This is a genomic window from Maribellus sp. CM-23 (assembly GCF_021354595.1).
Taxonomy (GTDB): Bacteria; Bacteroidota; Bacteroidia; order Bacteroidales; family Prolixibacteraceae; genus Draconibacterium.
The window spans coordinates 865,069-980,411 of the sequence record NZ_JADWYJ010000001.1 but is presented as its reverse complement, the minus strand read 5'-3'; the positions used below and the strand labels follow the sequence as shown (position 1 = coordinate 980,411).

At 44.5% G+C, this 115,343-nt stretch carries 90 protein-coding genes (2 of these 90 only partly in view); 32 read left to right on the top strand and 58 right to left on the bottom strand.

Translation table 11 applies throughout. The annotated features are described in order from the left end of the window. From INQ51_RS03845 to INQ51_RS03830, 4 genes are all read left to right on the top strand, one after another. Positions 1 to 741: the 3' portion of a TonB-dependent receptor gene (locus INQ51_RS03845; RefSeq protein WP_233376567.1), read on the top strand. Its footprint begins 2,712 nt before the window's first position; the window shows 741 of its 3,453 coding nt (coding positions 2,713-3,453); the start codon falls outside the window, past its left edge; its stop codon occupies positions 739 to 741. Between the two features lie 5 nt (positions 742 to 746). Next, complete coding sequence (locus tag INQ51_RS03840; RefSeq protein WP_233376566.1) at positions 747 to 2,663, top strand: RagB/SusD family nutrient uptake outer membrane protein; 1,917 nt, start codon at positions 747 to 749, stop codon at positions 2,661 to 2,663. Positions 2,664 to 2,905: 242 nt separating this feature from the next. Beyond that, positions 2,906 to 5,212, top strand: a complete 2,307-nt coding sequence (locus INQ51_RS03835) for a glycoside hydrolase family 95 protein (protein WP_233376565.1) — start codon at positions 2,906 to 2,908, stop codon at positions 5,210 to 5,212. 85 nt (positions 5,213 to 5,297) lie between these two features. After that, entirely contained in the window at positions 5,298 to 6,881 is a 1,584-nt protein-coding gene (locus tag INQ51_RS03830; protein WP_233376564.1) for an arylsulfatase, read from the top strand. Between the two features lie 187 nt (positions 6,882 to 7,068). Here INQ51_RS03830 and INQ51_RS03825 read toward each other — a convergent pair whose 3' ends face one another. The 7 genes from INQ51_RS03825 to INQ51_RS03795 form a co-directional block, all read right to left on the bottom strand. Then, complete coding sequence (locus INQ51_RS03825) at positions 7,069 to 8,952, bottom strand: RagB/SusD family nutrient uptake outer membrane protein (protein ID WP_233376563.1); 1,884 nt, start codon at positions 8,950 to 8,952, stop codon at positions 7,069 to 7,071. A gap of 25 nt (positions 8,953 to 8,977) precedes the next feature. Further along, positions 8,978 to 12,106 (bottom strand): SusC/RagA family TonB-linked outer membrane protein, encoded by a 3,129-nt coding sequence (locus INQ51_RS03820; RefSeq protein WP_233376562.1) that lies wholly within the window; start codon positions 12,104 to 12,106, stop codon positions 8,978 to 8,980. 464 nt (positions 12,107 to 12,570) lie between these two features. Beyond that, positions 12,571 to 13,500 carry a ThuA domain-containing protein gene (locus tag INQ51_RS03815; RefSeq protein ID WP_233376561.1) on the bottom strand — a complete coding sequence of 310 codons (930 nt, stop codon included), beginning with the start codon at positions 13,498 to 13,500 and terminating at the stop codon, positions 12,571 to 12,573. A gap of 104 nt (positions 13,501 to 13,604) precedes the next feature. Continuing rightward, complete coding sequence (locus INQ51_RS03810) at positions 13,605 to 14,981, bottom strand: Gfo/Idh/MocA family protein (RefSeq protein ID WP_233376560.1); 1,377 nt, start codon at positions 14,979 to 14,981, stop codon at positions 13,605 to 13,607. Positions 14,982 to 15,102: 121 nt separating this feature from the next. Next, entirely contained in the window at positions 15,103 to 16,005 is a 903-nt protein-coding gene (locus INQ51_RS03805) for a PmoA family protein (protein ID WP_233376559.1), read from the bottom strand. Between the two features lie 34 nt (positions 16,006 to 16,039). Then, positions 16,040 to 17,296, bottom strand: coding sequence for a PmoA family protein (locus INQ51_RS03800; RefSeq protein ID WP_233376558.1), 1,257 nt, complete (start codon positions 17,294 to 17,296; stop codon positions 16,040 to 16,042). Between the two features lie 11 nt (positions 17,297 to 17,307). Then, positions 17,308 to 18,369 (bottom strand): uroporphyrinogen decarboxylase family protein, encoded by a 1,062-nt coding sequence (locus tag INQ51_RS03795; RefSeq protein ID WP_233376557.1) that lies wholly within the window; start codon positions 18,367 to 18,369, stop codon positions 17,308 to 17,310. Between the two features lie 158 nt (positions 18,370 to 18,527). On the opposite strand from INQ51_RS03795, the gene INQ51_RS03790 reads away from it, so the two are divergent. Next, positions 18,528 to 19,433, top strand: a complete 906-nt coding sequence (locus tag INQ51_RS03790; protein WP_233376556.1) for an AraC family transcriptional regulator — start codon at positions 18,528 to 18,530, stop codon at positions 19,431 to 19,433. A gap of 158 nt (positions 19,434 to 19,591) precedes the next feature. Continuing rightward, the gene (locus tag INQ51_RS03785) at positions 19,592 to 23,359 is read left to right on the top strand and encodes a glycoside hydrolase family 2 TIM barrel-domain containing protein (RefSeq protein ID WP_233376555.1); all 3,768 of its coding nucleotides are present in this window, start codon (positions 19,592 to 19,594) and stop codon (positions 23,357 to 23,359) included. Here INQ51_RS03785 and INQ51_RS03780 read toward each other — a convergent pair. The 4 genes from INQ51_RS03780 to queG all read right to left on the bottom strand — a co-directional run bounded on the left by INQ51_RS03780 (position 23,356) and on the right by queG (position 26,848). Further along, positions 23,356 to 23,763, bottom strand: coding sequence for a hypothetical protein (locus INQ51_RS03780; RefSeq protein WP_233376554.1), 408 nt, complete (start codon positions 23,761 to 23,763; stop codon positions 23,356 to 23,358). The genes INQ51_RS03785 and INQ51_RS03780 overlap by 4 nt on opposite strands. 187 nt (positions 23,764 to 23,950) lie before the next feature. Next, on the bottom strand, positions 23,951 to 25,402 hold the full coding sequence (locus tag INQ51_RS03775) for a sulfatase (RefSeq protein ID WP_233376553.1): 1,452 nt from the start codon (positions 25,400 to 25,402) through the stop codon (positions 23,951 to 23,953). Between the two features lie 50 nt (positions 25,403 to 25,452). Beyond that, the gene (locus INQ51_RS03770) at positions 25,453 to 25,923 is read right to left on the bottom strand and encodes a YdeI/OmpD-associated family protein (protein WP_233376552.1); all 471 of its coding nucleotides are present in this window, start codon (positions 25,921 to 25,923) and stop codon (positions 25,453 to 25,455) included. Next, positions 25,916 to 26,848 (bottom strand): tRNA epoxyqueuosine(34) reductase QueG, encoded by a 933-nt coding sequence (gene queG, locus INQ51_RS03765; protein WP_233376551.1) that lies wholly within the window; start codon positions 26,846 to 26,848, stop codon positions 25,916 to 25,918. Before queG ends, INQ51_RS03770 begins: the two co-directional genes overlap by 8 nt. An 87-nt stretch (positions 26,849 to 26,935) precedes the next feature. Between queG and INQ51_RS03760 the strand changes: the two genes are divergently transcribed. Together INQ51_RS03760 and INQ51_RS03755 are read left to right on the top strand one after the other, a co-directional pair. Further along, positions 26,936 to 27,532, top strand: a complete 597-nt coding sequence (locus tag INQ51_RS03760) for a transposase (protein ID WP_233376550.1) — start codon at positions 26,936 to 26,938, stop codon at positions 27,530 to 27,532. 66 nt (positions 27,533 to 27,598) lie between these two features. Further along, positions 27,599 to 28,525, top strand: coding sequence for a hypothetical protein (locus tag INQ51_RS03755; RefSeq protein ID WP_233376549.1), 927 nt, complete (start codon positions 27,599 to 27,601; stop codon positions 28,523 to 28,525). Between the two features lie 8 nt (positions 28,526 to 28,533). On the opposite strand, the gene INQ51_RS03750 is transcribed toward INQ51_RS03755, so the two are convergent. Both INQ51_RS03750 and INQ51_RS03745 read right to left on the bottom strand, forming a co-directional pair. Next, positions 28,534 to 28,971: a GNAT family N-acetyltransferase gene (locus INQ51_RS03750; protein WP_233376548.1), complete on the bottom strand. Its 438-nt coding sequence runs from the start codon at positions 28,969 to 28,971 to the stop codon at positions 28,534 to 28,536. Next, positions 28,972 to 29,775, bottom strand: coding sequence for a helix-turn-helix domain-containing protein (locus INQ51_RS03745; RefSeq protein ID WP_233376547.1), 804 nt, complete (start codon positions 29,773 to 29,775; stop codon positions 28,972 to 28,974). 243 nt (positions 29,776 to 30,018) lie between these two features. Between INQ51_RS03745 and INQ51_RS03740 the strand changes: the two genes are divergently transcribed. Both INQ51_RS03740 and INQ51_RS03735 read left to right on the top strand, forming a co-directional pair. Beyond that, positions 30,019 to 31,308: a putative DNA modification/repair radical SAM protein gene (locus INQ51_RS03740; protein WP_233376546.1), complete on the top strand. Its 1,290-nt coding sequence runs from the start codon at positions 30,019 to 30,021 to the stop codon at positions 31,306 to 31,308. 74 nt (positions 31,309 to 31,382) lie between these two features. Beyond that, the gene (locus INQ51_RS03735; RefSeq protein ID WP_233376545.1) at positions 31,383 to 32,156 is read left to right on the top strand and encodes a TIGR03915 family putative DNA repair protein; all 774 of its coding nucleotides are present in this window, start codon (positions 31,383 to 31,385) and stop codon (positions 32,154 to 32,156) included. A gap of 32 nt (positions 32,157 to 32,188) precedes the next feature. Here INQ51_RS03735 and INQ51_RS03730 read toward each other — a convergent pair whose 3' ends face one another. The 15 genes from INQ51_RS03730 to INQ51_RS03665 all read right to left on the bottom strand — a co-directional run bounded on the left by INQ51_RS03730 (position 32,189) and on the right by INQ51_RS03665 (position 46,589). Then, a complete protein-coding gene (locus INQ51_RS03730; protein WP_233376544.1) occupies positions 32,189 to 32,905 on the bottom strand; it encodes a hypothetical protein in 717 nt (238 codons plus the stop codon). A gap of 8 nt (positions 32,906 to 32,913) precedes the next feature. Beyond that, positions 32,914 to 33,378, bottom strand: coding sequence for a hypothetical protein (locus INQ51_RS03725; RefSeq protein WP_233376543.1), 465 nt, complete (start codon positions 33,376 to 33,378; stop codon positions 32,914 to 32,916). 62 nt (positions 33,379 to 33,440) lie between these two features. Further along, the gene (locus INQ51_RS03720; RefSeq protein ID WP_233376542.1) at positions 33,441 to 33,935 is read right to left on the bottom strand and encodes an outer membrane beta-barrel protein; all 495 of its coding nucleotides are present in this window, start codon (positions 33,933 to 33,935) and stop codon (positions 33,441 to 33,443) included. A gap of 40 nt (positions 33,936 to 33,975) precedes the next feature. Beyond that, positions 33,976 to 34,746 (bottom strand): TIGR00266 family protein, encoded by a 771-nt coding sequence (locus tag INQ51_RS03715; RefSeq protein WP_233376541.1) that lies wholly within the window; start codon positions 34,744 to 34,746, stop codon positions 33,976 to 33,978. A 121-nt stretch (positions 34,747 to 34,867) separates the two neighbouring features. Then, positions 34,868 to 35,368 (bottom strand): DUF3592 domain-containing protein, encoded by a 501-nt coding sequence (locus tag INQ51_RS03710; RefSeq protein ID WP_233376540.1) that lies wholly within the window; start codon positions 35,366 to 35,368, stop codon positions 34,868 to 34,870. A 9-nt stretch (positions 35,369 to 35,377) separates the two neighbouring features. Further along, positions 35,378 to 35,725 (bottom strand): DUF805 domain-containing protein, encoded by a 348-nt coding sequence (locus INQ51_RS03705; RefSeq protein ID WP_233376539.1) that lies wholly within the window; start codon positions 35,723 to 35,725, stop codon positions 35,378 to 35,380. Between the two features lie 48 nt (positions 35,726 to 35,773). Further along, a complete protein-coding gene (locus INQ51_RS03700; protein ID WP_233376538.1) occupies positions 35,774 to 37,051 on the bottom strand; it encodes an OmpA family protein in 1,278 nt (425 codons plus the stop codon). A 44-nt stretch (positions 37,052 to 37,095) separates the two neighbouring features. Further along, positions 37,096 to 37,464, bottom strand: a complete 369-nt coding sequence (locus INQ51_RS22705) for a LytR/AlgR family response regulator transcription factor (protein ID WP_410796094.1) — start codon at positions 37,462 to 37,464, stop codon at positions 37,096 to 37,098. 109 nt (positions 37,465 to 37,573) lie between these two features. After that, complete coding sequence (locus INQ51_RS03695) at positions 37,574 to 38,323, bottom strand: LytR/AlgR family response regulator transcription factor (protein ID WP_233376537.1); 750 nt, start codon at positions 38,321 to 38,323, stop codon at positions 37,574 to 37,576. Continuing rightward, entirely contained in the window at positions 38,320 to 40,239 is a 1,920-nt protein-coding gene (locus INQ51_RS03690) for a tetratricopeptide repeat protein (RefSeq protein ID WP_233376536.1), read from the bottom strand. Before INQ51_RS03690 ends, INQ51_RS03695 begins: the two co-directional genes overlap by 4 nt. A 61-nt stretch (positions 40,240 to 40,300) precedes the next feature. After that, a complete protein-coding gene (locus INQ51_RS03685) occupies positions 40,301 to 40,777 on the bottom strand; it encodes a hypothetical protein (RefSeq protein ID WP_233376535.1) in 477 nt (158 codons plus the stop codon). Between the two features lie 195 nt (positions 40,778 to 40,972). Further along, entirely contained in the window at positions 40,973 to 42,178 is a 1,206-nt protein-coding gene (locus INQ51_RS03680) for a uracil-xanthine permease family protein (protein ID WP_233376534.1), read from the bottom strand. A 73-nt stretch (positions 42,179 to 42,251) separates the two neighbouring features. Then, positions 42,252 to 43,046 (bottom strand): DUF1080 domain-containing protein, encoded by a 795-nt coding sequence (locus INQ51_RS03675; protein WP_233376533.1) that lies wholly within the window; start codon positions 43,044 to 43,046, stop codon positions 42,252 to 42,254. Positions 43,047 to 43,133: 87 nt separating this feature from the next. Continuing rightward, the gene (locus INQ51_RS03670) at positions 43,134 to 43,388 is read right to left on the bottom strand and encodes a DNA-binding protein (protein WP_119437058.1); all 255 of its coding nucleotides are present in this window, start codon (positions 43,386 to 43,388) and stop codon (positions 43,134 to 43,136) included. A gap of 261 nt (positions 43,389 to 43,649) precedes the next feature. Then, positions 43,650 to 46,589: a glycoside hydrolase family 3 N-terminal domain-containing protein gene (locus INQ51_RS03665; protein WP_233376532.1), complete on the bottom strand. Its 2,940-nt coding sequence runs from the start codon at positions 46,587 to 46,589 to the stop codon at positions 43,650 to 43,652. A 160-nt stretch (positions 46,590 to 46,749) separates the two neighbouring features. On the opposite strand from INQ51_RS03665, the gene INQ51_RS03660 reads away from it, so the two are divergent. From INQ51_RS03660 to INQ51_RS03650, 3 genes are all read left to right on the top strand, one after another. Beyond that, positions 46,750 to 47,919, top strand: a complete 1,170-nt coding sequence (locus INQ51_RS03660; protein WP_233376531.1) for an exo-beta-N-acetylmuramidase NamZ domain-containing protein — start codon at positions 46,750 to 46,752, stop codon at positions 47,917 to 47,919. A 203-nt stretch (positions 47,920 to 48,122) separates the two neighbouring features. After that, positions 48,123 to 49,577, top strand: a complete 1,455-nt coding sequence (locus tag INQ51_RS03655; RefSeq protein ID WP_233376530.1) for a hypothetical protein — start codon at positions 48,123 to 48,125, stop codon at positions 49,575 to 49,577. Next, complete coding sequence (locus INQ51_RS03650; RefSeq protein WP_317207953.1) at positions 49,522 to 50,586, top strand: endonuclease; 1,065 nt, start codon at positions 49,522 to 49,524, stop codon at positions 50,584 to 50,586. The genes INQ51_RS03655 and INQ51_RS03650 overlap by 56 nt, the downstream gene beginning before the upstream one ends. On the opposite strand, the gene INQ51_RS03645 is transcribed toward INQ51_RS03650, so the two are convergent. Further along, positions 50,583 to 51,989: a CCA tRNA nucleotidyltransferase gene (locus INQ51_RS03645; protein ID WP_233376528.1), complete on the bottom strand. Its 1,407-nt coding sequence runs from the start codon at positions 51,987 to 51,989 to the stop codon at positions 50,583 to 50,585. The two genes, INQ51_RS03650 and INQ51_RS03645, sit on opposite strands and share 4 nt — an antisense overlap. A 261-nt stretch (positions 51,990 to 52,250) precedes the next feature. Here INQ51_RS03645 and trxA point away from each other — a divergent pair, with 261 nt between their 5' ends. After that, on the top strand, positions 52,251 to 52,622 hold the full coding sequence (trxA, locus tag INQ51_RS03640) for a thioredoxin (RefSeq protein WP_119437052.1): 372 nt from the start codon (positions 52,251 to 52,253) through the stop codon (positions 52,620 to 52,622). Here the strand turns inward: trxA and INQ51_RS03635 are convergent. Then, on the bottom strand, positions 52,615 to 53,913 hold the full coding sequence (locus INQ51_RS03635) for a UDP-N-acetylmuramoyl-tripeptide--D-alanyl-D-alanine ligase (protein ID WP_233376527.1): 1,299 nt from the start codon (positions 53,911 to 53,913) through the stop codon (positions 52,615 to 52,617). The genes trxA and INQ51_RS03635 overlap by 8 nt on opposite strands. Positions 53,914 to 53,995: 82 nt before the next feature. After that, positions 53,996 to 55,441 carry an SUMF1/EgtB/PvdO family nonheme iron enzyme gene (locus INQ51_RS03630; RefSeq protein ID WP_233376526.1) on the bottom strand — a complete coding sequence of 482 codons (1,446 nt, stop codon included), beginning with the start codon at positions 55,439 to 55,441 and terminating at the stop codon, positions 53,996 to 53,998. 218 nt (positions 55,442 to 55,659) lie between these two features. On the opposite strand from INQ51_RS03630, the gene porU reads away from it, so the two are divergent. The 5 genes from porU (at position 55,660) to INQ51_RS03605 (ending at position 61,854) form a co-directional block, all read left to right on the top strand. Continuing rightward, positions 55,660 to 59,397: a type IX secretion system sortase PorU gene (gene porU, locus INQ51_RS03625; protein ID WP_233376525.1), complete on the top strand. Its 3,738-nt coding sequence runs from the start codon at positions 55,660 to 55,662 to the stop codon at positions 59,395 to 59,397. A 108-nt stretch (positions 59,398 to 59,505) separates the two neighbouring features. Next, the gene (gene porV / locus INQ51_RS03620) at positions 59,506 to 60,681 is read left to right on the top strand and encodes a type IX secretion system outer membrane channel protein PorV (RefSeq protein ID WP_119437049.1); all 1,176 of its coding nucleotides are present in this window, start codon (positions 59,506 to 59,508) and stop codon (positions 60,679 to 60,681) included. Continuing rightward, positions 60,681 to 61,160, top strand: coding sequence for a 2-C-methyl-D-erythritol 2,4-cyclodiphosphate synthase (gene ispF / locus INQ51_RS03615; protein WP_233376524.1), 480 nt, complete (start codon positions 60,681 to 60,683; stop codon positions 61,158 to 61,160). Before porV ends, ispF begins: the two co-directional genes overlap by 1 nt. After that, a complete protein-coding gene (locus INQ51_RS03610) occupies positions 61,157 to 61,522 on the top strand; it encodes a CoA-binding protein (protein WP_233376523.1) in 366 nt (121 codons plus the stop codon). Before ispF ends, INQ51_RS03610 begins: the two co-directional genes overlap by 4 nt. Before the next feature lie 2 nt (positions 61,523 to 61,524). Then, the gene (locus tag INQ51_RS03605; protein ID WP_233376522.1) at positions 61,525 to 61,854 is read left to right on the top strand and encodes a thioredoxin family protein; all 330 of its coding nucleotides are present in this window, start codon (positions 61,525 to 61,527) and stop codon (positions 61,852 to 61,854) included. A 17-nt stretch (positions 61,855 to 61,871) separates the two neighbouring features. On the opposite strand, the gene INQ51_RS03600 is transcribed toward INQ51_RS03605, so the two are convergent. The 10 genes from INQ51_RS03600 to INQ51_RS03555 form a co-directional block, all read right to left on the bottom strand. Then, on the bottom strand, positions 61,872 to 62,975 hold the full coding sequence (locus INQ51_RS03600; protein ID WP_233376521.1) for a serine hydrolase domain-containing protein: 1,104 nt from the start codon (positions 62,973 to 62,975) through the stop codon (positions 61,872 to 61,874). A 116-nt stretch (positions 62,976 to 63,091) separates the two neighbouring features. After that, complete coding sequence (locus tag INQ51_RS03595) at positions 63,092 to 63,580, bottom strand: leucine-rich repeat domain-containing protein (protein WP_233376520.1); 489 nt, start codon at positions 63,578 to 63,580, stop codon at positions 63,092 to 63,094. A 51-nt stretch (positions 63,581 to 63,631) separates the two neighbouring features. Further along, positions 63,632 to 64,165: a DUF4269 domain-containing protein gene (locus INQ51_RS03590; RefSeq protein ID WP_233376519.1), complete on the bottom strand. Its 534-nt coding sequence runs from the start codon at positions 64,163 to 64,165 to the stop codon at positions 63,632 to 63,634. Between the two features lie 13 nt (positions 64,166 to 64,178). Next, positions 64,179 to 64,517 carry a BPTI/Kunitz-type proteinase inhibitor domain-containing protein gene (locus tag INQ51_RS03585; RefSeq protein WP_233376518.1) on the bottom strand — a complete coding sequence of 113 codons (339 nt, stop codon included), beginning with the start codon at positions 64,515 to 64,517 and terminating at the stop codon, positions 64,179 to 64,181. Between the two features lie 10 nt (positions 64,518 to 64,527). After that, positions 64,528 to 65,253 (bottom strand): NAD(P)-dependent oxidoreductase, encoded by a 726-nt coding sequence (locus INQ51_RS03580; RefSeq protein ID WP_233376517.1) that lies wholly within the window; start codon positions 65,251 to 65,253, stop codon positions 64,528 to 64,530. Positions 65,254 to 65,308: 55 nt separating this feature from the next. After that, positions 65,309 to 65,854 carry a hypothetical protein gene (locus INQ51_RS03575; protein WP_233376516.1) on the bottom strand — a complete coding sequence of 182 codons (546 nt, stop codon included), beginning with the start codon at positions 65,852 to 65,854 and terminating at the stop codon, positions 65,309 to 65,311. A 435-nt stretch (positions 65,855 to 66,289) separates the two neighbouring features. Continuing rightward, positions 66,290 to 67,105, bottom strand: a complete 816-nt coding sequence (locus tag INQ51_RS03570; RefSeq protein WP_233376515.1) for a DUF3667 domain-containing protein — start codon at positions 67,103 to 67,105, stop codon at positions 66,290 to 66,292. A gap of 177 nt (positions 67,106 to 67,282) precedes the next feature. Continuing rightward, positions 67,283 to 68,374 (bottom strand): hybrid sensor histidine kinase/response regulator, encoded by a 1,092-nt coding sequence (locus tag INQ51_RS03565; RefSeq protein ID WP_233376514.1) that lies wholly within the window; start codon positions 68,372 to 68,374, stop codon positions 67,283 to 67,285. Further along, entirely contained in the window at positions 68,371 to 68,811 is a 441-nt protein-coding gene (locus INQ51_RS03560) for a bacteriohemerythrin (RefSeq protein ID WP_233376513.1), read from the bottom strand. Before INQ51_RS03560 ends, INQ51_RS03565 begins: the two co-directional genes overlap by 4 nt. 278 nt (positions 68,812 to 69,089) lie before the next feature. Continuing rightward, positions 69,090 to 71,090: a urocanate hydratase gene (locus INQ51_RS03555; protein ID WP_233376512.1), complete on the bottom strand. Its 2,001-nt coding sequence runs from the start codon at positions 71,088 to 71,090 to the stop codon at positions 69,090 to 69,092. A 125-nt stretch (positions 71,091 to 71,215) separates the two neighbouring features. Between INQ51_RS03555 and INQ51_RS03550 the strand changes: the two genes are divergently transcribed. The 3 genes from INQ51_RS03550 (at position 71,216) to INQ51_RS03540 (ending at position 73,242) form a co-directional block, all read left to right on the top strand. Further along, complete coding sequence (locus INQ51_RS03550) at positions 71,216 to 71,794, top strand: LemA family protein (protein WP_119437420.1); 579 nt, start codon at positions 71,216 to 71,218, stop codon at positions 71,792 to 71,794. A 117-nt stretch (positions 71,795 to 71,911) separates the two neighbouring features. Beyond that, positions 71,912 to 72,376: a TPM domain-containing protein gene (locus tag INQ51_RS03545; protein ID WP_233376511.1), complete on the top strand. Its 465-nt coding sequence runs from the start codon at positions 71,912 to 71,914 to the stop codon at positions 72,374 to 72,376. 80 nt (positions 72,377 to 72,456) lie between these two features. Further along, positions 72,457 to 73,242: a TPM domain-containing protein gene (locus tag INQ51_RS03540; protein WP_233376510.1), complete on the top strand. Its 786-nt coding sequence runs from the start codon at positions 72,457 to 72,459 to the stop codon at positions 73,240 to 73,242. 318 nt (positions 73,243 to 73,560) lie between these two features. On the opposite strand, the gene INQ51_RS03535 is transcribed toward INQ51_RS03540, so the two are convergent. The 5 genes from INQ51_RS03535 to INQ51_RS03515 form a co-directional block, all read right to left on the bottom strand. Continuing rightward, positions 73,561 to 74,127 (bottom strand): GNAT family N-acetyltransferase, encoded by a 567-nt coding sequence (locus INQ51_RS03535; RefSeq protein WP_233376509.1) that lies wholly within the window; start codon positions 74,125 to 74,127, stop codon positions 73,561 to 73,563. A 135-nt stretch (positions 74,128 to 74,262) separates the two neighbouring features. Beyond that, positions 74,263 to 75,039 carry a zinc ribbon domain-containing protein gene (locus INQ51_RS03530; protein WP_233376508.1) on the bottom strand — a complete coding sequence of 259 codons (777 nt, stop codon included), beginning with the start codon at positions 75,037 to 75,039 and terminating at the stop codon, positions 74,263 to 74,265. Between the two features lie 125 nt (positions 75,040 to 75,164). After that, the gene (locus tag INQ51_RS03525; RefSeq protein ID WP_233376507.1) at positions 75,165 to 76,262 is read right to left on the bottom strand and encodes a Nif3-like dinuclear metal center hexameric protein; all 1,098 of its coding nucleotides are present in this window, start codon (positions 76,260 to 76,262) and stop codon (positions 75,165 to 75,167) included. Continuing rightward, positions 76,249 to 76,602, bottom strand: a complete 354-nt coding sequence (locus INQ51_RS03520) for a MerR family transcriptional regulator (RefSeq protein WP_233376506.1) — start codon at positions 76,600 to 76,602, stop codon at positions 76,249 to 76,251. Before INQ51_RS03520 ends, INQ51_RS03525 begins: the two co-directional genes overlap by 14 nt. 141 nt (positions 76,603 to 76,743) lie before the next feature. Then, positions 76,744 to 77,724 carry a M23 family metallopeptidase gene (locus tag INQ51_RS03515; RefSeq protein ID WP_233376505.1) on the bottom strand — a complete coding sequence of 327 codons (981 nt, stop codon included), beginning with the start codon at positions 77,722 to 77,724 and terminating at the stop codon, positions 76,744 to 76,746. A 178-nt stretch (positions 77,725 to 77,902) separates the two neighbouring features. Here INQ51_RS03515 and alaS point away from each other — a divergent pair, with 178 nt between their 5' ends. Next, complete coding sequence (gene alaS, locus INQ51_RS03510; protein WP_233376504.1) at positions 77,903 to 80,524, top strand: alanine--tRNA ligase; 2,622 nt, start codon at positions 77,903 to 77,905, stop codon at positions 80,522 to 80,524. Between the two features lie 61 nt (positions 80,525 to 80,585). Here alaS and INQ51_RS03505 read toward each other — a convergent pair whose 3' ends face one another. Then, positions 80,586 to 81,347, bottom strand: a complete 762-nt coding sequence (locus tag INQ51_RS03505; protein ID WP_233376503.1) for a hypothetical protein — start codon at positions 81,345 to 81,347, stop codon at positions 80,586 to 80,588. 442 nt (positions 81,348 to 81,789) lie between these two features. Between INQ51_RS03505 and ccsA the strand changes: the two genes are divergently transcribed. Then, positions 81,790 to 84,849 carry a cytochrome c biogenesis protein CcsA gene (gene ccsA, locus INQ51_RS03500; RefSeq protein WP_233376502.1) on the top strand — a complete coding sequence of 1,020 codons (3,060 nt, stop codon included), beginning with the start codon at positions 81,790 to 81,792 and terminating at the stop codon, positions 84,847 to 84,849. 271 nt (positions 84,850 to 85,120) lie between these two features. Further along, entirely contained in the window at positions 85,121 to 86,902 is a 1,782-nt protein-coding gene (locus INQ51_RS03495) for an AMP-dependent synthetase/ligase (RefSeq protein ID WP_233376501.1), read from the top strand. A 112-nt stretch (positions 86,903 to 87,014) separates the two neighbouring features. Here INQ51_RS03495 and INQ51_RS03490 read toward each other — a convergent pair whose 3' ends face one another. Beyond that, a complete protein-coding gene (locus tag INQ51_RS03490) occupies positions 87,015 to 87,455 on the bottom strand; it encodes a hypothetical protein (RefSeq protein WP_233376500.1) in 441 nt (146 codons plus the stop codon). 282 nt (positions 87,456 to 87,737) lie between these two features. Between INQ51_RS03490 and INQ51_RS03485 the strand changes: the two genes are divergently transcribed. Next, a complete protein-coding gene (locus INQ51_RS03485; RefSeq protein WP_233376499.1) occupies positions 87,738 to 88,739 on the top strand; it encodes a nucleoside hydrolase in 1,002 nt (333 codons plus the stop codon). Positions 88,740 to 88,750: 11 nt separating this feature from the next. Further along, positions 88,751 to 89,491: a hypothetical protein gene (locus tag INQ51_RS03480; RefSeq protein WP_233376498.1), complete on the top strand. Its 741-nt coding sequence runs from the start codon at positions 88,751 to 88,753 to the stop codon at positions 89,489 to 89,491. An 849-nt stretch (positions 89,492 to 90,340) separates the two neighbouring features. On the opposite strand, the gene INQ51_RS03475 is transcribed toward INQ51_RS03480, so the two are convergent. Together INQ51_RS03475 and INQ51_RS03470 are read right to left on the bottom strand one after the other, a co-directional pair. Continuing rightward, on the bottom strand, positions 90,341 to 91,687 hold the full coding sequence (locus INQ51_RS03475) for a GntP family permease (RefSeq protein ID WP_233376497.1): 1,347 nt from the start codon (positions 91,685 to 91,687) through the stop codon (positions 90,341 to 90,343). A gap of 11 nt (positions 91,688 to 91,698) precedes the next feature. Further along, entirely contained in the window at positions 91,699 to 92,550 is an 852-nt protein-coding gene (locus INQ51_RS03470; protein WP_233376496.1) for a Nif3-like dinuclear metal center hexameric protein, read from the bottom strand. 305 nt (positions 92,551 to 92,855) lie between these two features. Here INQ51_RS03470 and INQ51_RS03465 point away from each other — a divergent pair, with 305 nt between their 5' ends. From INQ51_RS03465 to INQ51_RS03455, 3 genes are all read left to right on the top strand, one after another. Continuing rightward, positions 92,856 to 95,030 (top strand): ATP-binding protein, encoded by a 2,175-nt coding sequence (locus INQ51_RS03465; RefSeq protein ID WP_233376495.1) that lies wholly within the window; start codon positions 92,856 to 92,858, stop codon positions 95,028 to 95,030. A 296-nt stretch (positions 95,031 to 95,326) separates the two neighbouring features. Beyond that, positions 95,327 to 96,499: an alpha/beta hydrolase gene (locus INQ51_RS03460; RefSeq protein WP_233376494.1), complete on the top strand. Its 1,173-nt coding sequence runs from the start codon at positions 95,327 to 95,329 to the stop codon at positions 96,497 to 96,499. A gap of 284 nt (positions 96,500 to 96,783) precedes the next feature. Further along, positions 96,784 to 97,785, top strand: coding sequence for a Gfo/Idh/MocA family protein (locus INQ51_RS03455; RefSeq protein ID WP_233376493.1), 1,002 nt, complete (start codon positions 96,784 to 96,786; stop codon positions 97,783 to 97,785). Positions 97,786 to 97,862: 77 nt separating this feature from the next. On the opposite strand, the gene INQ51_RS03450 is transcribed toward INQ51_RS03455, so the two are convergent. From INQ51_RS03450 to INQ51_RS03430, 5 genes are all read right to left on the bottom strand, one after another. Further along, entirely contained in the window at positions 97,863 to 99,449 is a 1,587-nt protein-coding gene (locus INQ51_RS03450; RefSeq protein WP_233376492.1) for a beta-N-acetylhexosaminidase, read from the bottom strand. A gap of 277 nt (positions 99,450 to 99,726) precedes the next feature. After that, entirely contained in the window at positions 99,727 to 101,973 is a 2,247-nt protein-coding gene (locus tag INQ51_RS03445; protein WP_233376491.1) for an alpha-L-fucosidase, read from the bottom strand. Positions 101,974 to 101,984: 11 nt separating this feature from the next. Continuing rightward, complete coding sequence (locus tag INQ51_RS03440) at positions 101,985 to 103,529, bottom strand: beta-N-acetylhexosaminidase (protein WP_233376490.1); 1,545 nt, start codon at positions 103,527 to 103,529, stop codon at positions 101,985 to 101,987. A 247-nt stretch (positions 103,530 to 103,776) separates the two neighbouring features. After that, on the bottom strand, positions 103,777 to 106,164 hold the full coding sequence (locus INQ51_RS03435) for an alpha-L-fucosidase (RefSeq protein WP_233376489.1): 2,388 nt from the start codon (positions 106,162 to 106,164) through the stop codon (positions 103,777 to 103,779). A 1-nt stretch (position 106,165) separates the two neighbouring features. Beyond that, positions 106,166 to 107,563 (bottom strand): hypothetical protein, encoded by a 1,398-nt coding sequence (locus tag INQ51_RS03430; RefSeq protein WP_233376488.1) that lies wholly within the window; start codon positions 107,561 to 107,563, stop codon positions 106,166 to 106,168. A gap of 326 nt (positions 107,564 to 107,889) precedes the next feature. On the opposite strand from INQ51_RS03430, the gene INQ51_RS03425 reads away from it, so the two are divergent. Beyond that, on the top strand, positions 107,890 to 109,230 hold the full coding sequence (locus tag INQ51_RS03425; protein ID WP_233376487.1) for a Gfo/Idh/MocA family protein: 1,341 nt from the start codon (positions 107,890 to 107,892) through the stop codon (positions 109,228 to 109,230). Between the two features lie 23 nt (positions 109,231 to 109,253). Further along, the gene (locus INQ51_RS03420) at positions 109,254 to 109,955 is read left to right on the top strand and encodes a DUF1080 domain-containing protein (RefSeq protein WP_233376486.1); all 702 of its coding nucleotides are present in this window, start codon (positions 109,254 to 109,256) and stop codon (positions 109,953 to 109,955) included. A gap of 117 nt (positions 109,956 to 110,072) precedes the next feature. On the opposite strand, the gene INQ51_RS03415 is transcribed toward INQ51_RS03420, so the two are convergent. The 3 genes from INQ51_RS03415 to INQ51_RS03405 all read right to left on the bottom strand — a co-directional run. Next, positions 110,073 to 112,556 (bottom strand): alkaline phosphatase D family protein, encoded by a 2,484-nt coding sequence (locus INQ51_RS03415; protein ID WP_233376485.1) that lies wholly within the window; start codon positions 112,554 to 112,556, stop codon positions 110,073 to 110,075. 124 nt (positions 112,557 to 112,680) lie between these two features. After that, positions 112,681 to 113,853, bottom strand: a complete 1,173-nt coding sequence (locus INQ51_RS03410) for a glycoside hydrolase family 27 protein (protein ID WP_233376484.1) — start codon at positions 113,851 to 113,853, stop codon at positions 112,681 to 112,683. A gap of 97 nt (positions 113,854 to 113,950) precedes the next feature. Continuing rightward, positions 113,951 to 115,343 carry the 3' portion of a RagB/SusD family nutrient uptake outer membrane protein gene (locus tag INQ51_RS03405; protein ID WP_233376483.1) on the bottom strand. The gene runs 260 nt beyond the window's last position, so 1,393 of the gene's 1,653 nt are visible here — the last part of the coding sequence; the start codon falls outside the window, past its right edge; its stop codon occupies positions 113,951 to 113,953.

Sequence of the window (115,343 nt, the reverse complement as noted above, 5' to 3'; positions counted from 1 at the left end):
CTTTCGGCCCCTTATTATATAGGCCAGGAGATTGGCGAAATCTGGGGGTATGTTGCCGATGGTTTCTATACCGAAAGTGATTTTGACGAAACCGGTGCCTTACGCAGCGATGTGGTGAGCATTAAAGGTGTAACCTCTCATGTGGGAGACATCAAGTATAAAAACCTGATGGATAACGAAACCAGCGTCAACATTATCGATCAGGGCGATAATACTGTTAGTGACCCGGGCGACCGCACCATAATCGGAAACAGCCGCCCGCGATTCCAATACGGCTTCAACGGAAATGCCGAATGGAATGGCTTAGGACTTTCGTTTATACTTCAGGGTGTTGGGAAACGCGACGCGTGGATCGGAGGTAATATCAAGTTCCCCATGTCCGATCAATATGGAACTGTTTATAAAGACCAGGTGGGAAAAATCTGGACTCCGGAGAATAGCACCAATGCTTTCTATGGCCGGATTTATGAAAACGCCGGTAGTTCGCAGGGCGCCAACCAGAGAGTATCTGATAAATTCTTGAGTAACGCGGCTTACCTGCGGGTGAAGAACATTACGCTTAGCTATAATTTGCCTGCAAGCATTTTGCAACGGATACATCTGAAAAATGTAAAAGTCTTCTTTAGCGGAGAAAATCTGTTCACTTTTGATCATCTGCCTTCGGGTATTGATCCCGAAAACCTCGGATGGACTTATCCGCATTACAGAACACTCTCATTTGGGATAAACTTAAACTTATAACAGCTATGAAATTCACAAAATATATACTCTACATACTGATAGCGACCCTATTAAGTTGTAATAATGATTTTTTGGAGTATGCTCCCAAAACCTCGCTTACCGAGAAAACGGCCTTTGTTACCTACGATAATTTTAAAACCTACTCATGGGGATTGTATAATATCTTCTCTGATCCGTTAATGAGACAGTACATTGGCACAGGGGCTCAGGTTTACACGCACGCTTTGGGCGATGTGTATGCCAACTATTTATACAGCAGTAGCGGTACAAATGTGCAAAACAACAACTGGCAATGGAACAACATTAGTTCTACCACCAATACCGACGACTCCTGGGATTTCAGTTATATCCGGAAAGTAAATATTATGCTTCGTAATATTGAAAATTCGGAAATGACCGATAAGGAAAAGGCGCACTGGCGGTCGGTGGGTTTGTTCTTCCGCTCGTATCGCTATTACGATTTACTGGCCCGTTACGGCGATGTACCATGGCTGGAAGACGTTGTTGAAGACGATGACCTGGAGGTTCTGTACGGAGAAAGAACTCCGCGTGAAACGGTGGCTGAAAACATCTTGCGGGATCTTAAGTATGCCGAAGAAAATATCAATATAAATGGTGAAGGAGCAAATACCAATACCATTAACCGGGATTGTGTAAGGGCAGTTATGTCACGGTTTTGCCTGTTCGAGGGCACGTGGCGGAAGTATCATTCCCTGTCTGACGCTGCGACTTTTCTGAACGAGTGCGAAAGGGTTTCAAAACTTCTTTTGGAAACGTATCCCACTATTGCAACAAATTTTGTTGATCTCTGGACCTCTGATGATTTGGCAAATGTACCCGGTATTATTCTTTATAAACAGCTGGAGCCTGATTTGGAAATGTCGACACTACCTCGCATGGAAAGAGGTGGTTCTCACAAAATTGGACTGCATGCGCGTACTGTTGGCCGCTACTTGTGTCAGGACGGAAAGCCGATTGCTACCAGTCCGCTTTATGAAGGTGCCGGTCCGGCCGCGTCGGTTAACGACGAGTTCAAAAACAGGGATCACAGGCTCTACTGGCGTTGTGTTCCGCCTTACAAAACCAACAAAGGGAATGGTGTAGCAGTGACGGACGCCAATAGAGATTCGTGGTGGACCGAAGGAATGGACCCTAAAGACCGGTACTATATCGATTACATGAACAGCATCAACGATGCCAACCACCAGTTTCCGTTACACACCTGGCAGCCGCAGTTCCTGTCGAGAGTGCCGATGATCCAAACTTCACCCTACTCATGGGGGCCAATGCGAAATTATGGTGGTTACTATCTCTACATGTACTTTAATACCTACAACGAGGCTGCGATTCAGGCCGGAGGAAGGTTTGCCGTAACCGATTGTCCTGTCTTTCATATAGAAGAAATTATGCTGAATTATGCCGAGGTAGAATTTGAATTGGGGAAATTTGACCAAAACGTGGCCGACTTAACCATCAACAGACTACGTGCACGGGCCAATGTGGCGGCAATGACGGTATCCGATATTTCGGAGTCGTTTGATCCCGACCGAGATGCAACAGTAGATCCCGTGGTCTGGGAAATTCGCAGGGAGCGTATGGTTGAATTATTGGGTGAAGGATTCGGTTTTTATGATATCAGGAGATGGAACCGTGCTGATTATTTTATGAATCAAAGGCCTCTTGGAGTGCGGGTTGCTGCTGATGAAAAGAGTCAATACTTTGGCGGAGCTTCCAGATTTATTACCGCCGGTGATGTCAACCCCGATGCTTCTGTTACCGCCGATGACATTGACAGGGTTGTTTGCGTTGATGATTTTGTAAAACAGGGAAAAGGATGGAAAAACCATTACTATCTTAATCCGATACCAAAAACTCAGTTGATACTGAACGACAAACTGGTTCAGAATCCTGACTGGGAGTAGGCGTATTTTCTAAGGAATAAAAGGAATTGACAAAAATAAAGGGGAGGTTGATACTTCCCCTTTTAACTAGTTGAAAATCCATACTGAAAAATGTATCACCGCCGGAATAAGTTTTATAGAGTGAATTTGCTTTTCGAATAAGAGGTGAGCATTTGTTATTTTCGTATAATACTCTTTACCGCCGGATGTTTATCGCGGTGTAGTATCTTTCAGAATAGAAGACAAAAATGAATACGATAGAAATGAGAAAAACTAAACTTTGTATAGTTCTGACCCTCTTTTTCGTGCTGTTCTTACACGCGCAACAGGGAAGATCGGAAACAGAAAATGGACCTTATGATCTGACTTTTAAACAAATGCCAACCACCTGGGACGAAGGCATTCCGCTCGGAAACGGTATGATCGGTGAATTGGTCTGGCAAAAAGACGGCAAGCTCCGCTTTTCTCTCGATCGTGCCGATTTGTGGGATTTGCGGCCGATGGAAAACTTAAGCAAGCCCGAGTTTAGTTTTAAGTGGGTACAACAACAGGTAGAAGATAATAATTACAAGGCGGTACAGCAGATGTTTGATGTGCCTTACGACCGGGCTCCGGCTCCTTCGAAGATTCCGGGAGCAGCCCTCGAATTCGATCCGGTTGCTTTGGGCGAACTTCAGGAAATTACACTTTCCTTACAGAGTGCGATTTGCAATGCGACCTGGAAAAACGGGGCGAAATTGGAAAGCTTTGTACATGCTACTCAGCCGGTAGGTTGGTTTAGGTTCACAAATGTTCCCGCTTCTTTTAGTCCTGAGCTTGTTGTGCCTCCCTACAGGAAAGACAGTACTGCCGGTGCCGACAGTCCTGTAACCGGGCAGGATTTGCAGCGGTTGGGCTACGAACAAGGCAAAGTAAGCAAAGAAGAAAACCGTATTGTTTACCGCCAGAAAGGGTGGGGCGGTTTTGAGTACGAAGTTGCTGTGGCCTGGAAACAATCTGGCAAAACAGTGACCGGAGTATGGTCAGTTAGTTCTACATTTTCAGAAGAAAAAGACGGCAAAAAAGCCAGCGGATTGGTGAGTGAGTGCATAAAGTATGAAACTTTTGATAAGGCATTCAAGGTGCATTCCGATTGGTGGAGAACATTCCACAGTAAATCATCTATTAGTATTCCCGACCCGGTTTTGGAGAAACAATGGTATCTCGAACAATACAAATTTGGTTCGGTAGCCCGTGCCGATGTACCACCCATCTCGCTGCAGGCGGTTTGGACAGCCGACAACGGCAAACTACCTCCGTGGAAAGGCGATTTTCACCACGACCTTAATACGCAATTAAGCTATTGGCCGGCGTATTCGGCTAACCACCTCGACCTGGAGGAAGGTTTCCTCAATTGGCTTTGGGACAATCGCGAAACATTCAAGAAATACACCCGCGATTACTTTGGAACAGACGGAATGAACGTTCCTGGAGTAACCACTTTGACCGGTGAACCAATGGGGGGCTGGATTCAATATTCGCTGGGGCCAACGGTGGGCTGTTGGTTGGGGCAACATTTTTACCTGCACTGGAAATATTCAGGCGATGAGCAGTTTCTGCGCGAAAAAGCTTATCCCTGGATTAAGGATGCAGCCGTTTATCTCGAACAGCTCTCGGTGAAAAATGCTGCAGGGAAAAGGCAACTACCACTGAGTTCCAGTCCTGAAATGTTTGATAACTCGATAAAAGCCTGGTTTAAACAAACCAGTAACTTTGATCTGGCACTTGTTCGGTGGACGTTTGAAAAAGCTTCGGAATTAGCCGGGCTGCTAAATTTGAATGAGGAGGCTGCTAAATGGAAAGCCATTCTTGCCGAGTGGCCGGATTTTGCTCTTGACGACTCTGGTGCCCTCGAAATTGCCCCGGGAGTGGCATACACGAATTCGCACCGTCATTTTTCGCATCTTGTTGGCTGGCATCCTCTCGGAGTCATCGACTGGTCGAATGGCGGGAAAGAACAGGAGATAATCAGAAAAACATTGAAAACACTGGAAAATGGCAGTCCCGACTATTGGGTTGGCTATTCGTACAGCTGGCTGGGAAATCTTTATGCGAGAGCTTTCATGGGTGACGAAGCGGCCCGAACGCTGCGGATTTTTGCCGAACATTTTTGTTTGCCAAACAGTTTTCATGCCAATGGCGACCAAACAAAGCAGGGATTTTCGAAATTTACATACCGCCCATTTACCCTGGAAGGAAACTTTGCTTTTGCCGCAGGTATTCAGGAAATGCTGCTACAGAGCCACACCGGGATAATCGTTCTGTTTCCCGCTATTCCTAATGATTGGCAGAATGCCTCGTTCAACACACTAAGAGCCCAGGGTGGTTTTCTGGTAACAGCTCAGAAAGCAAACGGCAAAATAGCCAAAGTGAGTATTGCTTCTGAAAAAGGAGGAGTTTGCAAAATAAGCAATCCTTTTCCGGGGAAGACATGCCGCGTAAAATACAGTTGGAAAGAAAGTGGTAGTTTAACCGGAGATACCTTGTCAATAGAAGTTCCTGCCGGGGAAACGATTGAATTGATGGAGTAACAACAGGAACTAAGATTCCCACTCCCGAAGATTGGCTGTGTAAGCCAGAGTAACTTTAGAAAATGATTAATTAAAAGAAAATCCGATGTTAAAAAAAATAGTTCTGTTCTCAGCTGTTATCGCGTTGTTTCATTTTGGAAATAGCGCAAAGGCCGGTGAACGGAAGCAAAAGCCCAACGTAATTTTTATCTATGCCGACGATCTGGGGCGTGGTATGTTATCGTTCGAGGGGCAGGAAATAGTAAAGACACCCAATATTGATAAGCTGGCAGACCGGGGACTGCGTTTTAACCAGGTTCGCGGCTGCATGTTTTGTGCTCCTGCACGTGCCAGTTTGCTAACCGGTTACCACGATTGCCGCACCGACAAATGGAAAATAACCAGTGGCGGAGCTTATAAAAAAGTCTTTGCGGGTAAGGTTACTGCCGACGAAGTTTCGCAGGCATTGGATAAACAGGTGGGGCGTTCAGGCGATTCTATTGTTACCATGGCCGAAGTGTTTAAAAAGGCAGGCTATGTTACCGGGCAGGTAGGGAAACTGGAGTGGGGCTTTTCGGTTTCTTTTGAGGAAATGAAACGTCATGGCTGGGATTATTATTACGGCTATCTCGACCATGTGATGGCGCACGGTTTTTACCCGGCTTATATGTTCGAAAACGGCAAAAAAGTGGATGTTCCCGGAAATACCCGGGAGGACTGTGGAAAAACCATCGAACGGGAAACACCGGAGGCTTTTAAAGAGCGGTGGAACATGGAAGGACGTGCGGTGTATTCGCAGAACTTGTTTCTGGATAAAATACTTGGCTTTATCCGGGAAAACAAAGACCACCCTTTCTTTTTGTATCACCCCACCCAATTGCCTCATGGCCCGGTAGCTGTACCTGCGGTTCATCCCGATTTCGTAAACGATGACCGCCTGACGCAGATTGAAAAAGAATACGCATCGATGGTAAAAATGCTGGATGAGCATGTGGGGGTGATTGTACAGGAGCTGAAAAAGCTAAAGCTCGATAAAAACACCATCATTGTTTTTAGCTCGGATAACGGCCACGAAATTTATTATGCCCAGGAGGGCCGAATTCTGAAACCGGTGCGCAACATGGAAACGGGCGAGCGTTTCGACAATATCACCACAAAATTTTATTCCGAAATCGGAGGCGATGTATTTAACGGAAACGATGGAATGGCCGGTCTGAAATACGATAACTGGGAAGGCGGGCTTCGCGTGCCGCTGATTATTAAGTGGCCCGGAGTAACACCCAAAGGCAAAGCGGTGAATAACCTGGTGGCCAATTACGACCTGTTGCCCACTTTTGCCGATTTACTGGGTGTTGAGTTGCACGAACAAAAAGACGGCATTTCGCTTTTGCCCGTATTAACCGGGAAAGGTGCGGAAACAGAACACAATTACACCGTGAATGCTTCGATGTATGGTGGCACAATTGTAACTAAAGAGGGGTGGAAGCTGCGGCATTACTACCCAAAAGATATCTTCCAATTGTATTACCTGCCCGACGACTATAAAGAAGAAAACGACCTGGCTGCAAAATACCCCGATAAAGTAGACGAGCTAAAGCAACTCCTGTTAAAAGAGTGCAACGGCGATTTAAGCCGTGGCTACTTTACCTATCAAAAATTTGTGCTTCCGATGGTTCAAATGGAGCCTTGATATCTCATAAAGTGGGTTAGCCAGCGGAAGTAAAGAATTGTGTGTTGTTTCATTTTGGTGCTTTGTTCGAAGTGCCATTCATAAGTTGATTTGTTTACCATTTTCCGGAGCTAATTTGATATTGCAAAAGAGGCCATTGGGGTTAGTTCCAATGGCCTCTTGGCGTTTATTTTAATTTTTTATTCGCTTAGAGATCATCTTCTGGGCTTATAACATCAAGTGTAGGGACATTATTTTCATACCCATCGTATCCGTAATTCTGATTTATTTGTCCTTGAGTATTGGAACTTATTGCAGCCTGTGGAACTGGCCATAAAACGTGATATGGACTCATTGTGTATTCCTGACCATTATTTGCTCTTACCCCTTTGTTATAGAAATCAGTGTATTCCATGACCCTGTCGTAATAGAAATTGTTTTCACCAAAATCTTGTATTGAGTAAGTTTTTCCCCGGTAAGCTTTGCCTTCTTGTGCAAATAAGAAGGCGATACGGTTGAGCTCTGTTTTTCTTGGTTCCTCCCAAAAGAGCTCTCTCGCACGTTCATCAAGTATCGTTCCGATATCAAAAGTTGAAGCATCAGTATAAGGAGCAGCTCCGGCCCTGGTACGTACTTCATTTACATCTGCCATCGCGTTGGGGATATCTCCCTTCCACCAGTATGCTTCTGCTCTTAGTAAATAGGTTTCAGCGAGGCGGAAAACATACCAGTCATAAGAACCTCCCTGGGGTTGAGTTCTGCGTGGATCAGGGTTGTATATTTTATAATGTGGCCATCCAAACCAGTTTCGGATGGTATCAGTGGTTGCTACCTGCCCATTCTCTCTGTATAATTCAAGCGGTTTTCCATAGTACTCCGATTTGCCTTTAAGATTCGGATGATTATAAACCAGGTCTTCCATATCCATCCAGTTTCCTTTCTTATGCCGAAGGTCATTGGGATCATCCCAAATCTTTTTTGTATGGTACGAAGTTCCACGGGCCCGGCCAATACCCCTGCCAAATGTTTCTACAAGTCTTATCTCCCGGTTAGCCAGATCGGAGGTTCCGGGAGCAAACCCGTCTGGGGTATAAAGCATATTTGAGTTGGAGACCCCCCAAAATGGCACAGCCTGTCTCATAACTTGCAGGTCCAGTCGTGAGTCAACAAAGTCTTCTTTAGAAAGTACCATAAATAAAACTTCCTTGTTAGCTCCAAGCGCTTTATTCTGCCACCAATGCAAACGAGCAATAACATCATCACGAATAATACCTTGTGATGTGAGGAAGTCGCCATCTTCTTTTGGAACTTGGCCAAATGGATCCCGCATTAAACTATAAGTACCTCCGTTAATGACTGCTGTGGCAGATGCAATGGCCTTGTCAAAGTCGCCCAATGCTAAATTTATTTTAGTCAGCAAATGTCCGGCAGCTCCTTTGGTAACTCGTCCACGGTCAACATTGTCCGAACAATGTTGTGCAGCAAACTCCATGTCTTTCTGTATTTTCCTGAGAATAACTTCTCGTTTGGTGGAGTAGAAATCAAGCTTCGGTTCTTTTATTTCGCGTCCGATGAAAGGAATGTCTCCAAATTGCTGAGTGAGTCGATAATAACGATATGCTCTGTGGAAATAAGCAGATCCGAGCACGGCATTTCGCTCTGCCTCATCTTTATAGGTTGCATCATCGATACGTTCAATGACTACGTTGGCATATTTGATTCCTTTAAAACCTTCGTACCAAAACCATCCAATTCTATTGTAATTAGTATTATTTAATTGTGAGGTAGGAGTGATCTGAATGTTCATATTCTGAGCAGGACCTGGTTTGTCAGTTGTTCCCTCAACACAAACTTCCGAGAAAAGTAGCTCAGTAATGATAGGCGATCCATCACCATACCATTCGTAACGCATGTTGCGTTCGCAAGCAGTTAGTGCAGCGTACATCCCTTTTGCGTCAATAAGTGCATTTTCCGGTGCAAAGAATGAGAGCGGTTTTGGTTCCAACCATTCGTCACTACATCCCGTTGTCCATAAAATCATAGGAATAAAAAGCAACAGGAACATTCTTGATTTATATTTTATTATTTTCATAATGTTCTTCATTTATACGATTTACTTACAGCGTTAAATTAACTCCAAGAGTGAAATATCGTGGATTTGGACCACTGTTTTCCGGATCCCAGAACTCCCATTTTGGGGCCCACCAACCAACATTACGTATTGTTGCAAATATTTTTAGATTGCTTATTTGCGCTCTGTCCAGCAACGAGTTCGGAACGTTGTACGATAAGGAAATATTATCAAGGCGAATAAACGAACGATCTCTCCAAACATCGAAAACAGCTCCACCTTCAGCAGAATAAATGCGGGCATAGTCGTTGTGTGGTGTTTCCGGTGTCCAGAAAGGTATTTTATAAGAATTCACCCTTTCCGGAAAGCTATCACGGTTTTTGGCTGAGTTCATTTTACCTTTGTGCCCCCAGTAGGAATAAAGCATAAAAGAAAGATCGAAATTTTTATAAAAATTAAATTCGTGTCTCATATTCCAACGAAAACGTGGAGTCTGATAACCCAAATATTGATTGTCCAGATCATTGATTTTATCGTCTTCATTCACATCCTCTAATTTGAAATCGCCTGGGAATTGTCCATATTTTTTAGCCTCTTCTTCTTCGCCAACCTGCCATACTCCCAGGATCTTTGGCTGCCAGATAACATCAATTGGCTTGCCAATAAACCAGTTGTTTGTATAGTCATCTCCTTCTTTCTGCCCAATTACATTACCATCCTTATCTAAAACATCGACCATGTCTCCATAGAGATGGACAACCTCATTTCGGTTAAGTGCAAAGTTTGCATTGATATTCCACTGGAAATTTTCTCGTTTTATAACACGTGAGTTTACCACGAATTCAATACCGTAGTTTTTAACTTCGCCTAAGTTCGATGCTACTGAGTTAAATCCCAGTATGTCAGGTAGCTTTCGGTCAACTAGTACATCTTTTGTTCGGGCAGTATAGTAGTCTATCGAGCCATCGAACAAACCATCCAAAATTGAATAATCAAGTCCAAAATTCAGGGATTGGGTTTGCTCCCATTTTAAATCCGAATTCGCCATCCGGTTTACGTATAGCTGGGTTCCTTCATATATGGTCCCTGACAGGGTTTGATAAGGATATTTACCAGTGGTCATGTCAGACAGACCTTCGTAGCGACCAATTGCGCGGTTGCCGTTTGAACCCCACGAAACGCGTAATTTACCATATGATAAAATATTGTTTTGGGCAAAAGGTTCATCCGTAAAAACCCATCCTAAGGCAGTCGAGGGGAAATATCCGTAGGGATTATTTTCTCCAAAGGCAGAATAACCGTCCCGTCTCATCGTTAAGGTGAGCATGTAACGGTTTTTTAGGGAGTAGAATATTCTTCCCATTAATGCATTGGCTGTTTCATACTCATCGTTGCTTGTTATTTGGAACGTTGAACCAGTTCCGGCCTGCATTCGGTGAAAACTTAACGCATCCGTTGGTTCGAATCCCTGTGCTGACATATAATTTTCCCAACTTTGGTATTTTTCAGCATTGACAAGAAGGGTAACATCAAAAGTATGAATGTCCTTAAATGTTTGGTTCCATTTAATTAAATTGTCAAGCTGCCAGCTATAGGATTTCTGTTGCAAGCGTTTTGACTGTCCGCCAAAAAGTACCCATTCTTCGTGTGCGGTCGATTGGTGGTTCATAAATTCATACCACTGATATCTTGGCGAGAAGTTTAACTGGTATGAAATATTGAAGGGTAATTTTATGTTTGTATACAACGTTGTATTTAATGTATTATAAAACCTTCTTCGTTCCTGAAATGTCATATCATATAAAGGGTGTTTGGCTCCACGACCAAGGTCGTCGACAGGACTGATTCTCCATGTTTGCCCGTCATCATTATAGATGGAACCCCAAGGCGAGTTATTTATAATCTTGCCCCAATCTGCCTGTATTGTAGGGTCAGGATTGTCAGGCCGGTTTCTTTTGCTTTCATCTCTGTCCGAAAATTGAGTATTAATTCCAACCGACAGCCAGTCGGTCACTTTTGCATCAAGGTTTATTCTAGCTCTGATAGTAGAAAAAGCATCACCCACAACTATTCCTTCGTTGTTATTATAGCCTAGAGACATATAATAAGTTACTCTGTCGCTTTTTCCTGATAGAGAAATGTTATAATCCTGACGAAGGCCATTCTGAAAAACCATGTCAGTCCAATCAACCGATTTGCCTTCTTTGTAGTTTGCAATTTCAATCGGTAGAAGTCCTATTCTGGCCAGCCAGATATCGGTTACATCACCCGAACTTCCATTCAGCCACATTTCCTGGGTTACACCATCAGGCAAGTTATTAGGGTTTTCAAAGATGTATAGTTTCGAATTTGTATCCTCGTTGTAATAGTTCAGCGATTGCATTACTTTTGTTCTCCACGAAAGGAAATCATAAGGGCTGTAAACGTCCTGCATGGTTGCCATTGTGGCTAACCCAACACTCGAATTAATATTGATAACGGGTTTCCCCAATGTTCCTTTCTTGGTTGTTACCAGGATAACCCCATTGGCCGATCGAGCTCCGTAAACTGCGGCAGATGACGCGTCTTTTAAAACATCGATGGACTCAATATCGTTAGGATTGATATCTTCCAGCCCTCCCTGGTAGATTACCCCGTCCAATACAACTAATGGGTTGGAAGATGCTTTTAGGGTATTGTCTCCCCTGATTTCAAGACTTCCACCACCTTTGGCATCCGTAGAGAAGCCTACCTGAAGTCCCACAATATTACCTCTCAACATATCTTGTAAGGCCTGTGGTTTTTCATTTTCAACCTGAGTTGATTTTATTGATGACACAGAACCTGTGAGGTCGCTTTTTTTCATGGTTCCATAACCAATAGCAACCACTTCTTCCAAGCCAATTACATCCGAAACCAGTGTGACCTTGATATTGGTCTGATTTCCTGTTTGTATTTCCTGCGTTTTCATTCCGATAAATGAAAACACCAGGACACTGTTCTCTTGTGGAACTTCCAGACTGTAAGTTCCGTCAATTCCGGTAACGGTCCCATTTGTAGTTCCTTTTACAATTACTGTTACACCTGGTAGTGGGATCCCATCTTCGCCGGTCACTATTCCTGTAACCGTTTTTTGTGCCATTGCGCTACTTATAGTCGCAGCCAGCACAATAAAAATCAACAAAATCTTTTGCATAAGCTCAAGTTTTAGGTTATGTTATTGATTAATTTAGTGTCAGGACGTAATAATCAGGGGATTATCTATGTATTAAGAAAATGTCAATACATTCTTTTTCAGAACATAATTTTGGTAGGAAAAATGAAAACTTCATAGTTTTGAATAGTTTAGTTAAAGTCGTTTTGATTAAGCTATTTGCTAAGAGAAATGTTGCCGCATTTCTCTTTTCTATTTTATTCTCTCATCATTTTAATGTTAGGTCCTTTTCAAAGTTAAGACAGCATTTCTTTTTCTGCCTGTATTCTATTTGCAATATTTGATACTATTTTTGCAAGTATTGATGTTTTTGAACATCGTTTAATGATTCCTAAAAACCATCAGTGGTGAAATAGAAAGTAAATCTATTTCGCCACTGACTACATTTTTAAACTTTCGTTTATTTCCCGGCATTGAATGCTGCTACCGGATTGTGGGATAGTAAGTTAATTTTTCTTTAGCGCTGAATTTAGCGGCGAATCATCGCATTTAAAATCGCCAATGGCATATTGAGCGCCGTCTAAATAGAATTTTAGCAAACGGGCGTCTTCAAAGCTTTGGGCATTGTGCGATGGCGAAACATAAAATACCCGTCCTTTGCCGTGTTTCTTTATCCACGACACATAGCGGATATTATCGTCGATGGGCTTTGTTTTACCTGTAAGTTTATCGGTGTCCATTTGCAGCAATGGTCTGAAATTCTTTTTCTCATAAGCTTTGTTGAACAGGTAAGGTTCGTCAACATGCGTGAACGCTTGTCCGTTAAAGGCCTTTGTCAAAGGATGGCTAGGCTCTGCCAGTTCAAGGGTAACAGACTGCTGCCGGGGATGGTAGTCAAAGCTTCCTCCCACCATCTCGCTAAATGGCATTGAGTTGTTTTGCATGACAATCGCACCGTGAACGACCATTAGTCCGCCACCTTTTTCCACGTAGCTTATCAGGTTGGCTTCCAGTTCGGCAGCTTTCTTTTTTACCTGTTCTTCATCCATGCTGGTATCTTCTTCCAGGGCGTCCATAATCAGGTCACGACGCGGGCCTTTTGAGCAGGTGCTATTTAGAACAACCATGTCGTAATTCTTCAGGTTGCTTGCTTCAAAGCAAAATACATCTTTTGTTATCCGGGTTTCATAGGCTCCGGTTTTTTGCCCCAGCATTTTAATAACCTGGCTGGTATGAGGAATTACCCAGTGGTTAAATCCGGTAAAGCGATCAAAAATCAAAACTTTTCTGGTTTTTGCCGGCTGAACCTCGGCTTTTGCAGGGGCAAGTTTTTCTATTTTTTGTAACCACTCCGGAGTAAAATCAAAGGCTTCCTCCTGAGCACTGGCAGTCATCATGGCTGCCACAAGAAATAATAATAGTATGGCTTTTCGCATTTGTGTATTTATTAAAACCAAACACTGATAATACTGATTTTTGTCGTATTTACTGATCTTCCGTGCAAATATCTTTAATTCGTATCATCAGTGTTCAATTCATATTAGCGTTTAATATAATCAGTTCCGTATGGGTAACGTTGCGGGCGGCTCAGCATGGAGTTGGCCAGGTCGTTGTTTTTGAAACGTTCTGTAGCTGGGTCCCACTCCAGTACTCCCGGAATTTGCATGGCAATATCGCTTATTAAACAAACGGAACATGCACGGTGTCCGGTTTCCGCAGTACATATAGGCTGTTTGCGTGTTTTTATCGCATTTAACCAGTCGCCATGTTGTTCTTCACTCACATACAACTTAATCTCGTTGTCGCCGATTTTTTCTTCCAGAATTTTCGGATCACTGGCATTCAGTGCTTTCGAACTTTTTTCTTTCGAAACAGGATCGCTGGCCGAAGCGGTGTAACTGCCGCGCGATACAAAGATCCATCCGTTCTCTCCAATGTATTGAATGCCATTGGTATATCCGCCGCTGGTATAAACTGTAATGCCATTCGCGTACTCATGTTTTACCATAAAATCGCCGTGTACATTCCAGTCGCCCGATTTGGGGAATTCAGCAACCGCTTCAATCGAGATTGGTCCGGTATGTTCGGTGTCCATTCCCCATGCAGCGCTGTCGTAATGATGTTGTCCCCAGCCGGTGATCATTCCTGCACCGTAATTTCTGTGGCGTAACCAACCCGGACGGCTGTAATCGTGTTGCGGGTGTACCAGCTTTTCTTTGTACTCTACTTCGGGTGTTGAGCCCAGCCACATATCAAAATTCAGGTTGGAAGGAATTGGACCGGCTTCAAAAACAGGACCGCCGGGATCGCCGGGAAGGCCAATTTTTACCGTATGTATTTTACCGATTCTTCCGTTGCGAACCAATTCGGCAGCAATGCGGAACTGCGGCATGGAGCGTTGTTGTGTTCCCATTTGCAGGATAACACCGGTGCGGTTTACAATGTCGCTAAGCAGTCGTCCTTCTTCAACAGTAAGCGAAGTTGGCTTTTGCAGGTAAATATCTTTTCCGGCCAAAGCTGCTTCAACTGCCGGTTGTGTATGCCAGTGGTCGGGTGTGCTGATAACCACTGCATCAATGTTAGGGTCTAAAAGCAGTTCGCGGTAATCGCCGTACATTTTTACACCAACGGCATTGTTGCTGCCCGATTGTTTATTGTAGTAATCTTCGATACGTTTTTTCGAATCTCCCATACGTTTGCTGTCCACATCACAAACAGCCACAAAACGCGCCTGGTCGTATTTCAATGTTTCAGCGGTATCGTGGTCGCGCGCAATCCGGCCACATCCGATCTGGGCCACATGGATTTTATTACTGGGTGCGCTGGCACCAAAAACGGAAGAGGGCACGATGGTGGGAATTACCAGAGCTCCGGCAGTTGTAGCTGCGGCGTTTTTCAGGAATATTCTTCTTCTCATCTGTTATAAATTTTGGTTTGACTTTTCCTTTTAAACTTTTAATTCACGATAGCTTTAGTTAGCGGCAAGAGGAATGAATGCTTTATTCTTCGATGCTCAAATTTATCATTGTCTCTACTCACTATTCTTTGCTGTATTTTTCAAATTCTTCGGCAATTCCGGCTTCCTTTTCATCGCCACTGTGTACGATTACCCGGTAACGAAGTTTGATCTGATCGCCTTTTTTCAATTCTGTTGTTTGATCGTTTTCGGGCCAGTACATGGGTGTTGGAGAGAAAAAACCATAGTCTCGGGTAAACCAGGGCGACGGATACCAATCGTTCGACGGGTGTTGCAAAATGGCCATTCCTTCGCGTTTTCCCATTCTTTCGCCGTTGCAGTCCATCCAGGCCGAACGTTTCCCAAATGTCCCGTTGTCGCCTTTTTCGCCCGAATCGCCTTCGGCATTTACCATCTTTCCCCCGCCAGTAACAGCCAGGTCGGGATCCATTCTTCCGCTAAAAAACGAATGATTGGTTTTTTGAATGGTAACATCCATCAACATTTCCATGCTTACTTCAAAGTCGAGGAAAAATTTGTCGGGTGATGGCTGGCTTACGGAAATTCTCCTTCTATCGATAATAGGGGCATCGGCACCGGGGCGCCGCCAGATACATTCGTTTTCAACCACGGCTTTTTCTCCACCCGATTGAACAATGTCGGCACGCAGCGAAATTATTTGACCGCGTTCCAGTCCTTCCTGCCAGTAATTGCCGCCGTTCACACGGTCGCAGCCAAAAAACAGGGAGCTGTGGTGCGGGTAATTGGCGTTTCGCATAGAAGTAACACTGGCGTTTGATGGCCCGTTTACCGGGAAAAAGAACGGATATTTCTCGTATTCCGAAAGAATGTAGTTGGTGAAAAGATTTCCGTTGACTCTGAATTCAATTTTATCGCCAACCTTTTCGGCGGTAATTTTCTGTTGTGCCTTTGCGCTGCCAATCGCAAAGCAAAATGCCAGTATCAAAATTAATTTTGCGTTCATTCGTTTCATTTCTTTGTTTCTTTTTTTGACAACTTCAGTTCACAGTCGCTTTACTCATTTCGATGGTGGGGTTACCGGCAAAACTATTCCAGAACTTTTCTGCGGTTTCCACATCCATTTTTCCGTCAAATACAATCATACGGTATTTAAGCGTATAGTCTTGTTTGGAGTCCAGTTTCCAGTCGTTGTGGCGAATGGGCACAAATTCGAAATACATGTCACCCCGTCCACCGTTGGCATCGAGCGGCCATACGCGCATGGGTTCAGGGTGCATGCGGTTCGAAGGATGGCTCAGAAAAAGAATCCCTGAACGGCCTTCTTCAGTGTCCGATTCTCCTTCAACCATGCACCAGCGGGCGTTTGATCCATCTGCGTCCAGTCTTGTTTTTCCTTCTGAAGTAAGTACCGTGCAATTGTCTTTGTTCCATTTTTCAGTGGCTCTCCAGCCTATTCCTCCGCCATAACGGTAGGCATCGAGCATAATTCCATTTTCTAAAGGGCTGTTCAGACTGGTGGTATAATCGATCATCCAGATATCGTCGCCGGTATTCCATGCCCGCACATCCAGAATTTCGTTCATGGCCACCTCGTCTTCACCTGCAGTGCCAAAATCGATGTGTTGTTGCAATGCTTTAAACCCGCTAAAAACTTCTCCTTCAGCTTCCGACAGAAAACCGGCAAACTTCACGGTTCCCTGGCCTTTTAGCAGGTTCCAGAAATCCACTTCGCGTCCGTCGATGTGAGTTTTGGTCCAGGGCCCCCAAATACCGTAGTGATGGTAATGGTCGGGTGCCTGAATGCGGGTCAGTTCCTGGCCTTCGGGCGACCACAAAGGATGAATATATCCTGATCGTTTAAAGAGCGGGCTGGCTTCTTTGGGCGGAAGGGTAACAGCATACCTGTATTTAAGAATGGGTTTGTCGTTCATTGTCAGCCTTAAATCCTCGTCGTCTTTTGCAACGATTACTTTTTCTGACGCTTTTATCTCCTGTTCTTCCCGTTTGAGAATAAACTCGCGTGTTGTGCCTTTTTTTAGTTCCCCCTTTACCAGGAACCATAAACGGGCCGAATGTGCGCTTTCAATCTGAGACGGGATAGCGATTTCACCTTGCCTGTTTTTCTCGTACAAAACAAGCTTGCCTTGATCGGTATTGTAGTTTATTCCGTCCAACGAAACAGATACCGGAGCATCCATCCGGTCTTCTTCTGATAGCACTTTAAATCTGGCCAGTTCCTGTGCCCGTAAAGACTGTGTAAAAAGAACGATCGTAATGATTAGTATGGTTTTCATAGTGGTTCAGATTATTGATTTTTCTTCGATAGCATCTGTGGTACAAACTTGTCGATTGTTTCCTTAAAGGCACGAATGTTTTCAGTCGTTACGTCCTGTGGCATTCCACCACCACACGACCAGATCACTCTTTGAGCGTCGCCAAAATCTTCCACCATTTTCCTTGTTTCCGTTCTTACCTGCTCCGGTGTTCCGGCAGCCAGTACATCGCGTGGTGGCAGGTTTCCGATCAGTGTTACTTCGGGGCCGGCCAGCTCGCGAATTTCGTTCATGCTGTGCTCGAAGCTAAAGTTATAAAAATTAACCCCCATTTCGCGTAAAAAAGGAGTAGACACCAGACCCTGCGCATCGTTGTGGAAGAAATTGATCTCGGAATCAAATGCCTGGTAAATTCTTTTGATATAGGGAATCGCAAATGTTTTGCACTCTTCTTCTCCTATAAAACCAACAATATCGTCGAGCAGCAAAATTCCTTCAATGGAGGGGAACATTTCTTTTTGGTACTGAACCCAGTCGATGGTAAAACGTGTGATGGTTTCCAGCAGCTTGTGGCTGTTTTCCGGATCCATCATAAAAGCCATCATTAGCTCGGTGGTACCCATAAGAAAAGAGGCAATGTTCAGCGGGCCACGCGCAATAGCAAATTTTATTTCGTGCCCCATGTGCCGGATGGGAGTGTGGTAGTTTAACAAGCGCTGGATAACAAACGGTAGCAATCCGTCCGTTTTGGGATGGGGAACTTTAAGCTTTGCTGCCTGCGATATGTCGCTTAGCACCCGGTTGGCATGGGGCAGGCTGTATGCATTCCACACTGTTTTGGCTCCAAAAGCAGAAGGCTCGGTACACATTCCAAACTCCGACCAGAAACCGGGAAGAAAGAGGATGTCGGGAAATGTTTCGATCGCCTTTTTATTGGTGTCAAACCAGGTTTGTTCCGAAGAATAATACTGCAAGGTAGATACTCCTGCCCAGCCGGGTAGCCACGGACTGTCAATAATAAATCCGGTCACAGGTTTTTGCGGCGTTTCACCTCGTACTATTTGGGTAAGAAGCTGCCATTGTTCGTTCGTCATTATTATTGCTTTAGTTACCTCACAAATTTAAATCGGATTAAAAGAATCTGACAGTATAAACTTTGCGAGGCTTTGTACTTTTTTGACATTTTCTTATTTTGGTAGACGAAATACCGAAGGGTTACGAAATGAATGTACCCGGATAAAACTTTGTAGTTATGAAGATAATGCACGAACAGGTTGATTTGCCCGGAAGATCGAAAATACGAATAAAACTGCAGGAGAAGCCTCACTTTACTTATCCCTGGCATTTTCATTCGGCTTACGAGTTGTTGTATGTTTTGGATGGCAGTGGAACCAGTTTCGTTGCCGATCATATCGAAGAGTTTCAGTCGGACGACCTGGTTTTGCTAGGGACCAATCTGCCTCATTTCTGGAAAAGCGACGAATCGTATTACGATCCTGACAATCAAAAGAAGATCACGTACGTGGTTATCCAGTTCTCCAACGATTTTTTTAAGGAAGCGATTTCTGAATATCCCGAGTTTTTCAGGATAAAAGAATTATTGGAACGTTCGGGAAGAGGAGTGCGGTTTTCGAAGGGTTTTGCAGAGAAAGCCCGGCGAAAAATCTTTAAGGTGGTTAAGTCCAGTGGATTCGAGAGAATGCTGCGTGCCTTGGAATTACTAAATTATCTGGCAAAAACAGAAGAGTACAAGTTACTGGCCGGCGAACTTTACCGGGTCGAGAACCACGATTTTACGAGCGACAGGCTGGCCAAAGTAATGAATTACTTAAACAGCAATTACCTGGATAAAATTGAATTGGGAAAGGTGGCGGCGGTGGCCAATTTAAACCCTTCTGCATTTTGTCGTTTTTTTAAGGAGAAATCGGGGAAATCGCTGGTGGAATTTATTAACGACATGCGTATTAACTATGCCTGCATGTTAATGATTGAAGGAAAAATGACAGTAACGCAGGTTTGCTACGAAAGCGGGTTCAACAACCAGTCGAATTTTAACCGGATTTTTAAAAAGTATACAGGATTTACACCTACCTTGTACTCTCAAAAGTTTCATAAAAACAGTGACTTAAAGCCCAAGGAAGAGGTGCCGGAAGCATAGACGACAGTCGGCTTTCCGGTCAGAACGCTAATAAATTTTGGGCTTGAAATGAAAAGTTGGGTTGTTGTTCCGAATTGAATAAAAGGATTTTAAAACGCTGATGAAAGAAGTGCTAAATTTATCAGATGCTCACTATAACAGTTAAACCAGCCAATCGAATGAATCGTATTGCATTGCTTTTACTCATACTTGTGCCTGCCGGATTGTTGGCGCAGCAAGTGGAATTTTTGCCTGACGACTGGCAGAATCCCGCTGTATTTGAAAAGGGACAAAATCTTCCGCATGCTTTTCATATTCCTTACAGTTCGCGCGAACGGGCCATTCAGGATTTACCCCGAAAATGTGAGAATTATCAACTGCTCAACGGAACGTGGAAATTTCTTTGGGTGGAAACGCCTGATCAGGTACCGGCAGATTTTTGGGAGCCCGATTTCGAGGTTAACGGGTGGAACGAGATTACGGTTCCGTCGAATTGGCAAATGGAAGGGGTCGGGCATCCGAAATTTCGAAATGTTGCTTTGTCTTTTGAAAGCGACCCTCCGAAAATCCCGGAATATTACAATCCGGTAAGTTGCTACAAGCGAAAGTTTGAGTTACCCGAAAGCTGGAGGGAGAAGGAAGTGATGCTTCGTTTTGAAGGCGTGAAATCGGCTTCCTATGTTTGGGTGAACGGAGAAAAGGTGGGCTATAATCAGGGCGGTTTTGAGCCGGCCGAATACAACATTACCCGGTTTTTGAAGAAGGGGGAGAATGATCTTTCGGTGGAAGTGCTTCGTTTTAGCGATGGTTCTTACCTCGAAAACCAGGATATGTGGCGCTTGTCGGGAATTTTCCGGGATGTGAAATTGTATGCACAGCCAAAGACCTACATTCACGATTATTACATTACCACCGATCTTGATGAAGAATACAAAGATGCTACTTTGAAAGTGGAAGTTGATCTGACAAACAAACTGCCGGAAAAAAGAGAAGTGTGCTTGGAAATGAATGTGTTGGACGATGAAGGAAGATCGATTCTTGCGGAAGGCATTCAAAAAACAACACTGGCAGTTGATTCTGCTTCCACAAAAAAAGTAATGCTCTCAACCTTGGTGGTCGATCCGCCCAAGTGGTCGGCTGAGTTTCCCCATCTTTTTCAGTTACTCGTTATTCTGAAAGACAAAGACGGAAATACCTTGGAAGCGCTTTCGCAAAAAATCGGTTTTCGCGAAGTAGAATACAAGGATCACATTTTGACGGTTAACGGGGCTCCTGTAAAACTGAACGGTGTGAACAGCCACATGCACGATCCAAAATACGGGCAGGCCGTTCCGCTGGAAACATTGAGAGCTGACCTGATTTTAATGAAGCAGCACAACATCAATAGTGTGCGAACCTGCCATTATCCGCCAACCCCGGAATACCTTGCGATGGCCGACGAACTGGGAATGTACATTTTTGATGAAGTGGGCGACGAGGCGCACAACAATATTCATTTGTCTGAAAATCCGGCATGGACCGAAATGTACCGCGACCGTTCGCGCAAGCTGGTGTACCGCGACCGCAATCATCCGTCGGTGATTGTCTGGAGTGCCGGAAATGAGTCGGGTAAAGGAGAAAACATTCATGAAGTGATTAAAACGGGCAAAGCGATCGATCCGAGCCGGCCGGCGTGGATGTACGGCGGAAATTGGTTTTACATTCCTTTTGAGGACATTGTCGGGCCGCGTTACTGGAGCCCCATCGATTATAAAAACCTGGCGGAAGGGAAAGTACTACCCGAGAATGATCAGCGGGCTTCGTTTATGGATGAATACCTGGCAGCCACTGGGAATGGTTTGGGCGGTATGGATGAATACTGGGAATACATCTGGAAATATCCACGACTGATAGGCGGTGCCATTTGGGACTGGATCAGCCCGGGAATTGAAACACCGCGCCGGATTCTGAGCGATCTTTCAGATGCTAAAAATGACGGGCAAATTATGGGGCGGCCTGTGTTTGCCGAGGGGAAAAATGGCTGGGGACTCGAATTCTCGGGGCACGACGACTGGGTGGAGTTTTACCGCGATCCAAGCCTCAATATCACCGGAAACCAACTTTCCATTTCTTTTTGGGTGAAACCTTTCGAAATACCACAGCCCAATACGTTTATTGCAAAAGGCGAGCATGGATACGGAATCAGAATGGAAGATCCGCGAACGCTGGAGTTTTACCTGCAAAGTGGCAAACGAGTTTCTGCTAAAGCAAAAGTGAACAGTGATTTTTACGGAAACTGGCACCACATTGCGGGTATTTACGACGGACGGAGCCTGCAACTCTATATTGATAAAAAACAGGTGACATCCAGTTCCTTTAGCGGAAATATAAGTTCAACCCCTTTCCCGCTTTGTATTGGCCGTGAAGCCGAAACGCAGGATCAGGGCGAATATTCAGGACGTCTTTCAAAAATGGTGATCGACGATGTAAAAATATTTCCGCAGGCTGTCCGGGTTGGAAATATTGAGCAACAAACCGATGGCGCTGTGTTGCATCTCGATTTCGAAAAGGACACCACGGCGGGTTGGTTTTATGCCGTTGGTTTGGGAGGCAGAACCTATGGAATTGTTTGGCCCGACCGGACTCCGCAGCCCGAGATCAATCAGATAAAAAAAGCGGGTCAACCGGTGAAGATTGAAGCTGTTGATATTGAGACCGGAAGAATTCAGGTGATCAACCGTCATCAGTTTAAGAACCTGAAAGATCTGGAAGGCAGATGGGAACTAAGAGTGGATGGAAAACCTTCACAACGCGGAATTTTTGAATGTGAAGCTGCTCCCGGAGATACCGCTGAAGTTACGATTGATTATCGTCGTCCACGCATTGATTCGCGTGAAGAGTGCTTGATGCTTGTTTCGTTTGTGTTGAAGGAAGATCAAAGCTGGGCTACGAAAGGGCACGAAATCGGCTGGGAGCAATTCAAGGTGCCGACCGATTTGTTTTTTGTGGAAGTAAAACCCAACGATCGGAAAGTTTCCTTTTCAGAGGATAAAGACAAGGTTGTGATTTCGGGAACTGATTTCAGTTATGTGATAAATAAAAGCACCGCAGAACTTTCTTCACTGCAATTTAAGGGAACGGAATACCTTGAAGGCGGGCCGGTGTTTAATGTTTGGCGAGCGCCCACTGCCAACGATATGGATCCGTGGGGAAGTTACATGTTTAGCAGCGATAACCGCACGCCGGGTTATGGAAGGAGCATTGACAACCAATTGCGGACACTGGGCATGCGCGATCTGGTGACGCAGGTGGATGAAGTGAAAGTGATTCAGTTGAATGAGAAGGAAGTAAAGGTGAAACTGAAGGTGTTTTCGAACTCTTCGCTTCCGGCCAATCGCCGATTAAACCGGGGTGGCTTTTTCTCTGCTTTTGAACGAAACGAAACCTGGACTTTCTCTGCCAGCGGGAAAATTGATCTGGATCAGGAAATCATTCCGCACGGGCCAATGCCGGATATACTGCCCAAAATCGGTTTGCAATTCGAACTACCAAAAGCATTTAGTACGGTTGAATATTATGGCCGCGGGCCTTTTGAGAATTACCCCGACCGCAAAACCGGGGCAAAGGTGAGCTGGTATCATTCTACTGCTGATTCGATGTACGTGCCTTATATTATTCCGCAGGAATACGGCAACCGAAGCGATGTTCGCTGGCTAAAAGTAGAAAACGCGGACGGTAAAGGTTTGCTGATCAAAGGCGGTGATTGGCTAAATTTCAGCCTGCACAAGTACTCCACCGATAACCTTTCGCGGGCCATGTACACTTATCAATTGAAAGAGACGCCCAATACTATTCTGAATGTGGATTTTGAAGTGTCAGGTGTGGGCGGAACAGCCATTCGTCAATTGCAAAAGTACCGGCTGATGCCGGGCGTCCGGAATTACAAGCTTTCGATCACTCCGTTTTAGCGATGCTTTTTCTTCGCAAAAAGGGGCTTTTTTATTTTGACTTTTATAAGCCGGGTTATACCTTTCTTTCGGTATCTCTTTGGAATATCTTCGTTTTTAAATGCCTGGACACTTTTAATCCATTGAGGATCGATGTTGTCAAGTTTTACCTTCTTTTTACCATTTACGAGGATCAAGGTGTCGTCGGTTAGGAAATTAACTGGCGTGTCATTAATTCGAATGACTTTTCGGGATTTGTTTTTCCCGATTGTTGCATTCATTTTAACCGAGGCGTCTTTCGAATCCAGTGTTCGCATCTCCGTTTTTGACGGTGGCTTGTCTGTCTTTTGAGCGCTGGCAGTCAGCACCGAACCGGAAAAGACCAATGTCAGAATAAGGAAGCAAATTGTCTTTGAGGTGGGCATGGTGAACTTTTTTGTTGTTGAATTTCAGTGTTTTATAATTGGCGAAATGTTGTATAAATTATTCTGTTAGTGATTGATGTAGATTGAAAATAGATTGATATCGGATTGAGCCAATTTCATCATGATTTAGGCCTGGAACGAGCTGATGTTATTCTGTCTCCCAATGCACCAAAAAATAGATCCGCACTTAAGATTTTCCGATTTCGCGTGTACCGCTTCCTTTTTCCAGGCCAACGTTCAGGTCTCCCAATTCGGCACGGGCAGCTTCAACAATTTCCATCAATTCGGCCACTTTTTCGGGGTGCGATTCAATTACATTGTACTGTTCCCCGGGGTCGCGCATCATGTTGTAAAGCTCGGGTTGTTCCACCGTCATTTTTATACGTGCTCCACTGTGCCCGTCTTGTCCGGGTGTGGTATGGTACGATCGCCAGGTGTGTGGCAAAACCAGCTTCCAGTTGCCTTTTCGTACGGCATTCAGGTTGTTGGTATCGTAGTAAAAAAGGATGGTTTCGCGCGGTTCGGCTTCTGTATTCCCTTTCCATAGCTCAACAACGCTGGTTCCGTCAATTTTTTGTTCAGGTAAACCGGCGCCGGCAATTTCTGCAAAACTGGGAAGAAGGTCAATGGCACAGGTGAGTTTGTTGCAAATGGTTCCTGCCGGTGTTTTTCCGGGCCACTTGATAATAAAGGGAACACGTTGCCCGCCTTCCCAGCTGGTGGTTTTGCCTTCGCGCAAACCGCCTGCCGATCCGGCATGATTTCCGTAGTTCAGCCACGGGCCATTGTCGGCGGTAAAAATGAAAACCGTATTATCGTCAATTCCGTTGTTCTGCAGCGCTTTTTCTATTTCGCCCACACTCCAGTCAATTTCCATCATTACATCGCCGTATTTGCCCTGCTCACTTTTTCCTCTGAATTTCTCGGAAACACCTAGCGGAACGTGTCCCATTGAGTGCGGGAGGTACAGGAAAAACGGTTCGTCGGCGTGGCGGTTGATAAAATCCACTGCTTTTTCAGTATAAAGTGTAGTCAGTTTGTCCTGATCCTGAAGGCTTGTTATCCGCTCGCTGACTTCGTTGCCTGTTATAACAGGAAGTTCGGGGAATGTTCTTTTGCGGTGACCTTCGGGCAGCGGATTGCCAAGGCCATCCAATGGCCACATATCGTTCGAGTAAGGAAGACCTACAAATTCATCAAAACCATGTTGCAGGGGAAGAAATTTGGGAAGGTCGCCAAGGTGCCACTTGCCAAAAATGCCGGTTGCATATCCTTTGGTTTTTAGCAGTTCGGCTATCGTTGTTTCGTCAGGATTAATGCCAATTTCGCTGTTGGGGCGCAATGCTCCCGAAAAACCGATCCGGTTGGGGTAACAGCCGGTTAGTATGCCGGCACGCGAGGCGCTGCATACCGGTTGGGCGGCGTAAAAATTGGTAAAACGCATACCGCCGGCAGCCATTTTATCCAGATTAGGCGTTGTATAACCCGTGGCGCCATAACATCCCACATCACCGTATCCCATGTCGTCGATAAATACCACCACGAAATTGGGCAATTTTTTATTCTCTTTTTTTGAAGATTGGATTGAACAAGCTGTAAAAAGGAGGGACAAAAGGGCAATCAGACTGATGATTTTCATATGGATCGGATTTAGTTGATAAGCGAAAGTAGTGAATTATTCAATGAAAATTAAAGCTTGCCGGCATAATGCTGGTGAAGAAATTCAAAAAAGCGGTTGATGCGTTCCACTTTCGTGTCTTCGTTTTTGGTGTCTTCTATGTGGGCTATCCAGAATTTTTTAGCCGAAATTGTTAGCTTTTCGAAGTAGCTGGCCATTTGCGGATCGTTATCGAGCAACCACTGCAAATACTCCGGTACGGCAACTGTACGCGGTTTTGTGTTTTGTTCCAGTTCAATGTGAACCGTATCTCCCTCCTGTTTACTGATTACGTCGCGGATGTCTTTTTTGAAATGAAGCCAATGTCCGTTTTTTCCATTGGGAAGCAGGTTCATCTCATAGGTTTTACCTTCTACGGTAACCTTGCTCCATATGTGTTTGCTGGTGCCGAATTCCTGGCGGCTGTCAAAAGGGAATTCGGCATAAACGCCGTTCATCGGGCCTTTTATCAGGATGGCTTTGTAGCTGAACTTTTTAGGCATTTCCAAGGAATTTCAGGTTGCGTTTCAGTCCGTTAAAACCGGCTCTTTTTACTGCGGAGTTCTTAAACAATTCATTGAAAAGCGGTCGCTCCATATTTGCCCAATCTTCTTTATTTAGCTGAAGTAATTTGGGATGAGGAGCAAAAGAAGCCTCGTTGTGTGGTTCCGATTTCAGGTTCCAGGGACAAACATCCTGGCAAATGTCGCAGCCAAAAACACGGTTGTCAAATTGGCCTTTCAGCGATTCGTCCAGTTCGCCTTTTACTTCAATGGTTTGGTACGAAATGCAACGGCGGGCATCCACCACCCGGTTGGCTACAATAGCTTTGGTGGGGCAGGCGTCAACACATTTGGTGCAACGTCCGCAATGGTCGCTTACCGGTTTGGGGTTGTCGTACGGAAGTTCAATATCCACGATCAGTTCCCCGATAAAAAAGAAGCTTCCGTGATGCACCGAAATCAGGTTGCTGTTTTTGCCGATCCAACCCAAGCCGGCTTTCCGGGCCCAGGCGCGTTCCAACACCGGCGCCGAATCCACAAAAGGACGACCTGTACAGGAAGTAATTTCAGTATGAATGAATTCCAATAGCTGACGAAGTTTGTCTTTCAGCACAAAATGATAGTCGGTACCGTACGCATATTTCGAAAGTACCGGAGCTTCCTTATCGGCTTGTGTTTCTTCGGGAAAGTAATTCTGGAGGACAACGATGATGCTTTTGGCGTTCTCTACCAAGAGTTTCGGATTGAGCCGCTTCTCCGTATTTCGCGCCATGTATCCCATCTCTCCGTGCATTTGGTTGGAAAGCCAGGATTCAAAGTGTGTCTTTTCTTCCGCGAGAAAAGAGGCCGGAACAATGGCGCAATCAGAAAGTCCGAGCGATTTTGCTTTTTCTTTTATTAAATCAGATATTTGTGTGGATTTCATCGTTCTCTATCCCTAAGGGTTACGAAGTTCCCTTAGGGGTTTAAAGTATATGTTTTCGTTGCCCAAATCTAAACTACTTTTTCTATAATGTCAACAACTCGTACACCATTTGAATCAGAATGCTTTTATCATGTGTACAACCATGCCCGGGGAAGAGATAATTTATTTTCTACAGACTGGGACTACAAAACTTTTTTGGAACTTGTGCGAAAGTTTATTACTCCGGTAGCGACAATTTATGCCTACTGCTTAATGCCCAATCATTTTCATTTTTTAGTAAGAAACAGAGAGATTCAGATCCCATCTGATTTTAAGCATAAAGATGAGAACAGCTATTTTTCGCACCAATGGGGAAGCGTTCAGAATACTTTTTCTAAAAAGAAAAATTACAGAAGTGGAAAAAGAGGAGGACTTTTTTGTCAGTCCATTAACAGAGCGTTGATTGACTCGGAGCAATACCTGCAAATGTGTATGGTATATATTCACAACAATCCGGTGAAACACGGTTTCTCAAGTTCTCCAGGAGAATGGAAATATTCTTCCTACAAAGCAATAATCTCACTTGAGAAAACAGATATAGCACGAGAAAGTGTTTTAAGGTGGTTTGAATCGAAACAAAATTTTAAAGCTTATCATGAATCTAATGCAGATGAGCTATTTGCTGAGAAATATAAACTTCGTTAATTTGTTCTGTCAAATAATCAAAACCCTAAGGGAACTTTGTAACCCTTAGGGTGATAAATTAGTTTTATGCGCGTTGCTGTTGTTGACTTGGGAACCAATACCTGCAATTTACTTGTGGCGGAGATCCGGAAGGGGAGTTTCAGGATTTTGCACCAAAGCAAACAACTGGTTAAACTGGGCGACGATAAAATTAGCGACAATGAAATCAGTCCGGCAGCAACGGAGAGAACGATTGACTCGTTTCGGAAACACAAGACGATTATACAGGAACTGGGAGGCGTTGATTACGTTTATGCGATCGCTACGTCGGCTGTGCGCACTGCCGCCAACAAAGCTGAATTTTTGGAGGAGCTGGGAGAGGAGAGTGGCTGGCTGGTGAAAATTGTTAGCGGGAAAAAAGAGGCGGAGTTGATTTTTAAGGGCGTTTTGCTGGCTTTTGAAAACCTTGACAATCCGTCGGTGATTCTGGACATAGGTGGAGGAAGCAACGAACTTATTCTGGCGCTCGATACCGATATTATCTGGAAAGAAAGCCAGCCAACCGGAATGGCACGGATCATCAACCGTTTCGATCTTTCCGACCCGATACAGGAGCAGGAAATCAAATTGCTTCAGGAGTATTTTGCAGCGCAGCATGTGCTGGCGATTCAAAATTGTTGCGAGCATTCTGTAAAAATGCTGGTAGGTTGCTCGGGGGCTTTTGATACAGTGGTTGATATGATTGACGAGGTAGCCCCGGGAAGCAAACAACGTATAAAACAGGAAATAACGCTGGAGGATTTTTACGCTGTCTATCACCAACTGATTGCTTCAACCCGTGCCGAACGCCTGCAATTAAAAGGAATGGATTATGTGCGGGTAGACCTGATCGTTCCGGCTGTGATCCTGATCGAAACCCTTGTTCGTGAAATCGGCATTCAGGAAATTGTCCAAACCGATTTTGCCCTGCGCGAAGGTGTGGTGTTTGAGTTGATGGAGAAAAACCACAATTAATAAAACTCTCAATCTATTGCTTTCTCCATATAGAGTATACCATTTTCAATTTTTCTTTCAAGCCATCCGTTCTTAAGGTAGAATGAATAGGCCCGAAGATTTTTATCTGGGTCGGTAATTAGCCATAATCTTTTATGACCTTCAGAAATTAGCCAGTTTTCAGCGATATTTAAAAGCTGTGATCCTATTTTTTTATTGATGTATTGTGGCAAAACTGCTAAAAGCCAAATTTCTCCGCTCGATTTGTCAGCAATTATAAAGCCGACTTCCATATTATTTGTTTCGCATAACCAGCCTTTACATGTGGTTAGCAGTTTATTTCTCACTGATTCATGGGAAATACCATGTTGTACTAATTCTTCATAGGTGAATTTGTTTTCATCGGTAGCCAAACGAATGCTGAAAATGGCAGATATGTCGATTAAGCCTATCTCGCGAAATTTCATCTAATTCTTCAGTTTTGAAGCCAGTTTACGGATGTCGTTTTGCATTTGTTCTATCTGTTTCATCGTTTTATGCAAGTCTGGCTCCGGTTCCGGAATCTCTGTATTGAGGTAGCAAACGAACTTCCATATTTCTTTTACTTCGGTTACCGGTAATTCGTACGGTTCAAATTGCGTATTCAGCGAAATCATTTCGAATGATCTTTTTTCGGTAATCTCATTTTCAACCATTTTAAAAACAATTCCTTCGTCGCGGGTAACAACAATACAGGCTTGTCCCGATCGAACATCCATAAAATCCTGGACAAATTCACCAATCACTACCGATCCGCTGGGAATGGGCAACATGGAATCGCCGGTAATGGTAAACGCCCGGTACTTTTTCTCTTTCGACAAAAACGGCAGCTGAAAAACAGGCAGTTTTCCAATGTATTCAGGGTCGGCAAAACTGGTTACATAACCGGCCTGTGCCTTTTCGTTTACAAACTCGATGTTGTCGTTGTTCGACGAATCAACTGTGGTGGCGATGACGCGGAGGTTGGTGCCGCGGATAAATACATCAAACCCATTTTGAAGATCGGTGAACTGCAATTCTGAAAGCCGGTTCAGATCAATGTTGATCAGTGTGTCGATGGCAATGCCATAGTATTTCGAAAAAGCCTGTAGCTGCGGAACCGTTGGCTGGCTGATGGAATTCTCAAGTGCATTAATGGTGGTGCGTTTTAAATTAAGCGCTAAAGCCACATCATTTTGCGTGCGATTTTTCCGGTTTCGTAAAAGCTTGATATTGTTGCTGAAGTGGTTCATCCGACAAATTTTTTTCTTCAAAAGTAAAAAATATTCTTGTGGATATAAAGTAAATGATTAATTTATTATCGCCTCATTTGATAATAATATTATCAGAGCTATGAAAACAATTTCCATTATTTCCAGTGGGGTTAAACCCGATAATTAGGTTCCAAATCCCCGGTGTTGACCGGGGATTTTTGCCTTTAGTTAATGGAGTTTGGGCACCTGCGATTTGTGTATTATGATTTAAAGGAAGAAACAATGGACGAGAAAATTCAGAAGAAACTGGCCATATTATCCGATGCTGCCAAATACGATGTTTCGTGTGCATCGAGCGGAAGCACACGGAAAAATACGGGCAACGGGATCGGGAATGGTGTTGCCGCCGGTATTTGCCACAGTTTTACGGATGACGGGCGCTGTATCAGCTTATTTAAAATTCTGATGACCAACCATTGTATGTACGATTGTGCCTATTGCGTTAATCGCCGCACCAACGACCGTCCACGGGCCACTTTGTCGCCGCAGGAGATTGTCGATCTGACCATTGGGTTTTACCGCCGTAATTATATCGAAGGCTTGTTTCTGAGTTCGGGTGTGATAAAAAATCCGGATTTTACGATGGAGCGAATGGTGTTGACGGCCAAAAAACTGCGTACTGAAGAAAATTTCTACGGGTACATTCACCTGAAAGCCATTCCGGGCGCTAGTTCTGAGCTGATAGAGGAAGCAGGTATTTGGGCTGATCGGCTGAGTGTAAACATGGAAATTCCCACAGAACCCAACCTGAAAAAGCTGGCACCCGAAAAAAATTACCCGGATATTATTTCGCCAATGACACAGATCCGGGATTCGATCCTGATCAGCAAAGAAGAACGAAGAAAGTACCGAAGTGCCAAGCTGTTTGCACCGGCGGGGCAGAGCACACAGCTGATAGTGGGGGCGACTCCCGAAACCGACCGGGAAATTATCCTGCTTTCGTCGGGCTTGTATAAAAACCAGAACCTGAAGCGGGTGTACTTTTCGGGTTATCTGCCGGTGAATGACTACGACAAACGGCTTCCGGCAATTAGCCGACCTCCCCTGGTGCGCGAAAACCGCCTGTATCAAAGCGATTGGCTGATGCGCTTTTATCATTTTAAAGCCGAAGAGATTTTAACGGAAGATCATCCTTTTCTGGATTTGGATGTGGATCCGAAACTGGGATATGCTTTGCGAAACATGCACCTGTTCCCGGTGGATATCAACAAAGCCGATTACGAAATGATTTTGCGGGTGCCCGGAATTGGAGTGCTCTCGGCTCAAAAGATCATCATGGCACGTCGTCATCGCCGGCTTACCACTTTGACGCTGAAAGAGCTGGGGGTAGTGCTGAAGCGGGCCAGGTATTTTATTACCTGCAACGAGTTAGCCGCGAAGTTTTCTGATTGGGACCCGGTTCGTTTGAAACGACAACTGGTGATCAACTCTCATTCAAAATACAAAAAATCGCTGGACTCACAGTTGAAGTTGTTTGCCGATTTCAAACCTGTGTTGCCAACGTTGCATTAGTTCAGAGTTTAGAGTTCAGGGTTCAAAGCTCAGGGAGGATCGAGTATCAGTTATCAAGTATTGAGTATCCAATTATGAAAATTTACACTTACGATAATAGTTTTGAGGGATTGCTGACAGCTGTATTCGAGTGTTATAGCCGGAAGGATTTTCCGGTTGATATTTGCGCGCGAAATACCCAATCCCGTTATCTCTTTTTGGAGAATGTAGATATTCATACAGACCCGCAAAAAGCGGAACGAGTTTGGAAGGGAGTGCAGGCGAAGATGTCGGGCGCCAACAAGCAGCTTTTGTTTTATGCTTTTTTGTCGGAAGAGCAGGGAATTGAAATGAAGATCTACCGTTTTCTAAGACGCCTTTTTAGCGGATACATGAACCTTGAGACCGATTACGGCGATTCGGATGTGATGTCGCTTACCCAATCGTCACAAAAGGTAAAGAAGGAAGCCATGCGAATCATGCAGTTTGTGCGCTTTCAGCGAACAAAGGATGGAATGTTTTTTTGTGGCATTGAACCAAAATTTGATGTACTTCCGTTGGTTGTTACGCATTACCAGAAGCGCTTTGCCGATCAACGCTGGCTGATTTACGATCTGCAACGAAACTACGGTGTTTATTACGATAAAAACGAAGTGAAAGAAGTGGAGATATCGAAGAAACAGTTTAATGCTTTTAATGGTCAGGTAAAACAGGCGCTGCTGGATGAGGGAGAAGATTTCTACCAGAAATTGTGGCGTTCGTATTTTAAGCACATTAACATTGAAGAACGAAAAAATCTTCGCTTGCAGTTACAACACATGCCTCGAAGGTTTTGGAAGTACCTGCCGGAAAAACAGGCAGGTGCTTGATTTTTTATATTTGAGGAAGCGCTTTGTTAAGCTTATTTCTTCTTGAGAAGATTTTTCAGGTCTTTCAGGCTTTTTATCTCCGGTTCCTGTTCGCCAGAAGAAGCATCATCTTCTGTTTGTGCTCCTCTTTGCATCAGATCCATGGGGTTGTTGCTGTCGAATTTCTGAAATTCAACATCGCCAGGTACGTCAAATTTTACGGAGGGAATAGGAACATCGAACTGAATGCTTGTGGCAGTCCAAACTGTTTTTTGTCCCAAAACTTTTACTTCTGTTTTAACTGCTATGTCTTTCCAAATCCAAATGGTACTTCCCATTCCTTTCCATACTTCACAGTCTTTGCCGTCTAGAGCTTCGTTTCCTTTTTTCTCGAAACCTAGCTGTGTCATCAGCTGTTTGGAAAAATCCTTGATGTCAAAACCCGGATCTTTCATTAGTTCTTCCAGCATCGAATTATGCATTTGTGTTCCGGTGTTTTGTCCGGGTGTCCATTGGTAGATCTCAAGTCCCAGGGTCAGTTTTACCTCGTTGGTCACGTTTTTCTGACCAAAACTTTTCATTACCGTGTTGGTAACTTCGCACTGGTTCCATCCGTGCTCATCCATGTACAACGTTTGTGTACCGGTTGTGTTGCCGCTGTATGTATATTCAACAATGGCCGTTTTAAACTTGTAAGGTTTTATGGCTTGCTGAGCATTGACATATACGCAGGCAATAATTGCCAACAGGCCGAGAATTATTTTTTTCATCGGTTTTACTATTGATTGTTGATGTCTTTGTATTTCTCTTCCAGTTGCTCCATTCGTTGTTTGAAAGCTTCCATCACCGTGGCGAGTGCGGCTGCCTGTTCTTCGTTTAGCCCTTCTTCCAGCACTTTGGTTTGATCTTCCATTTTGCTGTATTTACTTGCAAATTGTGCAAAGTTGGAGGTGAACTTTCCAAGCGCTGCAACCATTTTAACTTTGTCGAGCATGTTGAGGTCTTCCTCTTTTTTTCCGGCAAAGTCTTTACAATCTTCTGCCAGTTCTTCAGCTGTGTCGCTGAACAAATTGATGGCTTCTTCCGATGCTTTTATAAATTTTTCAATGTCGTCGTTTCCCTTTAGTTCAGCAGGGATGTCGATCTCAAGAGGGGGGAGCGTATTGGAAGACGGGGAGTTGGCGCACGACGATATCAGAAAAATAACAGTTATGCTGATAACTGCAAATCGATAATTCTTCATAGCTAATTGGCAATAAAATGAAGTTTACAAAGAGGAAGGGGTGGTGCCCTTCCTCTTTGTTTTTATAAGCTAAACATTAGTTTTACACCAGCCCGCAGGTAGCCTCCACTGCTGATGGTATAGCAGAGTTCAGGGGCAAGTGTCATTTTTTCTGATAAGCCGATGTTAAGGCCTGCTCCAAGGTTTACACCAACATCGGATGATGATGCTGAACCACCGCCCAGCCATTCGTTCAATTGCGGAATATCAATTTTTACCATGGTAATATTAAGTCCGCCGATGCCGTACAATGCGCCAACATTTTCAATTTGGGTAATGCTGTAGTTGGCATTAAAGTCGAGTGCCGACCATTTTACGTAGTCTTTCTCCAGAAAATAGGTAAACGCTCCTGTGGCCGCCCACTTTTCATTGATCTGATAACCAGCATTGGCGCTAATGCCCAACGAGCTGATGTCGGTAGCAAAACCCAGACCTGCACCCAGGCTGATTTGTGCCTTTGCCTGATTGGCGGTTAAGAAAAGAACGAAAGCAAAAAGTAGTGTGATTAAATTTTTCATAATTGTAATTTTAAAGTTTATAATTTGGAAGTGACTGAATTTATGATTCTAACAGATTTCGTAATATGCCTGCATCACCTTCTTTGTTACGGTTTGAACTTCCGGGGGAGACCTGGTCGATGAGTTTGTTGATGGGCATGGATTGCAGCCATACTGTGCCGGTGCCGCTTAATGTTGCCAGGAATAAGCCTTCGCCACCAAAAACCATTGATTTAAGGTTTCCGGCCTGTGTTATACTGAAGTCAATTCCTTCCTGGAAGCCGACTACACAGCCTGTATCAACGCGGATGGTTTCGTTGTTAAGCTCGTGCCGGATAAGGGTGCCACCTGCATGGATGAATGCGCGTCCGTCGCCCTGAAGCTTTTGAAGAATAAAACCTTCGCCACCAAAGAATCCGGCCCCCAGTTTCCGGTTAAAATGCATGCTTATTTTGGTTCCGAGTGCAGCGCATAAGAAAGCGTCGCGCTGAACGATAACTGAGCCGCCCAACTTCTGTAATTCGAGCGGAACAATAGTTCCCGGGTAAGGAGCAGCAAATGCCACATGACTTTTCCCTGCACCACGGTGTGTAAAATGCGTAATAAAGATGGATTCGCCCGCTATTTTTCGCGATGCTGCCGAAAGAAGTTTGCCGAACAAGCCTTTATCCGGTTCCGATCCATCGCCCATCTTGGTTTGAAAATCGATGCCTTCTTTCATGTATAGCATGGCTCCGGCTTCGGCTATTACTGTTTCGTTCGGATCTAATTCAATTTCTACATACTGGATATCGTGGCCACCGATTTTGTAATCTACTTCGTGTGATTTCATCTGATTTAATTTGTTCGTTTTCAAAAGTGTTTTTAGCTGGTAGGCTGATTTCATTCCTGTTTTTATTGCTTACTCTCTGACCTTATTTTCAGTGTGTGTTGACAAACGGGAGAGGTTTAATCTATCTGCCAAACAAGAGTCGTTTTATTTGCCCCAGAAACCTGAGTACCATCAGAATCGAAACGGCACAAAACAAGAAGGGGAGCCTTAATAATAGTCCGAGCCAGAAACCTGCGCCGGGTTCGAGCACTGTGCTTTCCGGGAATTCGGGGTCGTAATACACTGTTACGCTTGTTCCTTCGGCATATTTTTTAAGTTTGTTTACTTCGCTGCTTTTCATACTGCTTGAGCCATCGGCCATAGTAATGCCCGAACTGCTGTATTGGCGATCATTTACGGTATAGTCGTAATATACATTGGCCGAATACATGTTGGTGCCTTCACTGTTGGTGCTTTTTCCTAACTCCGAAGCAGTAATTACTCCCTCTACCGTTGGCCATTTCTCCGTAGCCCTGGCTTCTTCTAGCATGGGCTTGGTAAAGTATTGCCAGCCCATAAAACCGCTGGCAAAAAATACCGTGGCAAAGACTAGTGTCCCAATGGGTGATTGTTTTCTTCGCATCCCTGAGGATTATTGATTTTTGGGATTAGGTCCGTATGGGTTACTTCCCGATGTACTTTCGGTAGCAAGCAAAACCAAAAGCCAGATAAGGCCTATTGCGGGAATAAAGGCAATTAACAACATCCAGCCGCTTTTGCCAATGTCGTGTAAACGCCTGACACCAACCGCCAATCCCGGAATAAACATGGCCAAACCATAGAGCCCGCCGATAGCACCCCATGTTCCGAGGGCCGCGTCCAGTGCTCCTGCAGCTATTGAAAAAATGATGTTGAAAAGAACAAACATCCAATACTCTTGTCTTCTGGCTCGACCATTAAAGTCGGCATACTGTTTTAATACTTTTAAATACCAATTCATGATTTTAGTTTTATTGAAATTTTCAGATTGATTTTCCTGACTCTTTGCCTAGAACTTTACAAACTCAACCCTGCGGTTATTGGCTTTTCCTTCCGGGGTGTCGTTGCCTCCTATAGGTTTACTTTCGCCCCAGCCTTTGCAGCTGAGCCTGTCGGCAGCGACTCCCATGGTAACAAGCTGTTCCATCACTGTATTTGCCCGGGCTTCAGAGAGGGTTTGATTTTGGCCATCATCGCCATCGCTGTCGGTGTGCCCTTCCACACTGAATTTCAGGTCGGGCTGTTTCTGCATCAATTCAAAAATATTATTGATCGGTCCTATGCTTTCAGGTTTCAATGTGGCTTTGTTTACGTCGAATTTTATCCCGTTACAAACGATTTTTCCGTCCTGCATTACCCGGTCATAGTATTTTACGCCGCCTTTGGCTATGCGCACATTTTTAATGTATTGTAACTCTTCGGGAGTATCGCCGGAATAGCCGTCGCACTGGATGCTTATTCCCGAAGGATTGGCTTCGTAGCGGGGAATGTTTATTAGGCGGGTATCATCCATGTAAATCTTTAGTTTACCTTGGGTAAAGGCAACCGACATATGTCTCCATCCTCCATTTTGGGACCAGTTAGTCCGTTCTGCATTCGGATAAGTTCCTTCGCTGTTGCCAAAGGCTATGGCATTTACATAGATGGTCGCATACTCATTGTCGTTGCTCTTTTGATTTTTGCGGTCATAAAAATATACCCAAAACCGGTGGGCATATTCCGGTGCGAAAAAGGCATCAAACTCAAGGGTAAAAACATCGGGCAGGTAATCGCGTGCTGAATTTTTAAGGTAGGGGACGATTTCACCTCCCTGAGGAAAACAAATTACATTTTCTCCATTCGCCTGCATTATCTCAGCATTTCCTTCTACCAGATCCCAACGGCTGGGGAATTCGCCATTTTCTTCATCGATTAAGAGGGCGTCTTCAAAAATTATTTCATCGCCCGGCACAAAATCGAACCGGCTCCACTGTATATTCATCTTAGGGGCTGGTTGTCCGTTGGCAGCAGTGCCGGGAAGCTGCTGTTGTTCTTCCTGTGTCTGTTGCTGGTTATCTCCTGCTTCGTTGGGGGTATCTTGTTCTTTTTTCTTTTTTTTCCCGAAAAGGCTGCCAATTCCTTCTTCCAGTTTATCGAATCCTTTGTCGATAACTTTGTCGGTGTTCGAGTTGGCCCGCTGGTTTGTTTCCCTGTTTACTTTCTTTTTTACATCTACTTTCACCTGCGCCGAGGTAATCATCCCGAAAAGAAGTGAAACTGAAATAAGGAGGAGAATTTTGGTTTTCATTGTTTTTGATTTTGTGGTGAAGGTAGAAGGGTTTTGGAGCAGTGTCAGGGTTTAACTTGAAAGTGTTCCGCTTCACTTTGAATTTGTAATTGTCTGTTCAGAATTTGTATCAATTCCTTTTTCTTTCGCATGGAAGTGGGAATAAGTGTATTGTCCTTCATTACGAGGGAAAAACCGTGCGTTTTGTCGATTTTTACCAGGTGTTCGAGGTTTACCAGAAACGATTGATGAGGTCTGAAAAAATTGAAATGCAGAAGTTGTTGCTCGTATTCTTTAATATTCCTGGAAACAACTACCGGTGGACGGTTTATAAAAAAGAAAGTAGTGTAACTGTTATTGCTTTTGCAGTAAAGTATATCAGAATTGGGGATGAGGTGAATAGAATCGGCAGTGTGTAGCACAATACGTTGCATCGGACCTTTTCCTGTAAAGCTAAAAGGTGTTTGCGATTGGTCTCAGCTGCGTTTTGAATTCGGGTGTCAGTACTTTGAAAGCGTTCGGGTTTTTAAGGTTTTCTAATTTTTAGAGATTCTCGAGCATCTGAATCAATCTTTTTTTCTGGCGGAAAGAAACGGGAATTTCTTTTTTGTTTTTCATGATAATAAAACCGCCGTCCGATTTGTCAATCTTTTTTACATGGTTCAGATTAACCAGAAAAGACTGATGAGGACGGAAAAAACCATGTCCCGAAAGCAGCTCTTCGTATTCGCGGATGCTTCTCGATACCATTATCTTTTCGTTGTCGGCAAGATGGAAAGTAGTGTAGCTGTTGTCACTGCGGCAAAACAATATGTCGTCGGCATCAACAATATGCAGAGAATTCATTGTCTTTAGCACCAGTTTTTTCCCCTGGTTTTCGTTTTGCAGGCTTTCGAACAGAATACCGGTTTGAAGCTGCTGTTTTTCACTCTCGTTAATTTCGTCGATGGCATGTTGTATTGCCTGCTGAAATTCTATTTCGTTTACCGGTTTAAGGATGTAGTCGAGCGCACTGAATTTAATGGCTTTAAGTGCATAAGTGTCGTAGCCCGTAATAAATACTACTTTAAATGAATAGGGTTTTACTTGCTGAAGAATCTGAAAGCCGGTACCTTCGTTCAACTCCACATCGAGCAAAACAAGGTGTGGCTTCTCTTTTTTTATAAGTTCAATGCCACTTCCGACTGAATTGCCAATTCCGGCCAGTTTAATTTCAGGAAAATATTCGTTTAGTAAGCGGCAATTAACTTCCTGCATGGCCGGCTCGTCGTCTACCACAACTGCTTTAATCATATATCTAAAACCGGAATATTTATAATAATTTTCACACCCGATACAGGGGAATTTAGATCTCGTAGGTTTATCAGTTCAAATGTAAACTCTTTTTTATGTTTTTGCTGAATTAACTTTCTTCGTTCTTCAAAAATCTGCATTGCCATCGACCTGTGACCTGTTGCAGGGTTTGCAGTAATTCCTTTTCCGTTGTCTTCAATAATAAATTCAATCCATTGGTTTTTGCCCATAATTCTAATCGTTAGATGTCCCGGATAATCGATGTTGTTAAATCCGTGTTTTATGGCGTTCTCAATGAAAGGCTGAATAACCATGGGCGGAATTTGAATAAAATCTACCTCCAGTTCGTCGTCGGTAATTATTTCGAAATCGAACTTTTCAGGTTTTCGCATCTTTTCGAGTTCCATGTAGTTGCTCAGCATTCTTATTTCATCGCTCAGCGCAATGGATTCGCTGGCTGAATATTCGAGTGTTGAACGGGTTAGCGAAGCAAAGCGGGAAAGGTAATTTGCTGCATTTTTTATGTCGTTTCCCATTATGTAATTCTGAATAGAGCCGAGTACATTGAAAATAAAATGCGGATTCATTTGTGATCGAAGTACTTTTTGTTGCAGGTCGTTTTGTATCAGCAAGGCTTGTTTCCTGCGAATTTGCAGGATGTATAAAATCATAACAATAATAAGCAGTAAAACAGCCAGTAAAACAATTCCTGCACGGAGCCGCTGGTTTTTTAGTTCATTTTCGGTGGTGAGCAGCTCAATGTGTTGTTCTTTTTTTTGGGTTTCGAAACGAATTTCAAGTGCTTGGATTGTCTTGTTATTGGCCTCATTAATAATGCTGTCTTTATATATGTGACTCTTGTGCATGGCTGCATATGCTTCTTCCCAACGATTTTGTTTTTTATGGATTTCGGCATAATTGGAATAAGCAATCATCAGGTTTTTTAAAGAACTGACTTTTTGAGCTTGGGATATAGCTAAATCGAGGTGGTGCAACGCGGTTGGGTAATCTTTTTGGGCAATGGCAATCTCACCTAGGTAGCAATTGCAGTAGCTTTGGTAACGTAGGTCATCGCTTTTCTGATGGAAAATTAATGCTTGTTCGAATCTTACTTTGGCTTTGTCGTATTCTCCGTTTGCCAAATAAGCTCTGCCAATCAGGTGTTCGGCAACCCCCATTCCTTCATCAGAGCCCGTTTCCGCAAGTAGATCACGCGATGCGTGGAAATAGTGCATCGCCGAATCGTTTTGTTCTTTTATGAGAAATATCTCGCCAATTGATCCGTAGTTATAGGCCAGGGTGCGCATGTCGTTTCGTTGCCTGGCTATATCAGATGATTGTTGAAAGTAGCTTATGGCCCGTTCATAGTCTTTTTGAAGAATAAGCGTAGTTCCCAGTGCATTCATGGAGTACGATGAAGACTTTAAATTCCCGATAGCATCGGAAATCGCCAATGCTTTGTGGAAATAATCAATTGCCAGGTCCGTAACGTCCTGTTTTCGGAAAACCTGCCCCAGGTTATTGTAATTGTAAAACATTTGAGTGCTGTCTCTTTCCCGGATGGCAAGTGCCAGTGATTTATTATGATATTCGTATGCCTCTTTGTAGTTTTCGTTGTAACGGTACTGAAGACCAATAAAATCGTAGGCTTTCATTTCTCCTTTTGCATAACCTGTACTTTGGGCCCTTTCGGCATACTGTTTTAAAAGCAGAATATAATCTTCTCCCAGTTTTTTTCTTTGTTTTCTGATTCGTTCGAAAGTTGACTCTAAGCTGTCGGGTATTGTTTGCGTATTAACAATTGCACGCAGGCTGTCTGCCAATCGTTTCTCTGAAAGATTATCGGCTTTGGTTTCTAACGCAAAAAGTAGAAACAGGAAAAGTGCATATTTTATGAGGTGTAATTTATGTTTCATTCAGCTAACGGGAATTAGAGGTTTGTATTGATAGAGCCGATTGTTTGTAATGTGTTGGTTTTTATGGTTTTCGGTATAGGCGAGCCAGCTTGGATCGCTTTGTCGTAATTGCGGTAAAGTAATTTCTGGTAGCGAGGTTCATACCTTTCTTTGCAATTTCACCTGGATTCCCGTTCTTTTCTGCACTTGTCAGTGTCAGGGTGTTGGTTTCATTTGAACTTTTGAAACTGCCTGTTACTGCAAACATATTGGCCAGATAGTTGGCCGTTTTGGTAATCATCTGGTCGTTGTACAAATCCTGGGTAATTCTAAGAGTATTCTTAAACTGAATAATTGCTTGCGGATAGTTTTCCGTTTTATCACTATGTTTGCCGTATTCATAGTGTATTTTTAATTTTGAGTGGTCATCTGCCCCCGTTTTTCCTAACCTTTCTTCAAAGTAAAGTGCTGGTGTGTCTTGTCCGGAAACAATATCATAGGGGAAGAAAAAAGGAAATAAACTTATGTTTATTATAAAGCGTACAGGGATTCTGTTCATTATGGTTTATGTTATTAGTAGACAGATTGGTTAATATGAATTCAAAAATAGGATATTTATCGACAAGCCGTAAAAGTAGTCATTGAAAAACAGTGTATTTGCTATTTTTTTGTTAAATGAAGAAGTTGGTAAATAAAAAACCGCTCCTTTTTTTGAGAAGCGGTTTCATCAGAATTATGATAATAAACTAAAAGATTATTTGTCTTCAGTTTGAGTTTTGGGCAATAGCAGGTTCAGAATAATTCCTACAGTGGCAGCCAAACCGATTCCGGCCAGCGAGAAGTGACCATAGGAAATAATGGCACCACCGATTCCGACAGTAAGAACTACCGATACAATTACCTGGTTGCGGGTTTCACCCATGTTGGTTTTTGAATCAACCAGTGTTTTGATCCCGATGGAAGCGATCATTCCGAATAAAAGCAACATGATTCCGCCGAGGATGGCTTGCGGAATGGTTTCAAGAAAACCACTCACTTTACCTACCAACGAAAAAACGATGGCGGTAATGGCTGCAATTCTCAAAATAAACGGATTGGTAACTTTGGTAAGTGTAATGGCTCCGGTTACTTCCGAATAGGTAGTGTTAGGAACACCGCCAAAACAGCCTGCAATACCGGTAGCAATACCATCGCCCAGCAAAGTGCGGTGCAAACCTGGTTTTTCAATGAAATTCTTGTCGCAAACACCACCAATGGCGTACATATCACCCACGTGTTCGATAATAGGAGCAATGGCAACCGGAATCATATAAAGAATAGCGTGCCAGCTAAGTTTTGGTGCGGTAAATTCGGGCAACGAAAACCAGGCTGCATCTGCAATGGCCGAGTAATCAACCTTTCCCCATATCATGGCTACGATGTATCCCACTGTGATTCCGATGAAGATAGGAATCAACTTGATCATTTTTTTTCCAAAAATTACCACCGTAATAGCGGTTGCCAAAGAAATGATGGCCAAAGCCCAGTCGGTTTTTGCCATATCAACAGCTGCTGATGCCAGCGACAACCCGATGATCATAATTACCGGACCCACTACAACTGCGGGAAACAGACGCTCTACAAATTGGAGTCCGCGCAGTTTCACCAAGCTGGATACAATGGCATAAACAATCCCAACAGCAATGATGCCGGATAATGTTCCGGGCCAGCCGTACAGTTTGGTAGCTTCGATAATGGGGGCAATAAAGGCAAAGCTACTTCCTAAAAATACAGGAACCTGGCCTTTGGTAATAAAATGAAAAATCATGGTACCAATGCCGGCGGTAAAGAGGGCTACAGCCGGGTCGATACCTACCAGGAGAGGTACCAAAACAGTGGCGCCAAAGGCTACAAACAGGAACTGAACTCCCAGTATCGTGTTCTTTGGGGTCAGTTGCTCGCGAAAGGTTTTTTGACTCATACTTCTTCTTTTTTTGCGTGGTTTTTTTATAAAAAAGACCCGCTTCCAATAGAAACGAGTCTTTGCCTATTAATTAATTTAAAATTTCTGCCGGGATCTCCTTTATGGGCTTTATTCGTACCGATTTAATAAACAGGTCGCCGCCTTCAGATTGCAGCTGAATTTTACCCGATGACAAAGGTTTTATTTTACCGTCTTCGTAAACACCGGTGTTGGTATTTACCATTACTGTTTTTCCGTTAACAACGTGTACGCAGGTTCTGCCTACTGTATAAAGTTCAACTGTATTCCATTCTCCCAGCGGGTTTTCTGCGTCAAGAGCTTTTTTAATGCCAGGCCCTTCAAAATCTTTTCCAAATTGTGTGGATTTGCCACCTTTGCTATAAACAAACGCATCGTCCGATTTTGCCACTTCTGTTTCGCAAACGGTATTGTTCATCAGGTAAGTGTCGCCTAGTTTTTCATGCATTAACTGGCACTCAATGTTGGTCATCCAGGTGCCCAGAGCCTCGCCAAACTCACCAAAGCTATGGTAAAGCAAGCCGCTGTTGCGCTTTGTGTAAACCTGTTCGCCCCATTTAAAAACCAGCTCCAAATGATAGTTGGCAAAAGTGTCAACAGTGGCCAGTGAGCCATTTACTTCTCCCGAGATGTGGATCAGTTTTTCGCCGTTTTCTTCCACTACTTTAAACACTTTGTCAGTTGTTGCCTGGGCATGAAGTTGCTCGAAACTGTCCAATGCGGTTCCGATGTAGGTATCCCATCCTTCCAGATTTTCGCCGTTGTAGAGAGGTTGCCACGGTTTTTCGCAACTTGTGAGCAGAACAATAAAACTACCAAGTAGAAACAGACGAGAAAAAAGACTCATGATTTTTCGGTTTAGATTAAAAATTTTGCAAAAAAAAAACTGCCCATAAATATAGGACAGTTTCTTAAATATTGTATTCTTTTTTTGTTAAACCGCTTCTGCAGCAATTAATTCTTTTGCCCTGTCGAGCATTGATGTGTCATCCAACAATACGATCCCACCGTTTGGTCCCGGTTCCATATGGATTCCTACTGCTTTTCCGTTTGTGTAGTTGGCTCCTCCGAAATAATTCCTGACGGTTTCTTCACTCACGTTGAACTCTTTTGCCATCTGCCTGATTGCACCGTCAGGTAGGCTGTCTTTGACTTTTCGCAGTTCGTTAAATGTTATTTTCTTTTCCATATCGTTGAGATATTATTGATTAATTATTGTGATTATTTAAAAGAACGTTTCACTTACCCGTAAAATTAAAATTAATAATTTAATAATAAAAGATTAAAGCCACAGCTGAGGGGAAACGACTCTTAAAGTATTGAAATTATGTGAAGAATAAAGTCGTCGGTAAAATGTAACTGGCAGATAATTAGAAGGGTGTGTTTTTGGTCGTATGTTGTAAAGCAGGGTTTCTTAACAGTGTTCTTAACAATTTTTAAGTTTCCGGGCTTAAGGCAGGATGCTGTTGTAGATTGCCTGGTGCATTTCTGTTCGGATATTGAGTTGATAGAGCCGGTTGTTTTCGCGGCTTGGATGAACCCGGTTCGACATAAATACAAACAAGACCCCGGTTTGAGGATCGGCCCATGCAAAGGTGCCTGTAAATCCTCCGTGACCAAAACTGCTTTTGCCGGCCGAAACTGCCGGGTAGGCATCCAACAAGTCTTTTTTATGATTGTCGATTAAGGGTTTATCAAACCCCAACCCTCTTCTGTTTCTGTTTTCGGGAAACTGTATGCGGGTAAAATCATTAACTGTTTCTTCCGAAATGTAACGCCGGCCGCCAAAATAACCTTTCTGAAGATACATCTGGAAAAGTTTAGCCAGGTCGTTTGTGGTGCCAAACAGTCCTGCATTCCCCGAAATACCGTTCATCATGGCCGCTCCTTCGTCGTGTACAAAACCACAAACCATTTCTTTCCGGAAAAGATCGTCGTTTTCGGTCGGGACGATCTGCCGCATGGGAAAATGCTGGTAAGCGTTGTAGGTAATCGTGTAGGCCCCGAGTGGTTTGTAGAAGGTGTCTTTTGTATATGTTTCGTAGGGCTGCCCGGTAAGGTGCTCAATAATGGAAGGAAACAGAAAAAAGCTAAGCCCGGAATAGGTGTAACGTTTTCTCGGAAGCAATTTGGAATTCCGGATGGTGTCCATCATTTCGGTCAGGTAGTTCGGGTTCATATATAGTTTTTCGGATACCCGAACGCTGAAATCGTCGGAAGGCTCGTGGCGAAATACATGGGTATCCAGGTTGCCTTCTTTGTCAACGGTGTTCATCCAATACGAAATGTAGGGCCGTAATTGCGCCTGATGCGCCAAAACATCCCTGATTACCAGGTTTTCTTTGTTGGAGCCAATAAAATCAGGCCAGTATTTGCTCAGTTTATCGTCTACATTGAATTTTTTTTCGTCCACCAGTTTCATTAGGGCAGGAAGCGGCCCGGTAACTTTGGTGAGCGACGCCCAGTCGTAAACACTGTTTTTTTCAACCGGCTGCACCTCGTTGTAGGTAAAGTAGCCAAAGCACTTGTGGTAGACAACATTTCCGTCTTTTGCCACGAGTACCTGACATCCCGGGTAAGCTTTCTCATCGATCCCCATTTGGGCAATGGTATCGATCAAGGCCAGTTTTTCCGAGCTCATTCCCGCTTCTTCCGGAATGGTGTAGGAGAAAGTTCTGTTGCCTTTTACGGTCATTCCGTCATTAACCCGAAAACGCGAGTCTACAGTTACCGGCAGTTTTCCGTTGGCATCAAAAGCGCCAAAAACAAGCTGCGCTGCCAGTTCGCGGGTCAGGTCAGTTCCCTGGTAAGCAAGTATCAATCCTTTTGCATGCTGAATATTGGAGAAATGCTTGAGTGCATAGGCGTTTCCAAAAAACACAAATACCGATCTTTTCTCAGCGGTTAAGTCTTCCACTGCCTTTTGCTGAATGCTGCTCACACCGTAATTTCCTGCCGGATAGCGATGGATTCCTTCAATGGCTGCTATTACTAGGCTGTAGTTGGAGAGCTTGCTTCGAAGTTGTGCCCATTCTTTTTCCGTAGCATTTTTCGAAAGCACAAAATGATCGATTTGCGTATAATTGTCGAGCATTGTCTGAAAGGTCGTTTTGGAACTGCTTCCCAGGCTCACTGAGGCAATTTTTTCTTTTTCCAGGTTTTGAACGGGTAGCAGGCGTTGGTTTGCCAAAACTGTCAGCGAGGCTTTGATAAGTTTTCTTTGGGTTACTTCAAAAAAAGGAGAATTTAGCTTTTGTGTGAGATCTTTAAGCTCGGCTGCCTGGTATTCCTGTAATCCGGTCCATCTTTTTAGCGCCAGTATTTTTCGGCATTTTTCTTCGATCGCTGCTTCGGTTATTTCTCCTTTTGCAATGGCATCCTTAACCGCTGAGATTGCGTTTTCAATGTCGGGAACAAATTCCACCATGTCATTTCCGGCGATCAACGCTTCCACTTCTGCCCGGCCGGGTTCCGACCGAACCCCTTTCATCCCGATGGCGTCGGTAACAATAAAACCGCGGTAGCCAATTTCTTCTTTCAGATAGCGGGTGACTATTTTTTTTGAAAGCGAGGATGTTTTTCCGGATGAATCAAGAGCTGGGACTGCCAAGTGGGCTGTCATAATTCCGCTGATTCCTTTTTCAGACAAATATCGGAAGGGATAAGACTCGATTGAATCCAGTCTTCCCTTTGAATGAGGGACAAGCGGAAGTGTAACATGCGAATCGGTTTTTGTATCGCCGTGTCCGGGAAAATGTTTGGCTACCGGAATTACCCCGGCATCCTGCATTCCTTTGGAAACCATCCAGGTTTTTTCCGCCACATTTTGTTTGTCTTCGCCAAACGAGCGGAAATTAATAACCGGGTTGGAAGGAGTGGTGTTAATGTCGGCAACGGGTGCAAAGTTCATCTGGATGCCCAGCAATTTGAGTTGTTCTCCAAACTCAAGACCCATTTGATAGATGAGCGCGGTATCCTGAATGGCACCAAGGCTTTGTGCATACGGATATTGAATGGTACTGTCGGTTCGCATGGCCGGTCCCCACTCGCCGTCAATGGCAATTAAGAGGGGCGTTTCGGAAATGGCCTGAAATTGGTTGATCCACGAGGCGGTTTTTACAGGTGTTCCCTGCATTACCAGCACTCCGCCGGGCTTGAATCTTCGAATTTTGTCCAACACCGCAGCCTTGCTTGCTTCGTTTTGTTTGGGATACGCAGTAATCATCATCAGCTGGGCAATCTTTTCATCGATGGAGAGTTGGCTCATTTGTTCGTTCACCCAGGGATCATTCTTGAAAACGGCAAACGGCGGATCGGCAGCTTTTGCTCCAGAGGTGAGCAATATGCACAATAGTAGCAGCAGAAAATATTTCTTAGGCGTTGGTTTCATTTCTAAAAATTTTCTTTCAAGCTCATTCCATGAAACCCACCCGAACACTTATTGTTTAAAAAATTTAGTATTCATGGCCGTTTCAATTTCCGGAAGAATAAGCGCTCCGAAAATATTATAAATCTATCTTCGCAGCAACAAATGTAAAATATTAATACCGATGTTCAGAATAAATGTAGCCCTGATTTGTTTATTGGTGTTTGTACACTTTCTGGCAGTGGGAGCCTCCGAAATTAAAGTGGGTGCCGATCAGCCGGAACTTTATTTGCCCATTATGGAAGGGAAAAAGGTAGGTCTGGTAGTGAATCATACGTCGCAGGCAGAAGGTGTGCACCTGGTTGATTTCCTGCGTGACAGGAAAGTGGATGTGGCAAAAATATTTGCTCCGGAACATGGTTTTCGTGGCGATGTATCGGCCGGAGGCAAAGTGGATGACGGAGTGGATCCAAAGACCGGGATCCCGGTTTTGTCGTTGTACGGCGAAAACAAAAAGCCAACTACAGCGCATATGAACGGATTGGATTTGATGGTGTTTGATATTCAGGATGTGGGGTGCCGGTTTTATACCTACATTTCTACTTTGCATTTGGTGATGGAAGCTTGTGCCGAGCATCGTGTTCAGCTTGTAGTTTTGGATCGTCCAAATCCGAACGGAGATTATGTGGCAGGCCCGATTCTGAAAGAAGGGTTTGAGTCTTTTGTGGGAATGGATCCGATACCATTGGTACATGGATGTACCGTGGGGGAGCTGGCGCAAATGATCAACGGAGAAGGTTGGCTGGAGAACGGCGTTGAATGTGAGTTGACGGTGATTCCGGTGAAAAATTATGACCACACCATGTCTTATTCCTTGCCGATTGCACCGTCGCCCAATTTACCCAACGATCTTTCAGTACGCTTGTATCCGTCCTTGTGTTTTTTTGAAGCCACCAGCGTTAGTGTGGGGCGCGGTACCGATTTCCCGTTTCAGGTTCTGGGCGGATTAAAACCGCAACTGGGTGATTTTGAATTCACTCCCCGAAGTCTTCCGGGAGTAGCCGTAAGCCCGCTAAACAAGGATAAGAAATGTTACGGTGTTGATTTGCGACCAAGCAAAGATGTTCCCGAGTTTACGTTGAGGTATTTTCTTGATTTCTACAACAAATACGAAAACAAAGGCGAATTTCTTACCAGCGAACGGTGGTTGAATCTTTTAGCCGGAACTGACTCGCTGATTATACAGATACGGAACGGTGTGACGGAAGAAGAGATCATCAAGAGCTGGCAGCCTGGACTGGAGACCTATAAAATAGTGAGGGAAAAGTACCTGTTGTATCCCGATTTTGAGTAAAAAAATCGGTTTTCCTTCTTCAAAATAAAGGAGGGAAAACTGATTTTCATGGAGAGCGGGTTAAATAGCTCAATATTAAATCGTAATAAATGATGAAATAATGCTTACAGATTGTCAATAAGTGTTAAAATTTGTAAATTGATTTTTTATATTTGCATACTATATAGTAGCATTAAGCCGTTATAAGACTAAAGAAAACTAAGTTGGCCAAGTATCTATTCTACATAATTGTGGTGGGAACACTATTATTCTCCTTGTTTTCGTGTGAAGATGAGGGATATATGTCGTCGCCAGATGCGCAGCTTCAGTTTTCTAAGGATACCATTGCTTTCGATACCATTTTTACCACCATCGGTTCTACCACCCAACGTTTTACTGTTCGGAATCCATACAACGAGCCGGTGCTGATCTCCAGTATCCGTTTGGCGGGGGGCTCTATGTCAAATTTCAGGTTGAATATAAACGGTGAGTTAGAGGACGAAGTCTACGATGTGGAAGTGCCCGGGCGTGACAGTATCTTCATATTTGTAGAGGTGACAATAGATCCCAACGGGCAAAATCTGCCGATGGTTGTTCAGGATTCGATACTGTTTTCAACCAATATGAATTTGCAGGATGTGAAGCTGATCGCTTACGGACAGGATTTTGTATTGGTAAAAGCTGAGAACATTGAAACGTCGACTACGTGGACAGCCGATAAACCTTATTTAGTGTACGATTACGTCCATGTTGACAGTTTGTCGACACTTACAATACAACCAGGCGCCCGGATTCATTTTCATAAAGGGGCCGGCCTGTATGTCCGAGGGACGGTTATCGCAGACGGCACTTTTGAGCAGCCAATCCAGTTTTTATCCGACCGGCTGGAAGATTCTTACAAAAACGTACCAGACCAGTGGAACGGTGTTTTGTTGTACTCCGGCAGTCATGACAATGTTTTCAATTTTTCTACCATTAAAAATGCGAACATTGGCTTGCAGGTGGGTACCATTGAGCATGATGGATATGCAGCGGTACGGCTTACCAACTCAAGGATCGAGAATATGGCTTACGCTGGCTTGTTTGCCATGAAGTCAAAAATTTATGCCTACAACGATGTAATTACCAATTGTGGTTTTTACGCAGCTGCTTTGTTGGTTGGGGGAGAATACGAATTCTATCACACTACCATTGCTAATTATTGGGGGAATTTGGGCAACAAAGTACGCACAACGCCGTCGCTTGTTATGTCGAATGTGCTGATTGTGGAAGGTGCTGATGGCAGCTCAATTTCTTATAATGGGGATCTTTCGAAGGCAACTTTCGGAAACAGTATTATTTACGGGAACATCAACAAAGAAGTGGAGTTGGGAGACAACGGTGAAAATGCCTTTGAGTATTATTTTGATCATTGTATTATGCAGGTGCCTGATACCTTAAATACAACCAATAAAGATCATTACAATTCTGTGTGGAAGGGTAGTAATTACGATCCGTTGTTTGTGGATCCATACGGCGGTTTGAATTACCAGCTCGACACATTATCTGCAGCAATCGATGTTGGCAGTTCAGAATATTCCAAGCTGTTCCCCTTAGATCTTTTAAATAAAAGCCGAACAGCGGATGGAGGACCCGACCTGGGAGCTTACGAGCGCTATGCCAAGTCGGATGAAGACTAGTCTTTTTTGCATATTTCTTTTATTTCTTATTTCCAGAACCTCAGCTCAGGATTCGAAGCAGTTTGCTGTTGTTTTTTACAATGCTGAGAATTTGTTTGATTGGAAAAATGATTCGCTCACAAACGACGACGAGTTCACACCCGCCGGCGAACGGCACTGGACTTACAAGCGTTTTCAAAAGAAAATCCAAAACACATCGAAAGCTTTGCTGGCAGCAGGAGAATGGAATACCCCTTCTGTTATTGGTTTGTGTGAAGTTGAAAATCGTTTTGTGTTGGAGCAGCTGTTGGAAAATACGGCTTTACAATCAATCGGTTATCGTATTATTCACAAAGAATCGCCGGATGCGCGAGGAATTGATGTAGCACTTCTTTATAATCCGAATGATTTTTACCCGGTAGAGTACAATTATTTCCCATTAATAGATAGAGATGGGAGTGCGCGAAGCACACGCGAAATATTGCATGTTGCCGGAATTCTGGGAGGTACAGATACGGTTCATTTTTTTATGAATCATTGGCCTTCGCGGTACGGTGGTTTGATGGAAACAAAGGAAAGCAGAAAGTCGGCAGCTGAGTTATTGCGAGAGAAAGCAAATCAAATTTTGGAGCAAAATCAGCAGGCAAAAATGGTAATCATGGGTGATTTTAACGATCAGCCAAATGATGAGAGTTTGGTCTCTCTCGGAGCTCAGACTTTGTTAGACGAAGTGGTAAATGACCGTTTGTATAACTTGTCAGCTGAATGGATGAATAGAAATACCGGGACGCTGAAGTTTCAGTCCCAATGGTTTGTATTTGATCAGATCATCGTCTCTGGCACTTTATTGAACTCCCAAAAAGGAATAAGTACGATCCCCGAAAATGCAACAATCGTAGCGCTCCCTTTTCTATTGGAAACAGACGAACGGTACGGAGGACAAAAAACATTTCGCACCTACAATGGTTTTCAATACAACGGAGGTTTTGGGGATCACTTGCCCATTCGTTTACTCTTGGAGTTGAACTAATTTGCCTTTTTTAGCCCCAATTCTTCCGCCTTTTTTAACATGAAGGCATAAGCTTCTTCAAAGTCGTTGTGAATGTCTCCGTCCAAAATGGCATCTTTTATGGCATCTTTTATCAAACCCACTTCCCGGCAGGGAGTCAGGTTATAGGTTTTCATGATAAGGTCGCCATCCACGGGAGGCTGAAAATTCCGGACAGCGTCTTTTTCTTCAATCTCCTTTAGTTTCTCGCGCACCAACCGGAAGTTCTTCATGTAACGCTTTACCTTATCTGCGTTTTTCGAAGTAATATCGGCTTCGCAAAGGGTCATTAAATCATCAATGTCATCACCCGCTTCAAAAAGCAAGCGCCTTACCGCAGAATCGGTTACAATCTCTTCCGAAAGCACAATTGGACGCATATGAAGTTGTACCATTTTCTGTACGTATTTCATCTTTTCGTTCAAGGGGAGTTTCATCCGCCGAAAGATTTTGGGAATCATTTTTACCCCGATGAAATTATGTGCATAAAATGTCCAGCCCTGGCCTTCCACAAACTTTTTGGTAGCTGGTTTGGCAATGTCGTGCAGCAGGGCAGACCAGCGTAACCAGAGATTATCCGTGTTTGGGACGATGCGGTCCAATACTTCCAGGGTATGGTAAAAGTTGTCTTTGTGCCCAATGCCGTTAACTACATCAACTCCTTTCATGGCTTGTAGTTCTGGGAAGATAATGCGCAACAGCCCGGTTTCTTCCAGTAGTTTGAATCCTTTGGAAGGTTTGTTGGCCATCATTATTTTATTCAGCTCATCAATAATCCGTTCTCCGGAAACGATTTTGATTCGTTCCTTATTTCGGGCAATTGCCTTATATGTCTGGTTTTCTATCTCAAAATTAAGCTGGGTAGCAAAGCGAATCGCCCGCATAATACGAAGCGGATCATCCGAAAAGGTGATGTCCGGATCGAGCGGAGTTTTGATGATCTTGTTTTGCAAATCTTTCAGGCCATTGAACGGATCCAGCAATTCCCCAAAATTGTGTTGGTTCAGGCTAAGTGCCAATGCATTTATGGTAAAGTCGCGCCGGTTTTGGTCGTCTTCCAGCGTCCCGTCTTCCACGATTGGCTTTCGCGAATTTCGTTGATAAGACTCTTTTCGGGCACCGACAAATTCAATCTCCATGTCTTTAAACTTGAGCATCGCAGTGCCAAAGTTTTTAAATACATTGACTTTGGGAGTGGGTTTCAGTTGTTTGGAAACCTGTGTGGCCAGCTCAATACCGCTTCCGATGGTTACGATATCTATGTCTTTGGATGGGCGCTCTAAATAGATGTCGCGTACAAATCCCCCGATAACATAGGTTTCAGCCTGCATTTGGTCGGCAACTTCCGATATCGTTTGAAATATTTTGTGTTTCAATTCCTTCATTAATATCAATTTTCAAAGAAGCATGTTTATCAAACATAGTTCTTAATGGGTGTCGGCGCATCGGCGCCTGAATAATTCGGCTTAATCAACTGCCAAAAAGGATGAAATGTTCAGCAATCCTGCCATTTCTGAAAAAATCGTGACAAAATTACAAGAAAATAGTTGAAATTAAACGGTATATTGTGATTTGAGATGGTGGTATTATATTTGCATGGAAACATATAGATATCTAGATTAATAAATTTTAAAAACAATTATATCATGTTGGAACATTTAACAAAAGAAACTTTCAAAGAAAAAGTCTTTAATTTCGAAGCAAATAAAGAGTGGAAATACGAGGGGTCAAAGCCTTGTTTGATTGATTTTTATGCCGATTGGTGTGGCCCATGCAAGATGGTTGCCCCGGTGTTGGAAGAATTGCAAAGCGAGTATGGCGACAGCATTGTTATTTACAAGGTAAATACCGAAGAGCAGCAGGAACTGGCCGGAATGTTTGGAATTCAAAGTATCCCGTCGTTGTTGTTTGTGCCTCAGGATGGCCAACCACAAATGGCAATGGGAGCTTTACCAAAACAGACTTTCGAAAGGGCGATTGCCGATGTGCTGAAAGTGGAAAAACCACTTGCTAATTAAGATATTCAAGCACTTTCTCAAGCTTAATACCGCGGGAACCTTTTATTAAAACGTTCCCGTTTTTTATGGGCTCTTTTTCCAAAAGCAGGCAAAGATCTTCTACTTTTTCGAAACACCGGAAATCAAAATTTTCGTTGGCCCTTGTAAATTCTTTCCCAACCAAAAATACATTCTGAAAAGCTTTCTCACGGATGGTTTTTAAAATGGAAAGGTGTTCTTCGAAGGAGTATTCGCCTAATTCAAGCATATCTCCCAAAATGAGATAGGCTGAATCGGGGGTATTGGCGGCAAAGCTGTCGAGCGATGCCTTCATACTCGTTGGGTTGGCATTGTAGGCATCCATAATTATACGCAGGTCATTCTTTACAATCAGTTGCGAACGGTTGTTGCGTGGCTCGTAGTTTTTTATGGCGCTTTGTATTTTGAGCGGATCCACTTCAAAATAGTTCCCGATGCATGCAGCTGCCAGCACATTTTCAAAATTGAAATTACCGATCAGTTTGGTGTTGAGGTACAAAACTCCTTTGGCGAAGTTTACTTTCAAATGTACAAAGGGGGGCGAATCCAGTAATTCGCCTTTAAACCCGGCATCAGTAGTTCCGTACGAAACTCTGTTTGGAATGTTTTTTCCGAGTTCTTCGAGGTAGTTGTTGTTGCGGTTGTAAAAAATAACGCCGCTTTTTTTCGCCATGTAATCGTACAGTTCGCCTTTTGTTTTGATTACCCCTTCAAACGAGCCAAATCCTTCCAAATGGGCTTTCCCCACGTTGGTGATGATCCCAAAATCGGGATCGGCAATTTGACACAACTCCGCAATTTCGCCGGGGTGGTTAGCGCCCATTTCCACAACGCCAAATTCGGTGTTGTTGTCCATTTTTAATAAGGTAAGCGGAACGCCGATGTGGTTGTTGAGGTTGCCCTGGGTAAAGGAAACCTTGTATTTTTCGGCAAGTACGGCAGCAATCAGCTCTTTGGTGGTTGTTTTGCCATTGGTGCCGGTAATGCCAAGGATCGGAATTCCCAATTTTTTTCGGTGAAACAAGGCCAATTGCTGGAGCGTAGTGAGAACATCATTTACCAGGATTGTTCGTTCAGTGGAAGCAAATTCTTCCTCGTCAATAACTGCATAAGCAGCGCCGCTTTTTATAGCATCACTGGCGTAACGGTTTCCGTTAAAGTTCTCTCCCTTGAGGGCAAAGAAAATGCATCCTTGTTCGATTTTGCGGCTGTCAGTTGAAACGGTTTGACGCGCTGCCAGAAAATGCTGGTATATTTTTTCTAGTGTGGTCATGCTCAAAAATACATAAAGCGACATAAAAAAAGCTCCACATTACATGAAGCTTTTCTCTTTATCTAATAAATTTCTTTTTCTATTAGAATCCTTCCGGACTTCCAACCCTTGTCATTGCACAGCGGAATCCGAGGTCATTCTTTGCGTGTTTCTGATCCAGGTAACGACGTGTTCCTGGCACCAGCCAGTAAGGACGGTCTCTCCAGGATCCACCTTTGTAAACCCGAACCTCGTCGGTAATAAGTGACGTAAAATAGCCCGGACGATTATCCTGAATATACATTCCTTCGCTTCCTTTTTTCTCCGCTGCATTCCAGTTGTCACCTTCAACTACCTGCGAATTTAAATCGCCGTCGTTAAAGTTTCTGTAATCCATGCCCGGAATGGTGTCTTTAATTAACTCCCCGTATTGATTGCGCATCAATTGACCGCTGGCATCTCTTCTGTATTCAGTGATTACGTTTCCGCGGAAAGGATTGAATTCTTCCACATCTTCCATCGACTGAGAACGATATACATCGGCTACCCACTCGTTTACGTTACCTGACATACAGTACAAGCCATAATCATTCGGTTCGTAAGAGAAAACAGGAGACGAAATATCTGCATTATCGTTCAAGGCACCTGCCATACCCATCATGTCGCCTCGTCCGCGAACAAAGTTGGCACGCATCCTCCCTTTGTCTTTTTTGTGATCGTCGCGCAGATAAGCTCCGTTCCAGGGATACAATTTCCGGTCGGTAAGCAATTCCCCGTCGGTGTTGCCAATCAAACCATAGGCAGCATATTCCCATTCTGCTTCGGTGGGCAGTCTGTAATTTGGAAGCACAATACCGTCTTCCCATTTTACCCGACGTGCTGTTCCGTCACCATTTTCAACCGGTTTTTTACCTGCGGTTCCGTCATAAAGCCCCGAAAGGTAGGTTTTAGTCGTATAAGTGTTTTGTCCGCTTTGGGCAGCATCGTGTGTTAAAATACCTTTTTCTACCAGAATTTGCTCATTCACCCTGTCGGTACGCCACTCGCAATAAGCTTCAGCCTGTTCCCAGGTAACTCCAACAACCGGATATTCGCTGTAGGCGGGGTGCCGGTAGTAGTTATTTACATAGGGTTCGTTATAGGCCAATTCGCTTCTCCAAACGGTAGAGTCAGGAGTAATTGACTTTAATCTTTGAGTATCTCCCGGATACACTCTCGAAGTCCAGTGGGTAAATTCACGGTATGATTGATTGGAAACTTCCGTTTCATCCATGTAAAACGATGCAACCGTAACCCTTCTCGGGAAGTTGTCATTCCGGTACATTACATCTTGTTCAACACGTCCCATGGAGAAAGTTCCGCCTTGTACAAAAACAAGGCCAGGGCCTGCATCCTGTTCGTATCCAGATACATTGGGGATGTTGCCAGTTTCAGGATCATTGTATTTCCAGCCGGTAGTACGTGACGATTCACCGCCTCCTTTCCCGAACAAACCACAGCCCGAAACAAGTGCGGCAAACATCAAAATGAATAATGGTTTCAGTTTCATTAAACGCATTTTTGTACTTAAAAAATTCAACTTGACAACAAATATAACTGATTTATTCAATTCTTATTGTCCAGCCATTTTAATATTTTCAGGAACTTTTCAAGGATGTTGATATCTTTGCTGACCTTGCGTGGCGGTTATTTGTTCTTACTACAGAGCAAAATAACTGCAATATTTAACGACGGTTATCGTTTGAGATTTATAATTGAATCGTATTTATGAAAAAATATTTACTCCTGTTATGCATCGTTTGGCTCGGTTTCTCTATCGACGATACGCAGAATGAACAAATAACCCTGGACTGGAGCAATCCGTTTGGCATTCTCAATAGTGGCGCAGGATTCACCGAAATTTTCGAGAACACGACATTCCCGGAGACGACCAGCGAGCTACCTGTTTACACCCGGATTTATGACCTTCCGGAAACCAATACTTCCTATAAAATAGTTTTGGATAATCCGGTGTACGAAGCGATGGATTGGGAGCTTTCAGAACAGGCACTGGAGACAATTCCCGGTGACATTCAAATTAACAGCCAACTGTTGAAATCGGGCAGTTCCGTTAAAAACGAGGTTCAGATTGTTCCCTTAAAAAAGGAGAGTGGGAAAATATGGCGTTTAAAGTCGTTTGAATTAAAACGTTTTGCAGTGCCAGCACTTAAAAGCACTGTTCAGGAATATGAATGGAGTTCCAGTTCTGTTCTTGGTTCGGGGAAATGGTTAAAAATAGCCACAACGGTGAAGGGAATCTACAGAATACCCTATTCAAAACTTAAATCGTGGGGCTTTGAGCAGCCTGAGGCTGTGGAAGTATTTGGAAGCGGAGCTTTGCCGCTTTCGGAAGACCCGGGACAAATAGAGTACGATGATTTGGAGCAATGTGCAGTGTGGCGCGGTGCAAACGGTGGCGAAGACTGTCTCTTTTTTTATGCACCGGGTCTAACCCAATGGACCCTGAACAGCGAGGGGTATTTTACGCATTACACCAATGACTACTCGCGGAAAGGTTATTTCTTTCTGACAGATAATGCGCCGGAGCAAAAGCAGGTAGAAGTTCTTCCCGAAGAGGAAGAGCCAGTTACCCACACAACTACTGCGTTTAGTGCTTATGGTTTACAGGAAAGTGACACGTACAATCTATTGCCACGGGGGTCGGGTAAACGGTGGTTCGGACAAAAATTTGGCTCCGGAAATACCCGGAATTTTACGTTCAACGTTTCGGATGTGGATGAAAACGCAGAGGCAAGTTTGTTGGTGACCGCTGCCGCCAGAAGTTACCGTACTTCGTCTATGATAACCTCGGTTAACAGCACGGATCTGGGAGCTGTAGGCTTTAGTTTGGTTAACACCGATGATGACAATGGTTTGTATGCCGATCTTCGAGATCGTCGGTTTCCGTTTTCGCCAGCAGGAAATGAATGGATAGTATCTTTAAATTATAGCGCCTCCAACGTAAGTGCTTCCGCCTGGATTGATCACCTGGAACTAAACTACCGACAAAAGCTAAAAGCAGGCGCAAGTCCGTTGTTTTTCAGAGATGCCTTGTCGGTTGGCTTGGGAAACATTGTTCAGTTTACCATTGAAGGAGCCGGGGCTTCCACCCGTTTGCTGGATGTTACCGATATTAATAATGTAAAAGAAGTGCCGGCCGAATTAAGCGGCAGTACTTTAACGGCCAAACGTCCGGCCGACGAATTGCGTGAGTACGTGGTGTTTAATACAAACGGTACTTTTAATGAACCGGAGTTGGTGGGGGAAGTTGAAAATCAAAATCTGCATGCGCTGAGTACCCCGGAATACGTGATTATTACACATCCGGCATTTAAAGACGCAGCCAACGAACTAGCCAATTTCCATCGCGCCTACAGTGGAATGAGCGTGGAGGTAGTGGAGGCTGATAAAATATACAACGAGTTTAGCTCCGGAAGTAAGGATGCCACCGGAATACGGAACTTTATTAAAATGATGTATGACCGGGGAAATACTTTAAAATATGTATTGCTAGTAGGTGATGGCAGCTACGATAACAAAGGCATCCATTCAGAAAGCAATAACTTCATCCCTACTTTTCAATCGGTTAATTCGTTGTTGCCGACTGCCTCGTTTGTTACCGATGATTATTTTGTTTTGCTCGATGCCGGCGAAACGGTTTTCAAAGGCGCTATCGATCTGGGAATAGGCCGGCTGCCTGTTGCCACAGCTTACGAGGCACAGTCGGTGGTGGATAAGATCAAACGTTACCACGAACCTGAAGCATTGGGAAGCTGGCGAAGTGTGATCACATTTATAGGCGATGATGAAGATTCAGGGCTCCACATGCGGCAGTCGGAGGAACTGGCTGATTCGGTAAATAAAAACAACAAAGCGCTTCTCAGCGACAAAGTATACCTGGATGCGTATGTTCAGCAGGTAACACCGGCCGGAGAAAGCTATCCCGAAGTAAATGCAGCGATTGGCGAACGGGTAAAGGATGGTGTGCTGATCTTGAACTACATTGGACATGCCAGTGAACGTTACCTGGCGAAAGAACGTGTTTTGGACATCAGTGAAATCAACGCATGGTCGAATACAGCGCGTATGCCGATTTTTGTGACGGCAACCTGCGAATTCAGCCGCTTTGACGGAGATGAAACATCGGCCGGAGAATACATTTTGCTGAATCCAAACGGCGGAGGAATCGGACTTTTCTCTACAACCCGCGTAGTTTTTGCCAATGCCAACTTTAAGCTTAGCAAAAGTTTCTACAGTTACATTTTTAAAAACGATGCAAATGGCGAACACTACCGCATGGGGGATGTGATGCGTTTGGCAAAAACAAACATCGGAGATTCAACTAACAAACGAAACTTTTCCTTGCTGGCCGACCCGGCGCTGAGGCTTTCGTTTCCAAAATACAGGATTGTTACCAGTAAAATAAACCAGCAGGATGCCAATGGCGAAAAAGAAACGATAGGTGCCCTGCAAAAGGTGACCATAGAAGGTTATGTAGCCGATGCTTTCGGAAATAAGTTGGATGACTTCAACGGTAATATGATCCCAACGGTTTTCGACAAGCAAGTGGTAATGGAAACACTTGGCAACGGCGGGGAAACTCCGATGAAATTTAAAGTGCGTGAGAACATTATTTACAAAGGTGAGTCGAGTGTGAAAAACGGGGCATTCACGTTTAGTTTTGTGGTTCCCAAAGATATTTCATACAGTTTGGGAGAAGGAAAAATAATGTACTATGCCGATAATGGCTTGGAAGATGCGCACGGAGCTTTTGATAATTTTAATATTGGCGGCGCAGGCTCTGATATCACTGACAACCAGGGACCGGAAATCGATCTGTTCCTGGATTCTCCCGATTTTGAGTCGGGCGATAAAACCAGTAAAAACCCAACCCTGATGGCGAATTTGTCAGATGATAACGGTATTAACACGGTGGGAACCGGTATCGGACATGATATTACTGCAGTGATTGACGGAGATTACTCCAAAGTATATGTATTGAATGCCTATTACAAGGCCAACACCGACGATCACACCAGCGGAACCTTAGCTTTTCCCCTGTCGGGTTTGTCGGTAGGAAAGCACACGCTGCGTTTAAAAGTGTGGGATGTGGCCAATAATTCTTCCGAAAAGGAAATAGAGTTTGAAGTTACCAACGAACTGGAGATCACTGAAATCACTAATTATCCGAATCCGCTTTCGGATTATACCTATTTTGTGCTGAAGCACAACCAGCCCGGTGCCACTTTGGATGTTATTTTTGATGTGTACGATAAAAACGGGCGATCGGTAGATCGTTTTCAAACCACTGTGGGATCAAACGGTAACACTACCAACCCTGTTCGCTGGGACATTGCCGAGTCGCGGATTGCGGCAACACCGGGTGTTTATGTGTACCGTGCCATCGTGCAAAACGCTGATGGAATAATTTCTTCAAAATCAGGTAAAATGATTATTGCTCAATAATTTTTTCAGGCAGGTAAAATTTTTGGGGAAATGTTCCGTTCACTTATGTATGAAATATGGTTGCAAAGACAAATGTTTTATCTTTGCACGCTCAATTTTAGATAGATTATGATTAAATTTTTCCGTCTTTTTGTTGTGTTGGCGCTGGTTTTCATCACGGTTGAAAACGTAAAAGCGCAGGGTACCTTATCGGGTGCGAATACCATTACTACCGGTGTTCCTTTTTTAGGAATTACTCCTGATTCGAGAGCAGGTGGTATGGGTGATGTGGGGGTTGGTACTTCTGCCGATGTGACATCACAGCACTGGAACCCCGCAAAATATGTATTTATGGAAAGCGAAATGGGTGTGGGGCTTTCGTATTCACCCTGGCTTCGCAACCTGGTTGACGACATAAATCTGGCTTATTTGTCGGGTTATAAAAAATTGGATGATATTCAGGCGGTAAGTGCATCGTTGCGTTACTTTGCTTTGGGTGACATCACTTTCACCAGCGAGCAGGCAGAGATTATTAGTCAGCAAAGCCCGAATGAATTTGCCATTGACCTGGCTTATTCGCGAAAACTTTCGGATGTTTTCTCCGGATCGGTTGCTGTTCGCTACATTCGCTCCGACCTCACTGCCGGACAGGATGTAAACGGCGTACCTACCTATCCCGGTAGTTCTTATGCTGCCGACGTTGCTTTTTATTATTACAACGAGTTCAGAAGAAGCCGGAAGAATAATTCTTTCTCGGCTGGTGTCAATATCCAGAATATCGGTTCCAAAATTTCCTATACCGATGGTGAAATAAAAGACTTTATACCAACCACTTTGAAGTTGGGAGCTTCTTACACCATGGAGCTGGATAATTACAACTCATTCTCTTTTTCGGTGGAAGCCAATAAATTACTGGTTCCGACACCTCCGGTCGATTCTACTGCTTACGGCGAAGATGATGTGATCTGGGCCGGTGGTATTAATTCGGATATTGGGGTGATTGAAGGGATTTTCAAATCCTTTGGCGATGCACCCGGGGGTATGAAAGAAGAGTTTCAGGAAATTGCCTGGTCGGTAGGTGTTGAATACTGGTACAACAAACAGTTTGCGCTTCGTGCCGGTTATTTCTACGAAAACGAATTTAAAGGAAACCGTAAATACCTGACTGCCGGTGCGGGTTTGAAAATGAACGTTTTTGCGCTCGATTTTTCTTACCTTCTGCCTACGCAGCGAAACCATCCACTTGAAAATACACTGCGGTTCTCGTTGTCGTTCGACATCGACGCATTTAGCAATCAGCGATAATGAATTTCCGTATTGGAGTAGGATATGATGTACACCGTCTGGCCGAGGGGGAAAGCCTCTGGTTGGGCGGTATTTTAATTCCGCATCACAAAGGAACGGTAGCCCATTCCGATGGCGATGTGGTGATACATGCCATTTGCGATGCCATGCTGGGGGCCTTAAAACTGCGCGATATCGGTACCAATTTCCCGGATACCGCAGCCGAGTATAAAGACATTGACAGTAAGATTCTGCTGGCCCGCTCTTATGACTTGGTAAAAGAGAAAGGCTATTCGATCGTTAACATCGATGCGTCCATCAGTGCACAACAACCCAAATTAAAGCCCTACATTCCGCAAATGGAACAAACCATGGCCGATGTGCTGGGAATTGATGTGGATTGTTTGTCGGTAAAAGCGACCACTACCGAAACGCTCGGGTTCGAAGGCCGCGAAGAGGGCATTTCAGTAACCGCAGTAGTTTTATTGCAAAAGGCATGAGCAATTCCAAAAAGACCTTGATAATTGGTGCGAGCGAAAACCCGGAGCGTTATTCGAACCGGGCGATTCGTAGTTTGCGCAGCCACAACCACGAGGTGCTGGCGCTGGCCAAACGCGAAGGAAGGGTGGAGGATGTAAAGATCGCCACCGCCTTTCCGGAAGACAAAGTGCATACCGTTTCCATGTATGTGGGGCCGCAAAGACAGCCGGAATATTATTCACAAATTCTGGAGATGAAGCCACAACGGGTGATCTTTAACCCCGGAACCGAGAACGAAACCTTTAGCGCCCTGCTGGAGGAAAACGATATTGAGGCTGTGGAAGCCTGTACGCTGGTAATGTTAAGCATCGGAAATTACTGATCATGTTTACCGAAGTAAAATCGCTTGAAGAATTCAATCAACTAAAGGAAGAAGCGGCCCTGCTCGCTTATTTTTCTACCGAAGCATGCAGTGTTTGCAAAGTGCTCAAACCAAAGGTGGAGGCTATGGTAAGTGCCGAATTTCCTCAAATTAAACTGGCGTACATAAAATCAGAAGTATTGCCCGAAGTGGCGGCCCAAAACCAGGTGTTTACGGCACCCACTATTCTGGTGTTTTTTGACGGCCGCGAATACATTCGCAAAAGCCGCAATGTGGGGGTGGGGGAATTACAGGAAGCCATTGCCCGGCCTTACGAGCTGATGTTTGAGTAAAACTCCGTTTTCTTTTTCTACTTCAAAGTTTTTAGCAGCCCAAAACACAGCTCATCAATCCTTTGCCTTTTGGGGTGAAAAGCCGATACATTGGACAGAATAACAACCGCCGTTTTGTTTTCGATGTCAACGGCCATGGACGAAGTGTAGCCAAGCGTTCCGCCGTTGTGCCAGTGCCAGGTCCTTCCGTCTTCGGATTTCAGGATATGCCACCCCAGCCCAATGTTCATTCGCGCGTTTACCTCAAAGGTCGTTTGCCGGGCTAAAGCCAGCTCTGTATTGGCCGGATCGAACTGGGCCTGCGCAAATTTTGAGAGGTCACTCACGTTCGAGAGTATGCCGCCCGCACCTGCCAGAATGTTGAAATCCCAGTTGGGCGTTACTTGCCCCCCGGCATCAAGGCCCGGTACCAGATCTGCTGTAAGTTCCTCCCGGATGGTGGTGGAATAATTCATCACATACTTTTTAAAAATGTAGTTGCGTAGCATTGTTTCGTAATCCGACCCTTCTTTTTGTGCCAGCAGATAGGCCAGCAATCCTGTTCCGAGGTTGGAGTATTCATACTTTTTTCCCGGCCATTCGCGGGAAGTAGTGTCGTGGGTGAGGTAGTAAAGCAGGTCGTCTTCCGAATAATTTCGGTACGGATTCCGGAAATCAACAGCTCCCAGATTCAGATTCACCGGCAGTCGGGGCAGCCCCGAAGTATGATTGGCGAGTTGTTGCAAGGTGAAAGTGTCGCGGGGATGGAGCGGAATATCGATACAGCAGTTTATACGGTCGTCTAATCCAAGCGTTTCGTTGATCACCAGGTTGGCCAGCAGGGTAGCTGTAAACACTTTGCTGATGGAACCGATCTCAAAAATACTTAGCGAATTATCAGTTGGGTGCAAGGTGTCATTCAGCTGTTCGATACCGGTGAAAAGAACGCTGTCGCTCTGAATCAACGCGATGGCCAGCTGTGTTTTATCAGGAAAGGGAAGCATATTGTCGACAATCAGTTGACTTTGTTCGGGAGTGGCAGACTCCAATGCACCCGAAAATCCCTTTACAGGTTTGGAGGTCTGGCTAAAAACGCCAAGGGTGAATAGAATGCCCAATAGAGACAATAACGATCTTTTCATAAGTTTAAAAGTATGTATTCATAGGTTCGTCAACCGATGGATTTTACTCGCATGTCCGCCAGCTGACGATAAACATTTCCTTTTGTGAATTTGACAAGTTGAAATTCATGCTCGTTTCATTCTGCCTTTGTGTATTTGAAATAGAACAGGTTATCCATCATTTGAATGCCGGCGGGTAGGCTATTAATTTTTGTGTCTGTTACATCAATTAGTTTAAGTTTTGAGGTGCTGTTTATAGCCGAAATATTGGAAAGCTCTTTGTTCCCGCTAAGGTACAGTTGTTCCAGATTTTCGCAGTTATTGATTTCAAAATCCAGTTGTTTGAAATGGTTGTTTCTTAACGAAAGGATTTTCAACTTTTTCAGTTGTCCAATCCACGAGGGCAGTTTTGTCAACTTATTATTGTCTAATATTAAAGTCTCAATTTCCGGGTTTAATGCGCTTGCCGGAATTTCCGTTAAGTTTTGATGGCTCAAGTCCAGTATTTTTTGCGAATGATTGAGTTCACCCCGGCCATTAAAGATTTCTACCGAATTTGTGTTTTGTCCAAACGAAAGAAAACCGATCAGCAGAAATCCAACTGTAATAAAATGTAATTTTCTCATAGGATATTTTGCTTGTTACAACGTTTACTTGTTACAATTGCTATTCCAAACTCAGCATTTGGTATAATAGTTCAATAATTCGGAGTACGGATCTCCTTCGAGTCCGAGCATCCGGGCAAAAGCCGGTTCTGTTTTGTATCCCTGTTGTTTTAGCTCGACAATCTTTTGCCGGAAGCTTTCACCCCGCTCACAAAGCAGCCGGTGTTCAATCAGCATGTGTTGGTAGGCATTCTGCTCACGTGTGGGGATTTGCTGCCCAAAAATCTCGATCTCAAAATCATCGATCCGGAAATTGGCCACCACTGCTTGTTCCTGCTGGTGAATGGCTTCTTTTAGCTGAAAATGCTGCGCATCCGAAAACGCATCCTTGATCAGTTTGATAAACTCATTTTTGTTTTGATAACAACAGATAATGTCAAGGTCGCTGTCCTCAATGTCGATACAAATGGGGATGGTTCCCACGAGCAGGGGATCAAAGGACGAAAGAATGTCCATGACCCTGTTTTTTGTGAGCACCTCGTAAGCCCTTTTTTGTTTCGGATGGCCATTTTGGAGGTAATCCAGGTTATCGAAATTGGTATTCATTTTCGGTTGCTATTTATCGCCCGCAGCAGTTGAGGCATTCCTGAAGTGTCTCAAATGGCGGCGGGACACAGCCGGGGCCGGTTGAGTAGGTAATTTCTTTGCACCTCATTTCTTCCTGGTCGAAGTAATATCCCCGTCGCAAGTCCCGGTGTAAACCTGATTTGGGCACCACCAGGCATTCCTGGCATTTAGGGACCCACCGGATTTTGGGAGCACTGTTTTCCTTTTTCTCGGTGCTTTGTTTTGCGGGTGCTTGTGCTTCTGTTTCCTCGCGCGGAACCAGCTTTATGGATACACAGGCAAAGGAGAACAGTAAAAGCAGAAGGACTGCGGATTTTGTAATTGCGTTCATGGTGTGGGTATTAGTGTGTTTTATTATAGATGACAGGCATTTGCCCTTTCCATTTGTGCCACAAGTCATTGTCGGTAACGAGGCGCGCCATAAAATGAGCGGTGTTTATGCGGCTTGTTTGCCCGGGGCGGAACAGGGCACTTCTTACGGGCGATGGGTAAAGTTCGTATTCGCTTACCTTTTCTTCGTCGATCAAAGTGTCGGGACGAACAGCCACCCACTGAACGCCGGCATGGTTTTTACCCACTTTCTGCAACAGAAACCCGGCTGCTTTTTCGTTGTCGGATTGCGGAGGAACCAAAATGCGAATAAGTGCCATCACCAGTTTTTCTGCCGCTGATTGTTTCTCATTCAGGTCTTTGTTTCGGTTGCCCGTCGTATTCATCAACACAATTTTAACCGGATGTTGCAGCGCATTTTTTTCGATGGCCCTGCATACCAACTCCACGGCACCGGCCACTAAATTACGGGGTTTCCCAAACAGGCCTTTGAGCGTGAGGTTGTGCCCGAGGCAGGAAACTACCGACTGACAGTCGCCTAAAAGCTCTGCCATTTCATCTACGGAAACCTCGGAAATACCGGCCCTGATGATGGTGACCTGGTGGTTGGTGTTCCAGCTTTCAGGAAGCCTGGCCAACGGACGTGCCACCAGCTTCACTTCCCGGCCCTTTAGCAAGAGTTGCTCCACTACTTGCCTGCCTGTTGCGCCACTTGCTCCCAGTACCAGTGTTTTCATGTTGTTTATTCTTTGTTAAGCGTTGCCTAATAGTCCCAGGCGTTTTTTGTTTTATTTATTCCTCAAGTTTAATCAGAAAGCTACTTCCATCCCTCTTGTTCAGTCGATTATCACTTTCTTGCCTGTATTCTGATATTTTTATCCCTAATCTGCTATAAAAAGGAAATGAATCTTTGTGACTTGAATTAAGATAGATTTGTTTGAAGCCTTTTTCCCGGTAATAAGGCATTATTACTGATTTTAACCACAGGCTTCCATAGCCATTTCCTTTCTCAACGATGTGAAAATATTTGAGTAATAAAGTCTCATCTTCCTTCCCGATACTGAATTTTTTTTCCAGTTGACTTATTTTCCCGCCAACGATAAACAAGACTCCGATTATTTTATCTTCTTTAAATAACAAATGTGAGTCAAACCAAACATCATTATGAGTCTTTAATTGCTCTATTAACTTCGAAGCGTGGTAGAATTCATTGTAATCGTCCCATTTGTTGCTTTCCAGTTTCCATTGAACAAATCTCTGGACGGGTGATAAATAGCGAATGTCAAATTCTGTATCAACATAGAATTTTATTTCCTGATTGTTATGTAATAGTATCATGGATTTTGTTTTCAATGTATTGGGTAATTTCGCTTTCTGGCTTCCTAAAAATAAACATAATTTCCTAAAAAGCAGATTTTGACAAGCGGACAATAAGTACGGGGCTTCTTGCTGTGGCAATGGCCTTTCGAAAGTATGTTGGATAGGTCGCCCTGTTAAGTTTTGGGTCGTCCTGTAACACTTTTTCGGTTTCCTGTAAGGTTTTTGGGCGTCCTGTTAGGTTTTTTGTCGCCCTGTTGTGTTTTTTCGTAATCCTGTACCTTTTTTTCGTGTCCTGTTTAACAGGAAGAAGAAAAATTGCTACAGGGAGGGTCAAAAGCCTACAGGGAACCCGGCGGGCATACAGGACGGTTTCAAATTTAACAGGACGCTATCTTTTAGTTACTTACATGCCGGGGAGTGTTTGCCGGAAATCGTGTCAATTGGTTTTTTGTGTCACGTCAGCCAATCCACCAGATCTATTCCCTGCATGTTCGAAACGGCTGTCGTTACCAGTACCAGCAGGGAAATAAGCAGCATCAAGCCAACAAAACCTCCGATATAAATAGCAAAGGCTTTGAATGCAGCCACGATCACCGATTGCCGGAAGATGCGGAAGTAGGCATAGGAAAAGTACAGCAGGGTACAACACAGGTTGATGAACGGGAATAGTTTCAGCATCGTGGGAGAGGTCAGTACCGCGGGGATAAGCAGAATAGAAATAAGGACGTTTTGCGCAAAAATGAAGGTGTTGATGATGAGGTGTTCGCCGTAGAAGAGTTTTCTTTTGGAATAGAACCATTTGGAAAACAGGCTGACAAAAGGGATCATCAGCAGAGGGATCAGGTTGGTGTAACGCTTGGCAAATTCGAACCATTTTAACCGGAGTTCCTCTTCTTCGGGCGAAGCAAATGCATCGCCGGGATGCAGCAGGTGGTTGGTGGTTTCGTAGTTGGTATCGATGATGTTCAGCCATATGATCAGGAAAGCATAAATACCGGCAATGACCAGGATATAGTTGAGCGGATTAAAATAAGTCCGGGTTTTTCCGTTCAGGTAGTCGTTCACCACTTTCCCCGGATTGCGAAACATCCAGATTAGCGTATAAATAAAGCCCCGGTCGATGTTCAGCGCATTGCCCAGCACTTCAAAAAAGCCCCGGAAAGTGAAACGCTTCCGGTAAATTTTTTGTCCGCATTGGCTGCAATAGTTGTCAATACTGTGTGACTGACAATTGGGACATTGACTGATCTCCGGTTGGTCGGGTTTCATATTGTTCTCGAATAAGTGGTTTTGCAACAGGGAAGTAAGTTAAATCTTTTTGGGGGAATTTGAAACGGCCGCTTTTGGGTGGCAGAATACCGAAGGCGGGTGGTGGGAAGAAAAAAAGGATGACATCTTTTCAAAAAATGTCATCCTTTTTTGTTCCGGAAGTACGATTTAACTGCTTCAGCGGTACCTAGGAAGACTGATTTTAAAGCTGGTGCCAATACCGGTTTGGCTGTCGACCGAAACCCGCCCGTTGTGTTTGTCAATAATTTCTTTGGAGAGCAGCAGGCCGTAACCAGTCCCCACTTCCCCGTTGGTACCGGGTGTCGATTCCTTGATCGTATGGTCAAAAATCGTTTTTAGTTGATGATCGTCCATGCCAATGCCGTTGTCCGAAATGATAATCTCCACCCAATCGTTGGTTACTTTTGTCAGGATGGAAATGTGCCCTCCCCTGTTGGTGAATTTTATGGCGTTGCTTAGGAAGTTGCGGATCATGGTGGCAATCAGATCCCTCTTTCCAAAAATGTTGGCGACTTCTCCAATTTCAAGAATAAGCTTAATGTCTTTGAGCAAGGCCGCGGGTTGTACCACCTGCAAAATCTCGGAGATCAAAGCGGTAATATTGATCTCGTCAAAAGCCTGCGATGCATTTTTTTCAAGATTCCGGGCATAGCTTAAAAGGCTGTCGAGCAGCTCCAGGTTTTTAACCGAAAGACTGTTGATGATCTCGGTGTACTTTATTGCCTCAATGTTTTGGGTTTCCTTTAGGTTTTCGAGCAGCAAATTTGAAAAACCGATTAATGAATTGTACGGACTTCTCAGGTCGTGTCCGATAATGGAAAATATCTTGTCCTTTGCCGACATTAATTCATTGATTTTCCTGTATTGGATATGCAGGAGCGAATGGGTGGAAACCTTGGAGATAAGCTCTTCGAGTTGAAAGGGCTTGGTTAAAATGTCCCTGCATCCCAGTTTAAAGGCTTTCGAAATATTTTCAAGATCGGTTTTCTCGGCCATAAAAATTATGGGAGTTGAAGCATTCTTCCCGCTTTCTTTAATCCATTTCCAAACCTGAAACCCATCAACCGGCATCCTTATGTCGAGAAGGATCAGGTCAAACTCTATTTCTTTGCAGGCTTTGATTGCTTCGTCGGGAGAGGCAGTTGCTTTGATAACATAGTTTGCATCTTCAAAAAAGCTTGAAATCAACCGAAGGTTTTCCTGTTTGTCGTCAACTATCAATAAATTGACAAGGCCAATGTTCATCATAGACTTATGTTGTAGCGAAAAATATCAAATTCAATGTTGTTTTCATCAATAAACTCCTTGAGTCTTGTGTCTTCCTGCGTTGTATGCATAATGAACCAGTCTTTTATGAACTCATAAAACTTTGAAAAACCAAGTTCCTCGTATTTCGCCAGGTTAAATTGTTCCAGCAGATCAAAATGCAGGGATTGGTGTTGTTTGTAGTCGGGATAATTAATGGCAAACATGCAATTCTCTTCACTGATAAAATGAAACTCGGCATACTTTTCGATTTCAGTAAGTATCTTGATCAACTCTTCTTTCGTTCTTCCGGCATCGAGTGCAATTTTAAAAGAATTCACCAATTCCAGAAAAATTTTATGCTCAAAATCAATTCTGTCAATTCCTGTGTTGTACTCCGCTTTCCAGCCGATAATACCTGATGGATTAGTTTTTTTCATAGGGCATTCCTTTCTTTTTAACAGCCTTAATCGTCTCCCATACGACAACCAGACATCTGATTGAAACATCTTTTGTTTCTGTGAACTTCCGTTAAATAATGGCTTGGTTTCCCTTTTTGTTTTTTTTACAACGAGTAGGAAAGGTACATTTTTTTTGGATGAATTGGAAAAAAGAAATAGCGCCCGGCTAAATTTATGACGTTCCTGTGTGGGGATAAAGACAGGATTTAATGAAAGCAGGATGATATCTTTTCTAAAAATATCATCCTGCTTTTATGTTAGAACAAACTGTCCAGCAAGTCATCGTCCGCTTCTTCGGGCAGGGTAACCTTTAGCTGCGGGTTTTCTTTCATGGCTTGCTCAATGGCAAAACGGGCGGGTTTGTTGCGTGCCCAGCTGCGGCGTGAAATTCCGTTGTTCACATCCCAGTGCAGCATCATTTTCAGCCGCTCTTCGGCTTCGGGAGTGCCGTCTATACACATTCCAAAGCCACCGTTGATGACTTCGCCCCAGCCAACACCGCCGCCGTTGTGCAGCGAAACCCAGGTGGCGCCGCGGAAAGCATCGCCCACAAAGTTTTGCACCGCCATATCGGCCGTAAACGATGAGCCGTCGTAAATGTTCGATGTTTCGCGGTAAGGTGAGTCGGTTCCCGATACATCGTGGTGATCGCGTCCCAGCACAACCGGCGCCGAAATACGTCCGTCGCGGATGGCATCGTTAAAGGCTTTGGCAATTTGGGTGCGCCCCGTGCAGTCGGCGTACAGAATACGCGCCTGCGAGCCCACTACCATTTTGTTGCGTCCGGCTTCGCGAATCCAGTGGATGTTGTCTTCCATCTGGCGCGTAATTTCTTCAGGCGACTCGGCTGCCAGTTTTTGCAGTACTTCAGCGGCAATCCGGTCGCTTGTTTCCAGGTCTTTGGGATCGCCGGAAGTACACACCCAGCGGAAAGGCCCAAAGCCGTAGTCAAAAAACAGCGGGCCCATAATGTCCTGTACGTACGAAGGATAAATAAAGCCTCCTTTTTCGTCGGTAACAGCAGCCCCGGCGCGACTGGCTTCGAGCAGGAACGCATTCCCGTAATCCCAGAAATACATGCCGTTGGCAGTCATTTTATTCACCGCTGCCACATGCCTGCACAGCGATTCGTATACTTTTTCACGAAACAGATCGGGTTGCTCCGCCATCATTTGGTTCGATTCTTCAAGCGTAAGCCCGGCAGGGTAGTAGCCCCCGGCAAAAGGGTTGTGCAACGAAGTCTGATCAGAGCCCAGTTCAACCGGGAAGTTCTCTTCGGCCAGTTTTTCCCACAGGTCTATCACATTTCCCTGGTAAGCCAGCGAAACAGCTTCCTTGTTTTCGCGCGCTGTTTTCATGCGGGCCAGCAGTTCGTCCAGGTTGGTGTAAACTTCGTCCACCCATCCCTGGCTGTGGCGCACTTCCACGGCTTTTGGGTTGATTTCGGCCACCACGCAAACCATGCCTGCAATTACCGCGGCTTTGGGTTGTGCGCCCGACATACCGCCCAGTCCGCTGGTGATAAATATTTTTCCGGCAGCATCGCCCGGCGAGTGAAGCCGTGCCGCATTCATGACTGTAATAGTAGTGCCGTGCACAATTCCCTGCGGCCCAATGTACATGTACGAACCGGCGGTCATTTGCCCGTATTGCGAAACGCCCAGCGCATTCATCCGTTCATAATCGTCGCGACCCGAATAATTCGGGATCACCATTCCGTTGGTCACCACAACGCGCGGTGCGTTTTTATGCGAAGGAAACAGGCCCATCGGGTGTCCTGAGTACATCACCAGTGTTTGCTCATCGGTCATTTCGGCCAGGTATTTCATGGTGAGCAGGTACTGTGCCCAGTTTTGAAACACTGCCCCGTTACCGCCATAGGTGATCAGCTCGTGCGGGTGTTGTGCCACGGCCTTGTCCAGGTTATTCTGGATCATTAGCATGATCGAAGCCGCCTGTTTCGAGTGGGCCGGGTATTCGTCAATCGGTCGCGCGTACATTTCGTACCCGGGCCGGAAACGGTACATGTAAATACGTCCGAAAAGCTCCAGTTCGTTTAAAAACTCGGGGGCCAGCACCGCATGAAATTTCTGCGGGAAATAGCGAAGTGCGTTTTTCAGGGCCAGTTTTTTCTCGTCGGCCGATAAAATATCTTTTCTTCGGGGGGCGTGATTAATGTTCGTGTCGTAAGGTTGGGGGAGGGGCAATTCACCGGGAATTCCTTCGAGGATCGCCGCTTTGAATGCTGAATTTTCCATGATTCGGCCGTTTTATCTTATTAAATTCGAAATACAGCGGCAAAATATGGTCTTTCCCCGAAAAGACCGATGATTTTTTGCACTTTTTGAAAATATTTGCAGGCATACTTTAAATGAAAGAAAAAATGAAGCGTATTAAAATTGTTCTACTTGCAGTTGTAAGTGCATTTTTATTTTCGAGTTGTGGTTATAATACAATGGTTAACCTGGACGAACAGGTGACCTCTCAGTGGGCACAGGTGGAAAACGTTTACCAGCGTCGTGCCGACTTAATTCCGAACCTGGTGAATACGGTAAAAGGTTATGCGGCACACGAGCAGGAAACACTGACCGGCGTTATTGAGGCACGTTCAAAAGCAACCTCGATGCATATTGACCCGGAAAAAATGACCCCGGAAACGTTGCAGCAGTTTAACCAGGCGCAAGACGGATTGTCATCGGCATTAAGCCGTTTGATGGTGGTAGTGGAACGTTATCCTGATCTGAAAGCCAACCAGAATTTTTTGGATTTGCAGGCGCAGCTTGAAGGAACCGAGAACCGTATTACTGTGGAGCGTAAAAAGTTTAACGATACCACACAGCAGTACAATGCATACATCCGCCAGTTTCCGCGTGTGATTTACGCCGGCTGGTTTGGGTTCGAAAAGAAATCGTATTTCGAGTCGCGCGAGGGTTCTGATGTGGCACCCGAAGTTCAGTTTTAACAGCATAAAAGAAGTTCGCTTGTAAACAAAAATGAGCAACGAGAACGAACTCTGATCCCGGGCAATCGGGATCATCGCTTTTGCGAAAGGGAAGAGTTTAAGTAAGGATGGTTCGTTTTGAAAATACTGGAGGAGAAAGAAATAATGGGCGTACATAAATATTTTACAGAGCAGGACAAGTTGCAGATCACCAATGCAATCAGGGTGGCCGAAACCAATACTTCGGGAGAGATTCGCGTGCACGTGGAAAACTGTTGCAGCGGAGATGTGCTCGACCGCGCGGCTTATCTTTTTGAGAAGCTGGAAATGCATAAAACAGAGCTTCGCAACGGGGTGTTGTTTTACCTGGCTGTGCAAGACCGGAAGTTCGCCATCCTGGGCGATGCGGGTATCAACCAAAAAGTGCCTGCTGATTTTTGGGAAAGCACCAAAAATGTGGTCATTACGAAAATGAAAGAAGGGTTGTATGCCGAAGCGCTGGCTGACGGTATTGTAAGAGCCGGAGAGCAGCTGAAAGCACACTTCCCTTACCAGAAAGGCGATGTAAACGAGCTTTCTGACGAAATATCTTTTGGAAAATAAAACAGTGAAACTTTCCGCTTTTTTCCTTTTTCAGGAAATGCAAAACGGGGCGGGAGGCAGAGGGTGATAAGCAAAACATTATGAAGAGAATATTATTTACAGTACTGATATGGATAGGTGCAATGGGTGTGTCCTTTGCACAAATTCCCGAACGTCCTGTGCCGGCGCGGTTGGTAAACGACTTTGCCGGTATTTTGAACAACAACCAGTATGAAAGCATGGAAAGTGCGCTGGAGAAATTTGCCCGGCAAACATCTACCCAGATTTTGGTGGTAACCGTTGCTGATCTGGAAGGCTACGATAAGGCTGACTATGCTTATCAGCTGGGTGAAAAGTGGGGAGTTGGCCAAAAAGGAAAGGATAACGGGATTGTGGTTTTGGTAAAGCCTAAAACTGCCAATAGCCGCGGAGAAGTATTTGTGGCTACCGGTTACGGACTGGAAGGTGTTTTGCCCGATGCCATCGTTAACCGCGATGTGGTCAACAACGAAATGATCCCGCGTTTTAAGGAAGACAATTATTACGAAGGTTTGGCCGCCGGTATCAGTGTGATTATGGATATTACCCGCGGAGAATACAGTGCCGATGAATACCGGCAAAAAGTAGAGGCAGGAGGTGCAGCGGGCATCCCGTTTCTGATCATCCTGTTTGCCGTACTTATTTCTTTGTTTGGCCGTAACCGCCGGCGCCGGTTTTATTCCCCGGGCAGAAGTTTGCCGTTTTGGCTGGCCATGGGGATGATGTCGGGCAGTCACCGCTCGTCGGGTTCCTTTGGTAATTTTTCATCCGGAGGAGGTAGCTTTGGCGGATTCGGAGGCTTTGGCGGTGGCAGTTTTGGTGGCGGTGGTGCCGGAGGAAGTTGGTAGAAATTAGTTCAGAGTTCAAAGTTTAGAGTTCAGAGAGAACTTAAAATAATGTTCAAGCAATAGCAAAAGCCGCATTCGGGAAACCGGAGGCGGCTTTTTTCTGAAAGTATCTCTAAAACCAATAACAAAATGGGGTTATAATATTTATACTCACCCTGATTGTGCCTTCGATACAATCGTCCCTCTCTAAAAATAGAGAGGGAGAAGAGGGAGAGTTAAGTCAGAAACTAAGAATACTTTCATTTCTGTTGGTGATATCCATGTATCATGAATATTTCATCCGGAAAAGACCTGATTCTTTTTAGCTTCCTGAGTTTATTAAAGACAAGACTCGTTTATCTGAAGGTGGAACAATTGTTTTCCTACCAGCTGCTTCGTGGTAACGGGTTTAAAACCCAGCCGTGAGTACAACTTCATGGCGCCGGTATTTTCTTCCTCTACCAGTAATCCCAAAGTCTGGTGGTTCTTTACCACGTATTTATCGATTAAAAACTGAAGCATTTTGGAACCAATGCCTTTTCCCCTGTGCTCCGGGCTCACCCCCAGTGAATCGAGGTAATATTCGCCGGCTTGTGTTTCATCTTCAGGGGCAAAACGTTTGTTGTGATTAGCTCTTACATACTCAACAACCGGCGCACGCAATTCTTCCAGTCGTGCTCCTTCGTAAACGCTGGCAGCTGCAATAATTTGCTGGTTTTCTTCGGCCACCACACAGTTCCGGTACGAATACTGGTTGTTTTCCGAGCTTACAAAATGGTAGAGGAATTCTTCTGCTTTTTGCGGGTTTTCCTCCCCTATGAATTTATATACAATGTCTTCCATTGCCGACAGTAAATGTGTTGTAATGGCGGCAGCATCGTTTAAGGTGGCTTCTCTTATTATCATGGTAAGTGTTTCTGTTTTTATCCGGAATTTTCCGCTTGAATAAATTTGACTGGCGTTTGATCGGGATATACTGCATAAAAAAAGCTGGCTCGTGAAATGCGAACCAGCTTTTTGATATTTAGGATTTTCTTTTGCTTATTCGGCAATGTCTTCCACAACATTGATTTTTTCATCCACCAAAATACGTCCGCAATATTCACAAACAATGATCTTTTTGCGGCTGGCGATGTCCAGCTGGCGCTGTGGCGGAATGTTGGCAAAACAACCACCGCATGCATCACGCTGAATGGTAACTACTGCCAATCCGTTACGTGCATTTTTGCGGATACGTTTGAAAGCAGTCAACAAACGAGGCTCAATAAAAGACTCGATCTTTTCGGCTTTTGCTTTTAGCTTTTCTTCCTCGATCTTGGTCTCTTCCGTAATTTCACTCAACTCGGTTTTCTTGCGGTCCAGGTCTTCTTCGCGCTCGCTTAGCTGTGTTTTAGAAGAGCCAATTGCTTCTTTTTTTGCAGCCATTTCAGCGGTAAATTCCTTGATCCGTTTTTCTGAAAGCTCGATTTCCAGGTTTTGGAATTCAATTTCTTTTGACAAAGAATCAAATTCACGGTTGTTGCGAACGTTGTTTTGCTGTTCCGTATATTTTGCAATCAGGCCCTGAGAATCTTTGATGGCGATCTTTTTGTTGTTGATGGCCGTATCCAAATTCTTGATTTCGTCGTCAAGGTTCACCAAACGGGTTTTCAATCCGGCGATTTCATCTTCCAGGTCTTGTACTTCCAGCGGAAGCTCACCCCTCAGGGTTTTTATCTTGTCCACTTCTGAAACTACACTTTGCAGCTCGTGCAATGCGCGCAGTTTATCTTCAATCGAAATGTCTTTGTCTTCTTGCCTTGAATAAGGTGCATTCATGCTCGTTCTATTTAATTTTATTTTTCTCCAAATAAACGGGTCTGTAACTGTAACCCTTTTTGTTGCGTTTTGTTTTGATGAACCAGTTGGTTCTCAATGATCAACCAATTGTTTCCAACCAAAAATCAGAAGTAAAAAACCGGGTTGGTATTCACCTCTGACAAACGGACGACAAATTTAGGGAATTTTTTCGTAAGTAACTCATAAAAAAGTTCTTTAGTAAATTGTTCGCTCTCAAAATGTCCGATATCGGCGATTACAATTTTGTTTTCGGCATCAAAAAACTGGTGATATTTAAAATCGCCGGTCACAAAAAAGTCGGCGCCCGCTGCAATGGCCTGGTTCAGAAGAAAGGAACCGGCGCCTCCGCAAACCGCAATTTTCTTCACTTTTTTATTTTGAAGTGCCGTGTGCCGGATCACCCCGGTGTGAAAGGTATTTTTGAGCAGCTTCAATACTTCACGCTCTGTTTTTTCTTTGGGCAGAACGCCCAGCATTCCCATTCCAACCTGGTTGAATTTATTGTCGAGCGGATAAATATCGTAGGCTACTTCTTCGTAAGGGTGAGCAGTAGTCAGTGCCGAAACAATTTGCCCCTGTAAGTAGGAAGGGAAAATGGTTTCGAAACGGATTTCGTTTTCGTAATGATGGGCTCCCTTTTCTCCCACAAAAGGCGTAGTGCTGTCATTTCCCCTGAAGGTTCCCTGTCCGTGTGCATTAAAACTGCACGAGTCGTAGTTGCCAATGTGCCCGGCGCCGGCAGCAAAAACAGCCTGTCGTACTTTTTCTGCATGGTCGACAGGGACAAAAGTCACCAGCTTTTTTAGCAGCCCGCCTGCTGGTTCGAGGATACGGCAATCTGTCAGCCCCAGCTTTTCACATATTTTGCCGTTTACACCCCCGGTAACACTGTCGAGGTTGGTATGCGCGGCATAAATCGCAACATCGTTTTTGATGGCTTTTAGCAAAGTGCGCTCCACATAATTTTTCCCGGTAATTTTTTTCAGTCCTGAAAAAACGATCGGGTGATGTGCAACAATCAGGTTGCACTTGTTCTGGATGGCTTCTTCCACCACTTCTTCGGTTACATCCAGCGTAACCAGAATGGAGGTGAGCTCCGCCTGGTTGTCGCCTACGATTAAGCCTGCATTGTCGTATGATTCCTGCAAACGGAGCGGGGCAACGGTTTCCAAATAATGGGTAATATCTTTAATTTTCGTCATGATCTTCTAAGCTTTCTTTGATTTCTACCAGCTCCTGCCTGATGTCCTGTAATTTTTTTACAATCTCGTAGTTGTTCAGCGTATCCTCGCGGTTTTCTTTTAGTTTTTGCCGGGCCCCTTTAATCGTCAGGCCGCGTTGTTTTACCAGGTAATGGATCAGGCGGATGGTTTCAAGGTCTTCCTTGGTAAAAAGCCGGTTGCCCTTTTTGTTTTTAAATGGTTTTAGCGCTTCGAACTGGTTTTCCCAGTAGCGAATATTCGATGGAGTGAGGCCAAACATTTCGGTAACTTCTCCCATCGAATAGTAGATTTTTTCTATTTCCGGCTTTTTGTAAGGCAATTTTCAGATTTTGAACTGCAAGATAATTAGAATTGAGAACCGCGGCAAAATTGTTTTCCGAAATTGATGCAAACAAAAAACTTCCATCAGGTTTTCTGATGAAAGTTTTTTGAACATATCTTTTGCTTGCGCATGCAACGTTTAGTCGAGCGATTGTCCGATGTTGGACGAGATCGCAATCATTTTGTCGTATTCCTGTGGCGTAAGATCCTGGAACATGTAGTACATCGGATTTAATTTCTGCCCGTTTTTGTGTACTTCGTAATGAAGGTGAGGAGCAGTTGAACCACCCGTATTTCCTACATAACCGATAATGTCGCCACGTTTTACGTGCTGGCCGCGTTTTACGTTGAACTCATTCAGGTGACCATAAACCGTTTCATAGCCAAAACCGTGGTCGATTTTTATATTCAGTCCGAGTCCGACTTTGCTTCTTTTGGATCCTTCCACTTCGGTAATAACACCATCGCCTGTCGCATAAATAGGTGTTCCGATCGGAGCGGTAAAGTCTTGCCCCCAGTGCATCTTTTTCACCTTGTAGATCGGGTGCATACGATATCCCCAGCCACTGGACGTTCTTTTCAATTCCTTGTTTCGGATGGGCATAATCGACGGAAGCGAGGCGAGCATTTTTTCTTTGTTCAGCGCCATTTCCATCACCTCGTCGTATGATTTCGACTGGATATAGGTTTTCTTGGCCAGTACATCCAGCTTTTTAGCGGTTTCGATCACCAGGTCGGCATTGTCCATGTTTTCGAGGTGCGAATATTTGTTGGTACCTCCAAAACCGGCTTCACGTACCGCAGCAGGGATTGGCTCGGCTTCAAAAACTACCCGGTAAATATTATCATCGCGTTGTTGAAGATCGGTCAAAACCTTTTCAACCTTGTTCATGTCTTTTTGCAACAATTCGTATTGAGTGAGCAATCGCTGGTTTTCACGCTTCAATGCCTTTGAACGTGGCGTTTCATAAAAACTCAGAAAGACAACCACAAACAGCAAGGCCATCGCCACACTGCTCGACAGATAAGTCAGAACTTTTACAATTCTTTCTCTCCAGGTTAAGCCAATGCTTTCGTAATTAAGAGTGTCAGGGTTAAATTTATACTTCTTTCTTGCCATAAACAGGCCCCTTTTTTTCTATGTTTCTTACAATATTAATTTAATCGTATAACTTTGCGTTCTTTAAAAAACGTGATATTTTCACGCCGCAAATGTAAGTAAATAACTCATAATTAGTGATTTTCTTGTGTTTGTGTTTAGATTTTTTAACACATTGGAATAAAACATTAGCGATAATATGAAGACTTCCAGAGAAATACGACAGGCTTTTCTCGATTTTTTCCAGGAAAAGAATCACCAGATTGTCAACTCTGCCCCGATGGTAGTGAAGGGTGATCCAACATTGATGTTTACAAATGCCGGGATGAACCAGTTTAAGGATCAGTTCCTGGGGAACGAACCTGTAAAATGGGCGCGTGTAGCCGATACGCAAAAGTGTTTGCGTGTTTCCGGAAAACACAACGACCTGGAAGAAGTTGGGCTGGATACTTATCACCACACCATGTTCGAAATGTTGGGGAACTGGTCGTTTGGCGACTATTTTAAAGAAGAAGCCATTAACTGGGCCTGGGAATTTCTGGTGACACGTATGGGGATCAATCCTGAACGTTTGTACGCTACTGTTTTTGAAGGAAGTGCCGATGACAACCAGGCACGCGACGACGAAGCCGCCGGATACTGGGAAAAATACCTGTCCAAGGAACGCATTCTGAACGGAAATAAAAAAGACAATTTCTGGGAAATGGGTGACACCGGTCCTTGTGGCCCTTGTTCTGAAGTGCATGTGGATTTGCGTCCGCAGGCGGAAGTTGATAAACTGTCGGGCCGCGAACTGGTAAACAAAGACCACCCGCAGGTGATTGAAATCTGGAACCTGGTTTTTATTCAGTTTAACCGGAAAGCCAACGGAACTCTGGAAGAATTACCGGCAAAACATGTGGATACCGGAATGGGGTTTGAGCGTCTTTGCATGGTTTTGCAGGGCGTAACTTCGAATTACGATACCGATGTTTTCCAAAGCACCATTGCTGAAATAGGAAAGCTTTGCGGAAAGAAATACGGCGAGGATGAAAAAGCAGACATTGCCATGCGCGTGATTGCTGACCACCTGCGTGCCGTAGCTTTTGCCATTGCCGATGGCCAGTTGCCATCAAACAACAAGGCCGGCTACGTTATTCGTCGTATTTTGCGTCGTGCGGTACGTTACGGTTATACTTTCCTCGGATTCAAAGAAGCTTTCATCTTTAAATTGATCGACGTACTGAAGCAAACCATGGGAGATGCTTTCCCCGAATTGGTGAGCCAGCAGGTGTTGATTGAAAAAGTAATCAAGGAAGAGGAAGAGTCGTTCCTGCGTACCTTGTCGACCGGGATAAAATTACTGGATGACATTGTTTCAAAAGTAAAAAATGAAGGCGCTGCAGAAATTGCGGGTAAAGATGCTTTTGTTTTGTACGATACCTATGGTTTTCCACTCGATTTAACAGAATTGATTGCGCGTGAAAACGGATTGGGTGTCGACAGCGCAGGTTTTGCTGTGGAGATGGAAGCACAGAAAAGCCGCTCGCGAAATGCAGCTGTGCAGGAAACCGACGACTGGGTGGAATTGCGCAAAATAGAACAAACCGAGTTTCTGGGCTACGATAAGCTGGAGGCAGAAGTTCGCATTGCCCGTTACCGCAAAGTCACTCAAAAGAAAAAGACATTTTACCAGTTGGTTTTTGATCAGACTCCATTTTACGGCGAGTCGGGCGGACAAGTTGGGGATCATGGCTACATTGAGTTCGATGGAGTTAAAACCGCTGTTTACGATACACAAAAAGAGAACAACCTGATCGTTCACCTGGTAGAAAAACTACCCGAAAATCCATCCGAATATTTTACGGCGGTGGTAAATGTTGAGCGTCGTCAGAAAATTGCGAATAACCATACGGCGACCCACCTGTTGCATGCCGCCCTGCGCGAAGTGCTGGGCACACATGTGGAGCAAAAGGGATCGCTGGTGAATGCCGACCACCTGCGTTTCGATTTTTCTCATTTTCAGAAAATGACCGATGAGGAAATTGCGGAAGTAGAGAAAAGGGTGAATGCAAAAATCAGGCAGAATTCAGTGCGGGAGGAAAACCGCGAGATGCCCATTGAAGAGGCAAAAAATGCCGGAGCGATGATGTTGTTTGGCGAAAAATACGGTGATGTGGTGCGTACCATCCGGTTTGGCGAATCAATGGAGCTTTGCGGGGGAACACACGTTGCCGCAACCGGCCAGATCGGCTTGCTGAAAATTGTTTCGGAAAGCGCCATTGCAGCCGGGGTTCGAAGAATTGAAGCCATTACTGCCGACCGTGCCGAAAAGTACATCAACGATCAGTTGAATATATTGACCAGCATCAGGGACACCGTAAAAGGGTCGGCCAATGTTTTGGAAAGCATCGGTATTTTGTTGCAGCAGAATTCGGAGTTTGCGAAGCAAATCGAGAATTTTCAGCGTGAAAGTCTGAAAATCACCAAGGCCAACCTGAAAAGTAAAATCATGTATGTAAAAGGCGTAAACATTATCGCCGATAAAATAATGATCGACAGTGCCGCTTTACTGAAAGACCTGGCTTTCCAGCTCAAAGGTGAAGTGGAAAACCTTTATTTGGTATTGGGAGCCGAGATTAATGGAAAACCAAATCTTACGGTAATGATTGCCGAGAACATTGTAGACGAAAAAGGACTGAATGCCGGGCAGATTGTTCGTGAAGCCGGAAAAGAAATTCAGGGCGGCGGCGGCGGTCAGCCGTTTTATGCCACTGCCGGCGGTAAAAATGTTGCCGGACTGGAGGCTGCCATTGAAAAAGCACTTTCGTTTTTGCAGTAATTGAGGTTTTGTTGAACGAATTGGAAAGAACCGCTTCTTTAAACAAGGAAGCGGTTCTTTTTTATTTAAGATAAAAGATTATATCATTACCACCATGTTCGGTGTCACGGTAAGCGTAGATATCAAACATATAGATTTGTTGGTTACTCAAGGGGACTCGTAACGGAATTAGATTATCAATGATGGTAAGAAAGTTCCCATCTCGGATTGTATAATACTGAGTTTCCCAGTGTTTTATATACTTCTCCACATTAATTGAACAATCTTCAAGGTATCCATGCCAGCGTGTGCAATTATGCATTCGCGAGATCCAGAAAACAGTCGGGAATTTTACGGTGTCAATTATTGTCTCATTACCAATATATGTTTGAAAAATAGCATAGTTAATTGACATCGTTTTTTTGATGAATATAGTGTCAGTGCAAATGTAAACAGTAGAATCATTTGTGTCCCCTCTTTCAGATTCAATAATATAATCGGGTGGGATATAGGTAGTGTCCTGCCATCCTCCAAGATAATTAATCACAGTACCGTCTTCAATCCTAAGCGTATCCCACTTTTTGAAATAGAAAAAATGCCCGTTAAAATCTTTCGGTAGTGTAATTGCCGATGGTGTGCATCCAATATCTTCAGGACATTTTTCCGGATAATAAGCTTCGGGATATATTAGAGAGTCAATGTAAACTGTATCCACATAATATATCGTATCGACTTTTGGTTTTTGTTCCTGAAAACCGGGTTCTTTTTCTTCCTGATTTGTCCATCCGCAGGAAGCTCCCAGTAATGCAAGTACAACTGTGAAGACTGAGTACAGAGGTTTCATTTTTATTGAAGTGTATTGGTTAGTGGAATGATAAAGCGCTGTTTATTTCTTTTTCAAAAGATTTTGCTTTCTCCTGAAACTCCTCTTTGCCTTGCCGGGCGGAGAATACCGGAAAGGCCCTTAAACCAGTCGTGAAAGTTTTGTGACGAATGTGATGTGCATCTTTCTTATTTAGGTGGCCGGTTAAAGCCGTTGGGTTATTACTGCATTAAAAATAGTGAAAAAATGGAACGCAATAGCTGTAAGTTTTGTAAACATGTTGCATGACAGATTGTTAGTAGGGGGAAAGGTTTAAGTATAGTAATTTTAGGATACTAAAAAGCATTTTCGATTTTTCTTTCTTCCTTTGATTTATTCTAAATAAAAATTATTTTCAGCCTTTTAATTTTTTAACAAAAATTTCCGGCTTCCAACTTCGGACTTCGGACTAATTTCTGAATAAATGAAGAAATTCTATGCCTTTATAACGTCCATGCCTTTTGCCGCCTTTATTTTTCTAGCCCTCGCATTTTCGATGGCGATCGCTACTTTTGTTGAAAGTAGTTACGGAACACCCTCTGCGCGAGCCCTGGTTTATAATACCCGCTGGTTTGAAGTGCTTTGGGGCCTGTTTGCGCTTAACCTGATCAACAACCTGGTTCGTTACCGGTTGTTTTCCACACGCCGCTATACGCTAGGTATTTTTCACCTGTCGTTTCTGATCATGATTTTGGGCGGGGCCATCACCCGGTATTTTAGTTTTGAAGGAATGATGCACATCCGTGAAAACCAGGCGGCAAATTACATTCTTTCTTCCGACGATTATTTTTATGCGGCTTATGAAGACCAGCACAAAGAATCAAAAGTGCGGTTCTCGGAAGTGGTTCCGAAACAGTTTTCCGCAAAATTTGACGTGGATGGGCGTAACGTAAAAGTAAAATCGGTAGGCTTTATTGAAAACGCCGTGCGAAAGGCTGTTCCCTCCGACTCGGGCCAGCCGGCCATCGATTTTGTTTTTGCAGCACCCGGCGGACAAGGCATGCAAAGCTACACTTTTACGCGTGGTGTAGTACTGAATTACCCCGGGTTTACGGCAGGATTTGAATCGGGCGATCACCGGATGGTGAATTTCTTTATGAAAGACGGTGCCCTGTTTATGCGTTCAGAAGTGGCCCTCGAAGAAACAACAATGGCTTCGCAGGAAACGGTGACACTTCCTCCCGGAGATACGATTGCTGTAAAATCGATGTTTTTATACGGGTTTGACGATTTCCGTTTCCTGGTTCGCAATTTTCATCCGAGTGCTAGTTTTACTGCAGTGAAAAATCAAAGCGAGACCAACGAAAATGCCGTTCTTATTGAGATTTCCGACGGAGTGAAACAACAAACGGTACCGGTTTACGGGCATTCCGGAATGGCGCCCGATACCATCAGTGTGCCGCTGGGGAGCGGAAAACTAAAACTGGCTTACGGTGCGCGACCGCTTTACCTGCCGTTTAGTATCTATTTAAAAGACTTTCAGCTGGAGCGTTATCCCGGGTCGGAATCTCCGTCTTCGTTTGCCTCCGAAGCAGTTTTGATCGACGGCGAACGCAACATCAACCGTGATATCCGAATCTTTATGAACAATACACTTACCCATCGCGGGTATAAATTTTTCCAGTCGTCGTACGATACCGATGAAAAGGGAACCATCCTTTCCGTCAACTATGATTTTGTGGGAACCTGGGTTTCGTACTTCAGCTATTTCTTACTGATTGTGGGAATGATGCTTTCGCTGATCAACAAAAACTCGTATTTCCGTTTTTTGGCGAAAAAGCTCAAAAATATTTCAGTAAGTGCGGTGCTTATTTTGGGAATTGTAGGCGGATTTTCGATGTCGGCCTCCGCCCAGGGTGGAGCAGAAGCGTCGCTTCCTCCCATCGATAAAAGTGTGGTGGAAGAGTTTGGCCAGCTGTGGGTGCAGGGAGTTGACGGACGTATTGAACCGATCTCGACACTGACCAGCGAGATTGTTCGGAAAGTGAGCAAGAGTTCGACGCTTTACGGAAAATCGTCCGACGAGGTGGTATTGAGCATGATGGCTTATCCTGAAATATGGCGCACGCTTCCGATTATCCGGGTTTCGGAGAAAGACCTCGCCGTGGAACTGGGGGTGCAGGGTAAATACCTGGCAGCCGATATGCTGTTTGACAGCAACGGAAACTACCGGATCATTGACGAGGTGCGGGCTGCATATGCAAAAGCACCGGCCATGCGTAACCGTCTTGAGAAGGAATATATTTACCTCGACGAGCGGGTTAACATCTGTTTTATGGTTTTCCAGGGGGCTATTTTTCATATCTATCCGCGCGAAAGAAGAGAAGACACCTGGTACGCTCCGGGATCCAATGCCACGGAATACACCGACGGTGATTCGATTTTTATCAAAAGCGGATTTCAGCTGTTGATTCAATCCATTAATGATAACAACAACGAAGACGCCGTTCAATTGCTAAAGGCAGTCGAAAGTTTTCAAACCAAGTACGGGGCGGCACTTTTGCCAAGCCCAACCAAAAGAAACCTGGAGATTTTATACAACAAGGTTAATCCGTTTAAGCGGATCTTCCCGTTCTATTTGTTGTTTGGAACCCTGCTGTTGTTTGTTTTGTTTGTAAACATATTCAGGCAGAAACCATTGCCAAAGTTTTTCAAATACGGTTTTTTTGCACTGATCGTGATCCTCTTCCTGGTGCATACCGCCGGGCTTGCTTTGCGCTGGTATATTTCGGGGCACGCGCCCTGGAGCAACGGCTTCGAATCGGTGGTATACGTGGCGTGGGCAACCATGCTGGCCGGCCTTATCTTTGGCCGCAAATACCCGATGGTAATCGGAACCGCCGCTTTTCTCTCGGGCATTGCGTTGTTTGTGGCTCACCTTAGCTGGATGAACCCGGAAGTAACGCCGCTGGTACCGGTGCTTAAATCGTACTGGCTGGCTATTCACGTGGCTATTATTACTGCCAGTTACGGATTCTTTGGGCTAAGTATGATATTGGGAGTACTGACCATGATTTTCATGGTACTGCGGAGCCAAAAGAATGCGGGCAAAGTAAGCGGTTTTATTGAGCAGCTTACCACCATTAACGAGATGTCGGTAACAGTGGGTCTGTATTTTCTTACTATCGGAACATTCCTGGGAGGTGTTTGGGCCAACGAAAGCTGGGGGCGTTACTGGGGCTGGGACCCCAAAGAAACCTGGGCGCTGATCACCGTCGTGATTTATTCGTTTATTGCACACATGCGGATGATTCCTTCTTTGAAAGGAGCCTACAATTATAATTTTGCGTCGATACTTGGCTTTGCCTCTGTGTTGATGACCTATTTCGGCGTCAATTATTATTTGTCAGGACTGCATTCGTACGGAAAAGGTGTAGCCGACGGCGTAAACCCGGCGGTTCCGATAAGTTTTGCCGTGTTGGGCGGATTAATGCTTTGGGCCTACATTAAAGAATCGAAATACGAAAAGAAGCTTGCTGAATAAGCAGCAATCAGATAAGCTGAAAAAGGTTTCGTAAAAGAATACCGCCAATACTTGTTGGGGAAGAAATGGTATGCTTGGAGCGGTCTTCGTTTTTCATTTTTGGAACAATTGGCTCCGATAGTCGATTTTGTATTTGTCAATATATTGATTATTAGTCGATTGTTATTATGTGGAACATTTATAAATAACAAGGTTGTAAATATCTAATTGTTTGGATGTAAATTAGTTCAGCATCAAAACTCTTATCTTTCGCTGTTTTTTTAATTGAAATATGGGACAGACAGTTACTCGTACTTTTGACATTCTGGAACACACCTTAAAGGAATATCCCCGGAAAGATGCCATCGCCGGAAAAAAAGATGGAAAATGGTACAGCTTCTCCACCCAGGAGTACAATCAAAAATCGTATCAGTTTGCCTTGGGCCTGATGGCACTGGGCCTGGAAAAAGGCGATAAGATCGCCACGGTTACCAATAACTGTCCCGAATGGTGCATTGCTGATATGGGGATGGCCATGGCGGGAGTAGTGCATGTTCCCATTTATCCAACCATCGGGGAAGATGAATACCAGTATATTCTGAAACACGCCGAAGTAAAAATGCTGATTGTGGGCGATGCCAAGCTTTACAAGAAACTGTTGCCTTTGGCCGAGCAGCTGGAGTTAAAGCATTTGTACTCTTTTGAGGCGGTTGAAGAGGCAAAGAATTACCAGGAGATCATGGACCTGGGAGAATCCGGGAGATCAGCATTGGAGGAGAAACTGGAGGAATGCAAAGCTTCTGTAGTTCCCGACGATGTTGCCACACTCATTTATACTTCAGGAACAACCGGCGTACCTAAAGGGGTGATGCTCACCCACGAGAACCTGGTTTCCAATTTTGTGGAACATGCAAAAATGCACCATCTCGGAAAAGAGCACCGGGTCATTAGTTTTCTTCCGCTGTGTCATGTGTACGAACGCAGTGTGAATTACCATTTCCAGTACAAGGGAATGGGTGTTTATTATGTCGGAAGCCTGGCGCAGATTATGAGTGCGATCAAAGAGGTGAAGCCGCATATGTTTAACTCGGTGCCCCGTTTGCTGGAAAAAGTTTACGACGGATTTGTGGCCAAGGGAAAAGAACTGAGCGGAATAAAAAAGAGCCTGTATTTTTGGGCACTCGACCTGACACAGCATTTTGAATACAATAAGAAATACGGTCCCTTGCTCCGAATGAAAATAAAAATTGCCGACAAGCTTATTTACTCCAAATGGAGAGAAGCTCTGGGGGGCAATATCATTTACATTGTCTCGGGTGGGGCAGCTTTACAGCCGCAAATTGCGCGGGTGCTGGGTATGGCCGGAATGTGGAACCTGGAAGGATACGGGCTGACCGAAACATCGCCGGTGATTGCCGTTAATAACCCGGCACAAAACGAGATGAAGATCGGAACAGTTGGTCCTGTGCTGGAAAATGTGGTTGTAAAAATTGCACCGGATGGTGAAATTCTTTGCAAAGGGCCCAGCGTAATGAAAGGATACTACAAAGCGCCTGACCTGACGGCCGAGGTGATCGATGAGGAAGGTTGGTTTCATACCGGCGATATCGGTATTTTGGAAGAAGGGAAATTTTTGAAGATCACCGACCGGAAAAAGGAAATATTCAAACTTTCAGGAGGCAAATACATTGCTCCGCAAATGATCGAAAACAAACTGAAAAGTTCTACACTGATTGAACAGGTAATGGTGATCGGGGCCAACGAGAAATTTGCTTCGGCTTTGATCTCTCCGAATTTCACCCTGCTTCACGACTGGGCGGCAGAGCATAAACTTCATTACGAAAACAACAAGGAATTGATCCAGTTGCCGGAGGTAATCGACAAGATTCAGAAAGAAGTGGGCAAAGTCAATAAAACGATGGGAAGTCACGAGCAGATCAACCGGATTCGTTTGGTGTGCGAGGAGTGGACACCTGCCTCGGGCGAACTGTCGCCTACCTTAAAACTTCGCAGAAACATTGTTGCTGAGAAATACCGGAACTTAATTGATGATATCTACTCGGTTAGTAAATAACCGGTTTTTGCCAGGCGTAAAACAAGCGCTGAACCAAACTTAGCAAAAGCTGCCGGAATTTTCCGGCAGCTTTTCATTTTTTTTGACTATTCGTAATTTGTAAGGAATCGGCCTAAAAGAGCGCTCTGCTCCATGGAATTCCGGCCAGGATCAAAACCAGCGAAAGGGTGTAGAAAATAGCCGCAGTTCGGTGCTTTTTCTCCGGTGATGAAGCTTTCTTCGATTTTGAACGGCCAATGTGAATTAACACGAGGGCAACCACCATTAGCAAAATGTGCTCCACCGCGTAGAAACGGAGGTCGGGGTTTTTCATGGCTGCTCCAAAATGCTGGAAAGCCGCTTTGGTGATCGGGCTTACAAAGGCATAAAGCACCAGCCCCACCAAAAACTGTAGATCAGTAAAAATAACTAGTATTAAATTGAACAGGTTGTCGGTCTTCTTCCATTCACGTTTTCCCAACCATCCGCTTATGGCAAGAACCACCGAAACAACCAACGCCAGTAAAACCAACCAGCGAAATCCATTGTGTGCGTGTAATAATCCAGTGTACATAATATATTAGTTTTAGAATCTAACGTTTACCCGGGCTTTTGGTTGAATGAATCGGTAAATATTACTCAATTTTCGGATAAATTCAGAAAGCTGTTCCTTATTAATGCTTTCTCTGGGAGATAATCGCTATTTTTATTCGCAACCTGAAACTGTCCGCTTTGGGAACAAGGCAGGCAAAACAGATGAAATGGAAGAGATAAAATCATTCACCCCGAAAAACTAAAAGGCGGCTGAGATTATGCCGTGAAAGACTTGAGTGAACGGGAAAAATAAACAGATACAATGCTTTACCGATTTTTAATTTTGATTGCGATGGTGGGACTGCTGGCGGCTTGTCATTCAGAACCCAAAAAAGGAACACCGAAAAAAATGAAGATCATCATTGATACAGATGCCAATAACGAACTGGACGACCAGCATGCTTTGGCCTATGCTTTTTTGAACCTTGATGTTTTTGATGTGGTGGGCGTAACCGTTAACAATACCGCGAATGGATTTGGAATTCAGGGACAGTACGATGAGGCGCTGCGGATTATTCGTCTGTTTGACCTGGAGGAGAAAATTCCTCTTTTTATGGGAGCCGACAGCAATTATGTGGATATTCTTCCGCATATCAACGATACGCTGTTTGACGGGCAGCCGGCGGTGGATTTCATCATTCGAGAGGCAATGAAAATGAAGGACGAAAAGTTGGTTTTAGTTCCGGTTGGCAAACTTACCAACATTGCCCTGGCCATTGCCAAAGAACCTTCCATTGTAGATAAAGTCCGGATTATTTGGCTCGGAAGCAATTATCCGAACCCGGGAGAATACAACCTGGTAAACGATGTTTCATCGGTGAATCCGGTGATTGAATCGGGAGCACCTTTCGAAATTGTAACAGTGCGTTACGGCGACAGTACCGCTACCGATGCAGTTCGGGTTACACCTGCCGAAGTCGATGAGTTTCTGGCCGGAAAAGGGACGGTTTCTCCCCATACAATTACCGGCCGTCATGGTGGCGAATTCAATTCCTTTGGCAATTACGCCAAAAATCTGTTCGAACATGCCCATATGCATGGCTATCCGCCATCGCGTGCGTTGTTCGACATGGTAGTGCTGGCTGTTTTGAAGAATCCTGAATGGGGGACAAAACATGAAATTCCGGCACCCAGACTCATCAACCATGCCTGGGAAGAACAATCTGACAATCCGCATAAAATTATTTACTGGGATACTTTTAACAGGGATGCCATTGTGAATGATCTTTTCTTGCTGATGGAGAAAACGACGCCAAAGCAATAAGTAAGGGGGAAATGCAGGAACTGAAAAAACAACTGGAAGTATTGCTGGCCGGTTATTTTAGGGAGTGTTGTGCCGACTTCCCCAAAGGAAAAATGGAGGCCTCGGAATCTCCCGATTTCATTGTAAAGCTGAAGAACAGTCACCGGCTGGGAATCGAATTAGTTCGATTGAATCCCGGAAGTGCCGATGTGCCGGATGAGCACGAGGCCGAGCAAAACGTTATTCTGGAAGAACTGATTGACGATGCCCGCGAGTTGTTTGAGCAAAATTCGGAGGTAAAGCTGTTTGTGAAGTTTCTTTTTAACAAGAAGCATCCGCCTTCTCCGGAAAGGAGCCTGGTGACAGCAGCAAAGGCGGTTAATGCGATCCGCAACAGTATTCGCAACAAGAAGCCGGGAAACCTTTTTTATCATGTTATTCCAAAAGAACAATTACCCGAGGGACTGGATGAGATTTTGGTGGCTCATCATCCCGGGTTGGAAGCTTCGGTTTGGGAGCGTTCCAACAACCTGGGGATATCCAAAAATGTAATTCACGATATTTTGAAGTCGATAGAAAAGAAGGAAGAAAAATTACGTTTATACAAAAAACAAAGGCTGGAATCGTACTGGCTGCTCATTACCACTGATCGCCTGCGCGGCCAACGGAATTACAACATCCGGAACCAAATTGCCAATCATAACTTTCAATCCGATTTCGAGTGCGTTTTTTTGTTCGATTTGTTTCGTTCCCATGTTTTCCGGCTGGTATAATATTATTTTTGTTTTTAACAAAGCCAATAAATATTTCACCAGTTTTTCTTGCCGAAAGGGGGCAAAACACTTTAAAACGGTGACAGATCGAGTAAATTGGCCTCGTCCGTCAGCTGACGGACGAAAAACAAGTGAAGGTGGCGTTAAAAGAGTTCGGTTGTTTGAGGAGGTACGACGAGTTCCGAACTCTTAGCCGGCAACACGTAGTTTTTTAGAGCGAAGCGGACGCAGCCTTGGCTTTTCTGTTTACTCTTTGTGCCAAAACAAAGAGTAAAATCCGGCTGATAAGCCAAAAACCTGCGAATGAAAGAACACCTATTTATTCGAGTTGCTTGTATCACCCCACCTTGAAGTAAATTTGGTATTATGTCAGCGGGTGCTTGTTCGATCATCAAAGATCGTTGTTTTAAGTCCATGATCTGTTGTTCGATCATCAAAAATCGTTGTTTTTACTCCGAAGGTTCATTTTTTCACTCCGTGATCGCTTGATTGTAATGCGCAGATAGCAAAACGATCAGCAAGATTGGATTTTTGCAATGCGCAGATAGCAAAATGATGAACGAACCCGGAATTTTCTACCCTGCCGATAGCCGGAAGGTGTTTAAGGAATGGGAAGTACTCCGAAGTTGGCGGATCGGACACCGGGAGGGTTTGTGGGCAGGGGAATCGCCGTTAAAAATCGTCCTTGCTTGAGCGAGGGACGAGCGGGTTTGGATGATTTCGCTGTCCGAACGCCAATTTTTCGGGCAAAGTGGGCGCAGCCTTGTCCCGATAACTATCGGGATTGCTTCGTTTTTGGGTTCAAGAGTTAAAAGCGATTTCCCTGGCTGTCCCCTCAACAAAAACGATTTAAATAAAAATCAACGAAAGCAAATAAATAAAGGCCATGCTTACCACTCCTTGTAACAGGGTAGCCGTAGTATGTGTGCGGTAGCCGGTTTTTACATCCATTCCCGAAAACTGGGTGACCACCCAAAAAAAGCTGTCGTTGGCATGCGAAATGGTCATTGCTCCGGCACCGGTTGCCATAACTGCCAGCACTTTTCCATACAATGAATCGAGGCCGATACTGCCCAGCAACGGAGCGATTAGTGCCGAGGTTGCCACCAGCGCCACGGTTGACGAACCTTGGGCGGTTTTAAAAACGGCCGCTATCAGAAAAGGGAGAAAAATTCCCAGCTGGTAGCCAGCGAGCAGGTTGCCGAGTGTTTCGCCGATGTGAGTTTCTTTTAAAATGGTTCCGAATGCGCCTCCTGCCCCGGTAATGAGCAAAATGGGCGCAGCAGCAACAATCCCTTCGCCGATCCATCCGGTAAGTGTTTCGCGATCAAATTTTGGGAAAAGCAGGAAGGAAAGAAACAACCCAATCAGCAGGGCATTTACGGGCTGTCCGGCAAAGTTCAGAATTTCGTATAAAACACCTTGCCCCAGCGGAAGCGATGGATAAGTAGCCACCGACCGAAAAGCGATCAGAAAGATGGGCACAACAATGGGCGAAAGTGCTTTTATGCCGGATGGTAGTTGAAGTTTGTCCTGCGTGGCAGCCGGTGTTTCTTCGGTATCTTCTGCAACAGTGTAATGCTTTCCCGTAAAAGAAGCCCAGAAATAACCGGTGAACATAGCAATTAAGGCAACTCCAAGTCCGAACAAAATAACAAGCCCGAGTTGGTCTTCCAGCCCCAGGTTGCCCGCAGCTGCAATTGGACCGGGTGTAGGCGGAACAAAGGTGTGGGCAGCATACAAACCCGTAGCAAGCGCTATGGAAAGCGCCACCGATGGTTTGCCGGTTTTTTGCCGGATCGATTTTTTCAGCGAGGAAAGAATAATGTAGGCCGAATCGCAGAATACAGGAATCGAAACCAGGTAGCCAATGATCGACATGGCCAGCGCCGGATAACGTTTCCCCACCAGTTTCAAAACCAGGTCGGCCAGTTTTATAGCAGCATTCGATTTTTCGAGTATGGTCCCGATAATGGTTCCCAGAATGATTACGATTCCGATGTAGGCCATAATGTTGCCAAAACCGGTGGAAATGCTTGCCGCAATATCTCCCGCCGGAAGTCCGGCCAGTGCGCCGGCCAGGTAAGAGGCCAGTAACAGCACCAGGAAAGGGTGCATCTTCAGTTTTGTAGTTCCAAGAATAATGAACAACACGGAAAGCAGTAAAACCGCAATCAGGCCAATAGAACCGGTCATAAGAAATAGAATTAAAGGGTGGAGAAATTTGGAACGTTTTCGATGAAATGAATGGGGACTTCAGCAAGAAAGCCTTTTAGCCACTCCGCACAATATTTCATGCCGGCTTCTTCTGATTTTACGTGTCCCACAAAAATCACGGCTTTGTTCTTCCCTTGCGACACGGCATCGTTTACATACGAATAAGTTTCCCATTCGGGGCCTTCTCCCGCTACCAGCACTTCCACGTCGGGTTGCCTTAGCAGTTGAATATGGCTTTGCCCGCCCGGTGCTCCCACTGCGAGGCCCATTTTTGTGAATTCCATATTCGGGTTGCCGATCACGCGTACGGTTTCAAGTCCCAGTTGTTTTTTGAGTGTCCGGGCATATTCTTTTACACTTTGCCTGGGAAGCTGGTAATGCGTCATCGAACCGTTAACGGAGCTGGATTGCAGTTCCATCTGGTTGATCATCCCAACATAAATTCCATCGGGTTCAGTCATGTGAATATGATCGTGAAAGCGAAATATAACGAGTTTGTTTTTTTCGATGAATTCCTTTTTTGCAAGAAAAACCGGGTCGTCCTGTAAATTGTCTGTTCCGTCGAGGTGACTGTAAAAGACCGGTTCGTGGGTAATTATGAAATTGCATCCCAGTTCAACGGCTTTTTCCAGGGTGGGCATATCGGCAAACATACAAACGGCAATTCCTTTCAACGACGTTTGCGGATCGCCGGCTTTGTATACATCCACGGTTTTGCTCATCCAATCGCAGGTAACATGCTTTTTGATTTGCTCCACCACATCGTCGGGAGTTTTGGGTTGCATGCTTTGTGCAAAGCTGAAAAACGGGATCAGAGTCAGGAGCAGGAAGATTGCTTTCATTGGTATTGCCGGTTTTAGTTATCGGGCGTTAAAAATAGTGGTTCTGTGTTTAGTTTCCTAGCGTTCACTTGCTCAAATCAGGGTTATTGGTAAGTTGGCCTCTTACTCTGACGGAAAGAAGTTAGCGTATTTAATTGCAAGCAATTTCTTCGTGTCAAGTACATCTGCTTCACTTAATAGGAGGGAAGAATCCGCAACTTTTTGAGAAGATAAAGCAAGTTAACAGGCAGAGAAACAATGAACTTTAGCGATGTTTTATCGTAAATGGTTGCAAGAGGAAGTTAACGCGGTAAAAACCACAGATCATGTCGTCAACCTTTCTTTTTTTCGACAAACTGGATGCTAAACTCGAGGGCATTATTGGCAGGCAGCACCTGTCGTACACTGAAGAAGTTGCCAAAAAGTATATGCTAACACAGGGCGCCGTGGCCATTACGGGTTTGTCCATGATGCTCGTCTTATCCTGGATAATTGGTGCTAAAATGCTGGCAGAATTTTGCCTGGTCTATATTCCATTCATGTTTGTGGCCAGCTACTTGTTTTTTCGGGCCCGAAAAATGAGCATTCTGATTTTCATTTTTAAAATTGCGATGATTTTCATTTCCTCCATTTACATTATTCGGATGGGGGGCCTGCTGACCTGTGGCGGATTGTTTCTGTTTTCTATTCAGGCCGTTACAAGTACAGTTATTTTACGCGATTTGAGAAAGATAATCACTGTTTCCATCATTTTTGCTGTAGTGATGATACTGCTTGTCGTACTTGAGCCGCTGTTCCCGGTACGTTATGCGCTTAATCCTCAGCAAAATGCCGTTGCCTTTGCGGCCAGCATTGTTTTGATCACCGGCTATATTTTCTTTTTCAGTCTTTATGCGACAAATCTTTATGCGAAACAGGAACAGCGGGAAACTCAACGACAAAAGGAGTTAAACGATGCCAAAACCAGGCTCTATACCAACATTACGCACGAATTTCGTACGCCTCTCACTGTTATTCTTGGTTTGGCAGATAGTGTAAAATTTGGACAGCAGAACCACATTGAGGAGAAAATGGATACAATTATCAGGAACGGCAAGAATCTCCTGCAACTTGTTGATCAGATGCTTGACCTGAGCAAAGTAGAGTCGGGTAAACTTTTGGTGAACATGATACACGCCAATATTATCCCTTTTCTAAAATACATTTTTCAGCTACAGGAATTTTATTCGGAAGAAAAGTGCATCAATATGTCATTTTTCTCTGATAACCAGTCGTATGAATTGGATTTTGATCCTGAAAAAACAGCGGCTGTTGTGGGGAATCTCTTAAATAATGCCATAAAGTTTACATCGGAAGGAGGAAATGTACAAATGAAGGTCATGGCGCGGTCTGATTCACTCTATATAGAAGTGTGTGATGATGGTATCGGCATTCCTTCTGAAAAAATGGAAAAGATCTTTGATCGCTTTTACCAGGTTGACGACAAAAATACCAGAAAAGCAGGAGGAGCCGGTATTGGTCTCGCTCTCACCCGGGAACTGGTAACCCTGATGAACGGAACCATCAGTGTAAAAAGCATTGCCGGCGAGGAGACTGTTTTTACGGTACAACTGCCTGTCAGGCATGAATTCAAGAAAGCAGCGTTCAAATCAAAGAAACAGACTTTTGGGTTGGAAACGGATGACACTTTTAACGATGTTGCCGAAATCGGAGACGGCACAAGAAAACGTCTGGAAATTGTGGAGGATAATCCGGATGTGGTGGCTTATATGAAGGCATGTTACGAAAGACATTTCCATATTTTTGTGGCAAAAGATGGTTGGGAAGGGCATAAACTGGCGTTGGATGAGGTTCCCGATATTATAGTCAGCGATGTAATGATGCCGGGCATGGATGGTTTTGAATTTTGCCGAAAACTGAAAAATGATTATCGAACCAGTCATATCCCGGTTATTCTGCTTACGGCCAAAGCGGATATCACTTCCCGTATTGAAGGCCTGGAACAAGGGGCTGATGCTTATGTGGTAAAACCTTTCAATCAATTGGAATTACTGGTTCGTATGCAGAAGCTTCTTGAACTGCGAAGAAACCTATTCAAACGGTATAGCAATGGTAATGGGATGGAATTTTCTTCCGATCCGATTATACAGAAAGAGGATGGCTTTTTTAAGCGGCTTAACGAATCGATCAACACAAATCTTGGCGACGAACATTATGACATTCATAAACTATGTGAAGATATGGCCATGAGCAAATCCCAGCTTTACCGCAAGTTTAAAGCTCTCACCAATCAGTCGGCTGCCAAATACATTCGACAGGTACGAATGAAAAAAGCCCGGGAGTTATTGCAAACATCCAATATGAACATCACCGAGGTGGGGTATGAAGTAGGCATGAAAAGCCTTTCCACTTTCAGCCAGTTGTTCAAGGATGAGTTTGGAGAAAGTCCGCGGCAATTTCTGAATCATCAGAAACTAAACGGAAATGGCAAGCTGTTGTAGCTAGAAGGGTATTTGGCGTTAGATGCTTTTGCCCTTTTCTTGTTTTTGAAATCAATAGTGTGATCAAGTTTTATCCCAATCCCACACGCAATTTACCTGCTTGAATTTTCATCAACAGGGGAGTATTGAACGAAAGGAATTTATTTTCGGAAGATGCAGAGGAAGCAGCCTTTCAAAGGGAATGGGAAATTATCAAAAGCTTTGGGAAAAGCTTACAACTCTCCGGGAATTCTGAAAAAGAGGAACAGGCAGTATTGGCCTAACTTCGTTTACAGTTACCAAATAAAATCAATGAAATGAAAACCAAAATTTTAATGGCAGTGCTGGTCGTTGCAGTTTTCCTGACCGCCTGCGAAAAAGACTATCTTGCTGGAACCGACGATCTTGCTCCCACAACAAAATCGGCAGAGATAGGCGAGGGAACGATTGTTACTGAAACCGTACATTTTGCATCACTCGAAGGCAATTTAACGGGCGATCCGGCCGACCGCATGATCCGTGTGTATTTGCCCAAAAGTTACTTTACATGTCCCGAGAGGCATTTCCCGGTTATTTACTTCCTGCATGGCACCCCAGCCTGGGGCGGTATGCTGATGGAGCCGGAACCTTATGAGTATTTTTATCTGTCGGCGCAACTTCCTCATCGGGTCGACTTTCCCGAAGAAGGATTTTTGCCATGGCTCAATAACCTGATCGACAACGAAGGTATGAAGGAAGTTATCATCGTAATGCCTGATGCGAAAACAAAATACGGTCCCAGTCTCTACGTAAATTCCGCCGTCCAGGGAAATTACGAAGATTACATTGTGAAAGAGCTGGTTGAATATGTGGATGAGAATTATCGTACGATCCCTCATTTTAACTGGCGTGCCATAACCGGTCACTGTGCCGGAGCTATTGGGGCTCTGAATATTGCGATGAAACACCCAAAAGTATTTCGGTATGTGGGTGCTTTGTCGCCCTCACATTTTCCTGAACCGTTGATTTTATACATGGCTAATTTTATGCCTGTGGAAGATCAGATTTGGGGAGTTGAAGGACCGCTGCCGTATGATCCGTTCGCTCCTTTTAAGTTTATTAACAACGGTGCTGTAATGCTGTCGCAGGCCTGGTTACCTAATCCCGAAAATCCACCTTACTATTGCGACTTGCCTTTTGAATTCATCGAAGGAAATCCTGTTGTCATTCCTGAACGAATGGAAAAACTGAATGATCAAAGTTTGCTGGCAATGATTCAGAAACACCGTATTGGACTAAAACAGTTGAAAGTAGTCTATTTTGATTGCGGCGTGAACGACGACTTTTACATCGCCATCAACACGATGATGCATGAGCAGCTCGATGCTATGAACGTCAAGCATCAGTTCGAAACGTTTGACAATCCGGGCACACACATCAGTAACCTTTACGAAAGGCTTGGCAAGGTTTGGGTAATGCTTTCAAACGAATTTCCCGACGATAATGAATAGAAAGTAATTTGGGATATTCTTCAGGCCAGGCAGGCACATTTATCAGGGGAAGCAATCTTATACTGCTTCCCCTGGTTTTGTTGTCCGAAAAGTCGCTTGTTTCAAAAGATAGGCTCTTTTATTTGGTTTATGAAAGTGGCTATTTTGTTTCCGTCAAAGGATATTCTATTTTTAGGGGCGAGCCTGGTTAGCGAACTGGGAATACTGAGGAAGTGAACGGTAAAATCCGCAAAGTATTTTTGCTGAAAATCAGGAGATGAGAAAATAAACTTAAACAATACAATATGAAACGTGTGGCAGTTATTGGCTTTGGCTTTATGGGGATTATGCACAGCCGCCAGTTGTTGGTTAGCGAAGGGGTTGAATTGGTTGCCATTATTGAGAAGGATGTGGCTTCCGTTGCGAAAAAGCTGAATGAGCAGGTGGGGAATTTTGCTGTTGGCGAAGTGGACACCAGCGCATTGCTGAAAGTTCCGGTTTACAGCTCACTAGCCGACTGTATAAAAGAACAGCAGCTCGATGCGGTGCATGTTTGTGTCCATACCGAATTGCATTACCCACTGGTAAAAGAAGCCTTGAACAATGATTTGCATGTATTGGTGGAAAAACCATTTGTGCTGGATGTGGAGCAGGGAGAGGAACTGGTGGCACTGGCTGCAGAAAAGAAGCGGGTTTTAATGGTGGCTCACGTGGTTCGTTTTATGTCGCCTTACCAGAAATTGCTTGGCTTTATTGAGACAAAAGAATACGGCGACCTGAAGTTTTTGTCACTTTCCCGTTTCTCCGGAGTGCCGCAATGGGGGCAATGGCTCGAAAAGCAAAAGAACTACGGAATTTCAGGCGGTGCTCTTTTCGACCTGATTATTCACGATATTGATTTTGCTGCTTTTGCGGTGGGTGTTCCATCTGAATTAAGCAATAAAACAATCCTTCCCGGGAAATTAAGCCGCCATGATTATGTGTCGGCCACCTGGCATTATCCCGATTCGGATTTGGTAGTGCGGATCGAAGGCGGAAATGTATTTCATGCCCGTTTCCCGTTTCGGGCTGGGTACACCGCAGTATTCGAGGAGGCAACGGTGAGTTTTTCTACTTCAGATGCGGAAAATATCCTTGTTTCCGGGCATACAGAACAGACTACGATTCCGGCAAATGATTTGGGAGATGGTTATTTTAATGAAATTCAGTTGTTTTATGCTGCCTTGCAAAAGGGCGAACTGCCGGAAAAATACAGTCCGGAATCGGCATTGGAAACCATACGCTTGTGCTATCGTCACGCAGAATGATTCTGTTTTAGGCATAAAAAAAACCGTCGATTATCCCGACGGTTTTTTTGTTCGTTAAAACATATTTCTTTGTCTTTTTATTCTACATTATCCAGTGGACCATAATTAATATTCAGCTTGTCCCAGCTTTGGGTTAAATTATCCATTGCTTTGCGAAACCTCGCGTAATCTTTGTTATCCTTGTTGGTCCATCCGGTTTCGGCATAGGCTGCAATTCGGGGATAGGTTTGACGCTCCACATCTTTATTGGTTGGTGTCCATTCACTCCACATTTGGCAACCCAACCCAAAAATATTTTTATGGTATTCTTCGTTCAGATCCTCCGGGATTGGATAGAAACCATAAGCTTTTTCGAGGCTGATATTTTTGTATGAATAATCTAAATAGGTATTTGAATGCAGGGAATTGACAATGCTGTATCCCTTTTGGGCAGCATCGGTGATCAGGTTAATATCACCTTTCCAGAAATGAACGACCACATTTTTAGCCAGTTCGGTTTCAGCTTCCTTGTCATCCTTTTTTTCCTCGAAACCTTTGTGGATATTAACTCCCATAATTTCGTTCCATCCCATCATTCTCCGGCCTTTGCTCTCAATAAATTTTGAAATTTTATTGGTAAAGGCAATCTGTAAATCTGCGGGAGTATTAATCCCATTCTCTTTCATGTACTGTTGTACATGTTTCGACTCTTCCCATACTTTGTAGCCTACTTCATCGCCACCAATGTGAATGACTTCGGAAGGAAAAAGCTCAAACAATTCGTTTAACACATCTTTTACAAATTGCTCTACCTCCGGTTTTGTAACATCGTAATTGTCGTAATGACGGCCAAAGGTAACCGGTACATCAATGTCTTTTCCGGCTGTTCCCAACCAGGTATATGCTGCTATCGCGGCACTCGAATGGCCCGGCATTTCAAACTCCGGAACAATGGTTATGTTTCTTTCTGCAGCATATTGTACGATCGCTTTAATTTGTTCCTGCGTGTAAAACCCGGAATGCGGTTCACCGGCTGTTTTTCGGCTTTTCCATGTTCCGATCTCCGAATCGGCCCGTGTGCCGCCAACTTCGGTAAGTAAAGGATACTTTTTGATTTCAATGCGCCATCCGGCATCATCAACCAGGTGCCAGTGGAAGACATTCATTTTGAGTTTTGCCATTTGGTCGAGCACTTGTTTTACAAATGTTTCGCCATGGAAATAACGCGATTCATCGAGCATGTAGGCGCGCCATTCAAAGGCAGGTACATCCTCAATTTCAACAGCTGCTACCGTGGCTCCATTTACCAGTTGCAGTAAAGTCTGAATACCGTAAAACTGTCCTTTGGAACCGTTGGCCTCAATCGTAATCGCTTTTTTCTTTGCAACTAAGCGGTAACCTTCTTCGCCCAAATTATTGGGTTGTTCAGCGGGTTGAAATACAATTTGTGCACCTTTCCCGGCTTCAATTCCCTGCGCGTTTAATTCAGACGTCAGGTATTCTGCATGGTTTGTCTCGCCAATAACCTGAAAACCTTTTGCCAGGTTAACACAGCCTTCACCTGCTTTTAATTGGTTGGGGTAGGGGATAATTTCAATGGCTTGATTCGGGCAGTCAGGAGTAGTACACGACGCCATAAATACAGCTGCTACAGCAATAATCAGTAATCTTAGTTTGTTGCTCATAATATTGTTTTGATTCTTTGTTTGTACTCCATCCTTCGGGTTGCTCCGGTTCTTGCTCCTTGCGTGCAATACCGGCGCAAATAATTATTCAATAGATATAATTCTCATGTAAAACTAACATCTTTTGAATAATTTTAATAAGATGAGGCGATTTTTGGCAAAACATTACGAATGAACAATACTAAGCTACCACACCCTTGCTTCCTGTTGTTAGGTAAGCAAGGGTGTGGTAGTAGTTTTCCTTCACTGTGTGATTAGCCTGCGCAGTAAAGGAATATTATTGAGCTTTCAGGAAGTCAATCTCGGCAATAGCTGCTGAGGTTTTTCCTCCTGCAATAACACGTGATTCGATCCGCATAAAGCGGGTTGTCACAGGAGCTTTGAAATGCATCAAGCGGGGAGAAGGATCGTTGATCAGGTTCCCGAAATTAAAGGTTTCGATGGTTTCCCATTTTTTACCATCGGTGCTCGACTGGATGAGGCCTTCTTCGATCATTCCGTCAGCAAAATTAGTGGGTGGAGTGTAAATAAAACCGGCCAGTTTTTCTTCCTTTGCCAGATCGATGGACAAAAAGTGAGTTCCTTTGCCGTCCGATTTCCAGAAGGTTTTGCTATTCTCATCAAATGCCAGCTCACCATTGAGACCTTCTGTTTGTTGGCTTGATGCCAGCAGCTTCCAGTCTTTTTTTACAATGCCAATGTTTGCAGAACCGATACTTCCCGCATTTTCGTTGGCAAAGGCACGTGCTTTTACTTCGCCTCCCTCAAAATAGAAAGGACCTTCGTACAAACTGGAACCGGTTGTGGGTTCTGTTCCGTCGAGTGTATAGCGGATTTGCAGATCGCTGTTGATATTGGCGTTGGCATCTTCTCCGTGCGGTTTCCAGCCAAAATCATGCACTTTGGGCTGAATGCTGAGCAAGCCTTCCGTATTCCTGTGGAATTCCAATTGGGGAGGACGGTTTTCGTAATAAAAAGCAGCTACTTCGGCAATGGCAGGTTCTAGCCTCGATTCCAACACCCTGAACCGGAACTTGCTGCCGGTTACCGCCGGGAAACGCAGAATACGTTTGTAGCCTACATTGGTAGCGGTTGCCACTTCCTGCCAGGCATCCTTTTCCCAAACATCCAGCGCGCACTTTTCAATCCGTTCACTGTGGGTGGAGATGGCCTCGCTCACCGAAAACCGGTTGATGGTGATTGGTTCCGCAGTGTTGATTTCAACAAAAGCCTGATCCGCACTTAGCAATTCGCTGGTGAGAATGTCTCCGTCGAGTAATTTTTTTGAAATGCGGGCGCCGTTCAGCAAGTTGTTCCCATAAGTTGCGCTGATCCGTTTTCCTACTTCTTCCAGCACTCCAACATCTTCCTGCGAAAATTTGCCTTCACGGTTGGGTGGAATGTTCAGCAAAAAGATGGAGTTTCCTCCCACCGATCTTTCGTACATATCGAATACATCGTCGGCACTGCGGACCTTTTGCGTGGTTTCGTCGCGGTAAAACCATCCTTCACGAATCGAAGTGTTGGTTTCAGCGGGTTGATAGTGTAAATACTTTCCTTTCAGCAGGTCTTCACGGCTGCCAAGCGATTTCGCAGTAAGATCGCCAAAACTATTCATTTGGTTGGGATCTTCCAGGTAAGGAATAACGTTCCATTCGGTAGAGCGGGTTCCCCCGGCTTCATTCCCGCACCACCGGATGTCTTCCTTGCCAAATATCACGGCTTCGGGCGCCAGTGTTCTTATCAACTTTTTCCAGGCCATGTAATCGTAGGTTTGCCCGCCTTTCCGTTTCGGATGAGCACCGTCGAACCACACTTCATAAATGGGGCCGTACTCTGTTAACAATTCAAATAACTGGTTAAGAAAGTATTCGTTGTAATCGTCCACCACAAACTGAAAGGTGGTCTTATTTTCAAAAGGCCGTCCTTCCACAGGGCGGGGAATCGTACGCTCGGTTTTTTCGCTCAGGTTTCCGTACAGTCCCTCCGGGTTTTCAATTTGGTAAAGATCGGCCGGAGACAGGTAAACCGCCAGTTTTAACCCGTATTTATGGCACGATTCGGAAAGCTCTTTCAGTACATCTCCCTTCCCGTCTTTAAACGGTGATGACACAACGCCGTGTTTTGTGTACCGGGTTTGCCACAGACAAAAGCCATCGTGGTGTTTGGCGGTAAAAATAACTTTGGTCATTCCGGCTGCTTTCATGGCCTGGCACCATTGGTCGGTATCCAGGTTTTGCAGGTCAAATATCTGCGGATCTTCCATGCCGCTTCCCCATTCCATGCGGGTAAAAGTATTGGGGCCAAAATGAATAAACGCAATGAACTCATCTTTCAGAGCCTCCAGCTGATTGGGTGTTGGAACCACATGGGCTGCTTTAATGATGATCGAGTCGTTTGTGTCGTCCTGATCAACCGGAATGGTGTTGTTGACCGGCATTTGTAATCCGGAAGGTTGGGAGCAGCTCCATAACAGAGCGATGAAGAGAAGCAATAAGGTTTGTTTCATTTTAATAATATTCATTCGGTGTTTCTTTATTCGTTTACCCAAGGCACTAACGGCGAGCGGTAGAAATTGATGTTGTAATCTTCAAACCGCTTTCCATGTTTGGCCAGGCGTAGCTTGTATTCATCCCAGTTACGGAGTTCGTTAGCTGTCCAGCCAATTTCGGCATATCCGGGCAAGCGCGGGAAAACCATAAACTCAATGTCTTCTATTTTTTCGAGGGTTTCCGACCAAAGCGGCGCTTCAATTCCCAATATCTGTTCTTTTTGCAAGCCGGGCACCACAGTGTCGGGCGACCAGGTGTAGGCATGATCCACTTCAATCAATCCCGCCCATTTCAGGCCAAGAACGGTGGTTGAATCGTACTTCATATCCATGTAAGTGCGGGCTCCCGGCGAAACGAGCACCTTGGCGCCTTTTTCCAGGCCCATAGAAGTGTTTTTCACATTCGACCAAAACTGAACGGTTACGTCTTCTTCCAGGTCAGCGTTGGCAATCTCATCCCAACCAACGATCTTCTTCCCGTATTTCGTTACAAGGGGCTGAATCCGGTTGATAAAATACACATAGTCGTCGTGTTTGGTAACGTGCGATTCGTCGCCACCAATATGGAAATAAGGGCCAGGCGTGATAGCGGCCAGTTCCCTTATCACGTCTTCCACAAATTTGTAAGTGATGTCCATATTGGTAGCCAGGGTGCTGAACCCTACTTCGATACCGGTGTACAATTCCCGGGCTTTTCCATCGGGATTTAGTTCGGGATACGAAGCCAGCGCAGCATTGGTATGTCCCGGCATGTCAATTTCCGGAACAATGATAATCTGACGGTTCATTGCATACTGAACTATTTCCTTGTATTGCTCCTGGGTGTAGAAACCACCTTTTCCGCCGCCTACCTGCGTGCTGCCTCCGATTTCGGTCAGTTTTGGCCATGATTTGATTTCGATCCGCCAACCCTGATCATCAGAGAGGTGCAGGTGAAGCCTGTTTATTTTGTAGTACGCACACAGGTCGATCACCCGTTTTACATCTTCAACCGAAAAGAAATGACGTGCCACATCAAGCATCATTCCCCGGTAGCCATATTCTGGGAAATCGCGAACCACACCGGTAGCCACATACAATGGCTCGCCTGCAACGGCTTTTACAGGTAGGGCTTGCAACAGCGTCTGAATGCCGTAAAAAGCCCCTGCAAGGTCAGTTCCCTGCACTGAAATCAACTTTTTGCCGATGTTCAGCTCGTAGCCTTCTGTTTTGAGGTCGCTGTTCGGATTTACCGAAAGATAGATTCCCTTTGATGGCGCAGTGCTCGCTGCTTGTGGGGTTAACGAGATGCCGGTCATCCGTTTCAGTTCCTCTGCCAGGTAGTCGGCAACCGTTTGAAGTCCTTGGACGCCTTCTTCCACATAAATTACACTGGAAGTGTTTATTTCAAAGGCTTCTCCGGTAGCCGTTACGCTGGCCGGTTGTGGAATAAATGCCGTTTGAGTCAGGTCGGTTGATACCTTTTCCGAACAGGCTGATAGCATGAAAATGAGTGCTGTCATAAGTATTAAATAAGATCTGATATTCATCGCTTTGGTTTTTAAAAAATTTAAAGAGAAAGCAAATTTAATTAAAAAAAATCTGTTTTCAGAGAGTGGAAACATGGCTATTTCTTATTGTGATAAATTTTACAATAAACGGTCAATGAGTTGATTAAAAGTTTCTGCTTCAGAGTGTTGTTTCGCTCCCACATAATTATCAAAAATCATTCATTTTTAGGATTTAAGTTTAGCGTTCATTCAATCCTAAAAGTTGAATGAACACAGTGGCTTATCCTTATTGCAGTCCATCAACATAATATGCAGCCAGGTTTTTTACCAATGGCTTTTCGATGGCCTCTTCAACTATCAGCCGGAGTTTTTTGCTTTCTACCTCGTTGAAGTGCTGAATGCGTTTGTGTCCTACCGACTGGCCATCGGCAACTGTAACCCATTTGCCTTTTACCTGCGCCTCCATCCGGTATTTGCGGATCGGTTCTCCCTGCACAATATCTTCCTGGATGATGACGTGATTTATTTTTTGCGGGGAGTCAAGCTCCAATTCCACTTTGTTCCCACTTCCCGAACAGGTGCCCAAAGGGCTTGAAAACCTTCGCGCGATTTCGTCACCCCATTCTTTCAATCGCCGCACATCGGGTTCGGGTAACAGTCCATCCGGATCGGGTGTTAATCCGATGATCAGAGTTGAGTTACGGCCAACCGATTGGTAGTACATGTTCACCAGGTTTTCCAGCGGAAAAATATGCTCTTCATCACCGGGGTCCCAAAACCACTCGTGGCGGCCGTTGTAGCCACGCAACGGGGCATCGCTCATGGCCGGTACCCAGAATGCTCCATTCGGATCGCCTTCTTTCAACAACTGAAAATTATTTTTGCTGATGTTGGCTCTTGCTGATTCTCCGGCTCCGGTAGAACAATAGGGGAAGGTTGACCAACACGGATAGCTGACGGTACCCGATTCGGAACCGCCCCAGCGCGCCTCGGCCAACTGCTTGTTGTGGTAAAACAAACAATTGGGTTGGTATTGCTGTACAATCGGCAGCACATCGGGGGCACCATTTTCGGGAGAGTCAGCGCCACCATCGAACCAAATTTCAAACAACTCGCCGTAGTTGGTGCAAATCTCTTTGACCATTCCCTCAACCATTTGATTGTACCATTTTTGGCGGTTTTCACGGAATTCTCCCTCTCCATTCACTTTAAAATCGTGAACACCAATAAACGAATTCCATCGAATGCCCAGGTAAACCCCCGGTTTAATGCCGTACTTGTGGCACGAGTTCACAAAGTCGCGCACAATGTCTCCTTGGCCATCCTGAAATTTGAGGGCTTTCATGCAGTAAGGGTTGACATCCGACTGATAAAGTGCAAAACCGGTTTCGTGGGTGGCAGTTATAATCGCAAAAGTACATCCGGCATCTTTGGCGGCTTTTACCCATTGGTCAGTATCCAGTTTTTTGGGATTGAATAACTGGTAGTCGTCAAACGGATCAATGCGGTTATTGCCCTGCCCGTATTTCTTTCCGTCGAACACGTGCAAATCGTAATGAAACACAGCTCCCATTTCAGCTTCCTGCCAGGCTTGCTGGCGTTTGTTGGGCACCGGTATTTTGTTCTGTTTTACCGGCACAAAAACGATGTAGGCTTCATCTCCCTTTTTTACGGCCAGGCTGAGCACCTGTGGTTCATTGTCTTCCGCATAGATAAACGGACGCTCCAAACGGTCGGGAATCAATTCTGAACCGTCTTTCATAGGTAGTTTTTTTGGTGTCAGCACATATTCGGTGGCTTTCTTCCAGTTAATGCCATCCGAAGAGCTAACCATCCCGATAAAGGAATGTGCATGGAAAACGCCGTAAAAATAATCCCGCTGTGCGTCGTACCACATCGACATATCTTCGGTGTCGAGATAATCAATTACCGGTTTGTCCTGCATCGCAAAGGGGCCGGTGGGCGAGTCGGATACGGCAATGGCCTGGTTACGGATGAAGCGCGTTTCGTTGGGTTTGTCACCTTTTACGATGAGGTAGAATTTTCCGTCTTTCCCCCGGGTGATGGCCGGGTTCACGGTGAGGGTTGTAATAGGTCCGGAAGGTTCGATCAGCGGTTGGTCCATGCGTGTCCACGGGCCATTGATAGAGTTGGCCACTGCTACACCGGTACGCTGGTTGGGGCGCAGGTAATTTTTCCAGTTCGGATGGTTGTAGCCTACGCGGGCCGTTTCGATCAGTTCTTCTTCGCTGTAGTCGTGGTCTCCCATATTGGTAGATACATAGTAGAGGTAGTATTTATCTCCAAATTTTTTGATTTTCGGATTGTGCACCGTAATGGCATCCCAGTGGCCTTTGCCACGACTTTGCAGCACGGTTTCCTTGTATTTCCAGGGCCCGGTGGGCGAATCAGAAACAGCATGTGCCACTTCGGAATGGGTAAGCCAGCTCAGAAACGTATATTTTTTCGGCCAGCGCGAATAGAAAATATGGTACTTCCCATCGTCGCCTTTTACCATGGAACTGCACCAGTTATAATAGTCATCGGTTTTAAAAATATTCTCTTCAGAAATGGGTTGAAGACGGTCTTTAAAAAACAGCTGGTCGGGGTGGTTTTGCGGAAAGGCGGCTCGCGCCAGGAAAAGAAGTAAAGCAGTAAAAATCAGTTCTCTCATATTAGTTTTTCGTTGTATTACGGATTAATGCCCCGAACATGTCGAGGCCAATGGACTGGCAAACTCCGTATCGGTTTTGAGTCGCCATTTTTTCAATGTCCCATTTGATAACATCATCAGCCAGTCCCCATTTGCTTTTAAAATACTGAACATATTCGTGGTCATTTTCCGGGGTGGTAAATTCGGGCTGAAACTGGTTGTTTTGGGGATTGCGGGTCTCCCAGAGTGCGTTGGCAGTCGCTTTTATATTCTCGCTCAAATCAACATTCAGCAGTGCTGCAATGTCCGGTTGCTCCAGGTAGCGCAGCATTATTCCGCGACCGGCGAGGTAGTCGTTTCCGTGAACGGGGCCAAAACTTGAATAGCAGGGAGCTTCACGAAAGATCTGGTCTTTTGGAAAAACCAGGGCCTCTTTTACTCCATTGGCTATTAATCGGATATAGTTTTTGAGCTTGCTTTCAAATGACTGCACGTTAAAACCCGAACCGATGTTGTTGGAGCTTAGCCAATTTGCTGCATCGTCTTTTATGGCGAGCATGTCGGCCAGGGCTGCCACCAGCATTCCCTGGTCGCCCGACCATACCCAGCCTTCCGCCCACGGAGGATGAATCTTTTCGGTATAGCCCGATCCTTCAAAAAAAGCCATCGGACGTTCCTGTACCAGGGCTGCATCATCACCAATTTTTTTCAGGTATTGATACTGGTCGAGCTCAAACCACTGATCGAACCAAAGCCACTGGCGGCAGGCAAGTTCTAGGTATTTTTCATTGTTGTCTCTGTTTTCTTCCTTGTTCATACGATAAATACGGGACGAAAGCAGGAAGAGCAAAACATTGGTAACCGTGTTTTTCACACCCGGACTGTCGCCGTTGGCATCACCGTTTCGGCAGCCATGCGGCACCGGTTGGGCGTCAGGCGTTGAGTCGTAAGCTGTTTTTCGTTTGTACTCCCAACACAGATCGGTCGATAGCTGGTAGTAGGATTCTGCAAGATCGCGCTCGTTCATGTTTAGCAGGAATTTACGGGCATTGATTGCCATCAGTCCCCACCAGCCAAAATCGTCGGCCCATAAACTGCCGGGATCAAAACGCTTGAAAAACAAAAGGTTTTCTTCCAGCATCGATTTCACGCGGGTTTTTATCCGTAGAACTTCCGGGTCTTTGGGCCAGCAATTTGCCAGAGCATTTACAAAAACAAGGCAGGCATCGAAAGTATTTCCCCGCTTCCAGAAATCGTTGAAATTCCATACTTCCTCAAACCGGTTGAAAGCTGCTATCGCCTTGCTTTTGATTGCTTCCGGGGCGCTATTTTTGTTGCCGCTTGTGCAGGCGGAGAGCCATCCCGATCCGGCCAATACCGAAAACGCTGCACCTAGTTCTATGAATTTTCTTCGTTCCATTTATTTTTCAGAGTTAAGGTTTCCGAAGCAACTGCCCAGTATATTCAGAATTTTTCCAGGCAAGGTATTGTCTGAGTTATTAGTGCTCCAAATTAGATGTTACGGGTTTAATAAAAAAGAAGACGAACATGAAAGTGATTTATTTTAAAAAGTGGGAAGCAGTTTTATCCAAATTTTTGCAGAGAGAACAACTTCTGTCCGGATTCTTATATACATTTAATAAAATCTATTTAACAATAAAGAATTGAGACTAAAAACCTTTCGGGGTTTTAGGAATCTGCAACATTTATGCTAAATTCGTCAGTCTGAACCCAATAAAATTAACTATGTCTGTAAAAGATCTCGATAGAAGAAGCTTTCTGACCAAAGCAACGGTTGGAACGCTCGGAATGGCAACTGTTCTGGTAGCCTGTTCCTCTGAAAAAACAAAGAAAAGTGAAGATATTGTGCCTGACCTTCTTGAGCAGGCGCCCGACGGGAAAGTGCTGAAAGCCGGTTTGGTTGGTTGCGGAGGACGCGGGACCGGAGCGGTTATCAATTTTCTGGATGCCGGCCCAAACCTGCAGATTGTTGCCCTGGGAGATGTGTTTCAGGATAAAATTGACAACTGCCGCGAGCAGCTCAAAAAGGAACGTGGAGTAGAGATCGCCGATGAAAATTGTTTCCTCGGATTTGATGCTTACCAGAAAGTGATCGATTCGGGAGTGGATTTGGTGCTGTTATGTACACCTCCTCATTTTCGTCCTGTTCATGTAGAGGCTGCCATCAATGCACGGAAGCATGTTTTTATGGAAAAACCATGTGCGGTTGATCCGGTGGGCGCGCGGTCGGTGCTGGCTTCTTCCAAAAAAGCAGAAGCTTTGGGACTTTCGATGGTGAGCGGTACAATTCGACGGGTTCAGAAAGATTACATGACCACGGCTTTGAAAGTGAAGAATGGCGATATCGGCGAAATCGTCGGTGCCAACATTATTCGCAACGGTGGCGCGCTTTGGCACCGCAGGCGTCAACCCGAGTGGACGGACATGGAGTTTATGCTGCGTAATTGGGTCAATCATTGCTGGCTTTCGGGCGACCATATTGCCGAGCAGTTTATTCACGAAATTGATGTAATGAACTGGTTCCTGGGCGAAAACCCGAAAAAAGCAATTGGCTACGGCGGAAGACAACGGCGGTTAACCGGCGATTTGTATGATTTTTTCAGCATCGAATATGAATATGAAAACGGAATGCGCACACACTGTGCATCGCGGCAAATAAACGGTTGTACCAATGGGAAAGTGGAACGAATTGTCGGCACCAAAGGTATTGCCATTGCTTCGGGGCATATTCTTGACACACAGGGCAATGAAGTTTGGTCTTATCCGAAGTGGGAAGAAGGCGTTACCGATCCGAAATGGAAAGTGACCAATCCTTTTGTGCAGGAACACATTAACCTGGTAACAGCCATACGTACCGGCAAAGCAGTAAACGATGCTGAAGCTCAGGTGAATTCAACCATTACTGCCATTATGGGGCGCATTGCTGCCTATACCGGTAAAGAGGTTACCTGGGACGAGGTGATGAACTCGGATCTTTACCTGGGACCTAAAACGTATGCTTTTGGTCCGGAGGCAGAAATCAACAGTGAAGTTCCGCTGGCAGGCGAGGCAAATAAATTGAGTTAGTTCAGAATTCAAAAATAAAAGAAATGAAGCATACAATTGTTGTTTTGGTTCTGATCATGGCCGTTTTCTCGGCCCAAGCACAGGAAAAACTATTTACGTTTGGTGAAGTTGTACCATGGGGAAAAGTGGTGGATGGACAAAAAGCCAAAGGCGAAGCCATTGAATGGATTCAGGTAAACACGCTGACTGAAACGTGGAAGAAGAATGGCGAGGAACTGATTTGCAAAGGACAGCCTATCGGGGTGATCCGGTCGGCAAAGAAATACCGCAACTTCATGATGCACATTGAGTGGAGACACATGGAAGCGGGTGGAAATTCGGGAACGTTTGTGTGGAGTGACGCCAACGCCGATGAAACCAACCGTCTGCCCAACGGAGTGGAGGTTCAAATGCTGGAACTTGATTGGGTGAAACTCAACACAAGAGATGGTAAAGAGCCGCCGATTGCCTATGTGCACGGAGAGCTGTTTGGTGTTGGCGGAGTTAAAACAGTGCCGGATAATCCGCGTGGCGAACGGAGCAAATCCATTGAGAACCGTTGCAAAGGCAAAGGAGAATGGAATGTTTACGACGTGGTTTGTGTAGATGGAACCATCAAGCTTTCGGTAAACGGAAAGTTTGTAAACGGAATCAGCAAATCTTCCAAAACAGAAGGATACATCTGCCTGGAATCTGAAGGCGCCGAAATTCATTTCCGAAATCTGAAAATTCTTGAACTACCCTGATCCAAAAGCGGTTTTTAAAGAGATTTTAAAAATAGAAATACCCGGGTATTCTGTCCCCGGGTATTTTGCCTAATTGAGTTAACCTCAACTAATATTTGCAACTGACTTAATTGCAACCTATATTTCTACTGCAATTTGCTCTTTGTTTTCTTCTTTTTGAGTTTTTAGACCACTAAGTTCCTTTTGCTTACCATCTTCACCAAAGATAATTTTGAACGTACCTCCCTCAAATAATTTTGGTTGTACGCTATTACCTTTTAAGCGAAATATCTGCTCCAGCTCACCTGTTTTCTGATTCCATATTTGCATTAACTGGTCGGGTTGAGACAGCGTGAATTGAGGCAGCACATTAAAAGCGCCCTGGCCCAGATTATCGAACTGCGAAATTTTGAATGGCCAACCGGGAAATTGGTCGCGTATAGGATTGGGATCTTCCACATCGGCTTTGAAACGCCATGCATCAAGCAAGATCGTTCGTTCAGTTTGATCGAAAGTAACCATTCCAAAACCGGATGAACGGATCTGAGCATGGCTGTAACGGCTATTTTTATCAACTGTAATTTTTCCGGGATTGCCAATGGCATACACGTAGTTTTTGTTTCCAAAAGCATCTTCATATTTGCCTGTATTGGGATAATTATGTTCCGGTCGATCAAGAACCGGCCTACCCAGCTCGTCGGGTAAAAACCAGCGCAGGTACATTACTGCAATAGCAGGCGTGCAATAACTCCATCCGGCATCACGGTAGTTTTGAAGTCCGTATTGCACCAGCGAAGGAACATGCTGATCGCCATTAATATGAAAAGCAGCGACTTTTCGCATCAGACGTATAACCGTGTCGCGACCAGATTTGGGCCATCCTCCCGAATCGAGATCTCCGTATAAATATTCTTCAAGACCACCATGGTGTGTCGCAACGTTTGCAAAAACGGTTTGTGAAAGAAGTACCTTCATATCTGCTCCTTTCCAGTCAATTAGCCAGTCGTTCAGGAATTTTGTTTGTCGTTCGCCAATTATCGTTACTCCCGGTTTGTCAAGAAACGATAAATCTTTGCGCGGTTCTTTCATATGGTCGTGGCGACCCGGCCAGTCTGACACTGCTTCGGGTCCGGTTTTGAAAATGCGATCGCTGATGATCGCAAAACTAATTCTTCCGTAAGTTAGATCGGTGTACCATACGCTCATTCCCTGCTCAATGGGTGTGGGATCATTAGGGTCAGGTAACTGCCCACACTGGGTGCGATTAACGGCGTTTACCATTTCAACCGACTGGATAAAGCCACGCGTATCGGAACTTCCCGCACCGTTTGGTTTGGCAATTCCACTTTCTCCCCAAAGGTTGCCGTGAAAAACATCGTGGTCGTCAGGAGTGCAAATGGTTGGTACATCACGCATTAAATCTCCAAATGCCCATCCAAACATGTAATATTTTCCGAGATAGCTTAAAATGGAAACATCAACAGGTTCTCTTCTGATCGGATATCCTCCGTTCCCTTCGTAGATCTGGTCGCCAGAGAAATAAAGAATATCAGGTTCCAGCGTTTTTAGATTTTTTACGAGCGGTGTGTACGGAAAACCAAAATGAAACTGACAGGTTAGTCCTCCAAATTTCAACGGACGGTCAACCGGATCTTTGCGGATGGTCCCGTCATAGTAATTGGTTGTTTCTGTTCCGTCTTTTCCTTTTTCAATGTATTCAACCCTGTAATCCACGTCTTTCGATTCATCCCAGTTTTCCAATTTGAATACTGCAGTGCGCGAATCGGGCTCAATCTGCTCGGTGGCAACAGTATTCCAGGTTCCGTTTTCATTCAGTTGAAGCGAGACTTCCTGATTATCGTCTTTGCCGACCGGAGGTAAAAGTGCCATCATTTTTACCGTTCCTTTACTAAGAGTATGCATGGTCCACAATATTGGACCAAATGCGTTTTCTTGTTTCTCTATAACTTTTGAACCGGAAAGTTTTAGATTATCAAAGCTAAAATGGGAATTACCCGGCTTTTCATCTCCTCCAAGGACGATATTGTTGGCAACTGCTACTAATCCTTCTATCTCTTCAATATTCGAAGACAGCACTTCAGGAGACTTTCCGTTCTTGTCGGTGACTTTCATTTTTAAATGATTGTCGTTTCCTGAAACAGTTATGGATACTACTGAAAAATCAAAGTCTTCAGGTAGTTCGGCCCTTTCTTCATTTAAAAAGGCAAATCCCTTGAGACTGATGCCCGCGTTTATTCCTTTGCCAAAATAACACAGAGCCCTGACATCCATATCTTCCTTGTCGTTCAAACCCACTAAAAGACCTGCCGATCCCAGGTTGTTCCCTTTGTCTTCAAGATTGATTTCTACAGATACCTCAAAATCTCCTGCACCAGGAGATATCAAATGAGTAAGCAGATTCACCCTCGAATGTGGAACCGATCCAATGCAATGCAGTTCTCCGTTTTCAACTTTCCAGTCCTCCAGAGGGACAGCCCAAAAGTCTTTCCCTACCCAAACACGATCGTGCGTATTATCGAAGTCGGCCAGAAAATTCTGATTTTTTGTACATGAGGTGAATACTAACAGGAATGATAAAATTGTAAGCATTGTAAATTTCATAACGGTTTGTTTATTCGTTAAATAGGTATAGTCAATATTTGAAAAACCTGTCCCTCATTTTTGGAGGGACATAACTATTTTCCTGGTTTTCCCTGTTATTAGATCAAAGCCAGGTTGGCTTTTTCTAGTCAACCAGAAGAAATAATCCGGATTGTGGTTGAATTTCTTCTTTAATTGTTTCAGATTTCTTGCCTAAACTTTTTTCTTGATAGACATCTGTGATTTTTCTTTTCCCTTTTAGTCCAAGCATCGGGAAAGTGGCCTCAATAGTTTGGACTTTTTCTGGATCGCGGTTAAGTAACAGAATAGCGCGGTTGCCATTTTTTAATTTTTTCATCCACACTTCTGCCTGGCCTTCTTTTTTTATCAAACATCCCTGTTCCGTTGGATCCTGGTTAACAGAAATTGCAAGTTCGTTTGTAATAATTGCTTTTTCTTCCGGCGTCATATTACGTGGATCATTCCCAAGTATCAGCGGAGATGACATGATGCACCATAACGCGAAATGCACTTTTTGTTCCTCTATGGTGAGACCTTGCTCGCCTGTTGCCAGCATATCCGGATCGTTCCAGTAACCATTTCCTGCAAATTCAGCTGATTTGTTGTTTGTTTCTGAAACTCCCATAACACTCAGCGGAATGCCGTCAAAAACAGCTCCTTTCGAAACACGGGCTTTTATGTCGCCTGTTGTTCGTGCCATTTGTCCTACTTCCGGATACCAGTCGCGCCAAAGATAAGCACTAATACTTAGTACGATATCTCTGCCCGACTTCGCAAGAAGATTTTGCCATTTTTGATAGGTTTGTTTTAGAAGTTCTTCATTCCAACCATCGGCATATTTACATTTATCCAGTTTTACAAAATCGAGACCCCAGTCAACAAATTGCTGAATCTGCACCTCTTCGTGCCCATATCCTCCAACTGCATCACCTCCGCAATCGTGTGTGCCTGGTACGGTATGTAGTCCGAATTTCAAGCCTCTAGAGTGTGCATAATCTGCCAGCGCTTTTATCCCATGAGGAAATCTGTCAGGATTTGCCAGTAGTTCCCCGTTTTCGGTAAGATGAGTGTCTCTCCAGCCACCATCGATCACAAAATACTCATAACCTGCATCGAGCAGCCCTTCGTTTACAACCGCATCAATGCATTCTTTTATAATGTCTTCGTTGATTCCGTATTTCCCAAACCAGTTCCAGCTGTTCCATCCCATTGGGGGAGTAGGTGCAAGTTCTTTATTTTGTTGAGAGAAAGCTTGCTGTGAAATGATAACCAGAATAATGAATGCTATTTTTTTCATGGTAATTATTTAAAGGAGTGCAGTCATTTTAGCCAAAAGGAAAAGGTTTAGTTGGTTTAGAAAATACTTTTATAACTAAAATGACTGCTTATTTAAGTTAATTCAATAGGCCGGGATTGATATTGGTTTCTGACTCAGGAATAGGCCACTCTTCATCTTGTCCTGTTCTGAATGCTTTATTGTCAACCCACCACCTTTTATGGCCTGTAGGATCTGCTACCTTACCCGTATTAGTTGCGTCAGGAAATGAAGCTCCCCAGAAATCGCCCTGCATAGTTTCTCCAAGGATTCCCCAGCGAAGCAGGTCCCAGTAGCGGATACCTTCCAATGCCAGTTCAATTCTTCTTTCTTTTCTAAGGAGCGGACGTAATGCAGTCGCATCGGTTTCCGTAATTGCAGGCATTTGTACCGAAGCTCTTCCACGGGTTTTGTTGATTGTCATATCCAATAAATCCTGTGTTATTGGTTCACCTGCCTCAAGTTCAGCCTCCAGGTAGCTAAGTAGTACTTCGGCATAACGAATAATAGGTAAATTACCTCCGTATCCGGTAGATAAGTCGCCGGAGAAATTTTCGTCAAAAAACTTACGAAGTCCGTAACCGGTTCTGGTTGCTTGCTTAGAATAAGTTAGCTGGTCAACCGAAGAACTATGATCAGGATGGCAATCATAAACATTCCCGCCGAAAACACACCCATCATAAAGGAAAGTAGCTGCAAAACGTGGATCACGGTTTTCAGCCATATTATGAGAGTTGAATCGGGGATCGTCGTAAGAAAAAGGTGTTCCATCTGTGAAATCGTACTGGCTGGCCAAACTTTCCAACGGGTTTACAATATGCCAGCCTCCTTTATTTGCAGGAAGTGCATGTTGTGTCAGGGCGTTTCCGGCCAAACCTTCATAATACTGCACGCTAAATATATTTTCAGCACTGGTTTCATTGGTTGTATTGAAAATAGTTGCATAGTTAGGATCGATGATATTATCTCCAAAATCGATAATTTGCTTGTATGCAGATGCTGCTTCAGAGTATCTTCCTTCTGCCAGATAAATTCTGCCCAAAAATGCCAGGGCAGCCTGTTTCGAAGCACGGCCAAACTCTGATGCCGGCATATCCTTGTAACGTGGTAAATCTTCTGCAGCTTCGCTGAATTCTTTGATTACAAAAGCAACGATTTCTGATTTTGGATTTTTGGTTACCGTATTTGCTTCATCAGGTGTTAAAGTGTTTGTTACCAATGGTACAGAACCCCAGAACTGGGAAAGGTAAAAATACTGACAGGCCCGAATAAATCTTGCTTCTGCAATCATTCTGTTTTTCTTGGAATCCTCCATCTCAACACGCCCTACATTTTCAAGAAAATCATTACTAATGGCAATTCTCACATAGGAGCCACTCCAATATGTACCTATAACTGCATTGTTTGCTAACAAAGTTCCATTGGTCAAACGGTTCTGGTTTGCGTTTTTTCCCCTTCTGTCAAAAGCATTG

Coding starts and splice junctions, on each gene's coding strand:
- INQ51_RS03775 (WP_233376553.1), bottom strand. CDS start 25,402: ATGAAAATCATCAGTCTGATTGCCCTTTTGTCCCTCCTTTTTACAGCT.
- INQ51_RS03630 (WP_233376526.1), bottom strand. CDS start 55,441: ATGAAACTGAAACCATTATTCATTTTGATGTTTGCCGCACTTGTTTCG.
- INQ51_RS03835 (WP_233376565.1), top strand. CDS start 2,906: ATGAGAAAAACTAAACTTTGTATAGTTCTGACCCTCTTTTTCGTGCTG.
- porU (WP_233376525.1), top strand. CDS start 55,660: ATGAAAAAATATTTACTCCTGTTATGCATCGTTTGGCTCGGTTTCTCT.
- INQ51_RS03570 (WP_233376515.1), bottom strand. CDS start 67,105: ATGAAACCCGACCAACCGGAGATCAGTCAATGTCCCAATTGTCAGTCA.
- trxA (WP_119437052.1), top strand. CDS start 52,251: ATGTTGGAACATTTAACAAAAGAAACTTTCAAAGAAAAAGTCTTTAAT.
- INQ51_RS03730 (WP_233376544.1), bottom strand. CDS start 32,905: ATGAAAAAAATAATTCTCGGCCTGTTGGCAATTATTGCCTGCGTATAT.
- INQ51_RS03445 (WP_233376491.1), bottom strand. CDS start 101,973: ATGAATATTATTAAAATGAAACAAACCTTATTGCTTCTCTTCATCGCT.
- INQ51_RS03685 (WP_233376535.1), bottom strand. CDS start 40,777: ATGAACAGAATCCCTGTACGCTTTATAATAAACATAAGTTTATTTCCT.
- INQ51_RS03660 (WP_233376531.1), top strand. CDS start 46,750: ATGTTCAGAATAAATGTAGCCCTGATTTGTTTATTGGTGTTTGTACAC.
- INQ51_RS03430 (WP_233376488.1), bottom strand. CDS start 107,563: ATGGAACGAAGAAAATTCATAGAACTAGGTGCAGCGTTTTCGGTATTG.
- INQ51_RS03670 (WP_119437058.1), bottom strand. CDS start 43,388: ATGGAAAAGAAAATAACATTTAACGAACTGCGAAAAGTCAAAGACAGC.
- INQ51_RS03755 (WP_233376549.1), top strand. CDS start 27,599: ATGCGCGTTGCTGTTGTTGACTTGGGAACCAATACCTGCAATTTACTT.
- INQ51_RS03420 (WP_233376486.1), top strand. CDS start 109,254: ATGAAGCATACAATTGTTGTTTTGGTTCTGATCATGGCCGTTTTCTCG.
- INQ51_RS03680 (WP_233376534.1), bottom strand. CDS start 42,178: ATGAGTCAAAAAACCTTTCGCGAGCAACTGACCCCAAAGAACACGATA.
- INQ51_RS03530 (WP_233376508.1), bottom strand. CDS start 75,039: ATGAATGCACCTTATTCAAGGCAAGAAGACAAAGACATTTCGATTGAA.
- INQ51_RS03665 (WP_233376532.1), bottom strand. CDS start 46,589: ATGAAACCAACGCCTAAGAAATATTTTCTGCTGCTACTATTGTGCATA.
- INQ51_RS03785 (WP_233376555.1), top strand. CDS start 19,592: ATGAATCGTATTGCATTGCTTTTACTCATACTTGTGCCTGCCGGATTG.
- INQ51_RS03740 (WP_233376546.1), top strand. CDS start 30,019: ATGGACGAGAAAATTCAGAAGAAACTGGCCATATTATCCGATGCTGCC.
- INQ51_RS03600 (WP_233376521.1), bottom strand. CDS start 62,975: ATGAAAAGATCGTTATTGTCTCTATTGGGCATTCTATTCACCCTTGGC.
- INQ51_RS03515 (WP_233376505.1), bottom strand. CDS start 77,724: ATGGCAAGAAAGAAGTATAAATTTAACCCTGACACTCTTAATTACGAA.
- INQ51_RS03425 (WP_233376487.1), top strand. CDS start 107,890: ATGTCTGTAAAAGATCTCGATAGAAGAAGCTTTCTGACCAAAGCAACG.
- INQ51_RS03440 (WP_233376490.1), bottom strand. CDS start 103,529: ATGAATATCAGATCTTATTTAATACTTATGACAGCACTCATTTTCATG.
- ispF (WP_233376524.1), top strand. CDS start 60,681: ATGAATTTCCGTATTGGAGTAGGATATGATGTACACCGTCTGGCCGAG.
- INQ51_RS03710 (WP_233376540.1), bottom strand. CDS start 35,368: ATGCGAAGAAAACAATCACCCATTGGGACACTAGTCTTTGCCACGGTA.
- INQ51_RS03480 (WP_233376498.1), top strand. CDS start 88,751: ATGCAGGAACTGAAAAAACAACTGGAAGTATTGCTGGCCGGTTATTTT.
- INQ51_RS03415 (WP_233376485.1), bottom strand. CDS start 112,556: ATGAAATTTACAATGCTTACAATTTTATCATTCCTGTTAGTATTCACC.
- INQ51_RS03435 (WP_233376489.1), bottom strand. CDS start 106,164: ATGAGAGAACTGATTTTTACTGCTTTACTTCTTTTCCTGGCGCGAGCC.
- INQ51_RS03825 (WP_233376563.1), bottom strand. CDS start 8,952: ATGAAAATAATAAAATATAAATCAAGAATGTTCCTGTTGCTTTTTATT.
- INQ51_RS03750 (WP_233376548.1), bottom strand. CDS start 28,971: ATGAAATTTCGCGAGATAGGCTTAATCGACATATCTGCCATTTTCAGC.
- INQ51_RS03840 (WP_233376566.1), top strand. CDS start 747: ATGAAATTCACAAAATATATACTCTACATACTGATAGCGACCCTATTA.
- INQ51_RS03705 (WP_233376539.1), bottom strand. CDS start 35,725: ATGAATTGGTATTTAAAAGTATTAAAACAGTATGCCGACTTTAATGGT.
- INQ51_RS03470 (WP_233376496.1), bottom strand. CDS start 92,550: ATGAAAGCAATCTTCCTGCTCCTGACTCTGATCCCGTTTTTCAGCTTT.
- INQ51_RS03675 (WP_233376533.1), bottom strand. CDS start 43,046: ATGAGTCTTTTTTCTCGTCTGTTTCTACTTGGTAGTTTTATTGTTCTG.
- queG (WP_233376551.1), bottom strand. CDS start 26,848: ATGAAATCCACACAAATATCTGATTTAATAAAAGAAAAAGCAAAATCG.
- INQ51_RS03535 (WP_233376509.1), bottom strand. CDS start 74,127: ATGATAATAAGAGAAGCCACCTTAAACGATGCTGCCGCCATTACAACA.
- INQ51_RS03485 (WP_233376499.1), top strand. CDS start 87,738: ATGCTTTACCGATTTTTAATTTTGATTGCGATGGTGGGACTGCTGGCG.
- INQ51_RS03795 (WP_233376557.1), bottom strand. CDS start 18,369: ATGACGAACGAACAATGGCAGCTTCTTACCCAAATAGTACGAGGTGAA.
- porV (WP_119437049.1), top strand. CDS start 59,506: ATGATTAAATTTTTCCGTCTTTTTGTTGTGTTGGCGCTGGTTTTCATC.
- alaS (WP_233376504.1), top strand. CDS start 77,903: ATGAAGACTTCCAGAGAAATACGACAGGCTTTTCTCGATTTTTTCCAG.
- INQ51_RS03790 (WP_233376556.1), top strand. CDS start 18,528: ATGAAGATAATGCACGAACAGGTTGATTTGCCCGGAAGATCGAAAATA.
- INQ51_RS03700 (WP_233376538.1), bottom strand. CDS start 37,051: ATGAAAACCAAAATTCTCCTCCTTATTTCAGTTTCACTTCTTTTCGGG.
- INQ51_RS03770 (WP_233376552.1), bottom strand. CDS start 25,923: ATGCCTAAAAAGTTCAGCTACAAAGCCATCCTGATAAAAGGCCCGATG.
- INQ51_RS22705 (WP_410796094.1), bottom strand. CDS start 37,464: ATGCAACGTATTGTGCTACACACTGCCGATTCTATTCACCTCATCCCC.
- INQ51_RS03410 (WP_233376484.1), bottom strand. CDS start 113,853: ATGAAAAAAATAGCATTCATTATTCTGGTTATCATTTCACAGCAAGCT.
- INQ51_RS03820 (WP_233376562.1), bottom strand. CDS start 12,106: ATGCAAAAGATTTTGTTGATTTTTATTGTGCTGGCTGCGACTATAAGT.
- INQ51_RS03595 (WP_233376520.1), bottom strand. CDS start 63,580: ATGAGAAAATTACATTTTATTACAGTTGGATTTCTGCTGATCGGTTTT.
- INQ51_RS03540 (WP_233376510.1), top strand. CDS start 72,457: ATGAAGAGAATATTATTTACAGTACTGATATGGATAGGTGCAATGGGT.
- INQ51_RS03475 (WP_233376497.1), bottom strand. CDS start 91,687: ATGACCGGTTCTATTGGCCTGATTGCGGTTTTACTGCTTTCCGTGTTG.
- INQ51_RS03760 (WP_233376550.1), top strand. CDS start 26,936: ATGTCAACAACTCGTACACCATTTGAATCAGAATGCTTTTATCATGTG.
- INQ51_RS03565 (WP_233376514.1), bottom strand. CDS start 68,374: ATGATGAACATTGGCCTTGTCAATTTATTGATAGTTGACGACAAACAG.
- INQ51_RS03555 (WP_233376512.1), bottom strand. CDS start 71,090: ATGGAAAATTCAGCATTCAAAGCGGCGATCCTCGAAGGAATTCCCGGT.
- INQ51_RS03455 (WP_233376493.1), top strand. CDS start 96,784: ATGAAACGTGTGGCAGTTATTGGCTTTGGCTTTATGGGGATTATGCAC.
- INQ51_RS03695 (WP_233376537.1), bottom strand. CDS start 38,323: ATGATTAAAGCAGTTGTGGTAGACGACGAGCCGGCCATGCAGGAAGTT.
- INQ51_RS03830 (WP_233376564.1), top strand. CDS start 5,298: ATGTTAAAAAAAATAGTTCTGTTCTCAGCTGTTATCGCGTTGTTTCAT.
- INQ51_RS03815 (WP_233376561.1), bottom strand. CDS start 13,500: ATGCGAAAAGCCATACTATTATTATTTCTTGTGGCAGCCATGATGACT.
- INQ51_RS03645 (WP_233376528.1), bottom strand. CDS start 51,989: ATGAAGGAATTGAAACACAAAATATTTCAAACGATATCGGAAGTTGCC.
- INQ51_RS03560 (WP_233376513.1), bottom strand. CDS start 68,811: ATGAAAAAAACTAATCCATCAGGTATTATCGGCTGGAAAGCGGAGTAC.
- ccsA (WP_233376502.1), top strand. CDS start 81,790: ATGAAGAAATTCTATGCCTTTATAACGTCCATGCCTTTTGCCGCCTTT.
- INQ51_RS03575 (WP_233376516.1), bottom strand. CDS start 65,854: ATGATACTATTACATAACAATCAGGAAATAAAATTCTATGTTGATACA.
- INQ51_RS03590 (WP_233376519.1), bottom strand. CDS start 64,165: ATGAATACCAATTTCGATAACCTGGATTACCTCCAAAATGGCCATCCG.
- INQ51_RS03805 (WP_233376559.1), bottom strand. CDS start 16,005: ATGAACGCAAAATTAATTTTGATACTGGCATTTTGCTTTGCGATTGGC.
- INQ51_RS03505 (WP_233376503.1), bottom strand. CDS start 81,347: ATGAAACCTCTGTACTCAGTCTTCACAGTTGTACTTGCATTACTGGGA.
- INQ51_RS03610 (WP_233376523.1), top strand. CDS start 61,157: ATGAGCAATTCCAAAAAGACCTTGATAATTGGTGCGAGCGAAAACCCG.
- INQ51_RS03460 (WP_233376494.1), top strand. CDS start 95,327: ATGAAAACCAAAATTTTAATGGCAGTGCTGGTCGTTGCAGTTTTCCTG.
- INQ51_RS03580 (WP_233376517.1), bottom strand. CDS start 65,253: ATGAAAACACTGGTACTGGGAGCAAGTGGCGCAACAGGCAGGCAAGTA.
- INQ51_RS03635 (WP_233376527.1), bottom strand. CDS start 53,913: ATGACCACACTAGAAAAAATATACCAGCATTTTCTGGCAGCGCGTCAA.
- INQ51_RS03450 (WP_233376492.1), bottom strand. CDS start 99,449: ATGAGCAACAAACTAAGATTACTGATTATTGCTGTAGCAGCTGTATTT.
- INQ51_RS03525 (WP_233376507.1), bottom strand. CDS start 76,262: ATGACGAAAATTAAAGATATTACCCATTATTTGGAAACCGTTGCCCCG.
- INQ51_RS03715 (WP_233376541.1), bottom strand. CDS start 34,746: ATGAAATCACACGAAGTAGATTACAAAATCGGTGGCCACGATATCCAG.
- INQ51_RS03780 (WP_233376554.1), bottom strand. CDS start 23,763: ATGCCCACCTCAAAGACAATTTGCTTCCTTATTCTGACATTGGTCTTT.
- INQ51_RS03725 (WP_233376543.1), bottom strand. CDS start 33,378: ATGAAGAATTATCGATTTGCAGTTATCAGCATAACTGTTATTTTTCTG.
- INQ51_RS03720 (WP_233376542.1), bottom strand. CDS start 33,935: ATGAAAAATTTAATCACACTACTTTTTGCTTTCGTTCTTTTCTTAACC.
- INQ51_RS03745 (WP_233376547.1), bottom strand. CDS start 29,775: ATGAACCACTTCAGCAACAATATCAAGCTTTTACGAAACCGGAAAAAT.
- INQ51_RS03650 (WP_317207953.1), top strand. CDS start 49,522: ATGGAGGACCCGACCTGGGAGCTTACGAGCGCTATGCCAAGTCGGATG.
- INQ51_RS03690 (WP_233376536.1), bottom strand. CDS start 40,239: ATGAAACATAAATTACACCTCATAAAATATGCACTTTTCCTGTTTCTA.
- INQ51_RS03800 (WP_233376558.1), bottom strand. CDS start 17,296: ATGAAAACCATACTAATCATTACGATCGTTCTTTTTACACAGTCTTTA.
- INQ51_RS03585 (WP_233376518.1), bottom strand. CDS start 64,517: ATGAACGCAATTACAAAATCCGCAGTCCTTCTGCTTTTACTGTTCTCC.
- INQ51_RS03465 (WP_233376495.1), top strand. CDS start 92,856: ATGTCGTCAACCTTTCTTTTTTTCGACAAACTGGATGCTAAACTCGAG.
- INQ51_RS03605 (WP_233376522.1), top strand. CDS start 61,525: ATGTTTACCGAAGTAAAATCGCTTGAAGAATTCAATCAACTAAAGGAA.
- INQ51_RS03495 (WP_233376501.1), top strand. CDS start 85,121: ATGGGACAGACAGTTACTCGTACTTTTGACATTCTGGAACACACCTTA.
- INQ51_RS03550 (WP_119437420.1), top strand. CDS start 71,216: ATGAAGCGTATTAAAATTGTTCTACTTGCAGTTGTAAGTGCATTTTTA.
- INQ51_RS03735 (WP_233376545.1), top strand. CDS start 31,383: ATGAAAATTTACACTTACGATAATAGTTTTGAGGGATTGCTGACAGCT.
- INQ51_RS03490 (WP_233376500.1), bottom strand. CDS start 87,455: ATGTACACTGGATTATTACACGCACACAATGGATTTCGCTGGTTGGTT.
- INQ51_RS03810 (WP_233376560.1), bottom strand. CDS start 14,981: ATGAGAAGAAGAATATTCCTGAAAAACGCCGCAGCTACAACTGCCGGA.